Below are 112003 nucleotides of genomic sequence, written 5' to 3' on the forward strand. Positions count from 1 at the left end.
GGCCGCGCCGGAGGCGATACCCGCGTTGGCGAGCAGTATGTCGATCCGACCGAACTCGGCGATGGCTCGTTCGGCGAGCCCGCCCATCGCGGCGCGGCTACGCACATCGGCCTGCACCGCGACGCAACGCCGCCCGGTCTCCTCGACGAGCTTGACGGTCTGGGCGAGATCGTCTTCGGAACTCAGCGGGTACGGCACGCTGCCGATAGCTTCGCTGATGTCACACAGCACGATGTCGGCGCCTTCGGCCGCCAAAGTGATTGCATGCGAACGCCCTTGACCGCGAGCGCCGCCGGTGATCACCGCGACCCTGCCCTCCAACTGCCCCACGTACGTCCCCTTTCGACTGGTTAGCCCATGCTGTCACGATCCGTAGCACCCGTGCATTCGAAATAGGAGTTGCAACGGCCGCGCTCCACACCGCGAGGGTCAGCTCGCGGACCAGCCCGACCAGCGGGTGACGTCGACGGCTAGCACCGGACCGGGTGGCGGCTGGGTGCGGTATACGGGATAGCGTGCGGTCAGCAGGTCCAGGGCCTGCTGGGCTTCAGGGTCGTCGGGGATTCGCGCGGTGCCGTCGGCCCTGGCCCACCACAGGTGCGTCCAGTCGTCGCTGTAGCGGTCGGCGAGTACGGCTACGGCGGGGTTCGCGGCGATATTCGCCAAGCGGCGTAGGGCGGTTGTCGTCTTGGGCTTCGCGTCGACGGCGCTGTAGATGGTGTCGTCGAGGACCGCGAATACGATCGGCACGATGTGTGGACGCAGGTCTGTGGATACGGTGGCGAGTCGGGCTACCGGTTCTGCCATGAACCGTTCCCGCGCCACTTTCGCATTCAGTCGCACCGCACCTCCGCATTACGATCGGCAACGCCCCATTCTCACCTGGTCGGCGACTAGATGCGGACGAACAGCGGCCGCGCGGGGTCCACGGGTATCGGTATGGCAGGGCCGATTCCGAACAGGATGAAGACCGCGGGCTCCGGGCTGTCGTGCAAGGTGCCGTCGTAGTGTGGCGTACCCGCTGTGCGCGTGGCGAATTCACCCGGGTACATGGGCAGAGTGGTGGTCAGGTCGATGGTGGGGCCCGCGCCGACGGTCCAGACGCCCGAGAGCATGACCGCGTGGCGGTCGAAGGTGTAGGCGTGCGGTGCGCTCATCCAACCGGGGTGCCAGCGGGCATAGCTCGCGTAGAAGCCGGGAGCTCGATAGGAACCGAGCACGTCGGCGGTTTCGAAGCTCTGCGGTGGTGCGCCGGGAGCGGGCTGCCAGTTCAGGTCGGCCATGCCGTGAATGGTGGTGCCCGGACCCGGGGACCGGTCTTGGACGGTCGGGAATTCGACGGTCGACGGCTCGGCCGCGTTACCGTTCGATCCCTTCCAGACCACGGGGAGCATCAGCCCCAGTGCGGGCAGCGCCAGCGCGATTCTGCGGCGCATTTCGCGCGCCGTTTCGTCGTCGGCCTCGGCCGGGTATCGGTTGTCTTCCACGCGCATGACCTCCCGGACGCCATCGCAGCAGGGCAAACCGAATTCTTGATGCATCGTATGATGGTGTGCCGATCGTTTGCTGGATATCTGGCAAGATCAACTCGACCGCCCCGCTCATCGCATGGCCACGATCGGTCGGCACGCTGTCCGACCGTACGATGCGAACTGATCCCGTCATTCGAGTCACGAAGGGGGCGTCATCGATGCCGACCGACCAGCTCGTCCAGAAATTCCGGGCCGTCGATACGACGGCGATCTGTGATGCCGATAAGTCGATTCGGGTGCTGGACAGCGCGATTCGCCTGCGTTCGGCCGAGCCGCGGATTTTCGGGCCCGCCTTCACCGTGCGCTGTCGCGGTGACTTCCTCGCAGTGCTGCGCGCCGTCGAGACCGCCGCGCCCGGCGACGTCCTCGTTGTCGATGGCGGTGGTGCCGAAATCGCGCTCGCCGGAGAACTATTCGCGCGCGGCGCGCTGGTGCGCAATCTCGGCGGCATCATCGTCGACGGCGGGTATCGCGATATCGCCTATGTCCGAGGTTGTGCGCTGCCGGTGTACAGCCGCTTCGTCACGCCCATGGCAGGCACCACCGCACAGCTCGGTGAGCTGCAGATCCCGGTGACCTGTGGTGGCGTCGAGGTATACCCGGGTGACCTGATCCTCGCCGACGAGGAAGGCGTCATCGTCGTCGAACCCGACCGCATCGACTGGCTCCTCGATGCGGCGGCAGCGGTCAAAGACGCGGAGGCCGAACTGGTCGCGCTGCTCGATACCGGATCGACACTCAGCGATGGTCTCAACCTCACCGAGCACACCACAGCCCTGAATCGCGGCGAACCCTCGACATTGCGGTTTCTGTCCTGACCGCGAAACGCCTTGCACTCCAGGTAGGTTCAGTCTGGACCGCGGCGAGTCGACGGAACGTCCATAACTCCAGTCTACGGACGGTAAAGATATTCCCATGGTCAGCCATGTCCTCGCGATCGATCTCGGCAAGACCGGCTGTCGCGGTTCGCTGCGCGTCGGCGGACGTCAGCTGGGCTATGCGGAAGCGCCGGGTGCGCCGGGGCTGGCGCACCGTACGGGTGTCACTGCTGCGGAGCGCTCGATCCGCGCGGTGATCGATCAGATCGCCTCGCTACCAACAACGTTCACGCTCTCGGTGGGCGCGGCGGGTGCCGCATCGGCACCGGCCGCGGCCGCAGCATTCGCCCGAAGGCTGGCCGAGGTCCCCGGCGCGGCAGCGGTCGCCGTGACTTCCGACGCCGTCACCGCACACGCCGGGGCGCTGGGAGGATCGCCCGGAGTCGTGCTGGCAATCGGGACCGGAGCCGTCGCGACGGCCGTCGACGGGGCGGGCCGGTTCACCCGGGTCGACGGCTGGGGACCGCAACTCGGCGACGAGGGCAGTGGCGGCTGGATCGGCCTCGAAGGTCTGCGCGCCGCACTACGTGCCCATGACGGCCGCGGGCCACGCACCATCCTGACCGAGAGGGTCCGCGAACACTACGGCATCGAATTGGATGTATTGCCGAAATACCTTGGCGAACACGATAATCCGGCCCTTGTCGCCGCTGAATTCGCGCCCGTCGTTGCCGCTGCCGTCGACGATACCGCGGCCGCGATCATGGCGGCCGCCGCACGTGCACTCGCCCGCACGGTCCTCACTGCGATCGAACGATCCGGAATCCCCCCACTGGTCCCCTATGCGATCACCGGCGGCCTGGTCAAGCTCGGCGCACCGCTCCTGGACCCGCTCGACAACCAGATCGCGCACGCGATCGATCGCCGCGACTCGCTCGGTGACCCGATCGACGGCGCCGCGCTACTCGCTCTCGACCCGACCACCGCGCTCGAAGTGCTGGTCACTCGAATCTCTGACACTTATTGACAGGGACGTCGCGACATCTGACACTTAGTTGCATTCAGTCCATCGCGTCACCGGGGAGCTGCGTTGAACGCACTCGATCTCGCCGTCATCGTCGTCTATCTCGTCACCGTCGCGTGGATCGGGCTGCGGCTGTCCGGAAAACAGAAGTCCAGCAGCGACTATTTCGTCGGTGAGGGCCGAATGCCGTGGTGGACGGTGTGTTTCTCGGTGGTGGCCACCGAAACCAGTGTGCTCACCGTCATCTCGATTCCGGGCGGAGCGTACACCGATCAGGCCTTCGGAAATGTCGAACTGGCCATCGGGTACATCATCGGACGCACGGTCGTGGCGATCGTGCTGATCCCGCTCTACAAGCGCGGTGGGTTCGTCAGCGCATATCAGTATCTCGAGCTGCGCTTCGGTCGCTATCTGCAGGGCGTGGCCGCGGTGACCTTCGTGTTCACCCGGCTGCTCGCCGAGGGCGTGCGACTGTTCGCCTCCGCCATTCCGATCAAATTGCTGCTCAGCGAACTCGGACTCGACTTCGGCTACGACGCGATCATCGTGGCGCTGACGCTGCTCACCGTCGTGTACACGTACCTGGGTGGCATCAAGGCGGTGATCTGGACCGATGCACTACAGATGGGCCTCTACCTCACCGGCGCGCTCATCGCGATCTGCGTGCTCACCGGCCACGTCGGCGCGTCCGGCTGGTCGGATGCGTTGCATGCGGGCAAGTTCCGTGTCTTCGATACCGATTTCGGTCTCGCGCACATTCTCACCAGCACCTTCGCCCTCCCGACCGCGATAATCGGTGGCGCGATCTTCGCGATGGCCTCGCACGGCTCGGATCAGCTGATCGTGCAGCGCATTCTGGCGACGCGGTCGCTGCGCGACAGCCAGAAGGCGATGATCGGTTCGGGCATCTTCGTGGCCATCCAGTTCGCCGCATTCTCCCTGGTCGGCGTGCTGCTGTGGTCCTACAACGGCGGCAAGACGGCCAAGGAACTCGGATTGGCCAGCGCGGACAGCCTGTATCCCAACTTCATTCTGCACGGGTTGCCGGTGGTGGTCTCCGGACTGCTGGTCGCCGGAATCCTCGGCGCGGCAATGGGTTCACTGTCCTCGGCGTTGAATTCCATGGCCAATTCGACGGTCGCCGATATCATTCGCAGCTTCTCCCGGCGCACGCTCGCCGATCACACGCTGCTGCGCCTGGCGCGCGTGATGACACTGGTGTGGGCGGCGCTGATGGCGCTGTTCGCGATGGGTTTCAGCGCGACGACGGGCAATGTGTACCTGACGGCGCTAACCATCGCGGGGTACACCTACGGTGCGCTGCTCGGTGCGTTCCTGCTCGGGCGACTGGTCGCGCGTGCCAACCAGTTCGACGCGATCGTCGCCTTCATCGCCACGGTGATCGTGATGACGTTCGTGGTACGGGTGGTCAAGATCGATGTGACCGTTGCGGGGAAGGTGGTCGAAAAGGGTATCGCGGCACAGTGGTTGGTGCCGATCGGCGTGCTCGTTACCTTGATCGTCGGCGGAATCGCGAGCCTGTTCCATCCGGCGTCCGCACCGGATGAGCCGGAACCCGTTGCGGCGGTGGCATAGTGCGCGTCATCGGGTTGATGTCGGGGACCTCGCACGATGCTATCGATGCCGTCGGCGCCGATATCGAATTGCAGGACACGATGATTCAGGTGCATCTCGTCGGACAGCTCAGCCGACCGTATTCGGATGAACTGCGTTCGGAACTCATCGCCGCCTTGCCGCCCGGTGCCATAGATATGGCCACCGTGTGCCGTCTGGATACCACGATCGGCCAAGCCTTCGCTGCTGCGGCTGATGCGGCACAGCACGAGTTCTTCGGCGGCACAGCTGATCTCGTCGCCGCACATGGACAGACCGTCTACCACTGGGTGAGCGACGGCGCGGTGAAAGGCACGCTGCAGCTGGGGCAGCCTGCGTGGATCGCCGAGCGCACCGGGTTGCCGGTCGTCAGCGACTTTCGTTCGCGCGATATCGCCGCGGGCGGGCAGGGCGCACCGCTGGTGGGACTGTTCGACTTGTTGTGGCTGGCGGGGCGTCCCGAACGCGCGGCCGCGCTGAATATCGGCGGGATCGCGAATGTCACGGTCACCGGCGACAAGCCGGTCGCCTTCGACACCGGACCAGGCAACGCCCTCATCGATGCGGCTGTCGAACTGTGCACCGGCGGCGCCGAGCATTTCGACCGCGCCGGAGTACGGGCCGCCCGTGGCGAGATCGACACCGATCTGCTGGAAACCCTTCTCGCGGAACCCTATTACCGCGCACCGGGACCCAAGACCACCGGGAAGGAGCTGTTCAACCGCAGCTACTTGGCGCGCGTGTTGGACGGCCGTTCGGCCTCCTCCGACGATATTGTCGCCACTGTGACCGCGCTGACCGCCCGCACTATCGCCGATGCCCTCGCACCACTGCGCCCGACCGAGGTCATCGCGTCGGGCGGCGGGACACGCAATCCCACCCTGATGGCAATGCTCGGCGCACATCTCGGCACCACGAAGTTGCGCACGTCCGACGAACTCGGCCTACCGTCGGCGGCGAAGGAGCCAACCGCATTCGCGGTGCTCGGATTCCTCACCGCACACGGTCTGGCGGGTAGCCAACCCGCCTGTACCGGAGCGAGTCGCGCGGCGGTGCTCGGTTCGATCACCCCGGGTGCGGCCGGATTCGCGCTGCCCAGTGCGCTGACCGCCATACCCCGGCGACTCACGGTGGCGAGGTGAACCATGCCCGAGGCTGATGACGTACGCACTCGCCTGCTGGCGGCCCTGCCACGACTCACCCCGACCGCACTTCGTGTCGCGCAGGTGATCCGGCACAACCCGGCCGCCGCCGCACAGCTCACCGTGAGCCAACTCGCCGACCGGTCTGCGACCAGCACCTCCGCGATCGTCCGGCTGGCGAAAACCCTCGGCTACGAAGGCTATCCGCAGCTGCGACTCGCAATGGCCGCAGTCGGCGGAGAGGACGGCTCGCCCGTATTCGCCACCGATATCGACGCCGACGACGCGTTGTCGAAGGTGCTGCACAAACTCACCGCCTTCGAAACCGAGGGCATGATGGCGACCGCCGAACTCGCCGATCCGGCCACCATGGAGGCCGTCGTCGACGCACTGGTGGGCGCTCGACGGGTGCACCTGGTAGGTATCGGCGCGTCCGGACTCGTCGCGATGGATATGGCGCAGAAGCTGACTCGCATCGGAATGTGGTGCGGCGCATGCACATCCGAGGATGATGCACTGGTCCAGGCCAGCCTGCTCCAGGCCGGTGATGTAACCGTCGCGTTCTCGCATTCGGGCGAAACCGCCGCGATCGTCGAGGCCGTGCGCCGGGCCGCCGACGCGGGCGTGACCACGGTCGCCGTGACCGCGGGAGCACGATCCGGACTCGCGAATGCCGCCGCGCACACGGTGCTCGTGGCCGGACGCGAGGACGGATTCCGTTCCGCGGCCATGGCGAGTCGCATGAGTCAGCTCCTCATCGTCGACGCACTGTATGTCGGCGTCCTGCAACGCACGCCGTCGGCAGCCAGGGCGCTGCGGCGCACTTACGAGGCGGTAGCCGATCGTCGAACCAAGGAGGCCGAATGAATCACCCGGTGTCGCGGTGACCGAAATCGGTTCGCTGACCACCGAAGCGTCGAATCCACGCACCAGCGCGCTGGATTCGATGCCGATCGAGGAGTTGCTGCGCACCATGAACGCCGAGGATGTCGGTGTGGCCTCCGCTGTCGCGCAGGCGATTCCGGAGATCGCGCGGGCGGTCGAGCTGATCGTCGCGGCGCGGCGGCGCGGCGGTCGATTGATCTACGTCGGCGCGGGCACCAGCGGCCGCCTCGGGATGCTCGACGCGGTCGAATGCCCACCGACCTTCGGCACCGATCCCGGCGAGGTCCTCGGCATAATCGCGGGCGGACCGGATGCCTTCCTGCGAGCCGTCGAAGGTGCCGAGGACGATCCCGCGCTTGCCGTCGCCGACCTGTCCACCATCGCACTCACCGGCGACGATGTGGTCGTCGCACTGGCCGCCAGCGGCCGAACCCCCTACGCCGTCGGTGCGCTGCGGTATGGCCGCTCGGTCGGTGCCGCGACGGTCGCGATTTCGTGCAACCGCAATGCCGAAGCCAGCGCATACGCCGACGTCGGCATCGAAGTCGAAACGGGCCCTGAGGTTTTGACCGGCTCCACCCGGTTGAAGGCGGGCACAGCACAGAAAATGGTGTGCAATATGCTCTCCACCGCCGCCATGGTGCGGGCGGGAAAGGTCTACGGCAATCTGATGGTGGATGTGAAGCCCACCAATGCCAAACTCGTCGACCGCGCGCGCCGCATCGTCGCCGAGGCGACCGGAGTAGACCCCGCCACCGCCGCGGCACTACTGGGCGCAGCAGATGGTCACGTGAAAACCGCGATCGTCATGCGCTTGGCCGGAGTCGACGCGTCGGCGGCCCGCGCACTGCTCCACAACGCGGACGGACAGGTGCGCGACGCCGTGCGTCACTGATATTCCGTTCGCCGAATCCCCACGCGGCCAACCGCTACCCTGGCCCACAGTTCCGCGCCCCGGTGGAACGATGTGTCGGCAATTCGGAGGCGCCATGCTGTCCCTGGAGGAGATTTCCGACCGCCTGGAGATCGAGGACCTCATGGTCCGGTACTCACACGCGGTCGACACCCAACAGTGGGATCTGCTCGACGAGATTTTCACCGCGGATGCGCATATCGACTATTCGGCCATGGGCGGCGCGGTCGGTGATCTCGAATCCACCAAGAAGTTCCTCGCCACCGTGATGCCGAACTTCCTTGCGTTTCAACATCTGATCAGCAATTCGTCCATCACCGTCGACGGTGACAGCGCCACCGGGCGCACCATGTGTCACAACCCGATGCTGGTCTCGACCGGCGAAGGTCAGCAGAGTCTGATGCTGTGCGGGCTCTGGTATCTGGATACCTTCGCCCGCGTCGACGGCCGATGGCGGATCAAGCAGCGCGTCGAGGAGAAGAGCTTCATGTTCGTCGCGCCGGGCACTGCCTGAATACGAATCGAGGCTCCCGGATTCGGGAGCCTCGATCGGTCATTCGTGTTGGCATTTATCTCCGCACGAGCACCGGCCGCCATCCTGGCAACCGCACCGACAGTCCGGACCGCAAGCACAGGGAAGAACGCTGGGAACCATCGCAAACCTCTCCGAAGTAGGGATTGCCGCCTGAGTCATAGCCGGGAAGTATAACCAGGCGCTCAGCCGGTCTTGTGTGCCACGGAGAAGACCCGTCGGAACGGCAGCCAGGTGGTGCCGTCGAGCTGGCGCGGATAGGCCGCACGCAAGAGCGGCGCCAACTGTGCGGTGAACTCCTGCCAGGCGGTGTCGTCGAGTGCGTTGCGCACCGGACGCAGGGCGGTTCCGGTGACCCATTCGAGTACCGGATCCTCCCCCGACAGGCGTTGCAGGTAGGTCGTTTCCCATGCGTCGATAACCGCTCCCGGCCAGCGCTCGGCCAGCGAAGCGGTGAGATGTCCTGGGCCGCAGCCGAGATCGACGACGCGGCGCGGATCCTCGGCCCCGATACGACCGAGAAGTTCGAAGAATGGACGCGAGCGGTGGTCATCGAAGGCCAGATACTTCTTGGGATCCCACATCGGCAGCTCCAAGTCGATTCAACCAAACCGTACGTTCGTACTGTATTCCGCATCGGCTGGTCCGGCAAGAAGCAGCCGGAATTTCCGGCGCACTGTGTGGGTTGGTGCGGGAAACAACCGATGGGAGTGCAGTGAACGACTTCAATGCGCAGGTGATCAATGAGTTCCGCGCGAATGCGGGCAAGGTCGGCGGGATGTTCGACGGTGCGTCGATGGTGCTGATCACGACGACGGGCGCCAAATCCGGCCGCCAGGTCACCAGCCCGCTGGTTTACCTCCCGGACGGCGAGCGGATCGTGCTCATCGCCTCGAACGGCGGTGCTGATAAGCATCCAGCCTGGTACCACAACCTGCGCGCGAATCCGGAATTCACCGTGGAGCTCGGCACCGAGAGCTATCCGGCGAAGGCCGAAGAGGTGACCGGCGCCGAACGCGACCAACTGTATGCGCGGATGGTCGAGATCATGCCGGGATTCGGTGAGTACCAAGCGAAGACTTCCCGGGTGATTCCGGTTGTCGCGGTGTATCGCCAAGTGGCCTGACGATCAACGTGCCAGCCCGGTCCACGATGTCCGGGCTGGCATCAGCCGATCAGGATTTGTCGCCGAACCAGCGTCGCAGCGCTTCGGCAAGTCCATCGCGCTCGCCGGAATCCGCGGCCCAGGCCACGTAGCCGTCCGGTCGGATCAGCATCGCGGAAAGATCTCGTGGTGCAACGGGTTTCGCGGTCACCACGCGCACCCGATCCGACCACGGTGCGGCGATCGTCCTCAGCTCAGCGGAATCGGCCAGATCCAACAGGATTGCCCGACCATCGGTGAAGTGCGCACCGAGCCGACTGCCGTCGGACAGTTCGATATCCGGCGTGACCGCGCCGACCACGTCGTGGCCGCCGCCGAGGTCGTAGCGGTGCAGCACACCAGAGATCTTCTTGAAGATGGCGGTGCTGCCGTCGCGGGTAGCGAGCAGATCGGTCATCACCTCGCGTAATGCCTTGCTGCGCTGGTCAATTCTCATCAGCGCGACCTGCGCGCGGGTCCACTCCAACACCCATGCGCCGACCGGATGACGTTCGGCGGTGTAGGTTTCGAGGAGAGTTTCGCTCATGTCGCCGCGCACCACGGCCGCTAATTTCCAGCCGAGGTTGACCGCATCGCCGATGCCGAGATTGAGGCCCTGCCCGCCGAACGGCGAATGCACATGGGCGGCGTCGCCGGCCAACAGCACCCGACCCTTGCGATAGTCGGTGACCTGGCGGGTGTTGTCGGTGAACCGCGTTGCCGAATGAACCGCGCTGATCTCGACCGGCACACCGGACACCGCGCGCACGCTGGCCTGCAATTCGGCCGCGGTGACCGGCGTTGTCCGGTCGGCGGGCGGACCGTCGAGTTCCACGGTAATGATCCTGCCCGGTATCGGACCACTGGTGTAGATCCCGGTTTGGGTGGTGTTCCAGCCTGGACGCAAGCCCTCGGCGCCGGTCATTTCGACGACCGCTTGATGGCCGGTGATCTCCGGGTCCAGACCCGGGAAATCGAATCCGGCCAGCTTACGGACCGTGCTACGGCCACCGTCGCAGCCGACGAGCCAGTTCGCGCGGACGGTGCCGTCGGCGAGGCGGACAGTGACACCGGATCCGTCATCGTCGAATTCGGTCAACTCCACACCGCGCCGGATCTCGATCCCGAGTTCGTCGGCACGCCGAGCCAGGATCGCCTCGATGGCCTGCTGGGCCACCAGCACCGCCTCGGCACCCGGGCCGAGTTCGGCGAAAACCGGGTCTTCGAAATCGATTTCGTCCGCACGGAGCATGATGCCCGCGAAATGACCAGCGATCGGCAGACGCTGGTTCGCGGCATTCGGGAACATGCCCGCCGCGCGGATGCGCTGTACCGTCGCATTCTGCTGCTCGAGCAGGTCGGGCAGCATGCCGCGGCGGTAGAACGCCTGTGCGGTCGGCACATTGATCGCGCCGGCCTTGATGGTCATATCGGGTTCGGCCAGTCGCTCGACCACCAGCACCTCGGCACCGCCGAGGCGGAGTTCGCAGGCCAGCATCAGTCCGACGGGTCCGGCACCGGCGACCATCACATCGAATGTCTCGTTCATGAGCTCGACTCTGCCGATGTGTGGTTGCGGCGGGCTTGCGTCGCCTTGCACGCGCCTTGCGTCGCACCGGAACTCGTCGACCTCAGTCGAGCTGATCGATGGCTGCCACACCGATCGCGTGGTCGGTCTGCGACAACGCGGCGGCGGAGACGCCCGATGCGCCGATAACGGTAATCGCGTATCTGCGGCTATTCCGGAAGTTCTGCGAGGTGCTCGAAACTGTGGTCCGACGCCGGGTGCTGCGTAGAGAATCGAGTCGAGCGAAGGAGACTCATGGAACCGATTGTTTCTGTCACCGGCGGCAAGATTCGCGGCCGGACGACCGCTGGCGTCAGCGCATTTCTCGGAGTGCCGTATGCGGCGGCGCCCGTCGGGCCCGCGCGGTTCCGGCTGCCGACGCTTGTGCCGGACTGGCAGGGGGTTCGTGATGCGCTCACTCACGGCGCAACCTGTGTGCAGACCCACTATCCCCCGCCGATACACGCGCTGATCGGCAGTGACGGGATACCGGGCGACGAATATCTGAATGTCAATGTGTGGACACCGGATCCGGGCGGTTCCGGACTGCCGGTCATGGTGTGGATTCATGGCGGCGCATTCACCCGAGGGTCCAATGCGAGGGCGATCTACGACGGTGCGGCGTTCGCGCGCGACGGGGTCGTGCTGGTTTCGATCAATTACAGGCTCGGCATATCCGGCTTCGCGGCAGTGCCGGACGCACCGCTCAACCGGGGACTACACGATCAACTGTTCGCGCTGCAGTGGGTGCAGGAGAACATCGCGGCCTTCGGCGGGGATCCGAACCGGGTCACCATATTCGGTGAGTCGGCGGGCGGGATGAGTGTGGCGACGCTGATGGCCTCACCGCTGTCGCGCGGTTTGTTCCGGCAGGCGATCATGCAGAGCGGCAATGGATCCGCCGCGGTGGCCGTTGAGGATGCGCGCAAACTCGCCGGTGAATTGGCCACGAGCCTCGGAGTCAGCCCCACCGCGGCTGATTTCGGCGAGCTCGGTCCCGATGAGCTACGCGGGGCGCAAGACGCGCTCGCGCTCGCGCTGATGAGCGATCCGGATCCGGCGCGGTGGGGATCCTCCATCATCGGCAACGGGATGGGGATCATGGGTCTGCTTCCGGTGATCGATGGTGAGGTGATCGAAGGTCAGCCGGTCAAAGTTCTTGCCACACAACCTGATCGGGCGGTCCCGCTCATTGCCGGATGCACCGCCGAGGAGTTCCGGTTCTTCACGGTGCCGACCGGTATCGCCGCCGGAATCACCGCGGAGACACTGCCTTTCGTGCTCACCCGGTACGGACTCCATCCTGCGCTCGGGAATATCTACGGTGCCAATCGTCCGGGTGCCACGGCGGCGGATGTCTTCGCCGCCATCATTACCGATCGGGCCTTCCGCTCGGACACGCTGCGAATCGCGCAGTCGACCGCCGCCGCGGGTGCGCCGAGCTACGCCTATGAGTTCGCGTGGTCATCCGGCATCGAGGGGCTCGGGGCCTGTCATGTCCTGGAGGTGCCGTTCGTCTTCGACGCCCTCGCGGGCGCGCAGACCTTGACCGGCCCCAACCCGCCGCAACCGCTCGCCGATGAAATCCATTCGGCCTGGGTGGCTTTCGCCGAGTCGGGTGATCCGGGTTGGCCACGCTTCCAAGAGAATTCGCGTCTGGTCCAGATCTTCGACAGTCCGGACTCGAGTGTCGTGAGTGATCCCCGCGGGGACGAATTGGCGGCACTGCGGAAGTCCGTCGCTTAGCCGCTCGAGATCAGGTGGAACTGGCGGTGGGAGCTACTCGGGCGATGCCCCATGGCATCCACCTGATCTTGGTTACCTGCCGAGTTTGGTGGTAGCGGAGGCGCGTAGGGCGGCGCGGGCCGCGACTACGGCTGGGTGTCGGCCGGTGCCGCGCCGGTAGGCCAGGTGGGTTTTGCGTCGGGTGGACAGGGCTGTGAGCACCACGTTCGGGGGTGGGGTGAGTGCGCCGAGTTCGGGGACGAGGGCGACCCCCTGGCCGGCCGCGACCAGGGCCAGGACTGTACTGAAATCGTCCACGTGATGGCGAACCCGCGGGGTGAATCCGGCTGCCTGGCAGGCCCGGATCGTCATGGTGTGACAGAGCGTGCCGGGGGTGCCCGCGATCCAGGAGGCGTCGTGGTGGTCTTCCAGGGATGTAATGGTCGGGGTGGCCAGGTAGATGGTCTCCTCGAGGAGCGGCTCGGTGTCCAGGGCGGGATCGGGTTCGGCGGGCACGTAGTCGTATTCCTGGACCAGCGCGACGTCCAGCGCATCCGTGCGCAGTGCGTCCGGGACGGTGGCCGGATCCAGTTCTGTGACCAGCAATTCCAGTCGCGGATGGTCGCGGCTCAGTGCGACCAGGGCCGGGGAGAGGATCGTGGCGACTGCCGTAGGGAAAGCGCCGATGCGCAGCGTTCCCGTAAGTGCGGCGCGGGAGGCCGCGAGGTCGGCGGTGGCTTGTTCGAGTGCCGCCAGGATTGTCTCGGCGTGTTCGACCAGGGTGAGTGCGGCGGGTGTGAGAGTGACGCCTCGCCCGGTCCGTTCGAGTAGCGGTACGCCTGCTTCCCGCTCCAGTGCAGTCAACTGCTGAGAGACCGCCGACGGCGTATAGTTCATCGCCTCCGCGACCGCCGCGATCGTCCTGCGATGGGCCAATTCACGCAGCAGGCGCAGCCTTCGAACATCAAGCATCAGTTCAGCTTATGCTCGGCGGAAGAAAGATGAACTGGACCTGAAGTATTGCGGCGGGCCAGTCTTGAAACCATGACGCTCACCGGCCTATTCGTCCCTCTGATCACGCCGTTCGCCGCCAATGGCGATCTGGCCGCCGACGCACTGGCGGGCCTGGCCCACGAGGTACTCGACGACGGTGCAACCGGCATCGTCGCCCTCGGCACCACCGCCGAAACCGCCACCCTCACCCCGGAAGAGCGTCACCGCGTCCTCGATATCTGCGGCACTGTCTGCCGAGAACGCAACGCTCCGTTGATCGCCGGTGCGGGCACGAACTGCACCGCGGATTCGGCCGAAGCGCTCGCCGCCCTCGGGTCCGCCGTCACAGCCGCACTCACCGTTGTCCCCTACTACACCCGCCCCTCGGAAGCGGGCGTCATCGCCCACTTCCGTCACCTGGCGGCCTCCAGCCCGGTCCCCCTCATCGTCTACAACATCCCGCACCGCACCGGCCGTGCCCTCGGCCCCGACACCCTCCACGAACTCGCCCGCATCCCCAACATCATCGGCTTCAAACACGCCGTCGGCGGCATCGACGACACCACAACCACTTTCATGGCCGCCCTCCCACCCGACGTCACCGTCCTGGCCGGTGACGACCTGCACACCGCCGCACTACTGGCCCTCGGCGCCATCGGCGGCATCCTCGCCACCGCCCACCTGACCACCTCCGCCTTCGCCACCCTGATCCACCTCTGGCGCAACGGCCCCATCCAAGAAGCCCGCACCCTCACCCACCGACTCACCCCACTCTCCGCAGCTCTGTTCGCCGAACCCAACCCGGTAGTCATCAAATCCGTCCTCGCCGCCCAAGGCCGCATCCCCACCCCCACCGTCCGGCTCCCCCTCCTCCCCGCCACCTCCGAAACAACCACCGCAGCCCTCGAAGCCCTGCACCAACTTTCCGTAACTGTCCGTGCCTGACCGTCTAATCCCCAGCGCACCAATCGGATTCACGAACCCGCGACGACGGCCCGCTCAGCCGAGCTCCTCCGTTCGCTGACCGCGCGCAGGTGGGTGCGCCAGCGCTGTGGGAGGAACTGCTGCCGCGGTCGTTTCGATCTCGGCCGCGAGGCTGGCAGTATTGGTCGGCCTCGTGGTGTCGACATTGATAACTGGGGTCAGCTCCAACGGTCGACCATGCGCGGCCCAAGTGTCCCAATCGCGCACAGAGCGGAGCCCGTCGTTGTGCACCGCGGCCTGCGGTATCGCCGCGGCCATCGCCCAGACAGCCTCCATCGCGATCGCACCGAGCGAGGGCACGGCATCGGGCCGGGAAATACATTCCGCCAAGGCTTCTTTCACAGCGTCCTTGGAGAGCAGTTGCGCATCCAGTTCGCGGGCGAGCGGCGGCGCCAAAGTCGACTTACCCGAGCCGGGCAGCCCGTTGACCAGCACCAGGAGTTTGTCCTTCGCTCGTTGCGTCACCCGGACATTCTTACTGGCCTCATGGTTGATCCATCACCGGTTCAGACGGGATTTTGCGCCAGGTGGGGCGGTGGGCGTTGGTGATCCAGCGGAGGGTCCATTCGGCGGGGCCGTAGCGGAACCAGTGGAGCCAGAGTGCGCTCAGAGCTAGTTGGAGGGTGAAGACGAGCACGGCTGTGGACATCGTGGCGAGCGGGGAGAACGTGCCGGCGGCGGCCAGGCCTATGCCGGTGAAGATCAGTAGGCCGATTGCTGATTGGGCGAGGTAGTTGGTGAGGGCTATGCGGCCGGCGGGGGCCAGCGCCATGCGGATGAAGGAGGTGCGGGGGCTGTGCATTGCTCGGAGCAGAGTTGCGACATAGGCGGCGGTGAGGAATGGGGCGGTGGCGACGCTGATCGCTACCGTGAGGGTATGGCCGGTGCCGCCGCCGATGGTGAACAGGATGCTGCCTGCCAGGCCGATGGGGAAGCCGATGAGTTGGATTCGACGCAGGATGGGTTCGTCGCCGTGTACGTGGGCGAGCAGTTTGCGACGGCCCGCGACCAAGCCGAGTAGGAACATGGCCAGTGCGGTCGGTCCCTGCAGCGTAAGAGATTGCAGGACAAGGAGTCCGAGGCCGTCGAGGTGTTCGCCGATAATGTCGCCCCAGCCGCCGAGCATGGCCTGGGTTGCATGCTCGGCATTGGCTTGTGCCTCGGCGGTCGAGGGCAGCATTGCCGACAGATCCATGAATACAGTGCCGAGCAGCAGGCTCGCCACGACCAAGCCGTACAGAATCGCCGCGACGCGCAATGCGGTTCGGTCGCTGACCCGCCGCATCCAGAACAACACCAAGCACGCCACCGCATAGGTAGTGAGTACGTCGCCCGCGTACAGGAACACGATGTGCAGCACACCGAGGACGAACAGGCCTCCGATGCGACGCAGCATCCGCGGTTCGAAGGCGGCTCGCGCGGCAGCCGCCGATTCCATCTGCAGGGTGAAGCTGTAGCCGAACAGGAATGAGAACAGCAGATAGAACTTCATATCGACGAACACCTCGGACAGTCCGCGCACGGCATCGTCGAGGGTGGAGGTGTAGTCGGGGTCGATCACCAGATTGCCGGGATAACCCGAGGCCATGAAGGTGATATTGACGATGAAGATGCCCAACAAGGCGAAGCCGCGCAGGGCATCGACGTCGTGCACTCGGGATCTGGAGGCGACCAGTTGATCGGTCATTGTGTTCTCCGTAAATCGATAGTATCCGAGGGATACTATCCAACATATACTATCTCTCGGGCTAGTATCCGCCAAAAGCATCGGAGGAGGTAAGGCCATGGCCGACGAGGCGGTGCCCGCCGACCTGGGCAGGCTCTGGCGACTCCCGACACCCGCACGGCTGGGCCGACCGGCGGAACTGGACGTCGACCGGGTCGTGCGCGCCGCAGTGGATCTCGCCGATCGCTTCGGGCTGGGCGCGGTCACGCTGCTGAAGGTCGCGCAGACACTGGGTTTCACGAAAATGGCGCTGTACCGCCACGTCGGTTCCAAGGACGAACTCTTCGAGCTGATGGCTGATTCAGCCATCGGCCCGGCACCGGATCTCGGCACCGGGCCCCTCGAGTGGCGGGCCGGGCTGCGAGAGTGGGCACATGCGATGCGCGCGGTCTACGCCGAGCATCCGTGGCTGCCGCAAGTACCGATCTCCGGGCCGCCCCGTGGTCCGAACACGATCGGCTGGATGGATGCCGCGCTGCGCGCACTCGCCGACACCGGACTCACCTGGGCCACCAAGGCGGGCATCCTGATGCTGGTGAGCGGACATGTGCGGCAAGCGAGTCTGCTCACCCAGCAGCTCACCGAGGCACGGCGCGGCACGGGTCTCGACGAGGTGCAGGCCAATCGGAACTACCGCCGCACGCTGGCCGTCCTCGTCGATCCGGACCGCTTCCCCGCGGCGGCCGCACTGTTCGCCAGTCCGCTGTTCGAATCACCGCCGGACGGGGATACCGATTCCGACGACCAGGACTTCGTATTCGCGCTGGAATTGATCCTCAACGGCGTGGCCGCCGAGATCGATGGCGCATAGGACTCAGTCGAGCAAACGCCAGGCCCAAGTGGTGGACAGTTCCAACGGGTCACTCGCGGTGACCGGCCGCGGGTGGGTGTTGATGCCGTTGGGCGGACCGGATTGTGGCTCGACACAGGCGGCTTCGGGTTGTTGGTCGAAGACGACGACCCACTCGGCGGGACTGGTGATGGTCAGCTCCAGAGCATGGGGCCAGGTCAGGGTGACAGTCGTGCCATCGGGCATCGCAAAACAGTCGTCCCAGGGACCGGGCTGCGGGGCAATGCGGCGTCCGGTCGGCAGATAGTCGGGGCCGCGCTCCTCCTGCCAGGCTGGGGTGAAGTCGAGCTCGATGTCCTTGCCTGAGCCCAGATTTCGCAGGAACCACGGATGCCAACCGACCTGCGCCGGGAACGGCTCACCCGCTGTTTCGACCCGCATGGTCAGGGTGATCGAGTGCTCGGAGAGCTGGAACTCCTGGGTGACTCGCCCGCGATACGGCCACGGGTCCGTGAGCTCGCAGCTCAGCGCGGCGGTGGATTCGGTGGTGCTGAGGACGTGCCAGGCCCTATCGCGCGCGGTGCCGTGGATGGCGTGTGGATCGGCGTTGATCGGCATCTGGTGCAACGTGCCGCCATACCGGAACTGCCCCGATCCCATCCGCCCACACCAGGGCGCCATCGGAAACGCGCCGTACCGTGCGCCCTGCCGCAACAGTTCCACGTCACCGACCCGCAAACTGGTCAGCCGCCCGCCATTCTCCGGCGCGATGCTGACCTGTGCCTTCTCTGCGGTCAGCACAACACGGGAATTGCCTGCATCGGCCATGAGCGCTCCTCCTCCGGCTATGGGTCAGGTAAGACACAGTGCCATGAGCAGCCCGGTTACGCTGACCGACGCGGCGGGCGCGAAACACCGGAGGTGACTTACCTGGCGCGACGGGAGCGGGCATGCTTGGGTTAGGGCGGCATCGGCGGTCGGAAACGTGAGGTGACGGATTTGCTGGATATAGTGCGGGGCGTGTCCTTCGTCCAGCTTGCGCTCGACCGGATCCCGGAGCCGTACCGGTCGTATCTGATCCAGCGGCGTGAGCTGCTCAAGTTCGCCGTCGTGGGTGGGATCACCTGGTTCATCGACACCGGGATCGTCTATGCGCTGAAGTTGACGGTGCTCGGCGAGAAGCCGCTCACCGCGCGCGTGCTCGGTGTGTTGATCGCCACGATCGTGTCGTATGTGCTCAATCGGGAGTGGTCGTTCCGGACCAGGGGCGGTCGGGAGCGGCATCACGAGGCTGCGCTGTTCTTCGCGATCAGTGCGCTCGGGATCGGTGTCACGCTGTTGCCGCAGGCGGTCGCGCTGTATGTACTCGATATTCGGGTGCCGCACGTCAGCCCGGTCACCCAGGCCGTCTCGAACTTCATCACCGGCCAGATTCTGGGCGTGCTGCTCGCGATGGCGTTCCGCTACTGGGCGTTTCGGCGGTATGCCTTCCCCGACGATCTCGTCCAATCGGAGCTCGAACCGCGCTAGGTCGCTTACCTTCGAGGTAATTGCCCCGATTCGGCAACGGGGGCGAAGATCGCCGGTATGACACAGATCGGCTTGCTGCTACCCAGCCGCGAAACCTCGATGACCGGCGAACACGATGCCGCCGGATTGGTCCGGTTCGCGCGGGCCGCCGAGGAAGCCGGGTTCGATTCGGTGTGGATCGGCGATTCCCCGCTGGCACGAACCCGAGTCGATCCGCTGCCACTGCTCGCCGCCGTCGCCGCGACTACCGCGCGCGTCCAACTCGGCACCGCCGCACTCACCGCGACTTTGCGTCATCCACTGCTCGGCGCCCACACCGCCGCCACCGTCGACCAGCTCAGCAACGGCCGGTTGGTCCTCGGTCTCGGCGCCGGATTCCCGCTACCCGAGAGCCGGGACGAGTTCGCCGCTGTCGGTGTGCCTTTCGACCAACGCGTCGGCCGACTCGACGAAACGGTCGCCATCTGGCGCCGGAGTTGGTCCGGCGGAACCGAATTCGACGGCCGCTACTGGCAACTCGATGATCTGACCCGCACCCTCCCCGCCGCGAGCCCGGCCGGTCCCCCGCTGTGGCTGGCGGGCAGTGACACACCTCGAGTGCTCGAACGGGTGGCCCGGTATTACGACGGCTGGCTACCGTTTCTGCCGGACCCGGACGCCTACGCCCGCGCATGGCACACCCTGCGCGAAATGACCACCCGCAGCATCACCCCTGCCCTTTACGCCACCATCAATATCAACCCGGACTCCGCCGCCGCGCGCACTGAACTCGACGGCTACGTCCGCCGGTACTACCGCCGATCGCTGGACGAAATGTCCACGATTCAAGCCTATTTCGGCGGTTCCGCCGACGAATGCGTCCATTGGCTCGGACGGTACCTCGATGCGGGCGCGCAGCATCTGGTGCTGCGCATCGGCTCACTGCAGGCCCGCCGCCAGCTGGATCTCCTCGCCGACGCCCTGCTCCGAACGGCTTGAGCCTCAGCCCTTCATCTGTGCGATCTGAATCAGGTTGCCACAGGTGTCGTCGAGCACCGCGGTGACAACCGGTCCCTGATCGAGCGGCTCCTGAGTGAATCGCACGCCGAGCCCGCGCAACCGCTCGTACTCGGCGTACAGATCGTCCACCGCGAACGACGTGAACGGAATTCCGTCCTCGACCAGCGCCTCCTTGAACGGCCGGACCGCCGGATGCCCATCGGGCTCCAACAGCAGTTCGACGCCGTCCGGTTCCTGTTGTGACACGACCGTCAGCCAGCGCGCCTCGCCGAGTGGAACCTCGGTCTTCTTCACGAAGCCGAGCACCTCGGTGTAGAAGCGCAACGCTTTGTCCTGATCGTCGACCAGAACACTGGTGATATTGATGCGGATCATCGGTCCTCCTGGAGCCAGCGGTGGGTGAGCCGCCGCAGTGGTTCTCGATTCAGATGATGGAATTTGTACCGGCCGTCCCGGCGCGTGGTCACCAGACCGGCGGCCGCCAGCACGTCCAGATGCTGCGAAATCGCCTGCCTGCTCGATGTGAGCTGGTGGCCCATGGCGAGCCGTGCGCAGAGCTCGAACAAGGTCTGGCCGTCGCGATCGGCCAGTTCGTCGAGGATCGCCCGACGCGTGGGGTCGGCAAGCGCCTTGAAGACATCGCCGCTCACACCCTCACTATAGGCAAGTAACCACTTGCCTATCAAGTGGAGTTCAGATCGAAAACAGGGCGGGCGAATGTGTCGGGGGCCGAGTTAAATTGGGTTGATGAGCTATGAGTTCGTGGTGCTGCCCGCAGGTGCGGCGGCATCGCCGGGGGACGTACTTCAATATTTTCGATCCAGACGCGGGCAACCCGCCGATGACCACCTCTACCAGACCGTAATCGCCGGACTGCACAGCTGGAACAGCCGAATTCCGGCCGCCGCCCGGCACGCCAGGCTGCGGATCGAGGCGGCCGGAGACTCGGTGCGGGTAACCGCCGCCGACAGTGTGGATCGCCGCAGGACTCGCGGCTCCGCTATGGACTACGCCGCGCCGCGGGTACGCGAACTCATCGAAGCCCTCATCGCGGGTTTCGCATATGAAATCTACGATGCGCGGTCCAACACCTTGACCAGCCCCGAAATACGCCGCTACGCCTCGATCGATATCGGCGGTGAACGCAAATATTCCTCACTCACCCAGCGCGAGATCTTCGACTGGGTCCGCCAACTCCATCTGCTGGCCGCCACCCCATATCTGATCGCCGAAAAGCGAAACGACGCAAAGAGTTTCATCCGGGCCCACCACAACTCCCCCACCGACTACACCCTCGAAATCCACCATCCGATCCGCGACCAACGCCTGCGCGCCACAGTGACCGACGGCGCGACCGTTGCCCAACTCATCTGGGACTGGGCCTGCGACGAGTGGGGCCGACTGGACGGCATCGCCTGGGCGCCTTTGGAATGAAATAGTCAGCGCCACTGGGCAATTCGCGCACAGGCCGTTCGCCGATTGCGGTCTTCCTCGGTCACATCCTCGGCCATGCCACGAATTCGTTCCCGCACCATCGGCGTCCGATCGCTCGCGTGGATGACGCCGAGGGCGCGGGTTTCGGACTCGCAGTCGTCGAGGCATTCGATCGCGCGGTGCTCGGCGAAATTCGGGGACAAGCGAGCCGATGCGGCGGCACATCGGGTGCGCAGGTGCGAGTAGACGGTGGGACAAAGACATTCGCCTACGACGAATGCCCAGGCAATACACATACCGCGTCGAGCCCGAGCACGTGATTGAGCCGCCCGAAGGCCAGCCACGACCCGATGCTCATACTCAATTCGACGATTTCGGTCTGGCTGTACTGCGCGCGCATCCGATCCCAGAATTCGTCATCGAGATTGTGGTGATCGGTGGCGTAGCGTTCGGCGTATTCGGCGGCGAGCCGGGTGCGTTCGTCGAACAGCTCGGTGGTACGCCAGTTGGTCACCGCGTCCGCGAACTCCGGCTCCACCTTCTTACCGTCGCGCTCGGTGCGCCAATCCAGGCAGAAGATGCAGCCGTTGACCTGGGCGATCTTCAGCCGTGCCGCCTCGAATTCGCGCAGTCCGAGGGTCGAATGCGAATACACCGACAGCGAGAAGTTCGAGGCGGCCAGGCCGATGCCGGGCACCATCTCGCCCCACACGTAACCGATCGGGTCCTTGCCCTCGGGGATGTCGATGATCATGGATGCTTCCTTCCGAGCTTGCCGACTGCGGGACGCAGTGGGACATCGAGCGCGTCATAGAGTCCGGGGTCGGCGGCGACGAGCCAGTCGATGGCATTCACCAATCGGCCGACCGCGGTGGCATTGCCGCCCGCGGAACGGTTTCCGTCCTCGTCGGCGGCCTCGATGGTGATCTCGATACGCGGGTGGCCCTCGATGAGCACGCGGTGCGCACCCTCGCCGTCCGGCGGCGTCGGCCAGTCCGGCGCGCAGGTCGGGTGGATCCGGGTGACGTGCTCGATGACGATGCGCGGCTCACCCTCGACGATCCCCTGCACCTCGAATCGCAACGCGCCCTGCATACCCGACGCGAAATCACCCATGCGCTCGGTGGTCACGGTGGTGTCGAGCGCACGGCGGTCCAGGGTTTCGCGGATCTCCTCGAGTTCGACGCCCAGCGCCCGCGCCATCAACCGAATCTGTCCGCCCCACACCATGGTCGGTATGCCCGGCGCCACCATCGGTGGCAGATAGTCCATCGACTGGCCCATACCGACCAGATAGCGCACCGAATCGGGCTGGTCGTAGGTGGTGTAGTCGAAGATCTCCTGGCAGCGGATCACATCCACGGTGCTGCCGAGTCCGCTCATCAGCAGCGGCAGCACATCATTGCCCCAGCCGGGATCGACACCGGAGACGAACAGCGACCCGCCGCCCCGCGTGATCGCCGCCAGCACCGGATCGCGCATTTCGGGTGGGGCGCTGCGCGGATCGTAGAGCGCGTAGAGCGCCGGGGTGACGACGACCGCGCCGGACTCGATGGCCCGGACGATGTCGGCGAGCGCGTCGTCGGGGCGGATATCACCCGAGGCCGCGTACACCACAGCCCGAGGTCCGGCGGCCAGGGCCGCCTCGATATCGGCGGTCGCCGCAACGCCGAGGTCGTAGTCGAGCCCCGCGAGCCGACCCGCATCGCGGCCGACCTTATCCGGATTGTGGACGAGCACGCCCGTGAGTTCCAGCGCCGGGTGGGCGTCGACGGCGCGGATGGCCGCGCGGCCGACATTGCCGGTGCCCCAGACGATCGTGGGGATCATCGAGTCAGCGTAGCAAGCGCTTGGTTCGGTGGCCGGGATTATGGGGATTACACAGTGGGACTATGGAATTCGCGCGGCTATTTCGCGGTGTTATAGCGGATCAGATACTCGGCGAAACGCCGGATGTCGGCGTCATCCCATGCCGTCAAGCGCTCGGCGAACTCCCGGTGGCGCCGCCGCTCAGCCGCCCCCGCCACCCGCCGCCCCTCCGGCGTCGGCCGCAGGATGTGGTTGCGGCGGTTCTCCGGATCGACCTCCCGGGTCAGGTAGCCCAAGCGCTCCAGCGCGCCCACCTGCCGACTGACGGTGGATTTGTCGAGCACGAAGTGGTCCGCGAGATCGGTCGCCTGACAGCCGTCGCGCTCGATGACCAGATCCAGAATGCTCGACGCCACCAGCGACAACTCCGGATGCAGCTCCGAGGCGCGGCCGCGGGCGCGCCGAGCGAAGGCGGTCAGTTCGCGCTGGATGATGTGGATCGCCGCGGTGCGCGGTTCGGTGGCCATGGTTGCACTATACATCAGTTGTATGATACAACAATAACAGTTGTATTTACCAACTATTAGGAGTTGACCTTCATGCGTTCGCACCAGCTACGGCATGTCGCCGGACATCTGCTGACCCCACTGCTGATGTGTCTCGGCATGGCACTGGCCTATCTGGGTGCGTTCCATCAACCCGAGCCGAATCATCTGAAGGTGGCTGTGGTCGGCACATCCGCGCAGGACATGGTGCTGGCGCAGACCATGAAGGACAAGGCCGGTGACGCGCTCGAGGTCGTCACGCTGCCCGCCCGCGCCGACGCCACCGCTCAGCTGCGGGACCGCACGCTCTCCGGCGCGTACATTCCCGATGCGCAACATCCCGAACTGCTTGTGGCCAAGGCCAATTCGGACACCACGGCGATGGCGGTCGAGTTGGTGTTCCGGCAGGTAGCCGGGACGCAAGGGGTGCCGATGGCGGTCACCGATATCACCCAGACCGCCAGTGGTGACCCCACCGGACAGGGTCTGTTCTTCCTGCTCGTCGCCCTGAGCATCGGCTCCTACGGCAGCGTCGCCGCGATCGGTGCGGCGGGCGCCGGACTGTCCATGCGGGTGCGCGCGGTGATCGGCCTGGCGACCGCATTGGTGGTCAGCATCATCGGAATCGTGGTGGCCGCGCCGGTCTTCCATATCGTCGACCACGACTACGCGGCGATCTGGGCGATGGGCTGGCTGTACTCGGCGGGCATCATCACCGTCGGGCTCGGACTGCACACCTTCCTGAAGCGCTGGACCACGCTCGCGCTGATGGTGCTGTTCGTCATGCTCAACTTCACCACCTCCGGCGGCATCTACCGCCCCGAACTGCAGAACGGCTTCTTCGGTTCGCTGCACGCCTTCTGGAACGGTGCGGGTTTCGTGGAGGGGGCGCGCAGCCTGCTGTACTTCGACGGAGGTGCGGGTTTCGCCGACCGCATCGCGAGCCTGTTCGTGTGGCTGGCCGTCGGCGCCGCAATGCTGGTGGCGGCCGCGCGACACGAACGCCGTAACTCCTCCGCTCCTATCGCTCCGGTCCGTGCACAGCGACCCACCGAGGCCGAGGAGGAGATGGAAGAGGCAGTCGGCGTCTGACACCTCAACGTTCGATTCGACCCACGTTTCGTGGGTCGAATCCTTCGCGTCGCATCCCGGTCCGGGACCGGGTACGATGATCGCATCGCCGCTCTGGCATCCGAATTCCGCAGAACCCGATTTATATGTAACCGTAAGTTACGTATAAATGCGTGACCATGGCAGGATCGGACATACCGATGCTGATGAAGCTGTCCGGGCACACGTCGGCTCGCAGCCTCGCGGAGTACGTGAGGGTGTCCCGATGACGGCTTCCCGAACTTCCGGGCCCACACCGAACTCGCCGCGCGCCGCCATGGTCGGCGGTCGGGCAAATAGTCTGTGGCCGGGGCAGGAACATGATGAGTATTGAGACATCTATCCCGTTGCACGGCGCGGCGTTTCATGTCCTGCCCTCATGGAGTTGGCCCGCTGCCGACGCTGTGACCTGGGGTGGGCCGTCCTCGATGGCAGAACGAGCGTGTGACTTCACCGGTGCACGTGGTCCGTTCGACTTTCTGTTGTGCGAAGCGGCATTTTATGTCCTCTCCGGCAGGCCAATAGCGTCGGATTCATGGATTGGAATTTTCAGTCGGCGGAAGAACTCGCGGCCGCCTTGCATTCTGGTGAAGTGACATCGGTGGAACTGACCGATGAGGCGATCGCCCGTATCGAGCGCGACGACAAGGCGATCAACGCGATCTGTGTACCAGATTTCGACCGCGCGCGGGCCGCCGCACGCGATGCCGACCAAGCGCGCGCCCGCGGCGAGGATCGGCCGCTGCTCGGTATTCCGGTCACGGTCAAGGAGTCCTACGACATGGCCGGGCTGCCCACGACCTGGGGCATGCCGCAGCATGCGAACTACGTACCGGCCGAGGACGCGGTACAGGTGTCGCGGTTGAAGGCCGCCGGCGCGGTGCTGCTCGGTAAGACCAATGTGCCGATGACGTTGCGAGATATCCAGAGCTTCAACGAGATCTACGGCACCACCAACAATCCGTGGGATCACGGCCGCACCTCGGGTGGGTCCTCCGGCGGTTCGGCGGCGGCCCTGGCGGCCGGATTCGGTGCGCTGTCCATCGGCTCCGACCTCGCCGGTTCGCTGCGCACCCCCGCGCATTTCTGCGGCGTCTACGCACACAAGCCGACACTCGGGCTGGCGCCGACCCGCGGCATGGTCGCGCCGCCAGCGCCGGCCTTGCCGATCGACCTCGACCTCGCCGTCGTCGGCCCGATGGCGCGCACCGCCGGCGACCTCGCGCTGCTGCTGGATGTGATGGCCGGACCGGACCCGCTGACCCACGGCCTCGCCTACGACGTCGCACTGCCGCCCGCGCGCCACGAGCGGCTGGCCGACTTCCGTGTCCTGATCATCGAGGACCATCCGCTCATTGCGACCGGATCGGCGGTGCGGGCGGGGGTGAACCGGGTCGCCGACGCGCTCGTCGACGAGGGCGCCCGCGTCGAACGGCGCAGTCCGCTGCTGCCCGATCCGACCGAAGCGGCGACGCTCTACATGCTGCTGATGCTGTCGAACGCCGCCACAAGTCTTTCCGTCGACGTGTACGAACAGCTGCAGACCCACGCCGCCGCCCTGAGCGCGGAGGACCGGAGCCTCGATGCGGCGCGGCTGCGCGGCATGGTGCTCAGCCACCGCGACTGGGTCGAGGCGAACAACCGTCGCGAACTCCACCGCCACGGCTGGCGGCGGTTCTTCGGCGAGTTCGATGCCGTGGTGTGTCCGATCACGCCCACTCCCGCCTTCCCGCACGACCACAACGGAGGTCTGGAGAACCGGCACATCGACATCGACGGCATCGCGTACCCGTACTTCGACCAGCTCGTCTGGGCCGGTATGGCCACCATGCCCGGCCTGCCCGCCACCGCCATCCCCGCGGGCCGGTCACCCGAGGGCCTGCCGGTGGGAGTGCAGCTCATCGGTCCGATGTTCGAAGACCGCACCCCACTGCGGCTGGCCGAACTACTCGAGCAGAAGATCGGCGGCTTCCAGGCACCGAAATAGGGGCGTACTACCGGGTGTCCGTCGGGGAGCGAGGTGCCCGCCGAAATCGCAACCGACCACGACAACCCGAGAATCGTTGCAGAAGTCAACATCCGCCAATTGCCACGGGCGTTCGCGGCAACGCACGGTATCGCCGCTGAGTGCGCGACGCACATCGAACACCTGTTCGCCATAAACCGCGAAAAGTCGAGATGAACTGCAATTTCGCACGGCGCGCAACGTCTTCGAACACGCCGAGTTGATCGGCGGCCCCTGTCAGGTGCAAGATCGTGGATGTGTCGCGTGGCGGCGCCGGGTGGACGGCGATCGGCATGGAGGCACCGTGATCGAGGAGTCCGCCGTGCGTCCACATTCGCGCTCGCGCTGAGGTCGAGCGGGGCATCGAGGCCCCACCGCATTCCAGCACCCTTCGCGGAGCCGCACGGCCCGTGCGTCTTCCTCGAACGAGAGACGATCCATGGCATCAACCGACCTCGACGCAAACCGGGCGCGCGCCCTCGGACAGGAACTGGTGGCGATACACGACTGGCTGCGAACCGAACTCACGCGAATACGCGCGGATGTCACCGACTATGCGGCGGGTTCAGAGCTGCGGCCGACGCAACTTCGCGTGCACTGCACCGCATTCTGCGCCGCGCTGACCCGACACCACACCGGCGAGGACACCGCAGGGTTCCCGGCACTTGCCGACCAGTTCCCCGAACTGGCCCCGGTATTGGCCGAACTGCGCACCGATCACCGACTGGTCGCCGATTTCCTGCGCAGACTGACCGAACTGCTCGACTCGATCGGGCCGGACAATGCCGATACCGTACGGCGCGAACTCGATGGATTGGCTGCCATCCTGGAATCGCACTTCCACTGGGAGGAACGCAGGCTCGTGCAGGCTTTCGACGAACTCGAAATGGGTACCAGGACGGGCGAGGAACTTCTCGGCGTCACGGTCGCGGTGGATCGCATGCGGTCCGCTCGGGACTGAAGCAGCCACTACATCAGAGGCAGGTACGGTATTACCGGCCGGACCGCGTAGACAGGGGCGAGGAAGCATCGGTGAAAGGTCGGGGCGCGATATGAATCAACCGTATTCGCACTGGTATGCCCAGAATTCGCCGGAGAACCTACCGCTGGCCGCCCGCTACCAATCCGCCGACCCGATCACCTGGAACGGCAGCCTGATCTACCCGATGTACACCGAACAGGTCGGATCCGCGCCGATCCTGCTCACCATGAAGCTGCTGTCCGCGGCCCCGCCCGCGGGTCTGCGCGGACACGGAATCGGGCTGTCGGTGGTCGACGGGCACATCGGCATCGATGGCAGACGCCTGGCCGGGGTCGACGTATGGAGCGATGCCCTCGCCGCCGGCGTCACCTTCGAGGTAGTCCCGACCGATTCGGGCGCACTGTTCTCGCTGACCCCGGTCTGGGTCGACGGATTCGGCGCACAGAAATCCTGGTCGGGGAACTACGGCATCCTCATCGAACAACCACCGACCGGCCGAATCATCCTCTGGTGCAGCGTCGGCGAGGGCCCACCGAATTTCGCCAACTTGGTGGTCGAGGTGGAAACCGCGAGTCTGCCCGCCGGCTCCGTCCGGACGTCTGCCGCGCCACAAGCGCCACAACCCGCGGAACCGCGACCTGACACATCCGCGCAGCCGACGCCACCGACTCAGCCACACCGCGCCGTATCCGTTGCCCCCGAGCAGCCTCGACTCCCTGAGCCGCAGCCGACGCCCCGCGATCTCGAATTGGTGCGGTTCCCGGAACCGCCGCAAACGACATTCGCCCGCCCCGAACTCCCGGCGGCCGAGCAGACCACACCGTTGCAGCCCGCGCGCACCCGGTTGGCGGAACCGTCAGTAGCCGAGCAGGTTCCGGTGATGCAGGAACGGGCAGCGGATACCGACCACACCCCGCTCCCGGAACCACCGAAGCCTGGGCAATCCAAATCGCAGGGGCGCACCAAGGATGGCGACCGCGGCTATCGCGCCGCCCTCTACGATCTCGGCGTCGCCATGTTCGGCCGCGGCGAGGAAGAACAAGCCTGCGGTCTGTGGGCACAGGCCGCCGAGGCCGGGCACGCCGGCGCGGCCTATGACCTCGGCGTCGTTCTGTTCAATCGTGGTGAACTCGGCGATGCCGAGCGCTGGTGGCGCACCGCGGCCGACCGCCGCGAATCACGCGCCATGACCGGACTCGCCGAGCTCCTCGAACGTCAGGGCAATCACGCCGAAGCCGAGATCTGGCGCGCCTGTGTCGCTGAGGAGCAGACCGACGAACACGATCAATCGGTGAATTCTGGCTGAGTCGCAGCAGGATTCGCCGCCAGTTGGGCCCTGGCGGCCATCAGCGCGAAGCCGAGCAGGTTGAGTCCACGCCAGGCGGCGGGATTCTCGGCACGCGGATCGTCGGCGGCCAGTCCGATCCCCCATACCCGGTCGATCGGACTGGCCTCGACGAGCACTCGGCTTCCGGTGCCGAGTAGGTACTGCCTCAGCTCTTCGTGCTGACCGAATTTCGCCACATTTCCGGCCACCACGATGTCGAAACGACGTGCGTCCCAGATGATCTCGTTGAACCCGCGCACCCTGCGGCCGAGATCCTTCGCCTGCTTGGGATGCCCGGCTGCCAGAACCTGCTCGGCCACCTCGGTATCACCGAACGCCATCGCCTTGCCCCACATCATGTAGTGCTCGGCTGTGGCATAGGTCAGACCGCCGACAACGAACGACGCGGGCCACCATTGGCTCAGGCATCCAGGGCCGATACTGCCGTCGCGCTGCGGCTGATGTCCCCAGAATCGCAGATATTTCACCCGATCGCCGCTTTCGGCGAGGGCGATCAGATCGGGAACCGAGCGCACCAGCATGAGCAACAGTGTGCCGGATAGCACCGACATGTTCGCCTCGATTTCGGCGCACCCGCCCCTGGCGACGGGCGCAATAAAACAGTCGCGGACAACTCCTGCGTGCTCTAGGTTTGTCCGTATGGCAGGCAGTCCTGGCTTGAACGGAGCGTGCGTGGCCCCCGCGTACTACGTGCGGCCCCGCACGGCAGCCCGGCCTCTGCCCGCGCACTGCGCTGCTCCCGTTCCTCGATCGATCTGATCGATTCCTTCAGTTCTGACCGAACTGAGATGGGCTGCGCCCCATAGTGTTCCGGCACGGTCCGGGCGAATCACACATTCCTGATTCGACCACTCCGTTCGGAGGACACCCATGTCCCGCAATCGTTCGCTGCCGCATGCCCGGATCCGCTCCGGCAGTACCCGCAAGCAGCTGTCACAGAACTTCCTCACCGATGCCGGTGTCGCGGGGAGGCTGGTACGCGCCGCCGGTATCGGCGCCGATGACCTGGTCGTGGAGATCGGACCCGGCGACGGCATGCTCACCAGGCATCTCCTGAGCACCGCGGGCCACATCCTGGCCTACGAAAAGGACCGCCATTACGCCGAGAGACTGCGCGCACGCTATGCGAATAATCGTCGAATTCGCGTGCACCACGCGGATATTCGCGATATCACTCCACCCCGCGAACCATTCACGGTCGTCGCCAATATACCGTTCGCCGCGAGCACCGACATCGTCCGCTGGTGTCTTGGCGCACCGCGGCTCAGCTCGGCGACATTACTGGCCCAACGCGAGTTCGCCCGCAAATACGCCGGGGACTACGGCCGCTGGACCAAACTCACCATCACCCAATGGCCAACCGTGACAATGGAATTGGGCACCAGAGTCGAACGCCACCACTTCCGTCCGATACCACAGGTCGATGCCGCCGTCCTGCGGCTGCGCAGACGCGAACAACCACTGCTCGCACGAAAGGAACTCCGTGGCTACCACCAACTCGTGGAATTCGGCTTCTCCGGCCTAGGTGGTTCCCTCGCGGCCACACTGCGCCGGGTCCATCCGCCACACAAGGTCCGAGCGGCCTGCATTGTTGCCGGAATCGCCCTCGACGAACCCGTAGGCCTCGTCTCCCCGGACCGCTGGCTCACCCTCTACCAGGCATTGAGCTAGCAAATCAGTTGCCCAACTCGGCCGCCATCGGGGTATCGGCGGAGCTACGATGCGCAGATGGCGCACCCCGCTCCGCCGGTTCCGGGGGCGACGGTCGGTCCGGACCGCTCGCCGGGCGGTCCGCGCGGCACCGGGGTCGCCGAGGTCGTCGAGCGATTCGCGGAAGCCTGGCGGGCAGCCGATGCGCCCCCGGATCTGCCCGCCTACCTACCGGATTCCCCAGCCATCCGCCGGGTGTCGCTGATCGAGCTGATCAAGGTCGATCTGGCGAACCGGTGGATGCGTGGCACGGAGCCGAAGCGTCTCGCCGAATACGTCGAGGACCTGCCGGAATTGCGCACCTGGCCGCTGCCGCCCGATCTCATCTACGAAGAGTTCCACGTCCGCAGGCGCGCGGGCAGTTCGGTGAATGTCGAGGAATACACCGCGGCCTATCCCGAACAGGCCGAGCAACTCTCGGAGATGCTGGCCACCGACGATTACCGCAGCACTCTGCTGGCCGTCTATGCCGATCCGGTGAACCTCGACGAGATCGATGTCGGCCAGAAGATCGACGACTTCGACCTGATGACCGGGCTGGGTCGGGGCGCGTTCGCGCGAGTGTTCCTGGCCAGACAGCGCTCCATGCAGCGGCTCGTCGCGGTGAAGATCTCCCAGGACAAGACCGCCGAACCACAGACCCTGGCCCAGCTCGACCACGACTACATCGTGCGGGTCTTCGACCAACGGGTCCTGGAGAGTCGCCGCCTGCGCCTGCTGTACATGCAGTACGTGCCGGGCGGGACACTGTTCACTGTGCTCGAGCGGGTGCGCAACACACCGGCGGCCGAACGCTCGGGCGCACTGCTGGTCGATGTCATCGACTCGGTACTCGCCGACAAGGGCGAGATCCGGCCCAGCGAATCCCCCGTGCGCGCCGAACTGGCCGAACTGTCCTGGCCGGAGACCATCGCCTGGCTCGGGCGCAGACTGGCCCAGGCACTCGACTACGCCGGACGCTGCGGAGTGCTGCACCGCGATATCAAACCGGCCAATGTGCTGCTGACCGCCGAGGGCATACCGAAACTCGCCGATTTCAATATCAGCTTCAGCGGCAATGTCTCCGGTGACAGCCCGGTCGCCTACTTCGGCGGCTCGCTGGCCTATATGTCACCGGAGCAGCTGGCCGCCGTGCACCCGGACAAACCGACGACAGCCGCCGACCTCGATACCCGCAGCGACCTTTACGCGCTGGCCGTCATGCTCTGGGAATTGCTCACCGGCCGTAAGCCTTTCGATGACGATAAGGTGACCGGCGGCGATCGCACCGCACTCGATGGCATGTTGGATCGCCGCTCGCGCAGTCCGCAATCGCTGCCATATCAGGATCTTCCGGCCGATTGCCCAGTGGCGCTGCGTCGCGCACTGGTCCGCGCCCTCGACCCGGATCCGGATAAGCGGTGGGCGCGCGGCGCGGATATGGCCCAGCAATTCGATGTCTGCCTGGACGCGCGCGCCCGCGACCTGGTCGACCCGCCGCCGCACAGCTGGCGGTTGCGCGCACGGGTGCTCATGCACCCCATCATGGCGCTGGCCATCGGCGGTCCGAACGCGCTGGCAATCCTGTACAGCTACAACCACAATCGCACACTCATCATCGCCAAATTGGACGAGCAGGCGCAGCTCCGCTTCGACCAGATCGCCGTCGCCACCTACGGCATCTGCTTCCTGATCGGGATCATCGTCACCAATGTGCTGCTGGTCGATCTGTGGTCCATTTCGCGCGGGCTACGCAAGGGCAAGTCCTACGACGCGCCGACCCTGGCGCGCGCCCGCAGCGAGGCCCTGCAACTCGGTCGCCGAAATGTGTTGACCTGCTTCGCATTATGGGTATTGGCCGGAGTTGTCGTCCCGGTCTCGGTGCAGGTCTCGGGCAATCACCTCACCGCCGAGGCCTATGTGCACTTCTTCATCACCCAGATCGTTTGCGGCGCGATCGCCATGGCCTACCCGTATTTTCTGGTCAGTTTTTATGCGGTGCGCAGCATCTACCCGATGTTCCTGCCGCACGGCGGACTCGGCGCCGCCGACGGTGTCCAACTGCGCCGGCTCGACCGCAGCAGCACCTACTTCCTCGCCATCGCCGCCGCCGTACCGCTGCTCGGCGTCGCGGGCGCGACGTTCATTCCCGCCGAGGATATTCCGGCGGTCATCGTGCCGCTGCGTGTGCTGTGTGTGGGCAGCGCGCTGGCCTTCATTGCCATCTACTGGTTGTTCCGGATGCTCGAACAAGACCTCGCCGCTCTGGAACGCCTTGTCGCCCGGTGATCAGCCCGGCTGGATGGAGCATGCGCTAGAGGATCTCGCTGGTCGCATTGCGCGGTAGCGCGTCCAGGAAGGTGACATCACCCGGCACCGACACGCCGACCACCGCGACCTCGCTGACCTGCGGCAGATACGACAGCGCCTCCTCCACCGGCTGCGGGAGCACATTCTCGCCACTGAAGATCATCATCTCGTCATCGCGGCCCGCGACGAACAGCCGCCCCGCGACATCGAGATCGCCGAGATCGCCGGTAGCATGCCCGCCCAACGGCGCGTTACCAGCGAACCAGGCCTCGCAGGCCAGGTGGCACTGCACAATGTGATCTAGAGGTGCTTCGTGCACTGTCATTGCGCGAGGACTGGGGAACCGGGAGCGAATATGACCGCCAGAGCAGATCTCGAACAGGAACTGGGCGGCCCTGTAGCGGCCCTCGATCAACTCTCCGAGGCGGAATCCGCCGAATTGCTGACGCTGTTGCGCGACGCGCGCAGGGCCGAGACGGCCGGACTCACCGAGGCCGTCGACGGACTGGTCGGTGCACTGCCCTGGCCGCTGAGCACCGCGGCGAAGAAGGTCATGTTCGGGAATCGGCTCGGCTGATGACGGATTGGGTGACCAGGGCGCAGCTGGTTCTGCTGGCCCGCACACTGCATGTCCCCGCCGAACGCTTGGCTCACTTGGAGAAACTCGGCGCCGAGCAACTGCACGAACTGCAACAACGCATGGCGCGCGCCCTTTTCGACGACCACTCCGCGACCTTCGGACGGCTCAGCAAGCTGGTGCCGATAATTCCGCTGAGCATTTCGATACCGCTGGTGCAGCGAGTCGTGCCGCCGATGATGGGCGGACGCGCCGCGGGTGCGGTCGGCATCGAACATCCCAAGAAGGCCGCGGAAGCCCTCGGGATGCTGGATCCGAAATATGCCGCCGATTGCGCGCCGTATATCGACCCGCGTACCGTCGGCCGACTCGCTGCGGTCGCGCCGCCGGAACCGGTCGTGCGGGTGGCCAACGAGCTGATGCGCCGCAAGGACTATGTCACCGCCGGCCCGTTCCTAGGCTTCGCGACCACGCAACTAGTCCGTGCCATCGAGGCGGGCGTGTCTGACGACGAGGGCCTGATCCTCTCGGCCGCCTACGCCTACTCCGGCCCGAATATCAGCGCGATCGTGCGCCAACTGCTATCCGGGCCGCTGAATCGGATACCGCATATCCTCGACACCGTCCTCGCCGGTTCCACCGAGCTACGCCTGGCGGCGGTATCGGTCTTCGCCCGCTGCGACGAGGACGTGATCGAAGCGCTCGGCGACATCCTGCTCGATATAGGCCCGCCCGAAGCCATTACCGAACTCGCCGCCACCTTCATCGAACACGGCGCGATCAACGACATGCTCCGCTTCGCCGCATACCTGAGCCCATCGGCGCTGGACACCTTGGCGGCCAACCCGATCACCGCGGATCCAGCTGCGATGGCGGCGCTGGTCGCCGCGCTCGCGGGGCAGAGCGATCCGATACTGTGGCGCGGCCTGCTCGACCTGGTCGAGCGCACCGATGCAGAGATCCAACGCCGAATCGGTACCCAACTACTCGAATTGCCCGAAGCAACCGTGACCGCGATACCCGGCATCGCGACCAAGGGCCGGTTGTGGTCGACACTGCTGCGAGTCCTCGCCGTGGCCGATACCGACACCCAGGTCCGTCTCGGCGAGCTCTGGGCCAAGCTGCCCGCCGACGACCGCACGAACATCCAGGGGCGCGCCCGCGATCTCGGGCTCGCTACGCGCCTGGCGACACTCACCGTCACGCTGGACATCTACGGCTGACACCCGGTGCATATTCGCACCCTGTGCAACCGAATGTATACGCGCGCAGCTGGTCTCGGGTGAGGCGACCCGAGACCAGCTGCGTCGCAGGCGGATTACACCGGCGTGAAGTCCCGGCTCGCGATATACGTCGGTCGCGGGGCCGGGGCGGCGAACGGCTCCACCAGTGTGTTCTCCACGCTGTTGAACACCAGGAAGATGTTCGACCGCGGGAACGGCGTGATGTTGTTCGACGAACCGTGCATGATATTCGAATCGAACAGCAGGGCCGATCCGGCGCTTCCAGTGAACTGGGTGATGCCGTACTGGTTCGCCAGCGCATTGATATCCGCGTGCGTCGGTACGCCGATCTCCTGCTCCTGCAACGACTCCCGATAATGCTCGGCCGGAGTGCTGCCGGTGCACGGAACGAAGGTGCGGTGCGAGCCGGGCATCACCATCAGGCTGCCGTTGATCGGATAGTTGTTGGTCAATGCGATGGACAGGCTGACCGCACGCGGTGCGGGCATGCCGTCCTCGGCATGCCAGGTCTCGAAATCCGAATGCCAGTAGAAGCCGGTGCCGCGGAAGCCGGGCATGTAGTTCACTCGGCTCTGATGGATGTAGACGTCCGAGCCGAGCACCTGCCTGGCCAATCCGGCCACCCGGGATTCGCGCACCAGATCGGCGATCGCGCCGCTGAGCCGGTGCACCTCGAAGACCGAACGCACCCGGTTCGAGGACTTCTCCACGATCACCCGGTCGTCGCCCTGCAGCGCCGGATCACCGGCGAGACGGTCGATTTCGGCACTGAACTCCGTGACCTCGGCGGGTGTCAACAGCTCTTCGACGATCCCGAAACCATTGGCATCGAAGGAGGCCAGCTCCTCGGAATCGACCGCGCCCCACACCGTGGGATCGGTCCGGTCCCGGTGCTCGCCGACCGTGACGAGCCGAGTCGGGTAGCGATCGTCGGTCTGCACCAACGTCATTGCGCCTCCTATCCGCTTACCTGGGCCGCGACGAGCGGGTAGACGCCGTCGCTGTCGTGGACCTCCTGCCCGGTGACCGGCGGGTTGAACACGCACATCATCCGCATATCGGTACGTACCTCCAAGCGGTGGCGCTCGTGTCCGTCGAGCAGGTACATCGAGCCCGGCGCCAATTCGTAGCTGACGCCGTGGTCCAGATCCGTCAGCGTCCCCTCGCCTTCGATGAGCCACACCGCTTCCACGTGGTAGCGGTAGTGGAACTCGTGCACGGTCCCGGCTTCGATGCTGGTCTCGTGGAAGGAGAATCCGACGCCGTCGCCGCCGAGCACGATGCGCTTACTGCGCCAGCCCTGCCCCGCGACATCGCGATCGGTGCCGGTGATCCCCGCGGTGCTGCGCACGATCATCTCAACGCTCCTGTCCGCAAACGGTGCCGATCGCGCCGGTCAGCACTCGCAGACCATGCTCGACCTCCTCGTCGGTGGCCGTCAATGGCGGCAGCAACTTCACCACTTCGTCCAGCGAACCGGAGGTCTCCACCAGCAGCCCACGCTCGAAGGCGACCTGGCAGACCTTGCCGGCCTGGGAGGGATCGTCGAAGACCACACCGTGCACCAATCCGCGACCCCGCGTCGAAATGCCCGGGAAGTACTCGGCCGCCTGGGTCAGGGCCGCACCGATCCGCTGTCCCTTCGCCTCGGTCGAGGCCTGCAGGGTGCCGTCGGACCAGAAGTGCTCGAGCGCGGCCTGTGCGGTGATGAAGGCCGGGTTGTTACCGCGGAAGGTGCCGTTGTGCTCACCCGGCGCCCAGACGTCGAGTTCCGGTTTGAACAGCACCAGCGCCAGCGGCAAACCGTAGCCGCCGATGGACTTTGACAGCGTCACGATATCCGGGGTGATGCCGGCGATCTCGAAGGAGAAGAACGGTCCGGTCCGGCCGCAGCCCATCTGCACATCGTCGACGATGAGCAGGATGCCACGCGCGGTGCACAATTCGGACAGATGCCGCAGCCACTCCGGCCGGGCGATATTCACGCCCCCCTCACCCTGCACCGTCTCCACGATCACCGCCGCGGGGCGGTCGAAACCGGACGAGGTGTCGTCGAGCACCCGCTCCATCCACTGGAAGTCGGCAGTGGTGTTGTCGAAGTAGCCGTCATAGGGCATATGCGCGGCATGCACCAGCGGCACACCGGCGCCGGCCCGCTTGGCGGCATTGCCGGTCACCGACAGCGCACCCAGCGACATGCCGTGGAAGGCGTTGGTGAAGCTGATGATCGTCTCGCGTCCGGTGACCTTGCGAGCCAGCTTCAGCGCGGCTTCGACGGCATTCGCACCGGTCGGGCCGGGGAACTGGACCTTGTAATCCAGGCCGCGCGGCGTGAAGACGACGTCGCGCAAGGTTTCCAGCAGTCCGCGCTTGGCCACGGTCGACATGTCGAGGCCGTGGGTGATCCCGTCACCGGCGATGTAGTCCAGTAGCGGCTGCTTGAGCACCGGATTGTTGTGGCCGTAGTTCAACGCACCCGCTCCGGCGAAGAAGTCGAGGTACTCCTTCCCATCCTCGGCGCGCAACCAACTCCCGGACGCGGTGGTGAACACCGTCGGCCAGGCGCGGCAATAGCCACGGACATTGGATTCGAGTTCCTCGAAAATGGTCGTCTCGGCGGTAATCATCGTCGATCCTCCTGCTTTCGGGCGGTAGGGGCGATCAAATAGAGGTCTTCGGCAGCGTGGCTGTCCGGGAAGAGTTCGGAATCGAATAGGGGGTGCTTGGTCAGCTCGGCCGACCGGCGACGCGCCACCGAGGCGAACATCGCGATCGAGGCCGGATTGTCCGGTGCGATCGTGGTCTCCAATGCCGAAACACCGGCGCCGGCCACGGTGTCGAGCAGCGTGTCCAGCAGCGCCGCGCCGAGGCCGCGTCCCCGCTGTTCGTGCTCGACCGCGACCTGCCACACGAACACCGTCTCCGGCGCCTGCGGCCGCAGGTAGCCGATCACGAATCCGACGACCCGGCCACCGACTTCGGCAACCACCGAGGTGCTCGCGAAATCACGACACCACAGCAGGTAGGCGTAGCTGGAGTTGGTGTCGAGGACCTGCGAATCCTTGGCGATCCGCCAGATCTCGGCCGCGTCACCGACTCTCGGTGAGCGCAGCACCGGCTGCGTGTGCGGTCCGGAAATCGGTACGGCCGAAGGGTATTCGGTGACCGACGGTTCGATCGTCTTGGTGGACAGGGTGTGCAGTGACATACGTCTCCCTGGTCGGGTCTGCAGTACTTATCCAGGCTTACGAAGCAACTTTGAGGTGAACCTGTCGATCTCTTTGCGGTTGTATTACGAAAAGATCACAACCGCAGGCAGCGTCATACTTCGGTACCAATGCGGCGTCGGTCACAGGCTCAGCGCTGCAGATCGAGTCGGTAGCCGAGACCGCGCACGGTGACCACGATGCGCGGCTCGGAGGCGTCGAGCTCGATTTTGGTGCGCAGGCGGCGCATATGGACATCGACGATGCGCTCATCGCCGAAAAAGCCGTCGTCCCATACTCTTTCGAGCAGAACGGTGCGGCTGAGCACCCGTCCTGGCGATTCCGCGAGTTCGCAGAGCAATTTGAATTCGGTGATGGTGAGGCGGATTTCGTCTTCGCCGCGGCGTACCGCGCCACCGTCTCGATCCAGCACCAGCGATCCGCCGGGGTGCGCGTCGAGTACGGCCTCACGCGGCGCTTCGCGCTCCATCGTCAGGCGCGCGCGACGGCGCAGCGCCCGCATGCGCGCGGAGATCTCCTTGATCTCGAACGGCTTGGTGACATAGTCGTCGGCCCCCGCCTCCAGCGCGGCCACAACATCATGGGTGTCATCACGCGAGCTGACCACGATGATCGGCACGTCGTGCTCACGGCGGATCTCCCTGATGCAATCGAAGCCGTCCATATCGCCGAGCATCAGCTCGACGATCATCACATCGGGAGCGCCATTGCTGCGCAGATACGTCAGCGCGTCCTCGGCCTCATGTGCCTCGGCAACGTCGTAACCCTCGTCTTCCATGGCCGTGCGCAGTGCGCCACGTACCACTTCGTCGTCGTCAACGATCATCAGGTTTGCGGTCAAGCCCTCATCCCTTGCAGCCACGCGGACGCGACGCGACGCCGAGACTCGCGTACCCGGAACCGACGCGAAGTCCGCACTTCGAGCACCTTTGCCAACTGCTTGAATACCCGGACCGACCAATTGGTAAACGGCAGGTCACGGGCAGTCGGTTAGCGTCCGGCTACTCCACCCTGCGCATGAAGACCCGATTTGTGCAAATTGCACGTGATATACGACACATTTCGGCCAGTGTCACCATTCGTCCCGATGGGACTGTTCCAGCCGGTTGAAGTTGCTCGGCCCGCCGTCGGCCCGGCGCTCCTGATAGCGAAACATCAGTCGGCGCGCGTCGAAGGTGGCGAACCATTCGTCCCAGCCCACCGCGCGCAGCACCGCGCCGCCGTACCCGGGGAAATCGAAGCGCAGGACGCCGAGGCGACCGTCGTATTCACTGCCTGGCATGGTGGCCGGTCGCGCACCACGCTGCTCGGCCCACCGCCGGATCACTTCATGATTGCGGGTGACGAGGAAGCGGCCGGGCTGCTGTGGGCCCTCGCCGCGAACGACTGATTCCGGCGGTTTCTTCAGCGACCTCGAAGCCCCCGGTCCGCCGAACGGATCTCGGGTGGCCGGTCGTCGCTGATCGTTCATGACGACCTCCTTGCGCGTCGGCATCAATAGTCCGGTTCCTCTTCGCGTACCCGCGTGCAACGCCGGGCAAACAGTGGATCCGATCACTACGAAACACATTGCGCGACAATGCATTCCCCTCGTCGATCAGTCGCGCAGCGCGGCGTCGCGCAACTTGCCGAGCGTTCTGGACAGTATGCGGGAGACATGCATCTGCGAAACGCCGAGCTGTTCGGCTATCTGGGACTGGGTCATGGACTCGAAAAAGCGCATGACCAGCACCTCGCGTTCCCGGTCGGGCAGCTCCTCGATCAGCGGCCGGACCGCCAGGTAGTCCTCCACATACTGGTAGCTGGGCTCATCTTCACCGAGACTGTCCAGCAGCGGTTGCGGCGCGTTCTCGATGTCGTCGCCGGCCACCGCGTCGATCGAACTCGACTGATAGGCATTGCCCGCGATCAGCGCCTGGGTGACCTCGACCAGATCCACATCCAGCTCCGCGGCGATCTCGCGCGCCTTCGGCAACCGGCCCAGCCGCTGCGATAACGCCTCGATGGTCGGACCGATGCTGAGCTGGATCTCTTTGGTGCGCCGGGGCACCCGCACCGCCCAGGTGTTGTCCCGGAAATGCCTGCGCACTTCGCCCATGATCGTCGGCACCGCGAACGACAGGAACGAGGAACCACGCGACACATCGAAGCGGTCGACGGCCTGCACCAAACCCAACCGGGCCACCTGCAGCAGATCGTCGAAGTTCTCGCCGCGCCCGGAGAATTTGCGCGCGATGTGTTCGGCCAGCGGTAGGCACCGGCCGATCAGTTCCTCGCGCAATAGTTCTCGACGGTGATCGGCCGGGTCGATGGCGGCGATCTTTTCGAAGAGCGGCTCGATATTGTCGTAACTGTCGCGGTGCGCTCTCGAATCAGCCGCCATCACCACTCCGCGCCCAGCTGAAGTCGACGACAGTCGGATATCCGGAGATCACACTGTCGAACGGCTCCTGCGCCGCCGAGATCGACTGCGTCAGCGTGCGGACGATATGCCAGCCGAATCCGGCCTGACCGACCACCTTCTCCGACACCGCGACCGCGGACACGCGCACGAACATCTCGTGATCGTTGTAGGTGAAATCGCTGTCCAGGGTCGAGCCCGGAGTTGCCTCCAGGATCAACGACGTGGCCACCTCGTCCAGCGCGAGCCGGATATCGACCACTTCATCGATCGCGAAATCCGCGATAAGCGCGACTGTTTCGGCGAGCGCGCGCAGCATGGTCAGCTGCTCCAACTCGGCGGGGATGCGAACCCCGATCGTCGTCGTCTTCTCCGCCGCGGACTGGGAACTCCACTCCCCCATGCCCATCACCACCTCTTTTCCTCCGAGCCGACCGGAACTTGCCTTCGAGTCGGGGGCCATTCGCGACTTACCCGGCCGGTCACCATCGAAACATCGCAACCGGTGTGGATCCGACTCAGTCGGCCTCGATCCGTTCATGCGCAGTCAACAGCAGATGGTCGAAGCGCGTGCGCAGTTCGGCCATCGAATCGGTCAGCATCCCGAGATCGGCGATCAACTGGGCGGCCAGTGCACGCAGTTTGATGTTGGTCTCCTGGGAGCGCCAGCTCAGCACCCGGAACGCCTGTTCGCCGTTGATACCGTAGGCCAGCATCAACGCGCCCTTGGCCTGCTCGATCACGGCTCGCGACGCATACAGTTCGGGCAGCGCGTCGTCGAGAGTCTCCTGCTGCCGCTCCTCGAGTGCGTCGGTGACATCTATGTAGTACCCCGACGTCCCGATCACCGTTTCCGCCTCGTCGAGCATCTGATCGGCGACCACGATCACGTGGTGCACGCGACCGCTCGTATCGATGATCCGGTGCCGGCTGGAGAACGGCTGCGCGTTTTCGATGGAGTTGGCCAGGGTGTCAGCGACCTGTGCGCGATCCTCTGGATGTTTATGCGACAGCAGCAGTTCAGTGGTCGGTGTCACCGTCCCCGGCTCGTATCCATGCAATGCCGCCACCTCGTCGGACCATTCCCACCGCTCGTCGGCAAACCAGAAGTAGAAGGTGCCGACGCTCTGCGTCTTCCCCATGCCGATGACCCGGCCCAACGCCTTCGCCTGCTCGGGCGAAACCGATCCACTCTCCATCACAGCGCAAGTATGGAGTGTGATCATGCTCGGTGCCGGGATATCGACCCGACCAGGGACTTAAGGCCTCATTTAGGTGTCAAGCGCGGCCCGCATCGTCGGGAAATCACAGCACACGGCGCGTACTCCGGTAATGGCGAGCACCCGCTCGATCTCCCGGCGCCCCGCGACGATCCGCACAGCGGGACCGTCGTGCGCGGCCCGCTGGGTGATCGCTCCGATGGTGGCCGCGACCCGGATACTCAAGAATTTGGTGGCGCGCAGATCGAGGACAACCGCATGGCACCGGGTCGTGACGGCTTGTTCGAGCATGGCGCGGAACTCCGGGAGTGCGGCCGCATCGAGTTCCCCTTCGGCACGCACCACCACACAGTGTTTACGGCGATCGACGCGTTGCGACCAGAACCGGTTACGTGGTCGTTCACCGGCCGGGTGCTGACCATTCGATCGGTGCTGTAGAGCGGCAGACATGTCAAACCTCCCAATGGGAATCCCGGTCCTGCGCGGCAGGATCGGATCACGGGAGAGTGGCGATGGCGGCGGCCGGTACGACATACCGGTAGTCGCCACGATGCGGCAGGTGTCGCTACGCGCTCCCGCTGGCCGAGTCCCGCTTGGTGTCACCGCGTCGGACCCAGGGTCGGCTGTAGTCTCAACCGTTTCCCATTCTGGCACGCCGGTCCGATCCGTCTCAACCACCGGATTCATCGCGGCCATCGCGCCAGCGCAACGGTGCGATCACCCACGCCGCCGCGAAAAGCGCGGCGACCACCGCTCCCGACACCGCACCGGCGATCGTGCCTGCGACGGTGTCCATCACCAACATCGTCGCGCCGGTCAGCGCGAGTCCCAGCAGCGCGATTCCGGCCATCGCGCAGCGATGCGCCGCCGCCACGACATTGCCCAACCGATGTCGCCGGAACAGGATCCGGTGCCACGACACCGGCGCGACCAGGAACACCGTCGCACCCATCGCCGCGGAGACGGTACCCAGATACAGCAGGCGCATCAGCTGCGACAAGGTGGTGAATCCGGCCTGGAACGGGAGGATCAGCAGCGCGCTGATCAAGAACTGCACACCGGTCTGCACGACGCGCAGTTCCTGCACCAGATTGGACCAATTGCGGTCCAGTCGTTGCGTTTCGGTCTCATGTCTGGCGTTGCGATCCCATTCCTGATCATCGATGGTCACGGCTGGGTCATCGCCCTTCGATGTCGTCGCCATGGCTGCTCCTGGGTTCGCGCTCCGTATTGGCGGCGTACCCGCGCCGGGACGGCATACACCCCGCGATCGTTGCTCGGAGCGCCGCTGATTCGGTGTTCGACGGGCGGGTATGCGGATAATGACGCCGACGCGATCGGCGGCATCGTTTCGAGGAGGAGCGATCCATCATGAGAAACACCGGAACAGGCCGAGGTCGCATCGCCGCGGTGGTCGCTGCGGCCGCGCTGGCGGTCTTGGCCAGCGGCTGCGAGGAGGCCGAGAAGGCGGTGAACAAGGGCGGTGACACACCCTGTAGTGAATTCGTCGCGCAGGACAAAGATAAACAACGTGTCACGGTGACCAAATTCCTCGAGCAGGAACGTAACGGCAATGCTCCGGCGACCAATGACCAGACCGTCGACGCCTCGATCGCCGCCATCGAATTGATGTGCCGGGCACAGGCCAATCCGGACACACCTATCCGCAAAGCCGACTTGACCGGCATCCTGGTGCCGATGTAATCCCGGTACCGAAAGTAAAAAGTAATGGGTTGCCGGACTTATTGTCCGGCAACCCATTACATGTCATGTGCAGTGATTATCGATAATCACTGCCCCTGTTGGTAAGCGCGCTGGCGCTGTTCGTCGAGCTTGGCTTCGGCACGCTGCTTCTCGGCGGCCGCTTCCTTGGTGGCTGCTTCACGCTGTGATTCCGCCTTATCCTGCTGGGCTTTGCCTTCGCCCCGCAGGTCGTCGTTTCCGAAGACTGCGCCGGCGGCCTCCTTGATCTTGCCCTTGGCGTCTTCGACAACGCCTTCGACACCTTCGCGGGGACCACTCTTGTGCTCGGACACGATATCTACCTCCGAATTATCGGTTTTCAGGTGGACATTCGCCGCATACCCCGGATCTGCCCGTTGAATCCGAACTCCGCATTTTCCTCGTGGATTCCGCAAATTCTCGCCGCATATCGGGATGTTTCGGCGGTGCGGCAGCGGTTATCGCCGGAGCATGAGGTCCCTGTGGTTGAACGATGCCGAGGTGCCGGCGCGACTGCGGCTCACGCCGGGGCTGCGGTTCGACACCGTCGTGATCGGCGCCGGGCTCACCGGCCTGGTGACCGCTCTGCTGCTGGCCGAGAGCGGTGTCGACGTGGCGGTGCTGGAGAGTAAGCGAGTCGGGGCGGGTACCACCGGTGCCAGTACGGCGAAGGTCAGTCTGCTGCAGGGGATTCGAGCGCAGCGGATCCGCGGTCGCCACGGCGATCGGGCGGTGTCCGACTATGTCGAGGCCAATCGCGAGGGACAGCAGTGGCTGTTGCGCTACTGCGCGGAACATTCGGTGCCCGTCCAGCGCGTCCCGGCACTCACCTACGCTCAGTCCAAGGCCGAAATGTCCGCTGTACGAAGGGAATACGAGGCGACACGGGCCGCCGGGCTGGCCACGACGCTCGTCGAGGAGCTGGATATGCCGTTCCCGGCGCACGGTGCGGTCCGGCTCGATAACCAGGCTCAACTCGATCCGATGGCACTGCTGGCCAGTTTGGCCGCCGATATCGAATCGCGCGGCGCGCCGATCTTCGAATCCACCCGCGCCAAGGGCGTGCACAGCGGCGAGCACGACCAGTTGGTGATCGAAACCGAGCACGGCGATCTGGTCGCGCGCACGATCATTCTGGCCACCGGCACCCCGATACTCGACCGCGGCGGCTTCTTCGCCCGGCTCACCGCCGAACGCTCCTACCTCAGCGCCTTCCGGGTAGCCGAGCCGATCCCGCATGGAATGTTCATCAGCGCGGGCGAGCCCACTCGGTCGCTGCGGTATACGCCGGGACCCGATGGTGCGGAGCTGCTGCTGGTCGGCGGCAACGGCCACGTGGTCGGCCGCACGAATGCGGCCAGCCGCCGGGTCGATGAGTTGATCGCTTGGACACAGCGGTGTTTCCCCACCGCCGAACCGCTGCAGAGCTGGTCCGCGCAGGATTACCACCCCGTCGACGAACTGCCCTACGTCGGTCCGCTGCTGCCCGGGCAGAATCACATCCTGCTGGCCACCGGCTACGCCAAATGGGGCTTGACCAACGGCATTGCCGCGGCCTTGGCGCTCGTCGGCCGGGTCAATGGGAAACCACCGCAGTGGGCCGATACCTTCGCCAGCTGGCGGCCGAGCGAGCTGAAGTCGATACCCGCCGCCGTATTCGCCAATAGCTCTGTGGCCCAACAACTTTCCTTTGGCTGGCTGCGCCTGATCGGCACCGGCCTCGGTGCAGCGCCTGCCGAAGGCAGCGGCCGCGTCGAACGCCACGGGTTGCGACCGACCGCCGTATGCACCGTCGACGGCGCCACCACCGAGGTATCCGCGGTCTGCCCGCATCTGGGCGGCATCGTGCGCTGGAACGATGCCGAGCAATCGTGGGATTGCCCGCTGCACGGCTCCCGGTTCGCCGCCGACGGCACGCTGCTCGAGGGCCCGGCCACCGACTCGCTGACGCCGATCGCCGGCCCGTTCCCCGGACCCGAATCCCGTGAGTTGTGAGGTGGGCCTGGTTGTTCGGGCCGGCGCGACCCGCTACGCCTCGATTCCGGAGCATCCGGGCGTCGCGAATTTCGTCGGCGAGTTCTGACTGCCGTTGCTGCATCACGCGATGCGCTGCCGGTACCGGATAGCTCCTGTCGCGGGATACCCTGCACCGCAACGATTTCGATGTCGAATGGCAATCGATTGTCGGGTGCCTCGGTGTCATCCGAGGTGGCTCTGTCCGGCACCCTGTCCGCGTAGCCCGGACCGAAGCGCCTTGGATCACCATCCGGACAGGATCGGCGACTCCTGGCGGGTGGCCTGTACACAGATTTGGTGAATCTCGGCAAGTCATGAAGAGGTGCTCCGGGTTGCCCTATGATTGCTAATTGTTGTGATCCAGACGGCCGGATCTAGCCGGCGATGGTGAACGATCTCTGATCGACCTACGATTTCACATCGACCCGTGTTGCTTGCTGCCTGTTTGCCAATGCTCGGCCACAACTTCGGGAGGTTGTCATGCACGATGAGCGCGACCAGTTCGCTGATCTGTCCGAGGTCAGGATGTGCTTCCGCGACGAGGGTGATCCGTCGGGGGAACCGCTGCTGATGATCATGGGGCTCGGCTCCCAGCTGATCCACTGGCCCCAGGAAATCGTCGACCACCTCGGTGAGCGCGGCTACCGAGTGATCCGTCCCGACAACCGCGACAGCGGTCTGACCGAGTGGAAGACCACCCCGAGCCAGTACTACCTGCGGGCGGTCGCCCGAGACGCTGTCGAACTCCTCGATTATCTCGGCATCGAGCAGGCGCACGTCGTCGGCGCCTCGTTGGGCGGGATGGTCGCCCAGCTACTCGCGATCGAGCACACCCCGCGGGTGCTGTCGCTGTGCTCGATCATGAGCACGCCGCACTTTCTCATCGGCATGGCCGGTGGGGACGTGCTCGAGGAACTGATGAAACCGATGCCGCCGGATCGTGAGGCCGCGATCGAGCAGATCACCGACCTGTACACGCTGATCGGCTCGAAGACCTACGCCGACCGTGAGCGCCGTCGCGCGCTCGCGACCGAGGCCTACGACCGCGCACGGCACCCCGACGGCTCGGCACGCCAGGTGACCGCGGCCATGATCGCTCCCGACCGCAGGAGCCGCCTCCAGCAGCTGCAGTTGCCCGCGCTGGTCATTCACGGTGCCGAGGACACGCTCATCAAGATCGCCGGCGGCGAGGCCACCCACGCTGCGATCCCCAACTCGACCTACCTGCCGTTCGCCGCGATGGGCCACGACTTGCCCGAGCCGCTGTTCGAGCAGATCGTCGAGGCCATCGCCGAAAACGCGGCCCGGCGTCCCGCGGTCGTGTGACGTCATCGCTGCAGCCCCGGATTCCCTCGGGCTGACCGGCGCCGAACGCCACGCAATGCAATGCAGGAGAGCTCTCGATAGCTGAGACGCGATGGACGGCGGAAAGTGCCCGTGTTCGGGCCGGGGTCGTCGACCGGTCCGGCGGTCACGATCCGCCGTCCGTATCGCGGTGAGCTACCGGCGTGGTCGTGTAGCAGCATCCTGAGCGCCGGCTAGGAATTCGATCGACGGCGGAGCACAATATTTGCAGGGACGTTGCAGGTGACCTTTCGTGTTCGACAAATCACTTCGCCTACCGATTGAGGGGCGAAAACTGACGACATGCACCGAAACGGCGAGCGCCCGAAAGGGCTCAGTGTTTCCGCGCTGGCGGCGGTAGCGAACCCGTCGTACTCGCGAATCGACACATGGAATCTGCTCGACGACGCGTGCCGTCGGCTCGCCGATGTCAACCGTGCCGGGCTGGACACCACCCATGAAGCGGCCCGGGTGCGGCGCCTGCTCGATCGGCTCGGCGCCTACGAGCGGTACTGGCTGTACCCAGGCGCGTCGAGACTGGCGGCATTTCGCGGATATCTCGCCGATCTCGCAACGGTGCAGCTCGCCGAGGATGTGTCGCTGGCCGTGCGCCTGCTCTCCGACTACGGCGACGGTGCAGCTGTGTTCGACGCATCCGCGCCGCTGGCCGATCAGGAACTCGTGGCGCGGGCCAAACAGCAGCAGTTCTTCACCGTCCTACTCGGCGACGATTCTCCGCCCGAGGCTCCCGAGAGCCTCGCGGAGCACCTGCGCGCGCTTCGCGACCCGTCGGACAATCTGCAGTTCGAGCTGCTTGTCGTGTCGAGCATCGAGGATGCCATCACCGCCGTCGCGTTGAACGGCGAGATTCAGGCGGCGGTCATCCGGCATGACCTGCCGCTTCGTTCACACGACCGGGTGCCGTTGATGACCACATTGCTCGGCGTCAACGACGACGTGGTCGTGACCGACCGCACCCAGAACTGGGTCGAATGTGGCGAGTGGATCAGGCAGCTGCGGCCTCATATCGATCTGTACCTACTCACCGACGAATCGATCGCCGCGGAGACCGAAGACGAGCCGAACGTCTACGACCGCACGTTCTATCGGCTCAACGATGTCACCGATCTGTACAGCACGGTGCTCGCCGGCTTCCGGAGCCGGTTCGCCACACCGTTTTTCGACGCCCTGCGCGTCTATGCGGCCGCGCCGGTCGGCCAATTCCACGCCCTTCCCGTCGCGCGCGGCGCCAGCATCTTCAACTCCAAATCGCTGCACGACATGGGCGAATTCTATGGCCGCAACATTTTCATGGCCGAGACGTCGTCCACCTCCGGCGGACTGGACTCGCTGCTGGACCCACACGGCACGATCAGGGCGGCGATGGACAAAGCCGCGAAGACATGGTGTGCCGATCAGACGTACTTCGTCACCAACGGAACATCCACCGCGAACAAGATCGTTGTGCAGGCCCTGACCCGGCCGGGCGACATCGTTCTGATCGACCGCAATTGCCATAAATCGCACCACTACGGCCTGGTGCTCGCCGGGGCGTACCCGATGTACCTGGACGCCTACCCGCTCGAGCCGTTCGCGATCTATGGTGCCGTGTCCCTGCACACGATCAAGAAGGCCCTGCTGGACCTCGAGGCGGCCGGGCAACTGGACCGAGTGCGCATGCTGCTGCTCACCAACTGCACTTTCGATGGCATCGTCTACAACCCCCGGCGCGTAATGGAGGAGGTCCTGGCGATCAAGCCGGACATTTGCTTCCTGTGGGACGAGGCGTGGTACGCGTTCGCCACCGCGGTGCCGTGGGCCCGGCAGCGGACCGCGATGGTTGCCGCCGAACAACTCGAATCGATGTTGTCCGCGCCCGGGTACGCCGAGGAATATCGCGCGTGGCGTGCGTCGATGCAGGGAGTCCACCGCGCCGAGTGGACCAACCACCGGCTACTTCCCGACCCCGAACGCGCGCGGGTACGCGTGTATGCGACGCATTCCACTCACAAGTCGCTATCGGCGCTTCGGCAGGCGTCGATGATCCATGTCCACGACCAGGATTTCAAAGCTCTCACCCGTGAGGCGTTCGGTGAGGCGTTTTTGACCCACACCTCGACATCCCCGAACCAGCAACTCCTCGCATCCTTGGACTTGGCGCGTCGCCAGGTCGACATCGAAGGCTTCCAGCTGGTCCGGAACGTCTACGACATGGCGCTGGTCTTCCGGCACCGCGTCCGCAAAGACCGGCTGATCGGCAAGTGGTTCCGCATCCTCGATGAGGACGACCTGGTGCCCGATGAGTTCCGGCCCTCCGAAGTCAGCTCGTACCGACAGGTCAGGCAGGGTGGCTTGGCGGAGTGGAACGAGGCGTGGCGGTCCGATCAGTTCGTGCTCGACCCGACTCGGGTCACCCTGTTCATCGGCAAGACCGGCATGAACGGGTTCGAGTTCCGCGAGAAGGTCCTGATGGACCGGTTCGGTATCCAGATCAACAAGACCTCGATCAACAGTGTGTTGTTGATCTTCACGATCGGCGTCACCTGGTCGAGCGTGCACTACCTGCTCGACGTGCTGCGTCGAGTGGCTACCGATTTCGAGCGCAGCCGGCGCGCGGCCGGTAAGGCCGATCGCGCCCTGCAACAGCGCCGAATCGACGAGATGACGAAGGATCTGCCGGCGCTGCCCGACTTCAGTGAGTTCGACAGCGTGTTTCGTCCCGACGGTGCCCGCTCGTTCGGCGACATGCGATCGGCCTTCTACGCCGGGTATGAGGATTCCGACCGCGAACACATCCTGCTCGGCGACGCCGGGCGACGGATCGCCAAGGGGAAGACCCTGGTGTCCACCACCTTCGTCGTCCCCTACCCGCCCGGCTTCCCGGTGCTGGTACCGGGTCAGGTGGTCTCGACCGAGATCCTGTATTTCCTGGCCGAGCTCGACGTCAAGGAAATTCATGGATACAACCCCGACCTCGGGTTGTCGGTCTTCACCGAGGCCGCGCTCGCACGGCTGGCCGCGACTCGGCACGCAATTGCCACGGCGGCCGGCGATGCGCCGCAGGCAGCGACGGCGCTGGAGTCAGCTCACGCGGTGGATCGGATGCAGTCGCGATAGCGCGCACGGCATCGGCGCGCGAGCTGAGCTGGTCACCGTGGATAGCGAGAATCCGGCGACGATCGCATCACCAGTTGTCGGGGTCGCCGCCGCGGAGACGTTTCACGGCCAGGTCGATCCAGGTTTCGAAGTAATTGGTGAGATCGCCGGTGGTGGCGGGCCGGACGGTGATGTGTTCGCGGGTTTGCTGCTGAACGTAACGGCCATCGCCTTCGGTATCGAACCATCCGAGGGCGTACCAGGGTGCCGGGCGGCTGTGCAGGTATCCGGCGAGCAGGCCCGCGACGCCCGCGCCGGAGCGATGCTGAGTCAGACGATCGAAACGTTCCAGCGGACTATTGCGGCCATGGCCGTGGCCGTTGTTGCTGGAACGCAGGTCCTCGACATGGAAGGTTTCCGGTTTGGCGCTGCCCGGAGGAACCGAGGGCAGGATGGCGGCCAAGCGTGCCGCCAGTTGTTCGGTGCGAAACAGTCGACAGCGGATAGGGCTGTCGACACCGCCCGCGGCGGTCTGGGTCAGCATCACCGCGTGATATGGAGTCCGGGCACCGAGAACGCGGTATTCGCGGGGTTCGCCCTTGCCGAGAACCGTTGATTCACCGGCGATTTCGATGCGCAGCTCAGAGGTGGTGAGGGTGTGCAGGGCGAGGTTGATCTGCTCGGTTTCCTCGACACCGTAGCGGGCGCGCACGGCGGCCTGATGCGCGGCGACCTCGTCGTTGGTGGCCAAACGGCTGACATAGCGCAGCGGGTGCGGGAACCGGTCGTTCGCCTCGCTGTACCAGAGCGCCGCGAAATCGTCCGGTTCCCAACTCCATTCGGCCATCGTGGTCATCCAATCGACATCATGCGGCGGACTCGGCGCCGCCCGGGTTCGGCGTAAGTACCTCGGGACAGGCAGCGAGTCAACGAAATTCAGGTAAGAAATGCTTCGGACCAGCGGCCGGGGATCAGCTCGGCGTCGATCCGGGTTCGGCGTGGTCACCGCCGATCACGCCGCCGGGAACAGTTTTCGGGTCGGGCCCGAGCAGCTCTTCGGTGTTCTCCATGTTCCGAAGCCACTCGGGGAGCTGATGAGACTCGTCGTCGCCCTTGGATTGGCCACGGCCACCGCCCATTCCACCCATGCCCGACATGCCCGAGGTGCCGGTGCTGGTGGTCGCCGCACGTACCGCGTTGGCTGTCGTACCGGCGGCGGTCGGTGTACCGGGCACGCTGCTGCCGGGCTTGCCCGAGGTCGTGCCGGAGGTGCCACCCAGCCCGCTGCTCGTGCTGCCGGTGCCGCCCGGATAGCTGCTCGGCGTCGTCGAAGTGCTCGTCGTAGGGGCCACTGAACTCGGTTGGGTAGCCGAGGTGCTCGACGGGGTCTGCGACGAGGAATCGGTACTCGTGGGAGTGGTCGACGACGGATCCTGCGAATTGTTCGTCGGATCGGTGGTGGGCTGCGAACTTTCGTTCTGATCGCCTTTGCCCTGGTCGCCGGACCCGGACGTCGGGTTACCGCCACCGTTTCCACTTGTCCCGGGGGTGTAGCCGTCGTTCTTGGTTTCTGGTGGCTTGTACAACGGATCGGTTGGGCTGTTCGGCACCGGAAGCACCGGAATCTGCTTATCCGCCGAAACAAATGTATCGACGTAATGACTGCGCATGGCTTCCCGTGCGGAACTTTCGCAATCGTTGCGCACCGCAGCGGAATTGGGGCCGTGGTAGATACCCAGGTTCCAGCTCTTCGGGTTGTACCAGGATCCCCCGTCCGGCGGCTTATCGACGGCGTTCTGAGTATCGTTGACGCCCTTGGCCGCTGCCGACACCCGGTCGGCGAGATTCTGCAGCGGTGTTGTCAGGTCCAATGCGGCCTTGGCGTATTTGCTGATCGCGTCTCGCGAACTATTCGCGGCAGTACCGTCCCAGGCCGCCGAGCTCGAATGATTGATCCGGTTGGCGAAAAGTTCTGCAGCCGAAGCCCAGCGGGCGGCGATTTGGGCATACTCACCGGAGCCGTTGTGCGCCTCGGTCGTATTCAGCGGGGTGAACGCGTTGTAGATCTTCCAATGATTCCAGCTATCAACATGTTCACCGCCACTGGAAATCTTCGACGGCTCGTTCGAATCGCTCATTTCGACGCACCGACGGCCGGCGGCGTTGTCACGCCCAGTTGGGTCGGGGTGCCGATCTGGCTCGTTTCTACATTGGCCTTCAACTCGTTGTAGCGAGCGGCGAATTCTTGATCCTGCTCGACGTATTTCTGAGCGATTGCTCGGTGCAGGTTTTGGATGTCGTCGACGATCTGGTAGTGCTGCTGGAGGATGTCGAAGACGTTGTTGTCCGAGTCGGTGGCTGGATTGACGATCTTGGCCTTGCCGCGAAAGCGAGCCACCAGTGTGCTGGCCGAGGTCATGCCGTCCGTCGCCTCGCCGAGGCCCCAGTTCTTTCGGTCGGAGATCCTGTGTGCGATCGTCTGAAGAGCCTGTATCTCGTCCTTGAAAGCCTGGCAGTCGCGTTCGATATATACGAACTCGTCGGCGTTTACGCGCACTTCGTTGCTGAAACTGACGGTCAGCTTGCCGTCCTGAGCGTCCTTGATCGCGTTGGCCAGCGGCCCCGCAGATGACGGTGTCGTGGATTCGCCGCTCACGATTCGTGTTCCTCCCCAGGGGTTTCCGGCCGGGATAGACCGGAGGTCGTTCAAGTCTAGAGGGTGTCAGGTATCGCTGGAATGATCTGGGTTGCGAGGCGCTTGGCGATCTCGCAAGAGTGCTGATTCCCAGACTTTCGACGTGACCTAGGGTTATCGATACTGACCTCCAGGCTGCCGCCCCTCATCTCAACAATCAGGATGCAGTGCTCATGCTGGTCCGTCTGATCATCGCTTGGGCGATAGGTAAGCGCCGCCCGCCCACCGACGTTGAGATCCTCGGTGACAGTGAACTGGCTGTTTGCATGCACCATCGCCAGGGTGATGGTGGTGGTGTCGATAGTCCCTGAGTAGCCGTCGGACTGAACCCAGATGCAGCCGCGCCACTTGATTCCCCCGGGCCTATCTGTGTTGTCAGCCCCCTTGTTCTTCAGTTCCTCCGACTGGATGAGAGACTGCGGAAGATCCTTACACGCGTCAAACCCGGCTGGCACATCTGCGGCGATGGTCGGCGTCGCCGACGCGCTGTTTGTGTTGCTGCCCTTCGACTCCCCACCGGAGTTGCACGCAGAAACCAGGACGACCACCCCCGCACCGAGAACCACACCCCGGACCAAACCACTCCAGCTGGCCATCTCGTCCTCTCGCACCGGTGCCATCCCAGACCTGGGGCCGGACCGGCTTCCCCGCCCCCTGCAAGCTCGTCTAGACCGTACCGGCCAGGTCACCAGCTCGCAAAGCGTTCATCTCGCGGCTGCCATCCCGGACGAACACTGAATCCAAAGAACCCCAGATACCGAAAGTAGCTGGGGTTCCTATGAATTCACCTTCACACGCCGCTCAGGACAGCTCGAACTCGCCGCCCTGCACACCCGCAGTGAACGCATCCCACTCGGCGGGACTGAACACAAGAGCCGGGCCCGTGGGGTTCTTCGAGTCCCGTACCCCGACTGTGCCCCCGTCGAGGTGTGCAACCTCCACGCAGTCTTTCGTCGAGCTGCTGCGGCTGCTCTTGTACCACTTCGCCCCGGACAGATCGACACTCACGCTCTGTGCTCCTTCGCCACAGCCAGGATCTTTCGCCTGGACTTGCTCTCATCCAACGCTACACGTCCGATCTCGGCGAGCGCAGTCCGATAAGGTTCCACGTCCGCCTCACGTTCCAGGTACAGGTCACCCCTGTATTCCTCTACGTAGACGATCGGTGGTTCCGTGAGCTTGGACTGCGGCAAGGGCGGAAACTCCATGAGCGAGCACGATCCGACGAGCACACCGAGATGGTTGCGGGCGTTGAACGGGACAACTCGTATCGAAACGTTCGGCAGGGAACCAACTTCGGCCAGGTGCCGTAGCTGTTCACTCATCACCGCTGGACCGCCCATTTCCTCGCGCAGCACAGCTTCCGAGAGCAATATCCCGACAGCGAACCCTGGATCCTCCAAGCGTCTCTGCCTGCGTATTGCCCATTCAATTCGCTTCTCTATCAGCTCAGAAGGCAGGTCGGGAGACTCGATCCACGCAATCGCACGGCGATAGTCCGGGGTCTGGAGCAGACCTGGAAGTACGGCCAACTTCCACGCCGTCAGCCGACTGGCAGCCTCCTCCAAAGCCAGGTAATGGTCGAAGTCCCCGGTGATCTGATCGGCATACGAACGCCACCAGCCCCCACCGCGCTCCCGTGCGGCCCGCACCTCCTGCACCAGCCCCAACAAGATTCGTCGTTCGTCGTCGTTGGCCGCGTAGGCGTCGCAGAGGGCGTTGACCTGAAAGCTGGTGATCCGGGTCGATCGCCCTTCCTCGATGCGGCCGATCGACTGCGGGGAGGTTTCGGCCAGCCTGGCCGCCTCGGCTTGATACATGCCCTTGACCGTTCGCAATCGGCGCAGTTCACGGCCGAGGGCACGACGCGCGAGGGTACTGCCGGTAACGCTCATATCGTTAGCCTCACTATGTAGTGACCGGACTTTTGGAAGCCGTCAGCAGGTGGCGCTCACGTGGCGGTATCCGCGGAGAAAGTTTGGCGATAATACGATGGAAGCGGGCGATTGAGGATGCCGTTTCCCGAAAGTCGGGTGTGTACTTGCATCACCCCGGTAGCCGGGAAGTACCCACCGCCTAAGCGAATCGTTTTGTATCCCAGGCGGTTTCGGCCTCGGCTACCGGGCATTCCAGACACTCACACCCACGTTCGGAGTATCCGCATGCACGGCCTGCCGGTGACGAACCACAGCGAATTACCCGTGATGACAATCGAATACGCGCATCTAATCATGCAGAGCCACTTGGACTGCCAGGCGTCGATCTGCCCGGTCAAGGCGCAGGCGAAGAAGCGGCTCATCGAGGCCGGTCGGCTCGTCCCGGCCGATGTCCCGCACCTGGGGTTCTGATATGGCCACCGATCCCGTTCAGCACCAGTATCCGAACCATGCACTGTCACCGGTCCAGATGCATCGGGAGATCGCCCGCGACCTACACGCCGACTGCACGGTGCCGACGTGTGAGATGTTGCGCGGCTGTTGGACTCGCCTGATCGAGACAGGACATCCACACCCCACCGATTCGCCCGCCGACTGCCCCGCATGCGCCAGATCGTCTGCCTGACAACAGATCTCCAATACCGAACAACCAAGGGGTGCCCAATGCTCGCTCAGATCACCGCTCTGATCGTCCTGCTCACCACCCTCCCATACGGAATGTGGCTGGTCTGTAGCGTGGGGAAACTTCACGCCGATCTGGGCGCGGAGAACACCGGCCAGGCGGGTCGATGACCGCCAGAAGGCCGAACCGCCGTCAATCGCGGACCCCGGACCGCAATCCAGCACTGCCACAACGTGATCCGTTCGTCGGGCCTCCCGCTATCTACAGCGGTGCACCAGCCGATGTGGTCGAGCGGTTCGCGGACGCGGTCCGCGAATGGGCGAATCAGCCTGTGCCCGCGGTGTCGTCCCGGTGTCGGGCTGTCGAGTCCCCCGGCACCGGGCGTCCCAACAAGGAGGGGCGTGATGCGTCGAGATAGATTGCGGACCACCCGAACCCAGGACGGTCACAAGGTCGCCGTGTGGCAGCTGGCAGGGATCTCGGCCCGCATCTTACGTGCGCAATTCACTTCGGAATCCTTCACCGCGTACCGCCTGCCCTCGCGCACACCGCTTCCGGCAGCACAACCCGGAACGGTCACGTTCGACCCGTATCCCGATCTGGCGGCCGCCCGGGAGCTACTCCCCCAGCACGACGACCTGTGGGACGCGCTTCGAGATGACTACTGGGCCGCGCTGCGGAACAGCAAGCCGCTATGAGTGCCTACCAACGCCTGCACCTTCGTCCAGCGAGCTTGCTGCGCTACTCCCTCCGGCTGCTCGCCGAGCATAGTGGTACGGCGGCCGAATGCGATGTGGGCGACCACTATTCGACTGCGTTCGACGGACCCTCCGAACCAAGGCTCGATACAGTTCCTCTGCGCGGGCGCAGGTTTCGTACAGCATCCGCCACAGTGTCTTCTCCCGCAGGTGGATGTCGCGGCGGGAGATGAGTCGGTCGATCACGGTGCGGGAGCGAACTGGGGTGTCGGAGTCCGGTGGGGTGGACCAGCGCGCCGAGGTCGGGACAGCTGGTGCGTCCCCGCCTTGTTCGCGGCACCACCCCAGCCACTTGCCGACCGCGGCGCGACGCGCATTCCAGGTGTTCACCGCCGCCGAACCCCACAGGCACTCCAGCGCGGCGCCGATCTCGGCATCGGTCACCGCCGCCAGCGCCCGGTTGTCCGCACGTAGCTGGTGTGTCTGAGTTCACGTGGCTCGCGTCGTGTTCATGAGTAGCTTCTTGAGTATGGAGAATGAGGGACCCAGCCGGACAGCGCTCGTGACTGCTTACGCCCGTGCCTATCATCAAATTGTTGACCGGCCAAGGATTCTTACCGATCCACTGGCGGCACGTCTTCTGGGTGTCACTGTGGATGAGCTGACCGAATTGGGCCGGCCCGCAGAGGATCGTCCCGGTAGCGATGTGGGCTCGGGAATCCTGCGGCTGGGTGTCAGTGATCGGCCGCGCCGCCTGTTCTTTGCTGCTCGTGCCCGTTTCGCTGAGGATCGTGTGGCCGAAGCCGTCGCTGCCGGCGTGCGACAGGTCGTGATCCTCGGCGCGGGCCTGGATACCTTCGCCTACCGCAACCCTCATCCTGGCCTGCGTGTATTCGAGGTCGACCATCCCGCTACCCAAGCGTGGAAACACCAACGCCTCGCCGCATCCGGTATCGACCAGCCCGAGCGGTTGACTTTCGTGCCGGTCGACTTCGAAACCGACACACTGGCAACCCGATTGGAGGCCGCCGGATTCAGCCGTACCGATCCGGCCGTATTCGTGTGGCTCGGTGTCGTCTTCTATCTGACCCCGGACGCCGCCCGCACCACCCTCGAATACATTGCTCGTCAATCCGAGCCGGTCGAGGTGATCTTCGACTACCTGCAGTCGGCAGACACCGACGAGGATCGTGCGCAGATGCAGGCGCGCGCAAATCGAGCGGCAGCTGTCGGTGAACCCTGGTTCAGCTACTTCACTCCTGACGACATCGCCGCACAGTTGCGCGCGCTCGGCTTCACCGACGTCGAAGACCTCTCCGCTGCGGACCTCATCGCTGGGTACCTCGATGGATCCGCGGAATTCGAGGGCGAACCACCCCAGGCACTGCGCCCGGTCCGCATACTACGGGCGAGCCGCTGAGAATTCCCCGCAAGTTGACAGCAGGATCCAATCGATCGGGACGAAGCAATCGCGCTGCTCGGCTCGAGCGAGAGTCAACTGGTGGGCCGAAGCCATTCGGCGCTTGGCACTTCACGATCCGAAAACCGCTGGCCAAGCCGACGACGCTTTTGGCCGCCGTCGCAGTGTTCGCTCCTTCGGGTGACGCAGGCCCTGCTTAGTGGATCGAAGGCGAACTGCCGGGCAGTACAGCTAACTGCTCGGCCAGTTGCTCGGTGAATTCCGCCCAATCTGTCATATCAGGCCGAGCCGTTCGTATTCGATGGATCTATCGAGAGCGGCCAGCGAGGCGTTCGTTTGATACGTCAGCTGGACAGTATGTGCGAGACTCAGATTCTTCAGGCGCAGTGTTGTTTCCGGGAAAGCCCAACGGATTTCTGCGGCTTCCCCCGGCATGCGGGCGGTTGGCTCGCCGAGAGCGCCGGTAATGGCGTCGGACATCCTGACGAACGCGTCACGCACCATTGCTCGGCCGGTCGTGTCCTCGCTTGCCGAGTCTGTCACCATCAACTTGACGGACTCGGCTACGCCGTCGCGGCCTGTTACCGCACCGCTGCTCAGCCCGAAACCGCAGTCGAGCATGACCCAATCCGTTCGGGTCATCAATATCTCCCAGTCGAACCTTGCCGCTATCGCGGGCACCTCTTGCAGCCGCCACGACCAGTCCAACGACCGCAAGCCGGTAGCCAATTCGACTATCTTGTCATCGGTCAGCGCATGCCATCCCGTCATGGATTCACCCTATTCATCAGCTGACAGCACTGATGAATCATCCGCTGAGGTGATGTCGGGGCGTAGTCACTGAGAAGTGACTGCGCTGTCCAATGGCCGCGCCCGCTCGAGAATCTCGTCGACGGTCTGCTCCACGGTGAGATCGGAAGTGTCCAGCCACAATCCGATGCGCGGGGTCTGCGCTCGCAGCACCTCGTCGAGGCTGTCGACGGTGAACCCGTTGTAGGCGACCTTGTCTCGGCCCGCCTCGCGCGCGGCGACCGTGGCCGGTTTCGGCGCGAGTACCACCACATATCGCGGCCGGGTCCGGATGCGGTCGAGGGTGTAGGGCAGGAACTCCCCGAGCACGACATCCTGGATGATCGCGGTGAATCCGGCTGAGGCGTACGCATCGGCGGTGTGCGCGGCCAGCGCGTGCCGCAGCCGCAGTTGCTCCAGTGCGTCCGTCGACGGTTCCGGACTCATCTCCGCCCGGCCACCGATGATGAAGCGCCGGAACGCATCTCCGGGCACATGCGCCGAACGCGGCAACCGCTCCGCCAACGCCTGTGCGACCGTGGACTTCCCGGCGGCCTGGATACCGGTGATCAGATAGACGGCGGATTTCATATCCGCCATGATCGCAGCCGAGCGCCACTCATTTTCCGCCGCCGTTCCCCCGACTCAGCTCGTCCGGTGGGGCGGGTGCAGTCGCGACAACTTACCTGCCGCGACCCAGCGTCGGTAGATGCCGTCCACTGGCTAGTCCTGCGCTGGGCGAAGAATCGGGTTGATCTCGGCCAGCATGGCGATCAGCTGGCTTGCTCCATGACGTACCAGCTCATCAAGCGCCCCAGTCAATGTCTCGCACTCTCGCACAGCAGCATCCCGGTCACGGGAGAACACCCCTAACACGTCGAGCACCGCTGTTTGGATCCAGTCGCCTTGGTTCGGATCGGCCGCAGCGAGTCCTGAGGCGACGGCTGCGAAACCGACCACGTCCTGACGTCGGAGCAATGCCTCCGCCGTCGCGTAGGTAACGAATGTGTCGCCAGCATCAAGCATGAGGCCCAACAACGGCCCCCTGGCCTCGGGTATTTCGGCGAAGTTGGCCAGGCAGCGGCCTGCGTCCGCCCTGTCTCTGCAGTCGGCGCTTTCCGCAAGCCTGATCAGCCTGGCTACGACTGCACCTCTCACCTCGTTGCTCATGGGTGCACGTTCCTGCGACCACGACGGAAGGTCCATCAACTTCCCGCCGATGACCGAGATGCTCGCAAGGCGCGCACCAACTCAGCTCGCGCGGTGGATGGGATGCAGGCGCGATAGTGCACGCACCGCGTCGGCGCGCGAGATTAGCTGGTCGCCATCGAGTTCGGCGATGGCTGCCTCCATCCATTCTCGGATCAGTGTCGACAGGCCTATGCCGCGGCTGTCGGCGAGTTGCTTGACCCGGGTGTGCAGGTCCAGCGGCATGCGAATGGAGCTGGTCACCATGATGTCGTCACCGGGGGCGAGTGGCGGCGGCGCCTTTTCCGGCGGGACCGGTTCGTCGCTGAAGGTCAGCCGATCCATGAACGCCGCCACTTCGTCCGGGGTGGACGGGAAATCCTTGTCACGCATCACCGGTTCTCCTGTTCCCACTCCTCGAACATTTTCAGTTCGTCGGCGCGCATTTCCCGGGCGCCGATGATCAGCCAGGTCCACTGGTCCTGTTGGCGCGTCGCCACGATCAGCGGCCGCCCGGTACCCGTGCGACCCCAGACCGACAACACCGTCACGTGCCCGTCATCGGCGATCCGCGGCCAGCGCCGTGCGCCTTCCAGGATTTGGCGTACCTCCCGGGGTCCGATGCCGATCAGATGCGCGAACGCCCAGTCCGGCCACTCGAACCCCATGACCACATACTACGCGCATAGTAACCGACCGATCGGTCCCAGTTGCATGCTTGACGCGTAGGATTTTTCCTACCTATAGTCGAGATCATGAACATCACCGAAGGGCGGGTCTTCGCGGCACTGGCCAGCCCGGTTCGGCGCGAGGTATTGCGACTGCTGCGCGATGGCGGACCACAGCCGGTGACCGATCTGGCCGCACATTTCGAGATGGCGCGGCCGAGCTTCTCCGAACATCTGCGGGTGTTGCGGGAGGCCGAGTTGGTCAGTGAGAACAAGGTGGGGCGCCAACGGCTGTACCGGCTCGAGGCGGCCCCGCTGTACGAGATCCAGGAATGGTTGCACCCGTTCGAGCGGTTCTGGCGCGAGAAGTTGGCCGGGCTGCGTGAACTGCTGGACACCATGGAAGAGGAGTAACGATGACCGATGATCCGACCACCATTCACGTGGACGAATTCCTGGCGCACCCACCGGCGAAGGTGTGGCGTGCGCTGACCGAGCCCGAGTTGCTCGCGCGGTGGTTCATGCCGTCCAACTCCCGACTCGAGGTCGGGCATCGCTACACCATCGATGCGAAAGCCGTTCCGGCGACGGGCTTTTCCGGTGCGATCGCGGCCGAGGTGCTGGCCTTCGAATCGGAGCGGATGCTGCGCGTCGGCTGGCGCGATGCCGACCCGGATGCCGAGCACGGCGCCGACTGGACGATCACCTGGACGCTGGAGCCCGAGGGGAAGGGCACCCGATTGTTCTTGGCACACGCTGGATTCGACCCGGACCACCCGCTCCAGCAGAAGGCCCGCACGATCATGGACGCCGGTTGGCGCTCCCATGTCATGCGGCGCATCGACGAGGTGTTGCGCGAGTTGGAGTCGTCGCCGAACCTCGGGCGCTGAGTCGCGCCGCGTTTGCCTGCTGGTGCACCCATTTGTCGCAGCTACCGGGTGTGAGCTGGCGATGAGGGATGTGCGGTACTCGCTCAGGGGTTTTCGGCGGTCACGATGATTGTGGTCCAGCCGCCCAGGTGGAGGCGGTCACCGCTTTGGAGTTGGACCGGTGCCTCGGCGGGGATCAGGTCTTCGCTGCCGTTGAGGCTTGTTCCGTTGGTGGAGCCGAGATCGGTGATGGTTATGCCGGTTTCGGTGAGGCGGAGGATCGCGTGGGCGCGGGAGACGCCTGCGTCGGCGGGTGCGATGCCCAGATCGATCTCGGGTTGCAGGCCTTGGGAGACGCTGTGTTTGCCGATCAGGATGTCGGTTCCGCGCAACATGATTCGGCGCTCGGGATAGAACGCCGGGAACTCGACCTGATCGGCGTCGGGCCCCTTGCGGGCCTGCACGCGGTCGTAGAACTCGCGATCGGCGGTGATCGTGGCGACCCATGTCATCGCACCCGCCACGCTCGCGACCTCGGCAGCGGAAACCGCGGTGGCGGTGATGATTTCGGTCGGCAGGACGGCACGCGGCACCGGCGTCGGCAGCGCCGAATCGGCGCCGCAGACTTCACAGAAGCGACCGGCGCTCGGCGACCCACATGACGGGCACAGCGCGGCCGTGATCGTCGGCGCGGGCGCACCGATCGGTGAACCGCAGACATCGCAGTAATCCGTCGCGACGGACTGATGCCCGTCCGGACAGGTGGCAATCGCCATCACCCCTCCTTGCGTACCCGCGCTGTCTTGGTAGAACGTGCGTCCAAGGCCATTTCGTCCGCGGCCTCGACTCTGGCGCGCAACCGCACCGTGCCATTGCGCTCGTCCACTTCGACCACACCGCGCAACAGCTTCGCGGTGCCCTCGTTCCCGGATTCGGCGGCGAGCTCGACCGCGCGCCGCAGCTTCGCCGTCGCGGTCTCCACATCACCGTTTTTACGCGCGCTCAACCCCTCCTGCACGACCTGGGCGAGTTCGGCCTGTCCGGTGTAATGCGCGACGCGCCTGCTGATCCGGGCCGAGAGCTCGGTCTCGGTGGTCCATACCGCGCGCACCAATCCCTGGCCGACCACCTCGTCGCCGGCGACCACACTGATCCGGGCCGCGAGTTTCTCCCGTCCCGGCGCGGCGGGCTCGACCCGCACCTGCACGTGATAGTCGCGGTCCTCGGCCCCCCACGCCCCGAGCGGGTACTCCCCCAGTTGCGGTCCGGCATCGGTGCGTCGCGCGGTCAGATCCTCGATGGTCGGCGCGACCTGCTTGACGAACTGGACGGTGGCCCCTGCCGGTGTCCACACCCGCAGGGTGAGTTCCGGAATCGCCTTGGCCATCGACGTCTGCGTCATGGCGGCGAAGTCCGCGGCCAGATTCGCCGGATCCGCGACGATATCGACCGTGCCGTGCAGCGCCGAGGCGATGGCACGCAATTCGTCCACCTGCCAGTCGGTTCCGACGCCGCGGCAGTCGCAGGTGAAGATCCCGTCGGACTGTTTGATCTCGGCGGCCAGCGCCGCGGGTTCCTCATGTTCGTTCTTACCGTCGGTGAGCAGAATGGCGTGCACCATGGCATCCGGATGTTTCTTGGCCAGCTGCCGGGTCAGCCCGAGCCAGGTGCCCATGGCGGTGCCGCCGTTTGGGCGCAACTTGTCCAGTGCGCGGCGGGCCGCTGCCCTGGTATCGCGATTGACGGGCACCGATGGTTTGTCGCTCGGATAGGTCAGCCGCGCCATCGATGTGCCCTCGATGATCGCGAACCGGGTGCCATCCTTCAATACATCGAGTGCGGCCAGCGTGGCTCGGCGCGCACCCTCGAACTTCTTGCCGGTGGCCATCGATCCGGAGCAGTCGATGATCAGCACCTCCAGTCGGTCCGGCTCCGGTCCGGCCGCCACGAAATCCGCTCCGGTCTCCACGGTCACCACCGCGTCGACCGTGTCCGCGCCCTCGGCCAGATATTCGTTCTGGTCTATCGCTACCGAAATACCGTTATTCGCAATGGAACTCACTGTGCTACTCCCGCATCGACCGATGGCCCGATCGGCACCAGCGCGACGGTGATGTTGTCGCTCCCCCCGGACCGTAGTGCAAATTCGACCAGCGTCCGCGCCGCCTCCTCGCGCGGTAACCCGCTGACCATCCGTGCCAGCGCCGCCGGATCGGATATGTAGTTCCAGAGTCCGTCACTGCACAGCAACAGCACCCCGGGACCCGTGGTGTGAAAGGTCTTCACACAGCGGTCCGACCACGCTTTGTCCTCGCTGTCGGCACCGAGCCAGCGCAGCAAGGTATGCGCCCGCGGATCCCGCATCGCGGACTGCTCGTCCATGGCACCGGCATCGACGAGCGCCTGCGCCCACGAGTCGTCGACGGTCAGCCGCGTCGACGGCAGATTCCCGCCCACGATCGGCTCGATGCCGGTGCCCTGCAACCAATATGCCCGGCTGTCACCGACATTCGCGACGGTGATCTCCACGCCGTCACCGCCGTATCCGCGCACGATGGCCGAAACGTAGGTGCACGACGGAGCGTGGCCTTCGTGTGTCGCGATATCGCGGACGGCCTGCGACGCGGCTGTGAGCCCGGCCATGACCACCGCCGTGCCGGAGCGTGCCTCGGCCAATGCGGTGAGGCAGGCATCGACGCCCGCACGCGCCGCCGCGCCCGAGGCCGCCTGCGGATCGTCAGAGGTGGAGACGCCGTCACTGACCGTGATCACCGTGACGATCGGGCGCTTGGTCCCGTCTTCCAGTACCGCGGCGGCGACCGCATCCTCGTTGCGCGCGTGCGCGATACCGCGATCGGTCATGACATAGACCGCGCCGAGATCGGCCTCGAATCGATCCGGCTGCGGCCGCAATTGACCGCAGCCGCCACAGTAACCGTCGGCGTCGTATCGGGTGCCCCCACAACCCTCACACGTCGGTGCCGCGTCCGGATCCGACCGCGGCAGCGCGATTCGCCGCGCGCCGAGTTCACGACCGCAGGCCTCACAGAACCGGTAGGCGACCCCGACCCGCGCCGCGCATTCCGGGCACCGCGGCTCTACCGCGATATCGGACTCGGTCATAGGTTCGTCCTCGGCCGGATCGCATTGGCACGATCCACCAGCTCGAATCGGGCCCACATATCTTCGGTTTCGCGGGCGAGGTCGCGATAGCAGCGCTCCAAACCGGTTCGTACTCCGTCCTGATCGAGGTTGACGCCGAGCAGCGCCCCATGTGTTATCGGTGCTTTACCCGCGCGCAGCCAGTTCAATGCGGCGTCCAGCACGCGCATCCGCACCTGTGCGCCACGGCTTTTCGATTCGATCCGCAATGCTTCGACCCGACCGCCCGCATCACGCAGCAGCGGTTCCGACAGTTCATCGGGTGCGCGCCCGGCCAGCATGGTCTCCACGGCCGTGAGCCGCGCCTCGGTGTAGAGCGCCGAGGCCGAATCCACCTGATCGAGTACGGCGACCGCACCGTCCCGATCGCCGTCCGCGTTGCGCAGCCGGGCCAGTCCGAAGGCGGCGCTGACGAAGCCGTGGTCGGTGCGCCAGACCGTGTCGTAGTAGCGCGCGGCCTGTTGCCGATCCGACTGCGCACCCGCGAGTTCGGCCACGGCCGCTTGTGCGACCTTCGGTGCGGCCTCACCGGGCAATGCGGCGTACACGGCATCGAATTCGGCATATGCCGCATCCGTATTGCCCGCGAGCAGCTCGGCTTGGCCGCGATACCAGGCCAATCGCCAGTCACCGGGGAGGGTATCGGCGAGCTCCTCGAGTCGGCGCAGTGCATCGATCGGGTCCCCGATCTCCAAGGCAGCGCGCACCAGCCGCAGCGGAATCTCCACGGACGCACCGCGGGTCGTGAGCACCGAGCGCATTCCCGCCTCGAAGGCCGGTTCCAGTTCGGCCGGTGCAGTTCCGCCGGTGGTGGCCAGAAGCGCCGCACCGCTGTCGTTCGGATCGACCAGCGGAACCGGCAGTGCCGCAACGATACTCGTCGGCGTCGGAGCTTCCTGAATGCCGAATACGCCACGCGGCGGCCCGAAGTAGGCCGACATTCCGGGACGCGGCACACCGTCATCGATGCTCAGCACCTCGCGCAGCACGCCGGTCAGCTGATCGGCCATCTCCTCCATCGAGGAGAAGCGCGCCTCCGGATCGGCGTCGGTGGCACGCAGGATGAACCGGTGCAGCGAATCGTATTTCGCCAGTAGTGGTTCGGCCTCAGGGCCGGGCAGTGCGCCGAAATGTCCGCCCTGCTGCGGCACATTCATCAGCAATACCGCGAGAGTGCGCCCGACTGTGTAGACCTCGGTGGCTACGGTCGGCCCGCTTCGGGAAATTTCGGGGTCCTGATAGCCGATGGTGCCGTAAATAGGGCTGTCCTGATCGTCCATGGCGATCACCGCGCCCATATCGATGAGCTTGAGCTGCTCATCGGTCTGCATCACATTGTCCGGCTTGAAATCGCAGTAGGCCAGGCCGAGCGAATGCAGATAGCCGAGCGCGGGCAGCATCTCCAGAATGTAGGCGATGGCCTGCGGCGGCGGCAGGTAGCTGCCCCCGGCATCGCGGCGGGCGCGCAGGATCTGTTTGAGCGACGTCCCGCCGACGTACTCCATGACGATGTAGCCGACCGCGACACCGTCGGCGCCGCGGTGCTCGACGAAGTTGTAGATCTTGACGATGCTGGGATGTTCGACCTCGGCGAGGAATCGCTTTTCGGCGACGGCCGCCGCCATCGCGTCCAGATCACCGGAATTGAGCAGACCTTTCAGCACCACCCAGCGGTTGGCGACATTGCGGTCGGTGGCCAGATAGATCCAGCCGAGTCCGCCGTGCGCCAAACAGCCGACCACGTCGTACTGTCCGCCGACCAGATCGCCCTTGCCCAGCTTCGGCGTGAACGAGAACCGGGTGCCGCAGTTGGGACAGAAGCCCTCTGTGCGGCCGGGCGTACCGTCATGGCCGCGGCCGACCGGCCGTTCACATTTGCCGCAGAACCGCTTTCCCTCGGCGACCTGTGGATCGGCCAGGACCGCGGTGGCCGGGTCGATGCGCGGCATCCGCGGCACTTCCACCATGCCCGCGCCGAGGCGGCCGCGAGCGCTGGATTTCGACGAGGACCGGCCGGTGCGCACCGAACGTCCGGAGGCGCGGGTGCTTCCCGAGCGGGCCGACAGTGCGGAAGTTCCGGAATTTCCGGCCGGAGCTGTGCCGCAAGCATTGCAGTAGCCGTCGACGATGGTTCCGCCGCAGCCCGGCTCGGCACAGATAGCCTGCCGCGATTCAGTCGGCGCCGTAGCGCAGGCGTCGCAATACCCACCGACAATAGTTCCGGTGCAGCCGGGTTCGGCGCAGCTCCGACCCTCGCTCGAAACCCCATGCGGGATGGGTATTTCCGCCGATACCGTGGTCGCCTCGGCGGGCGCGGTGCCGCACACCACGCAGTATCCGTCTTCGATCGTGCCGCCGCATCCCGGCTCATTACAGGTCATCTGCCCCGCCCCGATTTCTCCCCGATGATCTGCTGGAAGTCGGCGACCGCCCGGGTGACGGCCGCCAGATCGCACGGTCGCCGCGCGAGCAGACCCGCCGCGATCTGATTGGAGGCCAGGACATCTCGGTCCTCGCTGACGCCGAGACGAGCCGCCTTCGCCTGATAGGCGGCCAGTCGGCCGCGCAATTCGCTACGCCGATCGAGCAGGCCCTGAGCCAACTCCTGCACGGTGGCCGCTCCCGCGGTCGCGTCCGCGATCCGCGTGCGCAACCGGACCAACTCCGCTGCCGTACCCGATTTCGCGGATAACGTATCGAGTTCCGCTTCGAGCGCGGCGGTGTTGTCCTCGTACACCGGCAGCGGGCCCGCCAGAATCTTCGCCTCGACTCGCGCCCTCGCCTCCGCCGCGCGGGCTCGGGTGGCCCGCAGCACCGCCAAGCGCCTGCGGGTTTCGGCGACCGCCTCGGCCCAATCCGCAGCGACCGCATCGAGTTCGGCGATGATGGTGGCCACCTGCCGCAACTCTCCCGACAACTCCGCGATGCGCGCATCGATCTCCGGCACCGTCAGCGCGAGCGGATCGGTCGCCGAACGGCTCAGCAATTCGGCGATACCGTCGCCGATCGCGCGCAGTTGCGTGATCTCTCCCCCGGCCGCGCCCACCTTGTCCAGGGTGTCCTGCAGTGGCGCGAGGCCCGACATCACCCGGGTGTTCACCGCATCGATCGCGTCGAAGAATTCGGCGATTTCCGGGAAGGTGGCCCGCATGCGATCAACGGTATCGGCGAGTCCGACGAACAGAACCTCTTCGGCGGGTCCGGTGAGCGAACGTTGCGCCATCGGTATCGGCGTGCGCGCGGCCTCGTAGGGACGCCCGCGCAGCAGCCGGGTGAGTTCGGCGCGCTCACCGTCGTCGAGGCGAGCCCGAGTGCCGCGCACCTTGCGCGCCGAATCCAGGATGATCTGCAGACGGCTGTAGTCCTCCCACATCAGCGCGAGCGCGCCCCGGACCGGCAGCCAGCGCTGTTCGGTCACCCCGGTCGACGGAAAGCGCTGCAGCAGTGTATGGCCCGGATGTTTGTCCAGTTCCAGCAGGGTGGCGGTGATGGCATCGAATTCGATTGTGCGGGTGGCCAATTCAGCGTCGATTTCGGCAAGAGTGAGTAGCTGCATGGTCTCACTCTTTGTAGCGCAGGTCCGGTGGACCGGGCGACGGGCCGAGGGCGCTGAGTCGGGCGTTGTAGAGCTGCTGCCAGGTGCCGTCGCTGCGGATGCGTTCCAGCACGCCGTTGACGAAGCGGACCAGATCCGGATGCCCCTGCGCGATGCCGACAGCGTACGCGCCGGTGCCGATCACCTCGCCGACGATCTCCAGATTCCGGTCCTGGGCCACCAGGCCGACCAGGATCGGATCGTCGCCGCTGATCGCGTCCACGTGGCCCTGTTGCAGCGCGGCCAGACAGTCGGTCCAGTTCGACGCGCCCAGGATGATGGGCCGCTTGGGCAGACTGAACAGCGGTCCGGGCGAGGTGGTGCCCCGGGTGACACACACCCGCTTACCACCCAGGTCCGCGCCCGTCCGGATGCCGGAGTTGCGGGTGGCCAGAAGGCGTTGGGTCGCACGGTAATACACACCCGAGAAGTCGACATCGCGGCGCCGCTCACAGGTCGCCGAGAAGGTGCGCACGATCAGGTCGACCTGTTTGTTCTGCAGGGCCGGTATCCGCTCGGCCGCGGTGACCGAACGCAATTCGATCCGGTCCGGATCACCGAAGAGGGATCGGGCGATCTCGCGCGCAATATCGATATCGAAGCCCTCGAGCTGTCCGGTGCCGGGATTGCGGAAGCCGAACAGGTAGGTGTTCTGATCCACCCCGACCCGCAGTTTGCCGTTGGCGACGATGGCCGCCATGGCCGAACCCGACGGCATCGCACCGGGACTCGGCAACTGCCCGGGACGCAGGGTGGCTTCCGGATCGCAGTTCCCGCCGGATTCGGACTGCGGTGGCGTAGTGATTTCGACGAGATCGGGTTTGGGGTTGACCGCGGCCACATTCGTGGACGCCGGGGCCTGGATGCCGGAACCGCATGCGGTCACCAGCGCGCTCATGGCGACCAACGCCATCCATCCGAAGCCGGACCGCCGCAGAGGGTTTCGCCGTCTCACAGGAACTCCTTCACCCGTGGCCACAGGCCGGTGACGGTCGAGGCCGCAGCGCCGAACAGCAGCACCAGTGTCCCCGCGGGGCTGAGCGTGAACGTCGCACCCGCCGAGTCGACCCCGTCGCGCAACTCACCGCGTTCCTGGATGAGGTTGTCGCGCAACAGCTGATCGAGATGGGCGAACAACGTCGCCGAGGTGTCCGGACCGGTGCCGATGGCCTGCGCCACGGCCGCGGGATAGTTCGCCGCCTCGTAGGCCTCACGCTGCTTGGCATGTCCGGCGGTCCAGCCGAGCACGCTCCGCGCGGCCGCGGAATCGGGTCCGGCTGCCGTCGCCAACCGATCCGCCAGTTCGGTGGTGTGCTTGCGGTAATCGGTTTCGCTCGTGGTGATATCGCCGCGGGTGATCAACTCCAGGGTTTCGTCGGTGCGCGCTTGCTGGGCCAGGATCCTGGCCTGGGTCAGGGTTTCGAAGCGACTGGTCGCCCCGGATTTGCCGGTATCGAGTGCGGCCGCGGCGATGATCGTCGCGGCGACGACCCAGAACAGCGCGAGGGCGGTCGCGCCCGCGGCGACCGCGAGACCGAGGTTCATCCGGCGATTTGTGCGGCGCAGCAGGACGAAAGTGCCGCCGCCACAACCGATGAGCACCAGCATCAGCAGCACGATGGTCGCCCACGGCAGCGCGCCGATATCGTGCTGATCCTGGCGCAACGCCGCCATGCGGTCCTTGCTGAGCGTTTCGGCGTTGGGCAGCAAGGAATTCTGCATCAACAGTGAGGCCTCGCGCAGATAGGACGAACCAACCGGGAAGCCCTGCCGGTTGTTTGCCCGTGCCGTTTCGACCAGGCCGGTGTAGGCGGGCAAGTCGGCGGCGATCTTGGCGACGATATTCCTGGTCTGCTGATCGGCTGCCCCGGCGGTCGCCTCCGCGAGTGCGGACGCCGCTTCGGCGAGTGCCTGCTGATACTGCCCGCGCACCTCTGGTGATTCGATGCCGCCGGACAGGAAGGCCGTCGCCGCGGACGCGTCTGCGGCCGACAGCGCGACGTACAGGGTCTGTGCGGCGTAGGCCAGCGGTTCGGTGTGTACCAGCACGGTATCGCGCCGAGCGATCTTGCCGCTCAGTTGATCGGCCGAGGTCAACCCGGCGAGCACACACAACACCACGGTTACGACGGCGACCGCGCCGATGGCACCCGGAGTCGTCCCGGCGAAGCGCCGTAACCACGCACCCCCGTTGCGCATGGCCGCCGGTAGGCGAATCTCCAACACCGTCCCCCTTCGATCTACCCGGCCGGTGTTCCCGATCGCGATAGTACGGGAGGGAATTCGGGTTTGCTGCCCATCGCGCCGGGGGTATCGAAATCCGAGGTCAATCCGAGGTCACATCGAGCAGCGGTGCGAGGCTGGGAGTCCAGCGCGGGTACTGGGTGAAGATATCGCCGAAAGACCTCGACGGCTTGCCCAGCGGTAGGCCCGCCGACTTGTCTTCGCGCAGCTCGTGCTGCAGCGATTCCACCGAGCGCACCAATCCGGTATGCAGACTGCGCTGTTCGAGAACGGCGCTGCGGCCGGTGATCCCGATCGCGCCGATCAACGCACCCGAGCTGTCGCGTACCGCCGATGCCACACAACTCCAACCGACCGCCGTTTGCTCACGTTCGTGCGCGAATCCGGTGTCGCGGGCCTCGTCGAGCAGTGCCCGCAGTTTGCGCGGATCGGTCACCGAATACTGGGTCAGCGGTGGCCAGCGCATGGCGAGGATCTGTTCGGCCTGTTCTTCGTGCGCGGCGATCTGCAGCCGCCCCGCGGCGGTGAGGACCATACTCGGCCCGAAGGAGGCCATGCTCGGCCAGTTCTGCCGCTTCATCACCTCGGCGTAGTTGCGGCCGAACGCCGAACCGTTGAGGGTCAGCTCACCACCGTACAGGCTTGCGCACCAGACGATTTCGCCGCGAGTGCGCATATACAGGTCCTGGATGTAGGGCTGCGCGGTGAGGACGAAACCGTGCTGCTGGGCCGCGCGCAAACCGTGGTAGATCAGCAGCGTGCCCGCGCGATAGCCATCCCGGGTCAGTTCGAGCATGCCGCGTCGGGCCAGATCGTTGGCAATGCGGCGGACGGTGGGTTTCGGAATGCCGGTGTGCTTGGTCAAGGTGGCCAGCGACACCGGATCCCGGGAATCGGCGACCGCCTCGATAATCGCGACGGCGCGCCCCACCACGGTTTTGTCATCGGGCATATCGCACCGCCGAGGCGACCGGAGCACAGCGGCGACACATCATGTCGACCTTCTCGGGAATTGGGAACCGGCCGCGCGAGAAATGCGCGGTTGCGATGAGTGTGCGACCGCATCGCCACGGGTGTCAAACCGATACCACATTGGACGGCCGTTGGTTATTCGTTGGTCGGTGCCGCAAATCTCAGGGGGCACGAAACGTACCGACCCGTGTTCGGTACCGACCCCTAACGCACCCCTATCCAACCCTCCAGCGTCGCACCCCGAGGCGACCGTAATCAATGCACGCACAGCCAATTTCGATGAACGTGTCACTCAGTGATACGGCGGGGATGTTTCCGCACCGGATTTGCCGGACGCTGATTCCAGGTCCCGTCCACCGGGCTCGGCGCGCAGGAAAGTGAACCCAGTGAAGTACCTACTCACCGCCGTTCTCGCGGTGGTTGCGGCGGCCGCGGTATTCCTTGCCGTCGGCGGATCGAATCTCGATATCCATCTGCCGCATGGGGATCAGGCCTCGGATCAGGATCAACCCACCGGCAAGAGCACCGGACCGTCTGGTGGAAAGGGCAATTCGAACGCGAACAACAATTCCCGTGTAATCGACCCCACCGGCCCGACCGGGCCCACGGGGACACCGGCGAAGACCACAAAGCACACCGTTGTTTTCGATGTGACCGGCAGCGGCAAGGTCCGCGACCTCAGCTGGAGCGACGGCGCCAACAGCTACCTCGCTGCGGGCGCCACGACACTGCCGTACTCGCGCACCCTGGTCAGCAACCGGACCAGCGGTTTCGTCGTCTTCATCGAGGGCACGCCCGATCCCGTCGGCGCGGCCCACTGCAAGATCACCGTCGACGGCAAGGTCGTCGCCGATCAACAGTCCACCGCCCGCGGAATGTTGTGCCGCGCAGAAATTTCCAACTAATCGGAGCCAGGTATGCGTGAGGATACTCGTTTCAAACTCACCCAGGCCGGAGTGAGCGCCAGCCGGGTGTTCCCGTTCTATGTCGTCTGCGACGTCTCCCGTTCGATGTGGGATCCCGGGTGGACCAACCAGAAGATCACGCCGCTGGAGACGGTGGAGCAGGCGCTGCCGGATATGCTCAATGTGCTGGAGGAGGATCCGACCACCTATGACACCGCACATCTTTCGGTAGTCGCCTTCGGTGATTCCGCCGTCGCGGTGCTGCCGCTGACCCCGCTGCGGGTCGACCCGTCCATTCCGGCGCTGCCACGCCAGGGCGCAACCGACTACGCGGACGTATTCCGCTATCTGGACCGGCAATTGCGCGGCGACCACAAGCGTTTCGCCAGCGCCCGACTGGACACCTACACGCCGGTGATCTTCTTCCTCACGGACGGAAATCCGCAGGTGCGCGGCAAATTCCAGCCCGACGAGGTCTGGGTGCCGGTACGTGCCGGACTGGAGGCGCCCGGCCACCCGTTCCGCCCGGTGGTGGTGGCCCTCGGCATCGGTGATGTGCGCGAGGACACGGTGCGGCAGTTGCGCTCACGCAATCCGGTCGGCGTCGCCTGTGTCGCCGAGGGCAGTGTGGCGCCAGGCGATCTGTTGCGCGCCATCATCAACAGCATCAAGTTCTCGATCAGCAGCAGTGTCGGGCAGGGCAGGTTCCTGTTCCGTACGCCCCTCGGTATGCGGGAACTGGACTGAATAGTCATGACGCTGGACACGTTTCGCCGCCGACCCATTCTGCTGGTGGCCGGGATCGCACTGCTGGGTGCAGTGCTGTCGATCATCGTGCAGTTCCTGGGCGACAACGATGCCGACGAGTGGACGACGACGGACGCGGTCGCCAAGGTGGTCGATGCCGGGGTCTCCGGCTGCCCAGCGACGGCCGCGAAGCCGGAAACCGCTGTCGCCATATCGAATTCGCCGGTGCGGGCGCAACTGGTCAACAAGGCGGGCGATACCTGTGTATTGATCTCGGGGGCCCCCATCAAGCTCCCGCATGGGTTCACACCGCCGTCGGGGCAGCAGATGGTGCGCGATGTCGACGGTAACGAAGTGAACGTCCGCCCTTCCGGTACCGCGGGTGATCTGCTCATGGTCTCGATCCTCGCACCCGCACACAAGGACTCCGGATCGTGGCTGCCAGCAGCTCTCATCTGTTTCCTGGCCGCGACGGCGACCGGAGCCGCGGTCCTGCTGGTGCGACCTGGAGCTGATGTCCGGGCACCCGAACACCAGGAGACCGCGCGTCGAGATGACCCCGAGCACACCGAGTCCGCCCGTCCGGTGGAACTGCCCGCCCTGACCACCTCGGGCGTGAGCGGACTCACGGTCGACCGTGGCCGCAGCGGCCGCTACGACGTGTATGCCGCGACGCAGGTGGGACTTTCGCACGCGAAGGACGGCAACACCCGCGAGGACGCCTACGCCATCGGCGGTGATCCGGATCGCGGCTGGGTCTACCTCGCGGTCGCCGACGGGCTCGGTTCGGCCGCCAATTCCCATGCCGCCGCCCAGCGCGCGACCCGCGCCTGCCTGACGCTGCTGCACCGGTACGCGAGTTCGCTCGATCGCATCGGCTATCCGTCCACCTGGGAGCCGCTCGCCGCGGAGATCACCGCGAAGGTCGCCGCCCAACTCGACGCCGGGTCGGTCGACGAACTGGCCGCCGAGCTCGATTACCGCAGCCCGCACGGCGCGGGCGATAACAAGCGCACCTCGATCCCGGCCTGCACATTGGCCTTCGCCGCGCTCGGTCCGGTATCGGCGGACGGCTATCCGCTGGCCTGGGCGACCGTCGGCGATTGCGATCTGCTGCTGGTGGATCTCAATTCCGGTGCCACCAAATGGCTTACCCAGCACGCGACCAAGCGCGGAATGATCAGCAATGTCACGCCGTCACTGCCACGCGATGCTGATCGGGTGATCGCCGGACTCACGTTCGTGCCGTCGAATCTGATGGTGGTGCTGGCCAGTGACGGGATGGCGGATGCGATCCGGCTGGTGCCCGAACAATTCGCCACGCTGCTGCCGCAGATCGCCGGGCCGCGGCCCGCCGAGCATGTTTTCGGTCAGCTCGTCGGCTTCGACCTGCCCGGCCTGCACGATGACCGCACCATCGTTGCGGCCTGGCCGACACGCGGGCGCGGGCCCGCCCTGGAAAGACGGTAGGTGGGGGCAATGACAATGCCGGGGTGGTCGGCAGCCGGTCGTACCGAGTACCGCGTGGACGAACTGCGCATCGTGGGCGACTTCCCGTTGGGTGAGGGCGGTTCCGCGCAGGTGTGGCGGTGTACGACACCGGATGAGGTGTCGGTCGCCTTCAAGCGCTATGACCGGGATACGGTGCGCCAATTGCAGCCGGAGGTGCTGCGCGAGTTGATCGGCCGGCCGCACCGGCTGGATCAGGACGACCGGAAGCGGCTGCTGGAGCTGTGTGCGTGGCCGCATGCCGTGGTCGTCGAAAACCAAACGGTGGTAGGCACTCTCATGCCGCTCGCCCCGCGCGAATTCTTCTTCGAATCGCACACCGGGCCGCAGCCGCGCGCCTTCACCCGGGTCGCGGTGCGGGTGTCGGATGCGCAGAAGCGCCGGCACACTTATTTCGACTTCCCGCACAAGATCGCGCGGCTCGGGCAGTTGCTGGTGGATCTGCAGTTCCTGCACGACAACGACATCGTGGTCGGGGATCTGCAGCCGAACAATATTCTGACCACCGACGCGCGCCCGGTCGACGGTATCGTCTCGGCGCACAATTACTTCCTGGACTGCGATTCCTTCCTTATCGGCGGCCGCGGGGCGACCCCGCGATTGGATCCGCTGCCGTGGCGGCCCCCGTATCCGGTGCAGCAGTTCACCGCGACCACCGATCTGTTCAAATTCGCACTGCTGATGATTCGTTGCCTCGCCGAGGATCTGGCCGCGAATCAGCTCGACTATCGGCAGTACGCCCAGTTGCTGCCCAGCGGGGATTTCCAGAAGGTCGACCGGCTGCTGACCACCCCGCACCCGGATCTGACCTCGGCGGATCTGCGGGCGCTCGCGCTGGCCTGGCAGTCGGTGGTGCGCCCGGACGGTCGGGTGTATCGGCGGACCGACTTCGCGCTGCGCGAACCCTGGAACGAGCACACTCGCGCTGCACACTTCGCCGGGTTCAGCGTGCCCACACCGACGAGTAGTGCACCATCCCAGGGCATTTCACCCATGGTGGTCCTCGCGTGGGTCGCGCTGTTCCTCGTGCTGCTCACCATCGTTATCGCGCTCGCCTGATCGGAAACGAACCGATGTCCGAACCTGCACTCCTGCTCACCACCGGTGCGATCCGCCACCGGATCTCCGGGCGTACCCATTCCCTCGGCTCCGGATCCGGCGCCGACATTTCGGTCAGCGACGACGGACCGGCAGGCCAGTGGCTTCGGTTCCGACATGTCAACGGATGGGCCATCCGCGCCGTGGATCCGACGATCGAGGCGACCCTCGATGATGTGCCGATCGGCCCACGGAACTGGACGGCGATCGAGGGTGTGGGAGTGCACGAACTGCGGATCGTGGTGCGCGGTCGGATATTTCGCCTCGTAGTAGCGAATGCGGATGGTAGTGGGAATGTCACGCCGCGGCCATCGGCCCCGGCGGACCCACCACAACCGAAACGCAGCCCACCGCAGACGCCTCCTCGGCGAGCGCGCGTCGTCAATGCCGCGGACCGGACGATCATCGATGCGCCGCCGCAATCACCGCCGGTTGTCGATCGGACTCCCCCGCGACAATCCGTCCCGCCAGCCCCCGGACGCCCGGGATCCTGGTCGGTGCCGAGTGATCGGGTCCTCGCCATCGGCCGCGAGGGCGGTGACGCGGAAATCGCCCTGCCTGGACTGGATCTGGCACATCGACATGCGACAGTGCGCTGGACCGGGCGCGCTGTGGAGTTGCGTGGACTCGCCACCAACGCACGTCCGTTCGTCGACGGCAAGCCCGTACTGCACGCCCGGCTGCGGGTGGGCGAGCAATTCATGTTGGCACACCACATCTTCGAAGTATCGGGCCCGGCGCAGCTGACACTGGTGCCTGCCGCCGTGATCGCGCGGGAGCCGCTGCTGCGCTTCGACGGGGTGAGCCTGCGATATCGGGGTCGCACCGAACCCACGTTGCGCGATCTGACCTTCGAACTCGGGCGCGGCGAGGTCCTCGCCGTCATCGGACCGTCCGGGGCCGGGAAGTCCACCATGTGCGCCGGGCTGCTCGGCGAGGTCGCGCTGGCGGCCGGCTCGTTGCGGCTCGGGCAAGTCGACCTGGTCGCCTCCCGCATGCAGGCCAGTCATCTGGTTTCCTTTGTGCCGCAACAGCCCGCCATGTTCGGCGACCTCGCGGTGCGCGACGCACTGCTGTGGGTTGCGGGCCTGCGCACGGCCAGCGATACCACCCGAACCGAACGGGCGGCCCGGGTCGACACCGTGATCGCCGAGATGGAGCTTGCGGGTGAGGTCGGCAAGCGGATCGACACGCTGTCGGGCGGTCAGCGCAAGCGCGTCTCGACGGCCATGGAATTGCTCAGCGATCCGCAGTTGCTGGTACTGGACGAGCCGACCTCCGGCTTGGACGAGGGCTTGGACCGCGCCATGATGCAGCGGTTGCGGGTGGTCGCCGAAACCGGTTGCGCGGTCATTGTCGTCACCCATTCGATGGTCAATGTCGACTGCGCCGACAAGGTGCTCGCGGTGACCGGGCGCGGGCGACTCGGCTTCTTCGGGCCACCCCGTGACCTGTTGGGCGCCTTCGGCGTCGACAGCTACGCGGAGGTGATGGACCGGTTGCGCACCGATCGGCAGGCCGGGCAGCCCGCCGCACCCTCGATCCCGCAACCGGCCGAGCATGCGGTCCCCGCGCCGATGCGTGGTTCCCTGCACCGGCATCTGCCGCGCCTGATCGGCCGGGAATGGGCCCGCCAGCGCAATGGAATCCGCACGCTCGCACTGGGTTCGGCCGCGGGCATCGGATTGACCACCATGCTCGGTGCGGCCGCTTCCGACAAAGGGCTCGGTGGTGATCCGCGTGCGGTCAGTTCGGTCATGATCGCTTTGATCGTCTGTCTCACCTTCTTCTCGATGGCGCAATCCTTCGCAGCCATCGTCGATGATCGCGTGGTCATCGAACGCGAAGCGCGCTGGGGCATTTCGGCGGCGTCGGTGGTGTTGGCGCGTGCGATCACCTGTACACCGCTCGCGGTGCTGCTGGGTGTGGCATCGACCATCGGATACCTCGGTATCAAGTCCGGCCCCGCGAAACCGGTGCTGCCGCAGCCCTACGGTCTGCTGCTGTTCGCGATTACGCTGCCGCTGGCCGCGATGGCACTCGGACTGCTGGTGTCGGCATGTTCGAAATCATTGCGCCAGGCGGTTTTCGTGCTGATGGGCGTGCTGGCGCTGCAGGTGGTGATGACCGGGCTCGCACCGCCGTTCGAAGGCACGCCCGGTGCGGTACTGCGGACGTTCGCCTATGCCGCGCCGTCGCGGTGGGCGGCGGCCGGGCTCGGTGCCGATATCGGACTCACCGATGGGGCGGATCCGCCACCGGGGCAGCAGAAGCCGTTCGCCGATTTGATCTGGACCCACGATCTGCATCACGTCGAGACGGCCGCGGCGGTTCTTGTCGTGATCGCGATCGTCGCCACCGCATTGACCATTCGGGTGCTGCGGCGACAGCTGATGGCCCTGAAATAGAGCTCGTCCGCCGCACCCCGTCAGGTCCAGCAGTCGCCGGAGCCAGACGGAACGCGTCCGACGACGGTGCGTACCGGACGGATTCCGGGCGGAACCATTACATTGCGGACAAACCAACAGTTCACCTTCCAGCCGAATTCGCTGTGGTACTGCACGATCGATGGTGCCGGATTCAAGTTGCGCACCGGAGAAACCGTATGGCTGAGCGGAATCGATTCCCTGGGATTCGGTGCGGCGGACGGTGCGGAGTTACCGGTGACCTACCGGCCTTTGCCCGCGAAAGGCGGTGGCACCCAGATCTTTCCTGGTGCCGCGAATGTGCAATCCGGCTCCGGTCGCATGTCTGCGGTCTGTGAATTCTTCGTGGTGAATCGGCGCGAGCGATATATGGCCGGCGAGCTGATCGGTATCACCTTCGATTCGGAGACTGAATCGCAGAACTGATCCGCGTGCGGCGAATCATCAATGTAGTGCGATGAGCCGGAATGTGATCACGAGCGCCACAACTGATATCACGATCGAAATCCAGCCGAGCCGGATCCAGTGTGCGGCCGATGCGGGTGGTGCGACGAATGCGCGTCGGGCATGAATTCGTTCTCTGAGTCCGCGCATGATCGCGACCGGCCCCAATACGAGGCCGAATCCTGAGAGCGACAAAAGAGTTATGAGCACGACCATCGGTGTTCGGGCATCTGGATCGCGTTTGGGGGCCGGCGGACCTGGCGGCACCTGGTTGATGACAGGCCGATCGGCTGGGGTAACCACAATGTTGCGTGGCGACGTGGAGCGTCTACGTTGCGGCTCGGTGGACCGCACCAGCCTTTCTTCGGCCGCTACGAGTTCGGTGACCTCATTCGATGCGGGCACGCTGTCGGGCCGGCGCGAGGTGACTTCGTCGGCCGCGGTGACCTCGTCCGCCTCCTCGTTCGGTGCGATGACCTCATCGGCCGGTTCCGCAACCGTTTGCCTGCGCCGCCCGCTCCGCTCGTCCCTGGCTTGTGCCGCAAGGAAATCCATCAATTCACGGGCCGTCGGCCGGGCATCGGGATCCTTGGTCATCGCCGCGAGGACCATGCGCCGGTATCGGCCGGGCACCTCGGTGAGATCTGGATCGTCGCGAATGATCCGCGCTATTACCGCCGCCTGGGTATCGGCGTGGAACGGTGGCCGGCCGGTGGCCGCGAAGGCGACCAGCGCGCCCCAGGCGAAGATATCCGCGGGCGGTCCCACCTGCTGGTTGCCGAGCATTTCCGGCGGCATCCACGCCAGTGTCCCGATGATGCGTCCCGGTTCGGTGAGGCGGGTGGCATCGATAACTCGGGCGATACCGAAATCGATGACCTGCGGGCCGTCCCACGTCAGAATGATGTTGTCCGGCTTCAAATCCCGATGAATCACATCCGCGCCGTGTATACATTCGAGTGCTTCGGCGAGCCCGCTCGCGAAATCGTAGAGCTGTGCCGACGACATCGCGCCACGTTCTCGAATGGCCTCTGCCATCGATTCCCCGGATACGAAGGAATTCGCCAGCCACGGCCGCTCGGCGTCGATATCGGCGTCCACCACCTCCGCGATGCGCCGTCCGTGCACCCGCTGGGCCGCGGTGACCTCCTGCCGAAATCTGGCCCGGAACTCGGGATCCCGCGCCAATTGGGTATGCGGCATTTTTATCGCGACCACAGTGCCATCCCGGCCGAATCCCTGGAATACGACACCCATTCCACCCTCGCCCAGGCGGCCGTGTAACACGAACGTACCGATAGCCGTTGGATCATCCGGCAACAATGGTCTCAGCATTCTCCCTCGCCGATTACGCTGAGCTGTCGTAGTTTTCGGAGTTTAGCACTGTCCGAGGGCATTGTCCGACCACATTTGGTTCCCCGTTGGTGTATGCAACTCGTCGACTCGGCGGAGAAGTACGGCACCGAGGCGGACCGCCTCAACTGGTGGGTCGGCGGCACCAAGCAGGAAACGGGGTTCCGGTAGTCATCGCGCGGAAAACAACGACAATGGCTCGACCAGCAGCGATGTCGGGTTGCTGGTTCCGAATTGATGGGTGCTACGCGCGCGGCGTGGAGCCGCTGATGATGCGGTGGATGGTGGAGCGGCCGACGCTGTATTCCTGGGCGAGGTCGGCCAGACTCGCGTCGTCGTGGGGGTCGTGGTAGCGGCGGTGGATCGTTTTCCGTGCTGTGAGAGGTAGTTTCGGCTGTTTGCCCTTGAGGCGGCCCTTCGCGCGGGCCTTGGCCATGCCCTCGCGGGTGCGCAGGTGGTTGAGGTTGGCCTCGAACTCGGCGACCATGGCGAGGGTTTGCAGGAACAGCTTGCCGAACGGGTCGGCCCAGTCGTAGACCTGGCTGCCGAGCCCGAACAGCACGTCGCGCTGGCGCAGGCTGGTGAGGATCTCGCCGGCCTCGGCCATGTTCCGTGCGAACCGGTCGAACTTCGTGGTGGTCAGCACGACTTGTCGTCCGGTGGTCCGGTGGCCGCGGCGGAGGCGACCGCGGTGAGCGCGTTGTCCAGGCCGGTCCGGTTCTTCCTGGTGGTGCCGGAGAACCCCTTGTCGATGAAGATCCGCTCGCGCGGTACTACGAGGGCGAGCAGCTGTTCGGTTTGGATCTCGACGTCTTGTTCGTCGGTGGAACAACGCACTATCCGACGCGGAAGGGCTCGATCACGTCGGAAATCGTTCCACAGGAGGGGGGTTCACCGGAACGGTTCGCGGAACAGCTCTACAGAACAGTGTGACCAGGGCCGGAATCCTGCGGCGGTGCTGTTCCGTAGGCCGATCGGCTAACGGAACAGCACAGATCGGGTTACCGGGCGGGTCTAGCGGGACTTGGCGGCCGGCTCGCAACGGTCGTGGTTGCTGAGTCCCGCGAGGACTATCCGCAGGTTGCGACTCCATTGACCGCTGTCGGCCTGAAGGCCAATGGTATGCGAGTCGGTCGAGACCCCGGCCAGCAGGAACGCCACGTCCTGCCAGGCGATGTCCCGCCGCATCCGCCCGGCGGACTGCGCGGCTTCGACCAGACGCCTGATCCTCGTGCGTATTTCGGCAAGCAGTCGATCCAGGCCCGGGATACCGGCACCGCCCAACGCTTCATTGACGCCACAGCTTTCCGCGCGCAGTCGCACGTACACGGAGGCGAAGTCGGTGAACCCGCGCCAGGGATCGGTGTCAGCAAGCGCGCTATCGGCGGTGGAGATCATCTCGCTCAGCACTTCCTCCAACACCACCTGCAGCAGCGTCTCTCGCGAGGGGATTCGCCGATAGAAGGTGCCTTTGCCGACTCCGGCGCGCTGGGCGATTTCTTGCGCGGTGACTTCGACTCCGACCTCGGCCAATGCCGACCGTGCCGCGGTGACCAGGCGCTCGACGTTGCGGCGGGCATCAGCGCGGGGGATCTGACCGCCCTCGCCGGAGAGTAGTCGGTCTACGGCACTGGTCACATCCGCCAGCTTAGCAACTGGACTCACCGGGTCCGCTTGGGTATAAACGGACTTTATAGGTCCGTTTATGTGAGGAGTGACCATTGGATCCCATTCGAGTAGGCATTGTGGGCGCGAGTCCCGACCGGGGCTGGGCTGTGCGTGCACATGTTCCCGCGTTGCAGGCGCTCGAGGACTTCCGGATCACCGCAGTCGGCACCAGCAGGGCCGACAGTGCACAGCGTGCGCGGCAGCTGTTCGGCGCGGCACATGCCTTCACCGATCCTCGTGAACTGGCCGAGCATCCCGAGGTCGATCTGGTGGCGATCACGGTGAAGGTGCCCGCGCACGCGGAGCTGATCCGTGCTGCGGTGGCGGCAGGTAAACACGTCTATTGCGAGTGGCCGCTTGCACTGAACGCCGCCGAGGCCGAATCGCTGACCAGGCTCGCCGAGGACGCGGGGGTGCGCCATGTGGTCGGCCTGCAGACCCGATATGCGCCGGCGGTCGCGCGAGCCCGCCAACTGCTCGCGGAAGGGTTTGTAGGGAGCCCTGTTTCGGTGACCGTGTACTGCGCACGTCAGATGGGTGCGGGCACGCACGTGCCGGGTTGGGCTGCCTACACCCTCGACCGGAGCACAGGCGCGGGCGTCGTCGAGGTCGTCGGCGGGCACACGCTCGATGCGGTCGAATACCTGATCGGCGATTTCACCGATCTGTCGGCCCGGCTCGCCGTTCGCCATCCGCATGCGGTCATCGAGGACACCGGTGAGGCAATCGAGGTCACCAGCCCGAATCATCTGCTGCTCGACGCCGTCACGGCGCAGGGAGTCGTGATCTCGGCCCACATCCACGACTCCAAGGTCACCAACGGCCGCACCAGGATCGAGATCTCGGGCACCGCAGGAGATCTCGCGATCGTCTCCGGCGCCAACGGCCCGGGCGGTATCTCGCTGAGCGAACTGCGCCTGTTGGGTTCTCGCGGCGAAGGTGAATGGCAGCCGCTGCAAGGTGACGATCCGCTGGCGGACAAACCGTTCGGCACCGAAGTCGGCAACGTCGCAAGACTGTATGCGGCTGTGGCTCACGATGTTCGGACCGACACCACGACGGTCCCAACCTTCCAGGATGGGGTCCGCATGCACCGCCTGCTCGACACCATCCGCAGCTCGGCAGACACCGCGACACGGTTGTCGATCTCTTGAGCGAGGACCTGTGCCTTCATCGCAACCATGGCACATCCACCCCGAGACCGCACGCACCACCGCCGACGACAACCAGGAGGCCACGGTGCAGATCGGCAAGCGCGTCGCCGCCGCGAGTTCCGAGTGCTCGGTTACACCTCGGTCGGCGCGGGCACCTTGTCGATATAGCGGCTCATCGCCCAGTTCAGCCCGCGCATCGCGAGGTTGTAGGACGGCGGGAAGTAGCGCTGCGCGAGATAGCCGACCCGGATATCCGGGGAGGTGAAGACCATGTACTTATTGCGCTCGACCCCGCGCACGATCGATCGGGCCGCCTGTTCCGGCGTGACCGCATGCCGCATGAACAGCGAAACCGCCTGCTGCACCGCCGCGCCCTGCCGATCGACGCCCGCGATATCCACGCTGTCCACCATCGGCGTCGCCATCGCGCCGGGGCAGACCAGGCTGACACCGATCCGGTGCTGTCGCAGATCGAAGCGCAGCACCTCCGAAACGCCACGCAAGCCGAACTTGCCCGCACTGTAGGGCGCATGCCAGGGGAGCCCGAACAGACCTGCGGCCGAGGCCACATTGACCAGATGTCCACCTCGCCCCGCCTCGATCATGCGCGGCACGAACTCCTCGATCACATGGATCGGGCCCATCAGATCGATATCGATGGTGCGCCGCCACTGCGTGTGCGTGAGCCGATCGACGGTCCCCCAGGTGGCAATGCCTGCCACATTCATCACGATATCGACGCTGTCCACCTCGGCGTGCGCCTTCGCGGCCAGCGCCACCACGGCGTCGTAATCGCTGACATCGGCGGGCGCGGCCAAGTGCACAACGCCACCTCGCGCGCGCACTTCATCGGCGGTGTTCTGCAGTCCAGCGTCATCGATATCGGTCAGGATGACCGATGCGCCCTTGGCGACAACCGCCAGCGCCGTACTGCGCCCCAATCCACTCGCCGCTCCGGTGATCAGGCAGCTCGTGCCGTGGAACTTCGTCATGAACCAAACGATAGACAATTACGAACACTGTTGTCTATAGATGCGATATCCATCTCGGACGCAACATTTGGCCACCGGTCGACAGATGCCGAGATGCGATTGATACACGGCTCGCTGAGCGATAGCTATCGACCATGAATCGCGCTCATGTCGACCCGGCTGAGCATCGCTGCCGTTCACAAAGACCGGCACCGGGGCGATATACAAGCGATGATGCCGATTAGATACCAGGGCCGATGGTCGGGAATATGGCCACGAAAAGCCCCTTGTCCGTGTTCACTGCGGTGGCATACTCGATTGCAGCGGCCAACGGCGCGCTCGCCCCGGTCCGATCGAGGCCTACGCACCAGCTTCAGCATGGCGCGGTTGCCGGGCGAACACTGGCGGACTCCAATGATCTTGGTGCGCCAGGAATGTTCGAGCACTCATCCCATGTTCCCAATATTGTTGCGTGTACAGGATCATCGGGAGGACCACATGGGGAACCTGTTCGGACCCGCCGGCCTAATGGGGGGCAGACGTGGCTGAGGGACGCGAAACGACGGCACGGAATTCCACGCTCGCCGGGTATCGCGATGCCTCGATCACCACCACACCGGCCATCCGCCCGCTGATCTCCATCGCCCTGTTGTTGATGAGTGTTGCGCTGGTCTACGAGGCCGGTCGCGCCGCACCCGGGGAGGACCACGGCTGGTTCATCGCCGTTTCGATCGCCGGACTGTTCGTGGTGCGCGGACTGCATCTGCGTCGGCCGATCACGTTGCCGCATTTCACCATCGCGGTCTTTGTGCTGGCGGCCGCCAACGCCGCCTATCGCGCCTCGCATCCGGGCTTCGGGTTCGTCTTCCTGGCCGCGACCGGATTTATCCTGATGCTGCCGCAGTCGAGTCGGCCCCAGCCCGAGCAGTTGTATAGGGTCGCCGAACTCGTCGGCCGAACCCGCCGCGATCCACTCGCCGCCTTCGCGCTGCATTCGTCGAAGTCCTATTACTTCAACGTGAATTCGAGTGCGGCGATCGGCTATCGGGCCCGCTTCGGGGTCGCGGTGGTCGCCGGTGATCCGATCGGCGATCGCGCCGACTTCCCGGCACTGCTCGCGGACTTCTCCGAATTCGCGGCGAATCACGGCTGGCGGATCGCGGTGCTCGGTGCCAGCCCGGATCTGGCCGAGATGTGGCAGCATCGGGCGATCGAACATCGGGGGTTGCGCGCGATTCCGGTCGGCCGCGATGTGGTCATCGATGTCGGGACATTCGCCATGGTCGGGCGTTCCTTCCGCAATCTGCGCCAAGGCGTGAGCCGCACCCAGAATTTCGGAGTGACCACCGAGGTCGTCAATGAGACCGACCTGACCGAACCGCTGCGGGCCGAACTGCTGGATATCGTCGACGAGTGGCGTACCGGCCGGCAGAATCGTGGCTTCTCGATGATCCTCGACCACCTGTTGGACGGGCGGAATCCCGGCATGCTGCTGGTGCTGGCCAGGGATGCGGACGGGCGCGTGGCGGGCTTCCAGCGCTACTGCGTCTCCGGCCGGGGCCGCGAGCTGAGCTTGGATGTGCCGTGGCGGCGCAAGGATGCACCGAACGGACTGGACGAGCGGATGATCATCGATCTCGTCGATCATGCCCGCGCGCAGGGCATCGAACGGATCTCACTGGCATTCGCCCCCTTCCCGGAGCTGTTCGCCGAGAAGGAGCGTTCGCGGACCGGGAAGCTGATCTATGTCCTCGTGCACCTGAGTGATCCACTGATCCGGCTGGAATCCCTGTACCGATTCCTGCGCAAGTTTCAAGCGATGTCGGACCAGCGGTTCGTGCTGATCCGGTGGCGCGAGGTGCTACTGGCTGCCGCGGCTCTGCTCACATTGGAATTCGTGCCGCACCGCAAACAGCATTAGTCGCGGACGGTAAGACCGATCGCCTTGGCGAATTCGGGTGCCAGATCGAGCAGTTGGAGCGGGGTGATGGTTGCCCCGCGCAAGGCATCGAGGCCCTCGGCGACACTGAGGTGCGCCGCACCGCGCAGGTCGACCTGTTGCAGTCGGGCACGGTTGATCAGCAGGCCTTCCACAGTGGTGCCGGGGAAGGTGACCTTGGTCAGCTCGGCATCACCGAAGTCGGTGTGGCGCAGCACGCAATCGACGAATTGCACCTCACGCAGTTTGGCCTTGCGGAAGTTCACGGAGTCGAATTTGCAGCCCTCGAAGCGCACTCGACGCAAGTTGGCACCGCCCGCATCGACGCCCGACAGCGCACCGGCGATCAATTCGACGTCCTGCCAGGAGGTATCGGACAGGTCGGTGCCGACCCAGCGCACATTGCGCTGCCAGACATCGGTGAAGCGGGAGAACCGGAGGCTGCCGCGGTTGATCGCGAACGAGGTGAAGACGGTTTCGGAGAACCTGGAATTGCCTGCCTCGATGTCATCGATGTCGTCGCCGGTGATGTGCACACAGTCGTAGTCGCCCTCGGGTTCGAGATCGCTCTCCAGCGGCGTGAGATAGCGCGCGTAGGGCAGATCCTCGAGTTCGTTGGGCACGGTTGACCTCCGGGTTCGGCGACGGTTCTCCTTGTCTACCAGTCGGATCCGACAGGTCACGGGTCGATGCGGTCCAGCAGCCAGCGTGGGCCCACCGATTCGGCGCCGAGGGCTTCGATTCGCTCGCGGAGTCCACGATCGGCCGTTACGACGGTGATCCTGTCCTTCTCGGTGGCGGCGGCCACGACGTCGACGATCGCGTCGTCTCCCGAACCGTCCGCCAGCACCACGCGCACGCCTTCGAATTCTTCGGATCCCGCGGCCTTCGCCGCCCCCTCCAGCACGACGACCACTTCGGCCGGTTGTGTGAGGTCCAGCGTGCTCAACCGCATGAGCAGCCGCCGAGCCGCCCCCGCACGATCGCGCCACCAGCCATCGGGACGCGAGCCCACGACATTCGCGGCATCGACGACGATCAGCATCGCTTCCTTTCTACTCATCGGTGCTGAGGCGGGTGGCGCGGGTGTGCAGGTAGCGCTGTTGCGGGAGGCTCATCGCCTGTTGTGCGGCAAGCAGATATGCCTCGCGGGCACCGGCCCGGTCTCCCATCGATTCCAACAGATGGGCACGGACCGCTGCCAGCCGGTGATCCCCCGCCAGCTTGCCGCTGTCGGCCAGATCGTCGACGAGCTTCAAACCGGCCAGCGGTCCGTGAGCCATGGCGACAGCCACGGCGTGGTTGAGGGCGATGATCGGATTGTCGACGAGAGCCAGCAGCCGTTCATAGAGCAGCATGATCTGCGGCCAATCGGTGGCCTCGTAGGTCCGCGCCTCATCGTGCAGCGCCGCGATGGCCGCTTGCAGCTGATACGGACCGGGGATGCCGTGCGGCAACGCCTCGGTGATCAGCGCGATACCTTCGGTGATGGCTTCGGTGTGCCAGAGTGCGCGGTTCTGATCTTCCATCGGAACGAGTTCGCCGGTGGGTCCGGTGCGGGCGGGTCGGCGGGCATCGGTGAGCAGCATCAGCGCGAGCAGGCCGGTGACTTCGGCATCATCGGGCAGCAGGCGGTGCACCAGACGGGTCAGGCGGATGGCCTCGGCGGAGAGTTCGACGCGGTGCAGGCTCGGTCCCGAGGTGCTGGCATAGCCCTCGGTGAAGATTAGATATAGCACGTGCAGCACGGCGGCCAGGCGCGCGTCGCGGTGGGCGCCGGCGGGTGGGGCGAAGCCGATACCGCTGTCCTTGATCATCTTCTTGGCGCGGCCGATGCGTTTGGTCATGGTCGCCTCGGACACCAGGAAGGCGCGGGCTATTTCGGTGGTGGTCAAGCCGCCGACCGCGCGTAACGTCAGTGCCACCTGCGCGGTCGGCGCGAGCGACGGGTGGCAGCACAGGAACAGCAGGACGAGGGTGTCGTCGGAGTCGGTGGGTTCGCGGTCGGCGGGCGGGGTGAGCCAGTCCTCGGGCAGTGCCCAGCGGGCCACGGTGTCCTCGCGCCTGCGGCGGGCCTGTTCATTGCGAAGCAGGTCGGTCAGGCGGCGTGCGGCGACGGTGATCAGCCAGGCGCGCGGGTTGTCCGGAATGCCGGCTTCGGGCCACTGGGTCGCAGCGGCGATCAGCGCCTCCTGGACCGCGTCCTCCGCGGTGTCGAAATGACCGTAGCGCCGAACCAGCGCGGCGAGGACCTGCGGTGCGCAGGTGCGCAGCAGGTCCTCGACCTCGGTATTCGACATCGGAAGGGGCTCAGCCGAATTCGGGGGCGGACTCCGCGATGGGCCGGACGTCGGCGTAGGCCGTATCGGCGATATGCGGCGGGGCCGGGCATTTGCTGAGTTCGGCCGCGATTTCGGTGGCGCGGTCGAAGCTCTCGCATTCGACGATCCAGTATCCGGCGAGCACCTCCTGCGTTTCTGCGTAGGGACCGTCGGTCACGAACGGTGCACCATTCTTGGTGGTGATGCGGCGGGTGTGCACCGGTTCGACCAGACCGCGCGTCTCGACCAACTCCCCGGATTCCGCCAACTTCTTGTTGAGGTTTCCCATGAACTCGGCCATGGCCGCGAAATCCTCGGCACTCCATGCGGGTTTTCCGGTGTCCTTGCCGACCATGCCGTCGTAGTCCTGCTGCGAGCCGTAGCTCAGGATCATGTATTTCACGACAACTCCTCCGCTCCGGCGGCGTCCGGGTGGCGCCGCTCGTCAGATACGTCGCAGCCGCTGACTATTCTCGGACATGTCCGCCGAAAAAACTTCCGACCGCAGCAGTTGGGTGTGCGCGCCGATCGCGCGAACCTGGTGAGAGCCCGCTGCGGTGGAGGCTGACATCGCGCAGCCGATCTGGCGACATCGCCCGGCAACAGCGGTCGACGTCTGGACGCCATGCATCGATGGCCGCCCGTGGCGTTCGAGGTCTCCGCTGCGCGCCGTAAGAGTCGACGATCATCCATCGTGGCCGCGGCATCCGAGCTGCCAGGTACGTCTACGGCCGCCGTAGGCAGCGCGACGCGTGACATGCTGGGGGACATGGTGATCGATGGATTTGTCGCGTCCGGGTTCGAGGCCGTGCGAGAGGTATTCGCGGCGAATTTCGCCGCGCAGGGAGATGTCGGAGCGGCGGTCGCGGTGTATCGGGATGGCCGACCGGTAGTGGATTTGTGGGGTGGGCTCGCCGATCCGGAGGGCGAACGGCCGTGGGAGCGCGACACGCTGCAACTGGTCTACTCGGCGACCAAGGGCGTCACCGCGACCGTCGCGCATCTGCTCGCCCAGCGTGGCGAGCTCGACCTGGACGCGCCGGTCGCGCAGTACTGGCCGGAATTCGCGGCGGCCGGTAAGAGCGATATCCCGGTGCGATGGTTGCTGACCCATCAGGCGGGGCTGGCTGCGTTGGATAAGCCGGTACCCCTGGCGGATGCGCTGGCCTGGGGACCTATGGTGGAGGCGCTCGCCGCGCAGACCCCGAACTGGCCGCCCGGCACCGCGCACGGATACCACGGGCGGACGTTCGCCTGGCTCGTCGGTGAGGTGATCCGGCGGGCGACGGGGCGCACCGTCGGGCGGATTCTGGCCGAGGATATCGCCGGACCGTTCGATGTCGACTTCTTCATCGGTTTGCCCGCGTCCGAACGGCATCGCGTCAGCCGACTTGTATTCGCGCCCAAGGTCGATCTGGCTACGGTCCCGGACGAGTTCATCCCGGAGGAATTCCGGCCGATGGTCGCCGCGATGCGTGATCCGGAGGCGCTGGTCAACCGCGCCTTCGAGGTCACCGATCCGGCCGATATCGATTTCAACGATCCCGCGGTACACGCCGCCGAGATCCCGTCCAGCAATGGCATCGGCACCGCGCGCGGCCTCGCCCGGCTCTATGCGGCGACCATCGGCGAGGTCGACGGCGCCTGCCTGCTGACCCCCGAAACCCGCGTCGCTGCAACACGCGAACAGGTCGCGGGCATCGACCGCGTCCTCATGCTGCCCGACCGCTACGCCACCGGGTACATGCTTCCCACCGAAGGTTTCCCACTCGGCGGCCCCAACGCCTTCGGCCATGCGGGCCGCGGTGGCTCCCTCGCCTTCGCCGATCCGGACACCGGCATCGCCTTCGCCTACGTCACCAACTACATCATCGAAGGCGCTCCGGACCTGCGTGCCCGCAATCTCGTCGACACGGTAACCAACGCCATCGCCTAGGCGGCGCACCGGTCTCGCGGTTCAGCGCAGGGTACGGATCCAACGCCGGGTGTCGGCCGGGTCGATGACGTCGTCGAGTTCCAGGACGGTGGCGGCGGTCAGGGCCTTGCCGTTGGCGTAGGCGAGCTGGACGAGGTTGTCGAAGGCCTCCTGGCGCTTATCGGGGTCTTCGATGGCCGCGAGTTCCTTGGCGAAGCCGAGCCGGACCGCACCCTCCAGGCCCATACCGCCGATTTCGCCGGTGGGCCAGGCGATTACGAAGCGCGGGGCGCGGAAGGAGCCCGCGGCCATGGCCTGTGCGCCGAGGCCGTAGCCCTTGCGGATGATGACGGTGCCCAGAGGGACGGTCAGCGCGGCGGAGTCGATGAACAGCTTGCTGAACTTGGTGACGGTCGCTTCCTTCTCCGCCTCGGGACCGACCATGAAACCCGGTGTGTCGCAGAGGGATACGAGCGGCAGGCCATGGGAATCGCAGAGTTGCAGGAATGCGCTGAGCTTCTCGGCGGCCGGGGCATCGATCGCGCCGCCGAGGTGGTGGCAGTCGTTGGCGATGAGGCCGAAGGGGCGGCCTTCGACGCGAACGAGTGCCGTGACCACGCCGACGCCCCAGTCCCGGCGCAGCTCCAGGACCGAGTCGACGTCGGCCACCGCGGCGATGACTTCGCGGATATCGAAGGCGCGCAGTCGATTCTCGGGCACCACGTGGCGGGCGATGCGCGGATCCGGTGCCGTCCAATCCTGCAGCGGCCCTTGGAAATACGAGAGATAACGACGGGCCGCGTCGACCGCGTCGACCTCATCGGCGGCGACGATGTGCACGACACCATTGCGGCGTTGGATGTCGATGGGGCCGATGTCTTCGGGTGCGTAGACGCCGAGTCCGCCGCCCTCGATCATTGCCGGACCGCCCATGCCGATATTCGCATCCGGGGTCGCGATGACCACATCACACATACCGAGCAGCGCCGCATTGCCCGCGAAGCAGCGTCCGGAGACGACACCTACCAGCGGAACTCGACCCGACAGTGCGCCCATCGCGCGGAAGGTGGTCACGTCGAGGCCCGAGATGCCCGAATAGTCGGTATCCCCCGGTCGCCCGCCGCCGCCCTCGGTGAAGAACACCACGGGCAGGCGCTGTTCGTGTGCGATTTCCAGCATGCGATCTGTTTTGGCGTGATTGCGCATGCCCTGGGTGCCGGCCAGCACGGTGTAGTCGTAGGACATGACCAGTGCGCGCGCGGCTTCCGCGCCGAATCGGTCGGCGTTGATGGTGGCAATGCCGCCGATCAGCCCGTCCGCGGGTGTGTTGGCGATCAGATCCTCGGGGCTGCGGCGTAGTCGCTGTGCGGCGACGGCGAGGGCGCCGTATTCGAGAAAGCTGTCGTCGTCGACGAGGTCGGCGATGTTCTCCCGGGCGGTACGGCGGCCCAGCTTATGCCTTTTCGCGACGGCGGCCGGGCGGCCCGCATCGAGTCCGATTCGATGCCGTTCGCGCACTTCAGCCAGATCCGCACGCACGGCATCCAGGTCGATCGCATCGATATCGGCGGCCGGTCCATCATGATCGGTCGCGACCCAAGTCAATAGCAATGCATGCGGATCGACCGTCGCACCCGGTGTCACCAGATGGCGCGATACCCGCAGCGGCTGCTCGGCCCGCAGCACGTGCTGCATTTTCATTGCCTCGAGCACAACGACTTCCGCACCGGCCGGAACAATGCGGCCCGGCTCCGCCAAGCTCACGACGGTACCGCCCATCGGCGAGCGCATACCCTGCTCATCATCTTCGAGCGCAACCTGGATATCGGCCGCCGGATCTGCTGCCGCCCGGTTTCGATGCTCGGCGAGCGCATGCGCCGGATTCGAGTCGACCGCGCGCCGGGCCGCAATAGGCGCGTAATCACCTGCCCGACCGACAAGTTCGCCGATAACCTCCTCGAACCACGAAGTGGAAACACCGGCACCATCGGCAAGCTGATCCAACACCGCACGCAGCAGACTCGTGTTGGTATCGACACCGGCAACCACGGTTTCCGCCAACGCATCCGAACACCGCCGCACCGCAGCCGAATACGTCGGCCCCTGCGCAATAACCTTCGCCAGCAACGAATCGAACTGTGCCCCCTGCCGCATGCCCGTGAACGCCGCGGTATCCACCCGAACGCCCACCCCGGTCGGCGCGGCGAATTCCGTCAGCACACCGGAACTCGGCAGAACCTCCCCGTCCGCCGTGACCATCTCGGCATTGACGCGCGCCTGCACCGCGAACCCCCGCACAAAGCCATTCGCTCGAACATCACGACCCGTCGTGTCCGGCGCGAGGTCGCCGAGAGCGAGGTCGTGCAGGGCAGTGCCCCGGGCGAGATCGAGTTGGACTGCTACCAGGTCTACGCCGGTTACCGCCTCGGTGACGGTGTGTTCGACCTGGAGGCGCGGGTTGACCTCGAGGAACCAGGCATCGGTGGCGGTGACCAGGAATTCGACGGTGATCACGCCGCGGCAGGAGACCGATTCGGCTATGCGGATGGCGTCGCGGTGGAGTCGTTCCCGAAGGGCAGCAGGCAGATTCGGTGCCGGGGCGATTTCGATGAGTTTCTGATGGCGGCGTTGGATGCTGCAGTCACGGTCGCCGAGGGTGACGGCTCGGTGTCCATCCGCGATGACCTGGACCTCGATATGGCGCGCTTGGGCGGCCAGCGCTTCGGCGTATACGGTGTCATCGCCGAAACCGGCGCGAGCTTCGGCTCGGCAGCGGTCGAGTGATTCGGCGAGAGTGTCCGCAGTGCGGACCGCACGCATGCCACGTCCGCCGCCACCGGCTGCGGCCTTCAGCATCACACCGCTCGGGTGGTCGGCGAAGAACGCGGAAATTTCAGCCAGGTCCGCGCCGACGGACGTTGCGGGCAGGACCGCGACTCCGACCTGTCGTGCGGCGTCGCGTGCCGACAGCTTATTGCCGAAGATGCGCAGCACCTCGGGCGAGGGCCCGACGAATACCAGACCGGCGGCGGCGCATGCTGCCGCGAAATCGGCACTCTCACTGAGGAATCCGTAGCCGGGATGCACCAGTGCATCGGCACCGGCCCCCTTGGCCGCGGCGACCGCAGCGGCGATGTCGAGATATGCGGCGGCACCCATGCCCGGCAGTTGGACCGCGTCATCAGCCAGGCGCACCGGCAGGGCCGTCGCCTCTTCGCCGGTATAGAGCGCGAGGGTGGTGTAATTCCGCTCGCGTGCCGTCCGGATCACCCGGACCGCCACCTCACCCCTGTTCGCCACCACCACATGCATGCCGACAGTCTGCTTTGACATTGACGTCAATGTCAACGACGATGATTCCATGACACAGGCAGGCTGGTCGGTGCGTGCGGCGCGGGAACGATCCAATACCGATCGCCATCGCGCGCTGCTCGATGCCGCCGCCCGCGTCTTCGCCGAACGCGGCTACGAGAAGACCACCGTCGCCGATATCACCTCCGCCGCAGGCGTTTCCCGCGCGACGATGTATGTCTACTTCGCCTCCAAGGACGAAATCTTCCTCGCCCTCGCCGCCCGGGTCCGCGACGATTTCCTCGCCGCCCAGGAACCCGATATCGATACCGACGATCCCCGAGTAATGCTGGCCGCCACCATCGATGCCTTCGCCGCCGCGGTCGGCAATGCCGGACCCATGCTGCGCCTCATCGATGAACGAGGTGCCGTCGACGACCGAGTCGCCGTACTCGCCCAGGAAATCGCCGAACGGCCCATCCGCCGCTTCACCCGCTACCTCGAACGCCTCCACACCGCAGGCCACATCTCTCCCACCGTCCCGCCACGAATCATCGCCGAAACCATCGGCTACGCCCTGACCCGCGGCACCCTCACCCGCGCAGACGCCACCCCACGCGCCCGCGCCACCTACCTCGCCCACATGCAGACGGTTGCCGAAACCCTGTTGTCCCCAACCTGATTCACCCGGATCCCGGATGTACCCCCTGTCGCCACCAGCCGAATTTGCCGCATCGAAGTGACCTCAGGCCCGCGCCACCCGCCTGGCTCGCATGTGCACGCTGACTGCCATTCGGGCTGTCGTCAACGACTGTGTCACCAGGTACACGAACGCTCCCGAAATCCGGTCGCGGGAGGTTGGCGCGGTGTAGCTGCCCTACGGCGAGGTCAAGCTCAACATGACCAGCCGGCTCACCCTCGGCGGACGTTCGGGAGCGGTCGATTCCTTTCTGCGGCGGCCGGGGTCTACATGGTGGAGGCGTAGCCCGCGCGACAGGCCGGTCTCGATCATGTACGCCGAGAAAGAAAGGCTGATCGCCGATGAGCATTCCCGCGACCATGCGCGCGCTGCAGCAGACCTCCCTCAATGGCCCGCAGGACATGCGTCTGATCACCGACGCGTCGGTGCCGAGCCCCGGTCCGGGCGAGGTTCTGATCCGCGTCACCGCAGCCGGTGTCAATTTCGCCGACATCTCGAAGTCCCACGGCACGTTCGGGGACGGTCCGCGGCCACCGTACCTGGCGGGTTTCGAGGCCGCCGGTGAGGTTGTCGCGGTGGGCGAGGCGGTGACCAGCCCGCAGCCGGGGACTCGCGTCGTCGGCGTCGGAGACGGCGCTTTCGCCGAGTACATGGTGCTGCCCGCGGCCGCGGCGGTGCCGGTACCACCCAGCTGGACGGAGCAGCAGGCGCTGGGGCTGATGGTCAACTGGCCCACCGCGCTGGCCGCCCTGAAGCTTCTGGGCGGCATCACGGCCGGGCAGACCGTGCTGATCCACGCCGCGGCGGGCGCGACCGGTCAGGCCGCGGTCGCCATCGCCAAGCACTATAGCGCGACAGTCGTCGCCACCGCCTCGCCGGCCAAGCACGAGACAGTGCTGGCTCTGGGCGCCAACCACGTTCTGGACTCCCTCCGCGGCGATCTCGCCGCCGAGGTGTTGAGGCTGACCGGCGGAGCCGGCGTCGATGTGGTGCTGGAATCGGCAGGCGGTGCCACCTTCGAGGCCAGTCTGGCCGCCGCCAAGCGGGTCACCGGTCGGGTCGTCGTCTACGGCTTGGCGGGCGGTGAAGCCGCGATCACCAACTGGGATCTGGTGTACAAGCATCAGGTCCACCTCGTCGGTCTCAACATCGGCGTGCTGATCCAGGCCGCACCGCAGATCTTCGGCGAGGTCATGGGTGAGATGTCCGCGCTGATAGCCGCTGGTGTGCTTGCCCCCGTCCAGCCCACCGCCTATGACTTGGCCGACGGCCCGAAAGCGTTGGCCGAACTGGAGACCAGGGCCACCATCGGCAAGCTGGCCCTGCTGCCTTGAAAGCCCGAATCGCGTGCGGTCCTGGTCGGTTCCTACCGAAACCTCCGCTGCCCGGCGCGGCCGGCGAAGCAGGAAAGGAAATAGGACGATGCGCAATCCGTATTCGATGCCGGTCCGCGCCAACGTTCGGCCCGTCATAAACGCGCAGCGATCGACCGCGCTGCCACGATCCAGCCCATCCTCCAGTACCGAGCCGGGTGACCCCGCACACCGGAAATGCCCATGACAGGAGTTGAAAACCGATGACCGCAACCAGTGGACCGGCCAGCAAGCAGAAGGCGCGAATCGTCGTGATGTATGACACTCCCTCCGATATCGACGCGTTCGAACGTCACTACACCGATGTCCACATCCCGTTGGCGAAACAGTATCCAGGCCTGCGTCGTTACACGCGCAGTCACGAGCCGGCAGCCGTGATCGGCGAGCCGTGCTACATGATCGTGATGCTGGACTGGGACGATCTGACTGCCTTGGAAGCCGCGCTCGGATCCGACATCGGCCGGCGCACCGCCGAGGACGCCGCAGCGAACCTGGCTCGCTACGCGACCTTCCGCGGCATGATTCTGCAGCTCAACGAAGTCTGATCGCTAGGCTGGCGGCGTGACATCGCATCTGCGGGCGGCACCGGATCGAGACCAGTTCACCGTCGAGACCGAACGGTTCCGCCGGGAGCTGTTGGCGCACTGCTACCGCATGGTCGGCTCGGCGCACGACGCCGAGGACTTGGTGCAGGAGACCTATCTGCGGGCGTGGCGGTCCTACTCCGGATTCGAGGGCCGGGCGTCGATTCGTTCCTGGCTCTACAAGATCGCCACGAACGTCTGTCTGAAGGCGTTGGAGCGGCGTCGGATTCGGGTATTGCCGTCAGGTCTGGCCGGCCCGTACGACGGACCTGATCGTGCGCCGAGTCCCGTTGCGCCGGGGGAGGTCTCGTGGCTGGAGCCGCTTCCTGACGCACGGATCGCCCCACTCGATGGCGATCCGGCCGCGGTGGTGGTCCAACGCGAATCGCTGCGGCTGGCGCTCATCGCCAGCCTGCAGCATCTGCCTGCCCGCCAGCGAGCGATCCTCATCCTGCGCGAGGTGCTGGCGTTCTCTGCGGCCGAGACCGCGGAGATCCTCGGCACCACCACTGCGGCGGTCAAGAGCGGCCTGCAGCGGGCCCGCGCCCGGCTGGACGAGTTGGAGCCCGAGCCGGAGAAACTGCTCGAGCCGACCGACCAGCGGGCGCGGGCGCTGCTCGACGGCTATATCGCGGCGTTCGAGCGCTCCGACGCGGGCCTGCTCGAACAGGTGCTGCGCATCGACGCCACGCTGGAGGCGACGCCGTTCGGCGACTGGCAGTCGGGCCGGGCGACATGTATCCACATACTCGATGCGTACGTGCTGGGCACGCCCGGCGATTGGCGGATGATCGCGACCACCGCCAACGGACAGCCGGCCGCCGTCGTGTACCACCGGGACGCGGACGGCACGCTGCGAGGCGACGGAGTTGTGGTGCTGGCACCCACCGCCACCGGCGTCTCCCACGTGATCAAGTTCCACGATCCGGCGCTGGTCACAACGTTCGGCTTCCCGGACGCGCTCGCGCACTGACCCGCCGCGGTCGTTCCACTTCCAAGGAAGTGGAACAACACCGCGGCGAAATCACGAATAAGACCGGCATCGACCCACGCCACGTGGTTCAACGGCAATGGCGCAACTCAGCTGTGCGCCTAGGCGATCCGCTTGCGCGCCTGGCCTCTCGGTTTGCGGTCGGGCCGGGCGGCACTTGCTGCGCCGTCGAAGGTGAGTACCCCGTCCTCCAGTTGCCCTTTGCGTAGTAGCGCGCGGTCGCGGAAGTAGTTGTTGATGACCTGCCAGGGGCCGCGGGCGCCCTGGCGGGGCATGACGCCGTCGCCGCGTTGGATGTAGCCGGAGGTCAGGGCGCCGCCCATCAGTGACCGATCGGAGCGGTCGGCGTCTTCGGCGATCGCGACGACCTTGGTGTAGCCGTGGGCCTTCATGTGGTTGAGGAGGCGGCAGAAGTATTCGGCGGCCAGATCTGCCTTCAGCGTCCACGATGCGTTCGTGTAGCCGAGGACCAGCATCGCGTTGGGAATGCCGTCGAGCAGGGTGCCTTTATAGACCACATGCTCGCGGGTCGACACCGGCTCGCCGTCCACATCCAGCGCCGCGCCGCCGAGGATCTGCACGGTGAGACCGGTCGCGCTGATGACGATATCGGCGGGCAGTTCCTCCCCGGATGCGAGCCGAATGCCGGTTTCGGTGAAGCGGTCGATGTGATCGGTGACGATCGATGCCTTACCGCTGCGCAGCACCTTGAACAGGTCGCCGTTCGGGACGACGCACAGCCGCTGGTCCCACGGGTTGTACGACGGCGTGAAATGCCGCATATCGATCTGCTTGCCGAGTTGCATCCGCACCGCGGCGAGCAGCAGCTTCTTCGACAACTCGGGATTGGTGCGCGAGAGCTGGAAGCTGGCCCGCTGCAACGCGATATTGCGCGCACGTCCGGTCCGATAGGCGATCTTCTCCGGCACCCGCGCGTACTTCATGCCGACCGCGACCGGGTCATCGGCGGGCAGCGCGGTGATGTAGGTGGGCGAGCGCTGCAGCATGGTGATGTGCGCGGTGTCGTCGGCCATCGCAGGAACCAGCGTGATCGCGGTCGCGCCGCTACCGATCACCACGACGCGCTTTCCGCGGTAGTCGAGTCCCTCCGGCCAGTGCTGTGGGTGCACGATCTGCCCGCGGAAGTCCGCCTCGCCCGGGAACTGCGGGCGGTATCCGTTGTCGTAGTCGTAGTAGCCGGTGCAGCCGACGAGGAAGTTGCTGGTGTAGATCTCGGTCTCGCCGGTCTGCTCGTCGAGCGCCTCGACGGTCCACAGCTCGGCCTCGCTCGACCAGCTGGCCTTGGTCATCTTGCGCCCGAACCGTATGTGCTCGGTGACGCCGTATTCCGCGGCGGTGTCCTCGATGTACTGGCGGATGTGCGGCCCGTCGGCGAGCACCTTGGTGCCGATCCACGGACGGAAGCCGAAGCCGAAGGTCAACATGTCGGAGTCGGAGCGGATGCCCGGGTACCGGAACAGATCCCAGGTCCCGCCGATGGCGGTACGGCGTTCCAGGATCGTATAGCTGCGTCCGGTCTGCTCGCGGGTGAGATGGCACGCCATCCCGATGCCGGACAGGCCCGCGCCGATGATCAGTACGTCGACATGCCGCGTCATTGAGGTAATCCGTTTCGTCTGCTCTCACCCGGGCACCCTTGCCCGACCGTCTCCCAAGGTTACCTGTTATTCACAGTAACGTCTAGATGCTCTCCTTCGAGAATGCGCCCGGCGGCGGACCTCTCTCGCCAGCGGCATGGTGATCAATCGTCCAAGTGTCGCTTGCCCGACAATTGCGGCGAGATGCGGATGGCGTGCGTTGCAGCAGTGCACACGGTGCGCAACTGCGCACCACGCATTCGCGGCCATGGATTGCTTGCTGATCGCCCCGGCGTCAACCCCGCCAACTCCGCCGACCACAATGGATAGCCGACTCCGCCGGTCGGCCGGAGCCAGAGCACGCAGTAAGGAAGTTCATGACAAGCCCAACCCGATGGCGCCGCCGCCTGCCCGACGCCGCGACGAGCCCTGCGGCCGGGTCGCCGACCCTGAAGCGCAGTCTGGGGCGGATCGACCTCACGGCCATGGGTGTGGGCACGATCGTCGGGGCGGGCATCTTCGTCATCACCGGTGTCGCCGCCGCCGAGAAGGCCGGGCCGTCGATTGTGCTGTCGTTCCTGCTGGCCGGAACCGTCTGCGCGCTGGTCGCGCTCTGCTACAGCGAACTCGCGGCAATGACGCCGGTCTCCGGCAGTGCCTACACCTACACCTATGCCACCCTCGGCGAAGGTCCGGCGTTCCTGGTCGGCTGGAATCTGCTGCTCGAATTCGTCATCGCGGGCGCGGCCGTGGCGATCGGCTGGTCCGGCAGCGTCGTCTCGGCGCTGGACACCATGTTCGGACTCACGCTGCCCGCCGCGATCACGGCGGGCCCGTCCGAGGGCGGCATCGTCAACCTGCCCGCCGTGCTCATCATCGGTGTCATCGTCGCGGTCCTCGTCGGCGAGGTCACACTGACGGCCCGGATCACCAAGGCGCTGGTTGCCGTGACTATCGGCGTGCTGGTCCTGGTCGTCGCGATCGGTGCACCGCATATCGACATCGGCAACTGGACCCCGTTCGCGCCATTCGGATTCGGCGGCATCATCGGCGGCGCCGCCATCGCGTTCTTCGCCTTCCTCGGATTCGACGTGGTCGCCGCATCCGCCGAGGAGGCGCGCAACCCCCGCCGCGATATCCCGTTCGCGATCATCGGCACGGTCCTCATCGCCACCCTGCTCTACGCACTGGTCAGCGCTGTACTCACCGGCATCGCACCGTTCGCCACCCTGAACAACGCCTCGCCGATCGCGACCGCCTTCGGAAATCTGCGCATCGGCTGGATCGGCAATGTCATCGTTATCGCCTCGATCATCGCGCTCACGAAGGGCCTGTTGCTGATCGTCTACGCGCAGGTCCGGCTGATGTTCGCGATGTGCCGCGATCGCCTGCTGCCACGCGGACTGGCCGAAACCGGTAAGCGCGCCACCCCGGTCCGGCTGACCCTGCTGCTCGGCGTCGTCTGCGCGACCATTGCCGGTCTGCTGCCGATCGATATCGTCGTGGAATTGGTGAATATCGGCGCGCTGTCGGCATTCGCCGTCGTTTGTGTCGGTGTGCTGGTGCTGCGAAAGCTGGAACCGAATCGGGAGCGGCCGTTCCGCACCCCATTGGTGCCGCTGGTGCCGATTCTCGCGCTGATCGGCTGCGTACTGCTGGCAACCACCTTGGACGGGCTGACCTGGGTGCGCTTCGCGGTCTGGGTGCTCGTCGGCATTGCGGTCTACCTGGGCTACGGCCGTAAACGCTCCACCCTCGCCGCCCCGACCATAACTGACTCAACGGTTTCTGCCGATCGGTAACCGGCGCGAAATTCGCCATTGGGATCTTGCACGAATGCATTCCGAAATATTGCGTCCTCGTGGCGGATTCGGCACGCTCTCTGGGTAAGAGCCACGGCGCACACCCTCGCGGCCGGGCCGGAGAGGACGACGACCCGATATGTCCGATGACGAGAAGCAGATCCGGATCCTGATCGAGCGGTGGGCGGCGGCGGTGCATACCGGCGATCTGGCCGGCGTACTCGCCGATCACGCCGACGATATCGTGATGTTCGATGTCCCCCCGCCGAATGAAGGTGTGCGCGGCATCGACGCCTACCGGGATATCTGGCCCGGCTTCTTCGAATGGCAGGCATCGGGTGCGACATTCGACATCGTTTCGCTGGAGGTAGAAGCGGGTGCAGACGTGGCATTCGCGCATGCGCTGCTGCTGTGCGGCACCGCGGAGGATTTCGCCCGCGATCCGGCCAAGCGCCTGCGGATCACCTTCGGCCTGCGCAAACAGTACGGACGCTGGGTCGTGGTGCACGAGCACCACTCCTTCCCCGACGACACTGCGGAACCCGAGGCCTGAGCTCGAGCCGGTTCGCTACGGTGGCATCGAGCGCAACGATGCAGCGACCGCCGGTGGCGTGGTGCACCGTTGCCGCGAATACGGCATCGAGTGCACCGGGAGTTCCACGTGAATCAGCCTGATAGCGAAGCCTTTTCGAACCATGCGGGCGCCCGCCCCGCGGCCTGGTACGAGAACTGGACAGAGGTACCCGATTCGCCGTGGCGGGATCGCCCCGAGCCCGCCGGCGAACGCGAGTACCGCACACTCACCTATGAGCGCGACGGGCGCATCGCACGCATTACCTTCAACCGCCCGGAGAAGGGCAATACGATCACCCCGGATACCCCGGTCGAACTCGCGCATGCGGTCGAGCGGGCCGATCTGGATCCGCGGGTGCACGTCATCCTGATATCCGGGCGCGGCAAGGGTTTCTGCGGCGGCTATGACCTGGATATGTTCGCCGAACAGGGCAGCCACGGTGTCGACGGCACGATCGACACCACCGGTACCGTGGCCGATCCGGTGGTACAGGCGGTCAATCACAATCCCTGGGGCACTTGGGATCCGATGATCGACTACGCCATGATGAGCCGGTTCAACCGCGGTTTCGCCAGCCTCATGAACGCGAACAAGCCGACCGTCGCGAAATTGCACGGCTTCGCGATCGCGGGCGGCACCGATATCGCGCTCTACTCCGACCAGATCATCTGCGCCGACGACACCAAAATCGGCTATCCGCCTACCCGGGTGTGGGGTATTCCGGCGGCGGGCATGTGGGCGCATCGCCTCGGCGATCAGCGCGCCAAGCGGCTGCTGTTCACCGGTGACTGCATCAGCGGAAAGCAGGCCGAGGAATGGGGCCTCGCGGTCGAATCATGTCCGGCCGATGAACTCGACGAGCGCGCCGAGGCATTGGTGGCACGCATCGCACGCATGCCGATCAACCAGTTGATGATGGCCAAACTGGCGCTCAATTCCGCGCTGCATTCGCAGGGCGTGACGAATTCCGCAATGGTCAGCACGGTATTCGACGGGATCTCGCGGCACACGCGCGAGGGTTACGCCTTCCAACTGCGTTCGGCCACCGTGGGTTTCCGCGAGGCCGTGCGCGAACGCGACGAACCATATGGCGACTACAAGCGCGCCCAGTTCCGCGCCGAGGAATAACGCGCTCAGCGCGTATAGCGGTGCTTCACCCCGATCGGGAAGTAGTCCGGATCGCCGGTGGGGCGTAGCTCGACATGCGGCAGGTGACGTTCGGGCGGAACGTAATGCGCGTATTCGCTATTGCGGCGCAGCAATTCGTCGCGAACCGATTCGGCGACACGTCGAGTGCGTTCGGGGGTATTCGACTCGTCGGGGACCAGTTCCACAGTGACGCGCAACGTCCGATCGTGATCGGCGTTCTCCCACACCTCCAGCACGAACTTCCCGGTCACCCATTCGCTGATGCCCGGCTGTTCCAGCCCGATCGTCACCGTCTCCGGAAAGACGTTCGCCCCGAATATCGATACCGCGTGCAGCGACCGCCCGAAGACATAGACGAACGGCAGCTCGGGTCCGGTTTCGGCACCGAGGTCGAGGCCGTGGGCGGCACAGAACGCGAGCATATCCGCATGCGAGACCACGCCACCGTCGTCGGCGATGTGATAGCGGATCAGCGGCACCACCTGATCGACGTGCGAACCCAACTCCGGGATCACCCGCAGGATCTCCGCTTTGTTATTGCCCGGCGCGACGATCGTCAACGGCAGCTCCACCGCCAATGCCCGCAGGCAGGAGAGCGTATACAGCCCGCCGACCCAGGTTCCCAGCGGGAAGCACACCACCGCAAGGGTGCGCGTCGTCGCGGCGCCGAAACCGTGGACGAGCACCTGCGCGAACCGGCGCGTCGAGGCCGCCTCGTCCGCCGCGGTGCGCGGCCAGAAGGTCGGCGTACCAGTCGATCCCGATGACACCGCGATCAGATCGCAGTTGGTGAGATCGCCACCGCGGCAGCGGTCCGGTAGCGGATAGCGATGGTGGTAATTGGCCTTGGTCGTCAACGGCAACTGCTGGAAGGCCGCGGCGTCGGTGATCTTCTCCGGATCGATGCCGTGCGCGTCCAGAAATGCCCGATACGCGGGCACGGTGGCCACCGTCCGCGCTACCGAGTCGAGTATGTGTCGATTCGGATCGACTGGCATCTGGCGCCCCTCTCTCCCCGTTCGCCGCTTCAACGCTACTGGTGTCGGATGCACGACAGGCGCGATCGTCCGATACTTCTTCCACGGCGTGGTCCCCGAACGCGGCACTCCGCTGCCACGATTGATACCGGAAACGGCGGGGTCGTGGCGCTCGATAGTTATTTCGAGAACGGGAGGACTGGGGGATGTCGGATATGCGCGCGGAATTCGGGGTGCTCGGACCGGTGCAGTTGACGATCGATGAGGTCGCGCAACCGCTCGGTGGTGTCAAACAGCGTGCGGTCTTGGCGTATCTGGTGGTCAATGCGAACCGGCCGGTGTCGACGGAGGCGCTGGCACAGGCGGTATGGGAGGAGAATCCGCCGCCGGATATCCGGATCAGCCTGCACACCATCGTGTCGAATCTGCGAAAGCCGTTGCGGGATGCCGGGCTCGACGCGCGCACGATCCTGTCGCGCGCCGGCACGGGCTACCGGATCACAGTGCCCGCGGACAGCTGCGATGTCCAGCGGTTCCGTAGGCGCAAGGAATCCGGATTGCGGGCCATGGCCGCGGGCCGGTTCTCGGTGGCCAGCGAGGTGCTCTCCAGCGCGCTCGGACAGTGGCGCGGCACCGCACTGGCGGACCTGCAGGGCCTCGGCTTCGCCGATGCCTTCGCCACCGCCCTGGACGACGAACGGATCGGCGTCATCGAAGCCCGCGCCCAGGCCGAGATCGCGCAGGGCCGGGCCGATGGCGTCATCACCGAGCTGGCCGAACTGGCCGATAGATATCCGCTGCGCGAACCGCTGTGGGAGCAGCTGATCACCGCGCTGTACGTGAGCGGTCGACAGAGCGACGCACTCGAGGCGCTGCGCCGATTGCGGGTGACGCTCGTCGATGAACTCGGCATCGATCCGGTGGCCTCGATTCGCGAACTCGAAGGCAAGATGCTGCGCCAGGAACCGCTCACCCCGCCCGCCGATGCCGTCGCATCCGCACTGCGCGTCACCACCGTCGTCGACCTGATAGCGCCCGGATCCCAAGCGTACCTGCGGGATTCGACCGGGCAGACGTTCCCGATCACCGGCCCGTTCACCCGCATCGGCCGACTGCCCGATAACGACATCGTGCTCGACGACGGCAAGGTCAGCCGTCATCACGCGGTGATCGTCAGCAATGGGGTGACGTGCGTGCTGAAGGATCTGTTGTCCTCGAACGGTGTGTTCGTCGGCGGGGTTCGGGTCATCGACGGCGCCGCGCTCACCGATGGTGTGACGATCCGTATCGGCGATACCGAATTCACCTTCGGCGTCATGCCGCACAACTAGTTGACGTGCGTATCGAACCAGTCCCGCAGTTGGGCTTCGGTTTTCGGTCCGGGGAGCGGGTTTTCCGGTACCAGCGTGCAGAACTGAGCGATCAGGTGGGCATCGGAGTACACGGCGATGAGGCAGGTCCGGGTGCCGAGATCCGGATCGTTGTCCAGGAAGCAGAAGAATCGGCCGATGTCCTTGCCCCCGCTGCGCCACACCTCGTCGGCGCCGCCGCCACCGCAGCTGTGTCCGCCGAGCACCCCGAGGTCGGCCCGGTACAGGGTGTCGGCCGACTGGCTGTCCGGGAATCCGTAGAACAGTGCGGCGGGATAGTCGGGCGGGGTACTGCACGCGATGGCGGCGATCACCGTGCCGCCGGGCGGCGGCACGTGCCGACAGTTCCCCGGACCGTAGGCATTGCCGAGATGCCCGAGGACAACGCGGTCCTCGGGGGTGAAAAAGTCCGGGTCACGCGCGGCTTCGGCGGTCAGGAACTGGGAGGCGGCGGACTTGGACACGTAGTCGCGCAGCGGCTGGTCGCTCGGCGACGGCCAGATGAAGAAAGCCAGTGCCAGCTGGGGCTCATCGGTCAGCAGCAGGGATGGTTTCGGCACGTCGGGTGCATCGGCGCGGTTGGCGATGCACGCCTTGCGACCGATCTCCTTGCCCTCGTACATCACCGGGCCGTCCGGCCCGGCGGGGTCGCCCGGGCAGTTCGTGCCCTGGAAGGTGCGGATCAGGAGGTTGTAGTAGTCGCGCAGTGCGTCGAGATTGCGGAAACGCATGTATCTGACCGCCGACTCACTGGCCGCGGGGTGGTCCGGGCAGAAGATGACCGCGACGGTGGTGGAGGTATCGGGCTGCTCATGCTGGCAGGTGGATCGTTTGCGGCCGGTCTGGGCGACGACCTTCAGCAGATCGATATCCGCGTCGCGCAGTGCGGTGGCGTCGGCGACCGCGGTGCCCTTACGATCGCCGAGCAAGGTCCAGGCTCCGAATCCTGCCCCCGCGGCGATCACGGCGGCGAGTGCCAGGACGAGCGCGGTCAGCATGCGGCGTCGGCGGCGCGGTTCGGCCACCGTGACACCCTGTGTATCGCGTGTCTCGGCTTCGGGCTGCGCGACATCGGATGGCTCCGTATCCGGTTTCCGAGCAACGGATAACAGGTCGTCACGAGTCGCGGTATCGGGTGAACTGACTTGTCCTGTTTCACTATTCGAGGTTCGTTCGTCGGTCGCGGATACCGCCGTATGTCCTTCGGTAACCGCGCCCGCACTCGTCAGCGCCGCCTCCGCCGCATGTGCGAGGTCCCCTGCGGCCCGGTAACGTTCGCGCACGTTCTTTGCCATGCCGCTCTCGATGACGGCATCGAGCGCGGGCGTCACATTCGGCCGGATCGTGCTCGGTCGCGGCACCGGCTCGAACAGATGTGCGCTGATTATCTCGGCATCGGTGGTGCCCCGATACGGCCGTGCGCCGGTGAGGCATTCATAGAGCACGCACGCCAGTGAGTAGACGTCGACCGCGGGCGTGGTGTGCTCGGCCCGGAACCGTTCCGGCGCCATATAGCTGAACGAACCGATCACCGCACCGTGGGTGGTCAGCCGATGATCGGCATCCGAATGCGCGATACCGAAGTCGACCAGATAGGCGAAACCATCCGGCGTGAGCAGAATATTGTCCGGTTTGACGTCACGGTGGACCAGTCCTTCGGCATGTGCGGCATCCAATGCCGAGGCGATCTGCCGGATCACCGCCACCGCCTGCGGCGCCGGCATCGGCCCGTTGCTCTGCAGTACCGACGGCAGGCTGGCACCGTCCACCAGGCGCATATCGATGTAGAGGCGGCCGTCGATCTCGCCGTAATCGTGAATCGGGATGACATGCGGTTCGCGCAGTCGCGCGGCGGCGTCGGCCTCGCGCTGGAACCGCTCGCGGTACCCCTCGTCCTGCGCTAGCCGTTCGAGGAGCACCTTGATCGCCACACTGCGGCGCTTGCGCATGTCGTAGGCCTCGTAGACCTCGCCCATGCCTCCGCGCCCGAGCAGCCGATCCAGCCGGTAGTGCCCGAATATCGAGCCCACGGTCAGTGGCTGACGCTGGCTCGTCATCTCGTCCTCCGCGATGCAGACCGGAGCCCTTCGCTGTCGGTCAACTGTAAGGTCGGCGACCTGCTTTTCGCGCCGCCTGCGGAAATGTTCCCCCTGATTGATCTTCGCCGTGCCCTCTTTGGTTAACCGCCGGTGCTGTCGCGCGGCGAATCGGGTGCCGACGATAGAGTCATGGGATGACCTGGACCGTTGGTTTCGACCTCGATATGACGCTGATCGATTCCCGGCCGGGTGTGTGCAAGGCGATCGAGCAGTTGGCCACGGAGTTCGGCCTGTCGTTGCGTGGTGCCGAACTGGCCGACCGGCTCGGCCCGCCGCTGGCGATGCTGCTGGCAGACGCCGGTGCGCCCGAGGAGCTCGTTCCGGCACTCGTGACCCGCTACCGCGAGATCTATCCGTCGATCGTGCCCTACATTCCGGCCATGCCCGGTGCCGATGCCGCATTGGATGCCGTCCGCGCGCGTGGCGGGCGGGTGCTCATCGTGACCGGTAAACACGAACCGCTGGCCCGGCTGCACGTCGCCGAACTCGGGTGGCGGATCGATGAGGTGGTCGGTGATCTGTGGTCGGACGGTAAGGCGGCGGCACTGCGCGAGCATGGCGCGGATCTGTTCGTCGGCGATCACGAGGGCGATATGCGCGGTGCGCGGGCGGCAGACGTCTTTGCGCTCGGGGTCACGACCGGCCCCTGTGAAGCCGACGAATTGCGCACGGCAGGAGCGGATTTCGTCCTGGGTGAGCTGACCGAATTCCCGGACTGGCTGGCCGCGCGCTAGCGCCCGCCCGCCGCACCCTCCAGCGCCTCGAACCGCAACGACAACCCGTCCAGCAACGCGTGCAACCCGGTCTCGAAGGCGGCGTCATCGATATCGCGCTGCCGTCCCGACAGCAGATGCGCCTCGTCCAGATGCGGATAATTTCCGCGATAGACCGCCGCGTCCTCCGGGAACCCGCCCGCGAACGACCCCAGCGTCGACCCGGTGACGAAGAATCGCATGAGCGCACCCACCTGGGTGGCCTCGCGGCGCGGCCAGCCCGCCGCCACCAGACCACCGAAGACCGCATCCGCCTGCCGCAACGCATTCGGCCGTCGACCCATGCCCTGATTCAAGGCGGGCACCACCTTCGGATGCGCCGCCAGGGCCGACCGATACGACCTGGCCCAATCGCGCAGTGCCACGCGCCAATCCGAAATATCGGTGAACATGGACAGATCGATCTTGCCGAGTACGGCATCGACCATCGCGTCCAGCAGATCGTCCTTGGTGGCCACATGGTTGTAGAGCGATGGGCCCTGCACCCCGAGTTCGGTGGCGAGTCGGCGCATCGAAACCGCCTCCAGTCCTTCGGCATCCACCAGATCCAGCGCGGCCGACACAATGCGATCGCGGCTTAGCAAGGGGCGGCGGGGTCTTCCCACGAAAACCTCCTGGTCGATCAATCCAGTGTCACACGGTGGATACCCACAACATCAAACTTGCATCGCTAGTTTATCGATGGTTAGCATACGAGAAACTTCCGCTGTTAGTTTTCTTGCCCCGGAGTCGTGATGAACCTGGAACTCTCCGACGAACAGGCCGCCGCCAAGCGCCTCGCCGCCGAATTCGTCGACCGCGAGATCACGCCGCATGCGACGGCGTGGGACCGGACCGAATCCGTCGATACCGCGATCGTGTCCAAACTGGGCGAAGTCGGCTTCCTCGGCCTGACCATTCCCGAGGAGTACGGCGGCAGCGGCGGCGACCATCTCACCTACTGTCTGGTGCTCGAGGAACTCGGCCGCGGCGACTCCGCGGTGCGCGGAATCGTCTCGGTCTCTTTGGGTTTGGTCACCAAGTCGATCAACCACTACGGCTCCGAGGAGCAGAAGCGCACCTGGCTGCCGCGCCTGACCTCGGGCGCCGCACTCGGCTGCTTCGGCCTCACCGAACCCGGAACCGGTTCCGATGCGGCGCAATTGCGCACCCGCGCGGTCCGTGACGGTGACGACTGGGTGTTGTCCGGGACCAAGATGTTCATCACCAACGGCACCTGGGCGGACGTAGCCCTGGTCTTCGCACGCACCGGCGGCGAAGGACATCGCGGCATCACCGCATTCCTGGTGCCGACCGACTCCCCCGGCTTCACCGCCCGCACCATCCACGGCAAACTGGGACTGCGCGGTCAGGCCACCGCCGAACTCGTATTCGACGGCGTCCGAGTCCCCGACAGCGCCCGATTGCACGATGAGGGTAAGGGTTTCACTGTCGCTATGGCGGCGCTGGCCAAGGGGCGGATGTCGGTGGCCGCCGGTTGTGTCGGTATCGCGCAGGCCTGCCTGGACGCCGCCGTCGGATATGCCACCGAGCGCGAACAATTCGGCAAGCCGATCGCCGGGCATCAGCTGGTGCAGGAGCTGCTCGCCGATATCGCTCTCGATGTGGATGCGGCCCGGCTGCTGGTGTGGCGGGTAGCCGATCTGATCGACCGCGGCGCCGAATTCGCCGTCGAGTCGTCGAAGGCCAAATTGTTCGCGAGCGAGGCCGCGGTGCGCGCCGCCGATCGGGCGCTGCAGGTCTTCGGCGGTTATGGCTATATCGACGAATTCCCGGTCGGCAAATATCTGCGCGACGCCAAGGTGATGACCCTGTACGAGGGCACGAGCCAGATCCAGAAGCTGCTGATCGGTCGTGCGCTGACCGGAGTCAGCGCATTCTGATGACCGCCGTATCAAACTCCCGAGGAGGAGGTTCGATGACCAGATTCACCGACCGGGTCGCCGTTGTCACCGGCGCGGCACAGGGTATCGGCGCAGCCACCGCGCAGCTGCTCGCCGCCCAGGGCGCACAGGTCGCCGTACTCGACCGCAATGCACCCGCGGACACCGCCGAACAGATCGTCGCGGCGGGCGGCGCGGCCCACAGTTATGTCTGCGATGTCACCGACCGTGCCTCGGTGGAATCCGTATTCGCCGATATCGCAACGGATCTCGGCGGTCCGCATATTCTGGTCAACAATGCGGGCATCACCCGCGACGATCTGTTCTTCCGGCTCTCCGAGGACGACTGGAATGCGGTGCTCGCGGTCAATCTGACCGGCGTTTTCCACTGCACCCAGGCGGCCCAGGAGTACATGGTCGCCCAGCGCTACGGCAAGATCGTCTCGCTGTCCAGCCGCTCGGCGCTCGGCAACCGCGGTCAGGCGAATTATGCCGCCGCGAAGGCCGGCATCCAGGGCCTGACCGCGACGCTGGCCATCGAGCTCGGGCCGTACAACATCACTGTCAATGCCGTCGCGCCCGGCTACATCGCCACCGCGATGACGGCCGCGACCGCGAACCGGGTCGGGCTCACGGCCGAGGACCACCAGAAGGCTGTGGCCGAGCGGACTCCCCTAGGCCGCGTTGGACAGCCCGAGGAGGTAGCCGCAGTGATCGCGTTTCTGGCCAGTGATGAGGCGTCCTATGTCAGCGGCCAGACGTTGTACGTCAACGGCGGAGCACGCTGAATGCACTGGTAGCGACCGGTTGGTATGCGAAAAATTCGGTTTTTACCAGGGCACCCGGCCGACCCGGTTGAAGAAGCCGCCGGTGGGGCCGTCGGCACCGATGGTCGCGAGATGCACGATGGCGTCGGTGCCCTCGGTGACCGTTTGATGCCCTGAGTTCCCGTTCAAATCCGTTGCGGTGTAACCGGGATCGGCGGCATTGACCCGCATCTGCGGCAGTTCGCGGGAGTACTGCGTGGTGATCATGTTCAGCGCGGTCTTCGAGGAGGGGTAGACCAGCCCGAGGATCTGCGATTCGATCCGGCTCGGATCGGAGGTGATGGCAATCGAACCGATGCCGCTGGACACCATCACGATGCGCGGGTTGGTGGCCGCGCGCAGTAGCGGGAGAAGGGCGTGGGTCACCTGGACGGGCCCGAAAACGTTGGTCTCGAAGACATTTCGGAAATCGGCGGCCACAGTATCGGCGGGAGTGGCGCGCGTACCGCCGATACCCGCATTGTTGATCAGAACATCCAGGTGGGGCGTCCGGCCCGCGATGGTCTGGGCGGCGGCCGCGATCGATTCGACGGATGTCACATCCAACTGGACGAACTCGACCTGCAAACCCTGTTCCGCGAGTTCGAATGCGGCTGCCTTACCTCGCTCCGTGTCGCGGGCACCGAGGAATACCTGCCAGCCGAGTTCGGCCAGCCGGCGGACCGTTTCGCGGCCGATTCCCTTGTTCGCCCCGGTCACCAGGGCTGTTGTCGTGTTGCTCACGACTCGACCTTGGCCCGCCACCCGAACTCGCTCCAGGGCCGATAACTCCTGGGACCGGCAGTACCACCCCGGCAACCACGCGCTACGGCATCATCGAGGCATGGATCGCGCCGAACTCGCCACGCTGCTGCGGCAGGCCCGTGCCCGGGTGCGGCCGCGCGATGTCGGGCTGCCAAGCGGTTCGCGGCGCCAGGTGCCGGGGCTGCGGCGCGAGGAGGTCGCGCAACTGGCCGGTGTCAGTGTCGACTATGTGGTCCGGCTCGAACAGGGGCGCGGACCGCGACCGTCGGTGGCGGTGCTCGGCGCGCTCGCCCGCGCCCTACGGCTCACGGATCCCGAACGCGATCTGCTGTTCCGGCTTGCCGGTTCCGCGCCACCGCAGGAAGGTCGCATCAACATGGTGGTGCGACCGAGCGTGCTGCGACTGCTGGACCGGATGGCAGATCTGCCCGCACTGGTTATCTCCGCGAAAGCCGATGTGCTGGCCTGGAATTCGATGGCAGCGGCATTGCTCGGGGACTTCTCCGCGTGGTCGCCCGCCCGGCGCAACATCATCTGGCAGTCCTTCCTCGGGACCGAACCCTCCCGCGTGGTCTTCACCCCCACCGAGGCCGAGGCGGCCGCCGAATCCTGGGTCAGCTCGCTGCGCAGCGCGAAGGCGGCCTATCCCGACGATCCGGACCTGGCTCGTCTCATCGCCGAACTACGTTCGCGCAGTCCGCGATTCGACCGACTGTGGCGCGAAGGGAGCACCGGCAACTGGCGCAGCGCCACCAAGACCATCGATCATCCCGAGGTCGGGCGGTTGGTCCTGGATTGCGATGCGTTGTTCGTCCCCGACAGCGACCAGGCCGTGGTCGTGTACTCCGCGGCACCCGATACCCCCGCCGCATCGGCACTCGAACTGCTCCGGATCACCGGAACCCAGCAGCTGAGCGAACAGCGTTAGCACCGGACATTCGATCGCGCAGTCTCGGGCTGCGAGATCGAGACGCCTTAGTTCGCACAGCTTTTGAGCACTTCGCACAAGGCGTGTACGTTCTGCGAAGTAGCCATTGGGTATGCGACAAACCCGAAGCTCGGAGTCCGACGCCGCCGGCACGCGGGTGGTGCTATCCGGCGAACTCGTCGGCAAGGGTGTTCCAGAACATGAGTTCGTAGTTCTGGAAGAGTCTGGCGTACAAGTGCGCGTCGTTCGGATTCAATCGTCCGCTGTCGATTCCGGCCTGGATTGCGGCGAGGGCCCGCTGTTCGACTTCGGGTGCGTCGGCGGCGAAGAGGTCGAAGAATGCGCAGGCCGGGGCGTCGAACTCGTAGTGCGCGCGCATGCCTTCGGCGACGGCCCGGCAGTAGCGGCCGAATGCGGCGACATTCGCGTAGATACCCGCCGCGGCGGCGGAAGGCTCGGCGTTCAGCGCCAACCAGGCGACATAGGCCGGGTAGGCCTGGCAACCCGCTCTGGGTAGCTCCATGCCCTGGTCGGGTCCGGCCGCCGCCACCAGCGCGTCCAACAGCGCGAGTGCCTGCCGCTCGCCCGGTGGGAGGCCGTCGAGGAAGGCTCTGACGTGCGGTTCGTCCGTCCGCGCCGCCAAGGCGTGGAAGCTGCGCCAGTCGCTGCTGGTGATGCGCTGTTCCTCGGCGGCGATCGCCGCGAAGACCGCGCGTGGCGCTTTGCCCACCGAGATGAGCGGAACCATGCGGTTGTCGTCGTCGTGCGGGGCCAGCTCGGCTTGGATCCCGTCGAGCAGGTCATGAGCGGTAAGGGTCATCGGAACCTCCCTGTGGGGATGCTTCCATTCAAGCGCGGTTCGCCCGCGCGCGACAGGTGTTCAGTTACCGTGCTCGGCGTCCCAGCGTCGGCGGGCGTCGGCGACGCGGTCCTTGTGATCGCGTGACCAGTCGGCGAGTGCGCCGATGGCCCCGGCCAGGCTCTGGCCGGTCTCGGTGAGCCGGTATTCGACCTGCGGTGGAATCGTCGGATAC

General features: G+C 65.6%; 118 protein-coding genes and 1 pseudogene (2 of these 119 running past the window's edge). 54 read left to right on the top strand and 65 right to left on the bottom strand.

The features are described from left to right. The 3 genes from OIE68_RS10490 to OIE68_RS10500 all read right to left on the bottom strand — a co-directional run. On the bottom strand, nt 1–330 hold the beginning of the coding sequence (locus tag OIE68_RS10490) for a mycofactocin-coupled SDR family oxidoreductase (protein ID WP_327099184.1). Its footprint begins 501 nt before the window's first position; only the first 330 of its 831 coding nucleotides appear in the window; the start codon lies at nt 328–330; the stop codon falls past the left edge of the window. Nucleotides 331–429: 99 nt separating this feature from the next. Beyond that, entirely contained in the window at nt 430–837 is a 408-nt protein-coding gene (locus OIE68_RS10495) for a TIGR03668 family PPOX class F420-dependent oxidoreductase (protein WP_327101631.1), read from the bottom strand. A 56-nt stretch (nt 838–893) separates the two neighbouring features. Then, nucleotides 894–1541, bottom strand: coding sequence for a hypothetical protein (locus OIE68_RS10500; protein ID WP_327099185.1), 648 nt, complete (start codon nt 1539–1541; stop codon nt 894–896). A gap of 149 nt (nt 1542–1690) precedes the next feature. Between OIE68_RS10500 and OIE68_RS10505 the strand changes: the two genes are divergently transcribed. From OIE68_RS10505 to OIE68_RS10535, 7 genes are all read left to right on the top strand, one after another. Further along, entirely contained in the window at nt 1691–2350 is a 660-nt protein-coding gene (locus tag OIE68_RS10505; protein WP_327099186.1) for an RraA family protein, read from the top strand. A 97-nt stretch (nt 2351–2447) separates the two neighbouring features. Then, entirely contained in the window at nt 2448–3377 is a 930-nt protein-coding gene (locus OIE68_RS10510; protein ID WP_327099187.1) for an N-acetylglucosamine kinase, read from the top strand. A gap of 63 nt (nt 3378–3440) precedes the next feature. After that, complete coding sequence (locus OIE68_RS10515; protein WP_327099188.1) at nt 3441–4970, top strand: sodium:solute symporter; 1530 nt, start codon at nt 3441–3443, stop codon at nt 4968–4970. Next, a complete protein-coding gene (locus OIE68_RS10520) occupies nt 4970–6130 on the top strand; it encodes an anhydro-N-acetylmuramic acid kinase (protein ID WP_327099189.1) in 1161 nt (386 codons plus the stop codon). The genes OIE68_RS10515 and OIE68_RS10520 overlap by 1 nt, the downstream gene beginning before the upstream one ends. Nucleotides 6131–6133: 3 nt before the next feature. Continuing rightward, entirely contained in the window at nt 6134–6997 is an 864-nt protein-coding gene (locus OIE68_RS10525) for a MurR/RpiR family transcriptional regulator (protein WP_327099190.1), read from the top strand. Between the two features lie 16 nt (nt 6998–7013). Further along, nucleotides 7014–7910: an N-acetylmuramic acid 6-phosphate etherase gene (gene murQ, locus OIE68_RS10530; RefSeq protein ID WP_327099191.1), complete on the top strand. Its 897-nt coding sequence runs from the start codon at nt 7014–7016 to the stop codon at nt 7908–7910. 94 nt (nt 7911–8004) lie between these two features. Continuing rightward, nucleotides 8005–8442 (top strand): nuclear transport factor 2 family protein, encoded by a 438-nt coding sequence (locus OIE68_RS10535; protein ID WP_327099192.1) that lies wholly within the window; start codon nt 8005–8007, stop codon nt 8440–8442. 203 nt (nt 8443–8645) lie between these two features. On the opposite strand, the gene OIE68_RS10540 is transcribed toward OIE68_RS10535, so the two are convergent. Then, entirely contained in the window at nt 8646–9044 is a 399-nt protein-coding gene (locus tag OIE68_RS10540; RefSeq protein WP_327099193.1) for a hypothetical protein, read from the bottom strand. Between the two features lie 131 nt (nt 9045–9175). On the opposite strand from OIE68_RS10540, the gene OIE68_RS10545 reads away from it, so the two are divergent. Further along, complete coding sequence (locus OIE68_RS10545) at nt 9176–9586, top strand: nitroreductase family deazaflavin-dependent oxidoreductase (protein WP_327099194.1); 411 nt, start codon at nt 9176–9178, stop codon at nt 9584–9586. Nucleotides 9587–9635: 49 nt separating this feature from the next. Here OIE68_RS10545 and OIE68_RS10550 read toward each other — a convergent pair whose 3' ends face one another. Then, a complete protein-coding gene (locus OIE68_RS10550) occupies nt 9636–11153 on the bottom strand; it encodes an FAD-dependent monooxygenase (RefSeq protein ID WP_327099195.1) in 1518 nt (505 codons plus the stop codon). Between the two features lie 273 nt (nt 11154–11426). On the opposite strand from OIE68_RS10550, the gene OIE68_RS10555 reads away from it, so the two are divergent. After that, nucleotides 11427–12917 carry a carboxylesterase/lipase family protein gene (locus tag OIE68_RS10555; RefSeq protein ID WP_327099196.1) on the top strand — a complete coding sequence of 497 codons (1491 nt, stop codon included), beginning with the start codon at nt 11427–11429 and terminating at the stop codon, nt 12915–12917. A 72-nt stretch (nt 12918–12989) separates the two neighbouring features. Here the strand turns inward: OIE68_RS10555 and OIE68_RS10560 are convergent, their stop codons facing one another. Next, a complete protein-coding gene (locus OIE68_RS10560; RefSeq protein ID WP_327099197.1) occupies nt 12990–13868 on the bottom strand; it encodes a LysR substrate-binding domain-containing protein in 879 nt (292 codons plus the stop codon). Nucleotides 13869–13940: 72 nt separating this feature from the next. Between OIE68_RS10560 and dapA the strand changes: the two genes are divergently transcribed. Next, the gene (gene dapA / locus OIE68_RS10565; protein ID WP_327099198.1) at nt 13941–14834 is read left to right on the top strand and encodes a 4-hydroxy-tetrahydrodipicolinate synthase; all 894 of its coding nucleotides are present in this window, start codon (nt 13941–13943) and stop codon (nt 14832–14834) included. Between the two features lie 54 nt (nt 14835–14888). On the opposite strand, the gene OIE68_RS10570 is transcribed toward dapA, so the two are convergent. Continuing rightward, the gene (locus OIE68_RS10570) at nt 14889–15338 is read right to left on the bottom strand and encodes an AAA family ATPase (protein WP_327099199.1); all 450 of its coding nucleotides are present in this window, start codon (nt 15336–15338) and stop codon (nt 14889–14891) included. A 19-nt stretch (nt 15339–15357) separates the two neighbouring features. Continuing rightward, complete coding sequence (locus OIE68_RS10575) at nt 15358–16560, bottom strand: DUF418 domain-containing protein (protein WP_327099200.1); 1203 nt, start codon at nt 16558–16560, stop codon at nt 15358–15360. A 97-nt stretch (nt 16561–16657) separates the two neighbouring features. On the opposite strand from OIE68_RS10575, the gene OIE68_RS10580 reads away from it, so the two are divergent. Next, nucleotides 16658–17410 carry a TetR/AcrR family transcriptional regulator gene (locus OIE68_RS10580; RefSeq protein WP_327099201.1) on the top strand — a complete coding sequence of 251 codons (753 nt, stop codon included), beginning with the start codon at nt 16658–16660 and terminating at the stop codon, nt 17408–17410. A gap of 3 nt (nt 17411–17413) precedes the next feature. Here the strand turns inward: OIE68_RS10580 and OIE68_RS10585 are convergent, their stop codons facing one another. After that, nucleotides 17414–18217, bottom strand: coding sequence for an aldose 1-epimerase (locus tag OIE68_RS10585; protein WP_327099202.1), 804 nt, complete (start codon nt 18215–18217; stop codon nt 17414–17416). Between the two features lie 192 nt (nt 18218–18409). On the opposite strand from OIE68_RS10585, the gene OIE68_RS10590 reads away from it, so the two are divergent. Next, the gene (locus OIE68_RS10590; protein WP_040690789.1) at nt 18410–18919 is read left to right on the top strand and encodes a GtrA family protein; all 510 of its coding nucleotides are present in this window, start codon (nt 18410–18412) and stop codon (nt 18917–18919) included. A gap of 57 nt (nt 18920–18976) precedes the next feature. Then, nucleotides 18977–19897 carry an LLM class flavin-dependent oxidoreductase gene (locus OIE68_RS10595; RefSeq protein ID WP_327099203.1) on the top strand — a complete coding sequence of 307 codons (921 nt, stop codon included), beginning with the start codon at nt 18977–18979 and terminating at the stop codon, nt 19895–19897. A gap of 3 nt (nt 19898–19900) precedes the next feature. On the opposite strand, the gene OIE68_RS10600 is transcribed toward OIE68_RS10595, so the two are convergent. Both OIE68_RS10600 and OIE68_RS10605 read right to left on the bottom strand, forming a co-directional pair. Beyond that, nucleotides 19901–20293 (bottom strand): VOC family protein, encoded by a 393-nt coding sequence (locus OIE68_RS10600; RefSeq protein ID WP_040690671.1) that lies wholly within the window; start codon nt 20291–20293, stop codon nt 19901–19903. Next, nucleotides 20290–20568: a metalloregulator ArsR/SmtB family transcription factor gene (locus tag OIE68_RS10605; protein WP_327099204.1), complete on the bottom strand. Its 279-nt coding sequence runs from the start codon at nt 20566–20568 to the stop codon at nt 20290–20292. Before OIE68_RS10605 ends, OIE68_RS10600 begins: the two co-directional genes overlap by 4 nt. Nucleotides 20569–20665: 97 nt before the next feature. Here OIE68_RS10605 and OIE68_RS10610 point away from each other — a divergent pair, with 97 nt between their 5' ends. Then, complete coding sequence (locus OIE68_RS10610) at nt 20666–21352, top strand: hypothetical protein (protein WP_327099205.1); 687 nt, start codon at nt 20666–20668, stop codon at nt 21350–21352. Nucleotides 21353–21357: 5 nt separating this feature from the next. Here OIE68_RS10610 and OIE68_RS10615 read toward each other — a convergent pair whose 3' ends face one another. The 4 genes from OIE68_RS10615 to OIE68_RS10630 form a co-directional block, all read right to left on the bottom strand. Continuing rightward, the gene (locus tag OIE68_RS10615; protein ID WP_327099206.1) at nt 21358–21555 is read right to left on the bottom strand and encodes a hypothetical protein; all 198 of its coding nucleotides are present in this window, start codon (nt 21553–21555) and stop codon (nt 21358–21360) included. 65 nt (nt 21556–21620) lie between these two features. Next, entirely contained in the window at nt 21621–22106 is a 486-nt protein-coding gene (locus tag OIE68_RS10620) for a carboxymuconolactone decarboxylase family protein (RefSeq protein WP_327099207.1), read from the bottom strand. Beyond that, nucleotides 22103–23182 carry a dihydrodipicolinate reductase gene (locus OIE68_RS10625; RefSeq protein ID WP_327099208.1) on the bottom strand — a complete coding sequence of 360 codons (1080 nt, stop codon included), beginning with the start codon at nt 23180–23182 and terminating at the stop codon, nt 22103–22105. The genes OIE68_RS10620 and OIE68_RS10625 overlap by 4 nt, the downstream gene beginning before the upstream one ends. 77 nt (nt 23183–23259) lie before the next feature. Then, complete coding sequence (locus OIE68_RS10630) at nt 23260–23703, bottom strand: MarR family winged helix-turn-helix transcriptional regulator (RefSeq protein ID WP_327099209.1); 444 nt, start codon at nt 23701–23703, stop codon at nt 23260–23262. 57 nt (nt 23704–23760) lie between these two features. On the opposite strand from OIE68_RS10630, the gene OIE68_RS10635 reads away from it, so the two are divergent. From OIE68_RS10635 to OIE68_RS10655, 5 genes are all read left to right on the top strand, one after another. After that, nucleotides 23761–24798 (top strand): hypothetical protein, encoded by a 1038-nt coding sequence (locus tag OIE68_RS10635; protein WP_327099210.1) that lies wholly within the window; start codon nt 23761–23763, stop codon nt 24796–24798. A 553-nt stretch (nt 24799–25351) separates the two neighbouring features. Beyond that, nucleotides 25352–26803, top strand: a complete 1452-nt coding sequence (locus OIE68_RS10640) for an amidase (RefSeq protein WP_327099211.1) — start codon at nt 25352–25354, stop codon at nt 26801–26803. A 33-nt stretch (nt 26804–26836) separates the two neighbouring features. Beyond that, nucleotides 26837–26998: a hypothetical protein gene (locus OIE68_RS10645; RefSeq protein WP_327099212.1), complete on the top strand. Its 162-nt coding sequence runs from the start codon at nt 26837–26839 to the stop codon at nt 26996–26998. Between the two features lie 262 nt (nt 26999–27260). Further along, entirely contained in the window at nt 27261–27782 is a 522-nt protein-coding gene (locus tag OIE68_RS10650; protein WP_327099214.1) for a hemerythrin domain-containing protein, read from the top strand. Nucleotides 27783–27873: 91 nt separating this feature from the next. After that, nucleotides 27874–29109, top strand: a complete 1236-nt coding sequence (locus OIE68_RS10655) for a hypothetical protein (RefSeq protein WP_327099215.1) — start codon at nt 27874–27876, stop codon at nt 29107–29109. On the opposite strand, the gene OIE68_RS10660 is transcribed toward OIE68_RS10655, so the two are convergent. Then, complete coding sequence (locus tag OIE68_RS10660; RefSeq protein ID WP_327099216.1) at nt 29088–29702, bottom strand: NADAR family protein; 615 nt, start codon at nt 29700–29702, stop codon at nt 29088–29090. The two genes, OIE68_RS10655 and OIE68_RS10660, sit on opposite strands and share 22 nt — an antisense overlap. Nucleotides 29703–30021: 319 nt before the next feature. Here OIE68_RS10660 and erm point away from each other — a divergent pair, with 319 nt between their 5' ends. Beyond that, entirely contained in the window at nt 30022–30822 is an 801-nt protein-coding gene (erm, locus tag OIE68_RS10665; protein ID WP_327099217.1) for a 23S ribosomal RNA methyltransferase Erm, read from the top strand. Nucleotides 30823–30879: 57 nt separating this feature from the next. Next, the gene (locus OIE68_RS10670) at nt 30880–33129 is read left to right on the top strand and encodes a serine/threonine-protein kinase (RefSeq protein ID WP_327099218.1); all 2250 of its coding nucleotides are present in this window, start codon (nt 30880–30882) and stop codon (nt 33127–33129) included. A 25-nt stretch (nt 33130–33154) separates the two neighbouring features. Here OIE68_RS10670 and OIE68_RS10675 read toward each other — a convergent pair. Continuing rightward, a pseudogene (locus OIE68_RS10675) lies at nt 33155–33379 on the bottom strand (acyl-CoA synthetase); the annotation flags it as partial. A gap of 126 nt (nt 33380–33505) precedes the next feature. On the opposite strand from OIE68_RS10675, the gene OIE68_RS10680 reads away from it, so the two are divergent. Both OIE68_RS10680 and OIE68_RS10685 read left to right on the top strand, forming a co-directional pair. After that, on the top strand, nt 33506–33727 hold the full coding sequence (locus OIE68_RS10680) for a hypothetical protein (RefSeq protein ID WP_327099219.1): 222 nt from the start codon (nt 33506–33508) through the stop codon (nt 33725–33727). Beyond that, a complete protein-coding gene (locus OIE68_RS10685; RefSeq protein ID WP_327099220.1) occupies nt 33727–34950 on the top strand; it encodes a hypothetical protein in 1224 nt (407 codons plus the stop codon). Before OIE68_RS10680 ends, OIE68_RS10685 begins: the two co-directional genes overlap by 1 nt. A 95-nt stretch (nt 34951–35045) precedes the next feature. Here the strand turns inward: OIE68_RS10685 and thpD are convergent, their stop codons facing one another. The 11 genes from thpD to OIE68_RS10740 form a co-directional block, all read right to left on the bottom strand. Further along, nucleotides 35046–35921 carry an ectoine hydroxylase gene (gene thpD / locus OIE68_RS10690; RefSeq protein WP_327099221.1) on the bottom strand — a complete coding sequence of 292 codons (876 nt, stop codon included), beginning with the start codon at nt 35919–35921 and terminating at the stop codon, nt 35046–35048. A gap of 8 nt (nt 35922–35929) precedes the next feature. Next, nucleotides 35930–36328 (bottom strand): ectoine synthase, encoded by a 399-nt coding sequence (locus OIE68_RS10695; protein ID WP_327099222.1) that lies wholly within the window; start codon nt 36326–36328, stop codon nt 35930–35932. A 1-nt stretch (nt 36329) separates the two neighbouring features. Continuing rightward, nucleotides 36330–37598 carry a diaminobutyrate--2-oxoglutarate transaminase gene (ectB, locus tag OIE68_RS10700; RefSeq protein WP_327099223.1) on the bottom strand — a complete coding sequence of 423 codons (1269 nt, stop codon included), beginning with the start codon at nt 37596–37598 and terminating at the stop codon, nt 36330–36332. After that, nucleotides 37595–38179 carry a diaminobutyrate acetyltransferase gene (gene ectA / locus OIE68_RS10705; protein ID WP_327099224.1) on the bottom strand — a complete coding sequence of 195 codons (585 nt, stop codon included), beginning with the start codon at nt 38177–38179 and terminating at the stop codon, nt 37595–37597. The genes ectB and ectA overlap by 4 nt, the downstream gene beginning before the upstream one ends. 149 nt (nt 38180–38328) lie before the next feature. Then, nucleotides 38329–39039, bottom strand: a complete 711-nt coding sequence (locus OIE68_RS10710; RefSeq protein ID WP_327099225.1) for a response regulator transcription factor — start codon at nt 39037–39039, stop codon at nt 38329–38331. Nucleotides 39040–39270: 231 nt separating this feature from the next. Continuing rightward, entirely contained in the window at nt 39271–39669 is a 399-nt protein-coding gene (locus tag OIE68_RS10715) for a hypothetical protein (RefSeq protein WP_327099226.1), read from the bottom strand. 126 nt (nt 39670–39795) lie between these two features. Then, entirely contained in the window at nt 39796–40581 is a 786-nt protein-coding gene (locus tag OIE68_RS10720) for an RNA polymerase sigma factor SigF (RefSeq protein ID WP_327099227.1), read from the bottom strand. Continuing rightward, a complete protein-coding gene (locus OIE68_RS10725) occupies nt 40571–41002 on the bottom strand; it encodes an anti-sigma factor (RefSeq protein ID WP_327099228.1) in 432 nt (143 codons plus the stop codon). The genes OIE68_RS10720 and OIE68_RS10725 overlap by 11 nt, the downstream gene beginning before the upstream one ends. Before the next feature lie 115 nt (nt 41003–41117). Further along, nucleotides 41118–41798 (bottom strand): PAS and ANTAR domain-containing protein, encoded by a 681-nt coding sequence (locus tag OIE68_RS10730; RefSeq protein ID WP_419150762.1) that lies wholly within the window; start codon nt 41796–41798, stop codon nt 41118–41120. Nucleotides 41799–41870: 72 nt separating this feature from the next. Next, a complete protein-coding gene (locus OIE68_RS10735) occupies nt 41871–42269 on the bottom strand; it encodes an STAS domain-containing protein (protein WP_327099229.1) in 399 nt (132 codons plus the stop codon). Nucleotides 42270–42489: 220 nt separating this feature from the next. Continuing rightward, nucleotides 42490–43023: a DUF6328 family protein gene (locus OIE68_RS10740; protein ID WP_327099230.1), complete on the bottom strand. Its 534-nt coding sequence runs from the start codon at nt 43021–43023 to the stop codon at nt 42490–42492. Between the two features lie 167 nt (nt 43024–43190). On the opposite strand from OIE68_RS10740, the gene OIE68_RS10745 reads away from it, so the two are divergent. Continuing rightward, the gene (locus OIE68_RS10745) at nt 43191–43523 is read left to right on the top strand and encodes a hypothetical protein (protein WP_327099231.1); all 333 of its coding nucleotides are present in this window, start codon (nt 43191–43193) and stop codon (nt 43521–43523) included. An 86-nt stretch (nt 43524–43609) separates the two neighbouring features. Here OIE68_RS10745 and OIE68_RS10750 read toward each other — a convergent pair whose 3' ends face one another. Beyond that, nucleotides 43610–43855: a CsbD family protein gene (locus OIE68_RS10750; RefSeq protein WP_327099232.1), complete on the bottom strand. Its 246-nt coding sequence runs from the start codon at nt 43853–43855 to the stop codon at nt 43610–43612. A gap of 157 nt (nt 43856–44012) precedes the next feature. Between OIE68_RS10750 and OIE68_RS10755 the strand changes: the two genes are divergently transcribed. The 3 genes from OIE68_RS10755 (at nt 44013) to OIE68_RS10765 (ending at nt 50018) form a co-directional block, all read left to right on the top strand. Beyond that, nucleotides 44013–45536, top strand: coding sequence for an FAD-dependent oxidoreductase (locus OIE68_RS10755; protein ID WP_327099233.1), 1524 nt, complete (start codon nt 44013–44015; stop codon nt 45534–45536). Between the two features lie 501 nt (nt 45537–46037). After that, on the top strand, nt 46038–46883 hold the full coding sequence (locus OIE68_RS10760; RefSeq protein ID WP_327099234.1) for an alpha/beta hydrolase: 846 nt from the start codon (nt 46038–46040) through the stop codon (nt 46881–46883). 321 nt (nt 46884–47204) lie between these two features. After that, nucleotides 47205–50018, top strand: coding sequence for an aminotransferase class I/II-fold pyridoxal phosphate-dependent enzyme (locus tag OIE68_RS10765; protein WP_327099235.1), 2814 nt, complete (start codon nt 47205–47207; stop codon nt 50016–50018). Nucleotides 50019–50085: 67 nt separating this feature from the next. Here the strand turns inward: OIE68_RS10765 and OIE68_RS10770 are convergent, their stop codons facing one another. The 6 genes from OIE68_RS10770 to OIE68_RS10795 form a co-directional block, all read right to left on the bottom strand. Next, entirely contained in the window at nt 50086–50853 is a 768-nt protein-coding gene (locus OIE68_RS10770) for an ESX secretion-associated protein EspG (protein WP_327099236.1), read from the bottom strand. Nucleotides 50854–50968: 115 nt separating this feature from the next. After that, nucleotides 50969–52135, bottom strand: a complete 1167-nt coding sequence (locus tag OIE68_RS10775; RefSeq protein WP_327099237.1) for a hypothetical protein — start codon at nt 52133–52135, stop codon at nt 50969–50971. Next, nucleotides 52132–52653: a hypothetical protein gene (locus tag OIE68_RS10780; RefSeq protein WP_327099238.1), complete on the bottom strand. Its 522-nt coding sequence runs from the start codon at nt 52651–52653 to the stop codon at nt 52132–52134. Before OIE68_RS10780 ends, OIE68_RS10775 begins: the two co-directional genes overlap by 4 nt. Before the next feature lie 56 nt (nt 52654–52709). Continuing rightward, nucleotides 52710–53303, bottom strand: coding sequence for a DUF3558 domain-containing protein (locus tag OIE68_RS10785; protein WP_327099239.1), 594 nt, complete (start codon nt 53301–53303; stop codon nt 52710–52712). A gap of 190 nt (nt 53304–53493) precedes the next feature. Next, on the bottom strand, nt 53494–53700 hold the full coding sequence (locus tag OIE68_RS10790; protein WP_327099240.1) for a DUF397 domain-containing protein: 207 nt from the start codon (nt 53698–53700) through the stop codon (nt 53494–53496). Next, nucleotides 53697–54587 carry a helix-turn-helix transcriptional regulator gene (locus OIE68_RS10795; protein WP_327099241.1) on the bottom strand — a complete coding sequence of 297 codons (891 nt, stop codon included), beginning with the start codon at nt 54585–54587 and terminating at the stop codon, nt 53697–53699. Before OIE68_RS10795 ends, OIE68_RS10790 begins: the two co-directional genes overlap by 4 nt. A 267-nt stretch (nt 54588–54854) precedes the next feature. On the opposite strand from OIE68_RS10795, the gene OIE68_RS10800 reads away from it, so the two are divergent. The 4 genes from OIE68_RS10800 (at nt 54855) to OIE68_RS10815 (ending at nt 57369) form a co-directional block, all read left to right on the top strand. Next, a complete protein-coding gene (locus OIE68_RS10800; protein WP_327099242.1) occupies nt 54855–55040 on the top strand; it encodes a hypothetical protein in 186 nt (61 codons plus the stop codon). 252 nt (nt 55041–55292) lie between these two features. Continuing rightward, the gene (locus OIE68_RS10805; protein WP_327099243.1) at nt 55293–55421 is read left to right on the top strand and encodes a hypothetical protein; all 129 of its coding nucleotides are present in this window, start codon (nt 55293–55295) and stop codon (nt 55419–55421) included. 234 nt (nt 55422–55655) lie between these two features. Then, on the top strand, nt 55656–55949 hold the full coding sequence (locus OIE68_RS10810; RefSeq protein ID WP_327099244.1) for a hypothetical protein: 294 nt from the start codon (nt 55656–55658) through the stop codon (nt 55947–55949). A gap of 529 nt (nt 55950–56478) precedes the next feature. Continuing rightward, nucleotides 56479–57369: a class I SAM-dependent methyltransferase gene (locus tag OIE68_RS10815; protein WP_327099245.1), complete on the top strand. Its 891-nt coding sequence runs from the start codon at nt 56479–56481 to the stop codon at nt 57367–57369. A gap of 273 nt (nt 57370–57642) precedes the next feature. On the opposite strand, the gene OIE68_RS10820 is transcribed toward OIE68_RS10815, so the two are convergent. The 5 genes from OIE68_RS10820 to OIE68_RS10840 form a co-directional block, all read right to left on the bottom strand. Then, nucleotides 57643–58140, bottom strand: coding sequence for a DUF6301 family protein (locus tag OIE68_RS10820; protein WP_327099246.1), 498 nt, complete (start codon nt 58138–58140; stop codon nt 57643–57645). 66 nt (nt 58141–58206) lie between these two features. Beyond that, nucleotides 58207–58749, bottom strand: coding sequence for an AAA family ATPase (locus OIE68_RS10825; RefSeq protein WP_327099247.1), 543 nt, complete (start codon nt 58747–58749; stop codon nt 58207–58209). 132 nt (nt 58750–58881) lie between these two features. Then, on the bottom strand, nt 58882–59328 hold the full coding sequence (locus OIE68_RS10830; RefSeq protein WP_327099248.1) for a hypothetical protein: 447 nt from the start codon (nt 59326–59328) through the stop codon (nt 58882–58884). Nucleotides 59329–59409: 81 nt separating this feature from the next. After that, a complete protein-coding gene (locus OIE68_RS10835) occupies nt 59410–59739 on the bottom strand; it encodes a hypothetical protein (RefSeq protein WP_327099249.1) in 330 nt (109 codons plus the stop codon). Then, complete coding sequence (locus tag OIE68_RS10840; protein WP_327099250.1) at nt 59739–60014, bottom strand: hypothetical protein; 276 nt, start codon at nt 60012–60014, stop codon at nt 59739–59741. The genes OIE68_RS10835 and OIE68_RS10840 overlap by 1 nt, the downstream gene beginning before the upstream one ends. A gap of 87 nt (nt 60015–60101) precedes the next feature. Here OIE68_RS10840 and OIE68_RS10845 point away from each other — a divergent pair, with 87 nt between their 5' ends. Together OIE68_RS10845 and OIE68_RS10850 are read left to right on the top strand one after the other, a co-directional pair. Then, nucleotides 60102–60428, top strand: coding sequence for a metalloregulator ArsR/SmtB family transcription factor (locus tag OIE68_RS10845; protein WP_327099251.1), 327 nt, complete (start codon nt 60102–60104; stop codon nt 60426–60428). A 2-nt stretch (nt 60429–60430) separates the two neighbouring features. Beyond that, nucleotides 60431–60904 (top strand): SRPBCC domain-containing protein, encoded by a 474-nt coding sequence (locus OIE68_RS10850; protein ID WP_327099252.1) that lies wholly within the window; start codon nt 60431–60433, stop codon nt 60902–60904. An 83-nt stretch (nt 60905–60987) separates the two neighbouring features. On the opposite strand, the gene OIE68_RS10855 is transcribed toward OIE68_RS10850, so the two are convergent. The 8 genes from OIE68_RS10855 to OIE68_RS10890 all read right to left on the bottom strand — a co-directional run bounded on the left by OIE68_RS10855 (nt 60988) and on the right by OIE68_RS10890 (nt 70836). After that, a complete protein-coding gene (locus OIE68_RS10855) occupies nt 60988–61659 on the bottom strand; it encodes an FHA domain-containing protein (RefSeq protein WP_327099253.1) in 672 nt (223 codons plus the stop codon). Then, nucleotides 61659–62945 carry a VWA domain-containing protein gene (locus tag OIE68_RS10860; RefSeq protein ID WP_327099254.1) on the bottom strand — a complete coding sequence of 429 codons (1287 nt, stop codon included), beginning with the start codon at nt 62943–62945 and terminating at the stop codon, nt 61659–61661. Before OIE68_RS10860 ends, OIE68_RS10855 begins: the two co-directional genes overlap by 1 nt. Beyond that, nucleotides 62942–64006: a phosphatase gene (locus tag OIE68_RS10865; RefSeq protein WP_327099255.1), complete on the bottom strand. Its 1065-nt coding sequence runs from the start codon at nt 64004–64006 to the stop codon at nt 62942–62944. The genes OIE68_RS10860 and OIE68_RS10865 overlap by 4 nt, the downstream gene beginning before the upstream one ends. Continuing rightward, the gene (locus OIE68_RS10870) at nt 64003–66426 is read right to left on the bottom strand and encodes a tetratricopeptide repeat protein (protein ID WP_327099256.1); all 2424 of its coding nucleotides are present in this window, start codon (nt 66424–66426) and stop codon (nt 64003–64005) included. The genes OIE68_RS10865 and OIE68_RS10870 overlap by 4 nt, the downstream gene beginning before the upstream one ends. Then, nucleotides 66423–67601 (bottom strand): hypothetical protein, encoded by a 1179-nt coding sequence (locus tag OIE68_RS10875; protein WP_327099257.1) that lies wholly within the window; start codon nt 67599–67601, stop codon nt 66423–66425. The genes OIE68_RS10870 and OIE68_RS10875 overlap by 4 nt, the downstream gene beginning before the upstream one ends. Nucleotides 67602–67605: 4 nt before the next feature. Further along, nucleotides 67606–68595 (bottom strand): glutamate ABC transporter substrate-binding protein, encoded by a 990-nt coding sequence (locus tag OIE68_RS10880; protein WP_327099258.1) that lies wholly within the window; start codon nt 68593–68595, stop codon nt 67606–67608. Beyond that, a complete protein-coding gene (locus OIE68_RS10885) occupies nt 68592–69866 on the bottom strand; it encodes a hypothetical protein (protein ID WP_327099259.1) in 1275 nt (424 codons plus the stop codon). The genes OIE68_RS10880 and OIE68_RS10885 overlap by 4 nt, the downstream gene beginning before the upstream one ends. A 100-nt stretch (nt 69867–69966) precedes the next feature. Beyond that, nucleotides 69967–70836, bottom strand: a complete 870-nt coding sequence (locus OIE68_RS10890; protein WP_327099260.1) for an IclR family transcriptional regulator — start codon at nt 70834–70836, stop codon at nt 69967–69969. Nucleotides 70837–71242: 406 nt separating this feature from the next. Here OIE68_RS10890 and OIE68_RS10895 point away from each other — a divergent pair, with 406 nt between their 5' ends. The 6 genes from OIE68_RS10895 to OIE68_RS10920 all read left to right on the top strand — a co-directional run bounded on the left by OIE68_RS10895 (nt 71243) and on the right by OIE68_RS10920 (nt 77967). Further along, entirely contained in the window at nt 71243–71761 is a 519-nt protein-coding gene (locus OIE68_RS10895) for a hypothetical protein (RefSeq protein ID WP_327099261.1), read from the top strand. A 12-nt stretch (nt 71762–71773) separates the two neighbouring features. Further along, on the top strand, nt 71774–72508 hold the full coding sequence (locus tag OIE68_RS10900; protein WP_327099262.1) for a vWA domain-containing protein: 735 nt from the start codon (nt 71774–71776) through the stop codon (nt 72506–72508). Between the two features lie 6 nt (nt 72509–72514). Next, a complete protein-coding gene (locus OIE68_RS10905; protein ID WP_327099263.1) occupies nt 72515–73978 on the top strand; it encodes a protein phosphatase 2C domain-containing protein in 1464 nt (487 codons plus the stop codon). Between the two features lie 9 nt (nt 73979–73987). Further along, nucleotides 73988–75076: a hypothetical protein gene (locus OIE68_RS10910; protein WP_327099264.1), complete on the top strand. Its 1089-nt coding sequence runs from the start codon at nt 73988–73990 to the stop codon at nt 75074–75076. Nucleotides 75077–75090: 14 nt separating this feature from the next. After that, nucleotides 75091–77523 carry an ATP-binding cassette domain-containing protein gene (locus OIE68_RS10915; RefSeq protein WP_327099265.1) on the top strand — a complete coding sequence of 811 codons (2433 nt, stop codon included), beginning with the start codon at nt 75091–75093 and terminating at the stop codon, nt 77521–77523. A 102-nt stretch (nt 77524–77625) separates the two neighbouring features. Continuing rightward, nucleotides 77626–77967, top strand: a complete 342-nt coding sequence (locus tag OIE68_RS10920) for a hypothetical protein (RefSeq protein WP_327099266.1) — start codon at nt 77626–77628, stop codon at nt 77965–77967. 18 nt (nt 77968–77985) lie between these two features. On the opposite strand, the gene OIE68_RS10925 is transcribed toward OIE68_RS10920, so the two are convergent. The 4 genes from OIE68_RS10925 to OIE68_RS10940 all read right to left on the bottom strand — a co-directional run bounded on the left by OIE68_RS10925 (nt 77986) and on the right by OIE68_RS10940 (nt 80976). Continuing rightward, nucleotides 77986–79320: a serine/threonine-protein kinase gene (locus OIE68_RS10925; protein ID WP_327099267.1), complete on the bottom strand. Its 1335-nt coding sequence runs from the start codon at nt 79318–79320 to the stop codon at nt 77986–77988. A gap of 262 nt (nt 79321–79582) precedes the next feature. Next, nucleotides 79583–79984: a recombinase family protein gene (locus tag OIE68_RS10930; protein WP_327099268.1), complete on the bottom strand. Its 402-nt coding sequence runs from the start codon at nt 79982–79984 to the stop codon at nt 79583–79585. Next, nucleotides 79978–80175: a recombinase family protein gene (locus OIE68_RS10935; protein ID WP_327099269.1), complete on the bottom strand. Its 198-nt coding sequence runs from the start codon at nt 80173–80175 to the stop codon at nt 79978–79980. The genes OIE68_RS10930 and OIE68_RS10935 overlap by 7 nt, the downstream gene beginning before the upstream one ends. Before the next feature lie 177 nt (nt 80176–80352). Continuing rightward, nucleotides 80353–80976: a TetR/AcrR family transcriptional regulator gene (locus OIE68_RS10940; RefSeq protein ID WP_327099270.1), complete on the bottom strand. Its 624-nt coding sequence runs from the start codon at nt 80974–80976 to the stop codon at nt 80353–80355. Between the two features lie 83 nt (nt 80977–81059). Here OIE68_RS10940 and OIE68_RS10945 point away from each other — a divergent pair, with 83 nt between their 5' ends. Further along, nucleotides 81060–82160 carry a Gfo/Idh/MocA family oxidoreductase gene (locus tag OIE68_RS10945; RefSeq protein WP_327099271.1) on the top strand — a complete coding sequence of 367 codons (1101 nt, stop codon included), beginning with the start codon at nt 81060–81062 and terminating at the stop codon, nt 82158–82160. 131 nt (nt 82161–82291) lie between these two features. Here OIE68_RS10945 and OIE68_RS10950 read toward each other — a convergent pair whose 3' ends face one another. Continuing rightward, complete coding sequence (locus OIE68_RS10950; RefSeq protein ID WP_327099272.1) at nt 82292–83152, bottom strand: SDR family oxidoreductase; 861 nt, start codon at nt 83150–83152, stop codon at nt 82292–82294. A 520-nt stretch (nt 83153–83672) separates the two neighbouring features. Between OIE68_RS10950 and OIE68_RS10955 the strand changes: the two genes are divergently transcribed. After that, nucleotides 83673–85052, top strand: coding sequence for a bifunctional lysylphosphatidylglycerol flippase/synthetase MprF (locus tag OIE68_RS10955; RefSeq protein WP_327099273.1), 1380 nt, complete (start codon nt 83673–83675; stop codon nt 85050–85052). Here the strand turns inward: OIE68_RS10955 and OIE68_RS10960 are convergent. Genes OIE68_RS10960 through OIE68_RS10975 form a run of 4 tightly spaced genes read right to left on the bottom strand, consistent with a single transcriptional unit; the run spans nt 85049 to nt 87785 of the window. Beyond that, nucleotides 85049–85693, bottom strand: coding sequence for a pentapeptide repeat-containing protein (locus tag OIE68_RS10960; protein WP_327099274.1), 645 nt, complete (start codon nt 85691–85693; stop codon nt 85049–85051). The genes OIE68_RS10955 and OIE68_RS10960 overlap by 4 nt on opposite strands. 56 nt (nt 85694–85749) lie before the next feature. Next, entirely contained in the window at nt 85750–86133 is a 384-nt protein-coding gene (locus OIE68_RS10965; protein ID WP_327099275.1) for an NYN domain-containing protein, read from the bottom strand. Continuing rightward, entirely contained in the window at nt 86126–87370 is a 1245-nt protein-coding gene (locus tag OIE68_RS10970; protein ID WP_327099276.1) for an RNA polymerase sigma factor, read from the bottom strand. The genes OIE68_RS10965 and OIE68_RS10970 overlap by 8 nt, the downstream gene beginning before the upstream one ends. A gap of 10 nt (nt 87371–87380) precedes the next feature. Further along, nucleotides 87381–87785, bottom strand: a complete 405-nt coding sequence (locus OIE68_RS10975) for a YciI family protein (protein ID WP_245721211.1) — start codon at nt 87783–87785, stop codon at nt 87381–87383. 375 nt (nt 87786–88160) lie between these two features. Here OIE68_RS10975 and OIE68_RS10980 point away from each other — a divergent pair, with 375 nt between their 5' ends. After that, the gene (locus OIE68_RS10980; protein ID WP_327099277.1) at nt 88161–89327 is read left to right on the top strand and encodes a serine hydrolase domain-containing protein; all 1167 of its coding nucleotides are present in this window, start codon (nt 88161–88163) and stop codon (nt 89325–89327) included. Between the two features lie 21 nt (nt 89328–89348). Here the strand turns inward: OIE68_RS10980 and OIE68_RS10985 are convergent, their stop codons facing one another. Further along, entirely contained in the window at nt 89349–92618 is a 3270-nt protein-coding gene (locus tag OIE68_RS10985; protein WP_327101633.1) for an acetyl-CoA carboxylase family protein, read from the bottom strand. A gap of 49 nt (nt 92619–92667) precedes the next feature. Between OIE68_RS10985 and OIE68_RS10990 the strand changes: the two genes are divergently transcribed. The 4 genes from OIE68_RS10990 to OIE68_RS11005 all read left to right on the top strand — a co-directional run bounded on the left by OIE68_RS10990 (nt 92668) and on the right by OIE68_RS11005 (nt 96227). Next, nucleotides 92668–93279: a helix-turn-helix domain-containing protein gene (locus tag OIE68_RS10990; protein ID WP_327099278.1), complete on the top strand. Its 612-nt coding sequence runs from the start codon at nt 92668–92670 to the stop codon at nt 93277–93279. A 359-nt stretch (nt 93280–93638) separates the two neighbouring features. Further along, a complete protein-coding gene (locus tag OIE68_RS10995; protein ID WP_327099279.1) occupies nt 93639–94631 on the top strand; it encodes a zinc-binding dehydrogenase in 993 nt (330 codons plus the stop codon). Between the two features lie 242 nt (nt 94632–94873). After that, nucleotides 94874–95215, top strand: a complete 342-nt coding sequence (locus tag OIE68_RS11000; protein WP_327099280.1) for an EthD family reductase — start codon at nt 94874–94876, stop codon at nt 95213–95215. A gap of 28 nt (nt 95216–95243) precedes the next feature. Next, entirely contained in the window at nt 95244–96227 is a 984-nt protein-coding gene (locus tag OIE68_RS11005) for a sigma-70 family RNA polymerase sigma factor (RefSeq protein ID WP_419150763.1), read from the top strand. 119 nt (nt 96228–96346) lie between these two features. Here the strand turns inward: OIE68_RS11005 and OIE68_RS11010 are convergent, their stop codons facing one another. Continuing rightward, nucleotides 96347–97864, bottom strand: coding sequence for an NAD(P)/FAD-dependent oxidoreductase (locus OIE68_RS11010; RefSeq protein ID WP_327099282.1), 1518 nt, complete (start codon nt 97862–97864; stop codon nt 96347–96349). Between the two features lie 356 nt (nt 97865–98220). On the opposite strand from OIE68_RS11010, the gene OIE68_RS11015 reads away from it, so the two are divergent. The 3 genes from OIE68_RS11015 to OIE68_RS11025 all read left to right on the top strand — a co-directional run bounded on the left by OIE68_RS11015 (nt 98221) and on the right by OIE68_RS11025 (nt 101347). Further along, entirely contained in the window at nt 98221–99645 is a 1425-nt protein-coding gene (locus tag OIE68_RS11015; RefSeq protein ID WP_327099283.1) for an APC family permease, read from the top strand. Between the two features lie 139 nt (nt 99646–99784). Further along, entirely contained in the window at nt 99785–100198 is a 414-nt protein-coding gene (locus OIE68_RS11020; RefSeq protein WP_327099284.1) for a YybH family protein, read from the top strand. A 108-nt stretch (nt 100199–100306) separates the two neighbouring features. Next, nucleotides 100307–101347, top strand: a complete 1041-nt coding sequence (locus OIE68_RS11025) for a crotonase/enoyl-CoA hydratase family protein (RefSeq protein ID WP_327099285.1) — start codon at nt 100307–100309, stop codon at nt 101345–101347. A gap of 5 nt (nt 101348–101352) precedes the next feature. On the opposite strand, the gene OIE68_RS11030 is transcribed toward OIE68_RS11025, so the two are convergent. Next, nucleotides 101353–102366, bottom strand: coding sequence for a hypothetical protein (locus tag OIE68_RS11030; protein ID WP_327099286.1), 1014 nt, complete (start codon nt 102364–102366; stop codon nt 101353–101355). A 185-nt stretch (nt 102367–102551) separates the two neighbouring features. On the opposite strand from OIE68_RS11030, the gene OIE68_RS11035 reads away from it, so the two are divergent. Further along, nucleotides 102552–103676, top strand: coding sequence for a BTAD domain-containing putative transcriptional regulator (locus OIE68_RS11035; protein WP_327099287.1), 1125 nt, complete (start codon nt 102552–102554; stop codon nt 103674–103676). Here OIE68_RS11035 and OIE68_RS11040 read toward each other — a convergent pair. After that, nucleotides 103673–105772: a serine/threonine-protein kinase gene (locus OIE68_RS11040; protein WP_327099288.1), complete on the bottom strand. Its 2100-nt coding sequence runs from the start codon at nt 105770–105772 to the stop codon at nt 103673–103675. The genes OIE68_RS11035 and OIE68_RS11040 overlap by 4 nt on opposite strands. Nucleotides 105773–105948: 176 nt before the next feature. On the opposite strand from OIE68_RS11040, the gene OIE68_RS11045 reads away from it, so the two are divergent. Next, on the top strand, nt 105949–106548 hold the full coding sequence (locus OIE68_RS11045; protein WP_327099289.1) for an HAD family hydrolase: 600 nt from the start codon (nt 105949–105951) through the stop codon (nt 106546–106548). Here OIE68_RS11045 and OIE68_RS11050 read toward each other — a convergent pair. Beyond that, nucleotides 106545–107192 carry a TetR/AcrR family transcriptional regulator gene (locus OIE68_RS11050; RefSeq protein WP_327099290.1) on the bottom strand — a complete coding sequence of 216 codons (648 nt, stop codon included), beginning with the start codon at nt 107190–107192 and terminating at the stop codon, nt 106545–106547. The genes OIE68_RS11045 and OIE68_RS11050 overlap by 4 nt on opposite strands. 129 nt (nt 107193–107321) lie before the next feature. Here OIE68_RS11050 and OIE68_RS11055 point away from each other — a divergent pair, with 129 nt between their 5' ends. Further along, entirely contained in the window at nt 107322–108470 is a 1149-nt protein-coding gene (locus OIE68_RS11055) for an acyl-CoA dehydrogenase family protein (protein WP_327099291.1), read from the top strand. A 35-nt stretch (nt 108471–108505) separates the two neighbouring features. Next, nucleotides 108506–109258: a 3-oxoacyl-ACP reductase FabG gene (gene fabG / locus OIE68_RS11060; RefSeq protein WP_327099292.1), complete on the top strand. Its 753-nt coding sequence runs from the start codon at nt 108506–108508 to the stop codon at nt 109256–109258. Nucleotides 109259–109300: 42 nt separating this feature from the next. Here fabG and OIE68_RS11065 read toward each other — a convergent pair whose 3' ends face one another. Next, nucleotides 109301–110020, bottom strand: coding sequence for an SDR family oxidoreductase (locus OIE68_RS11065; protein ID WP_327099293.1), 720 nt, complete (start codon nt 110018–110020; stop codon nt 109301–109303). 100 nt (nt 110021–110120) lie between these two features. Between OIE68_RS11065 and OIE68_RS11070 the strand changes: the two genes are divergently transcribed. Then, nucleotides 110121–110969, top strand: coding sequence for a helix-turn-helix transcriptional regulator (locus tag OIE68_RS11070; RefSeq protein WP_327099294.1), 849 nt, complete (start codon nt 110121–110123; stop codon nt 110967–110969). 163 nt (nt 110970–111132) lie between these two features. Here OIE68_RS11070 and OIE68_RS11075 read toward each other — a convergent pair whose 3' ends face one another. Beyond that, nucleotides 111133–111789 carry a hypothetical protein gene (locus tag OIE68_RS11075; protein ID WP_327099295.1) on the bottom strand — a complete coding sequence of 219 codons (657 nt, stop codon included), beginning with the start codon at nt 111787–111789 and terminating at the stop codon, nt 111133–111135. 60 nt (nt 111790–111849) lie between these two features. After that, a protein-coding gene (locus OIE68_RS11080) for a helix-turn-helix domain-containing protein (RefSeq protein ID WP_327099296.1) crosses the window boundary here: on the bottom strand, nt 111850–112003 show its final stretch. It continues 257 nt past the right edge of the window; only the last 154 of its 411 coding nucleotides appear in the window; the start codon falls outside the window, past its right edge — the gene reads right to left on this strand; the stop codon is at nt 111850–111852.

Origin of the sequence: Nocardia vinacea, assembly GCF_035920345.1 — a bacterium.
GTDB lineage: Bacteria > Actinomycetota > Actinomycetes > Mycobacteriales > Mycobacteriaceae > Nocardia > Nocardia vinacea_A.

Bases quoted from the DNA above. Each gene is read 5' to 3' on its own strand.
- OIE68_RS11030 (WP_327099286.1), bottom strand. From the start codon at position 102,366: ATGCCAGTCGATCCGAATCGACACATACTCGACTCGGTAGCGCGGACG.
- OIE68_RS10795 (WP_327099241.1), bottom strand. From the start codon at position 54,587: ATGAGCGTTACCGGCAGTACCCTCGCGCGTCGTGCCCTCGGCCGTGAA.
- OIE68_RS10900 (WP_327099262.1), top strand. From the start codon at position 71,774: ATGCGTGAGGATACTCGTTTCAAACTCACCCAGGCCGGAGTGAGCGCC.
- OIE68_RS11070 (WP_327099294.1), top strand. From the start codon at position 110,121: ATGGATCGCGCCGAACTCGCCACGCTGCTGCGGCAGGCCCGTGCCCGG.
- OIE68_RS10540 (WP_327099193.1), bottom strand. From the start codon at position 9,044: ATGTGGGATCCCAAGAAGTATCTGGCCTTCGATGACCACCGCTCGCGT.
- OIE68_RS10815 (WP_327099245.1), top strand. From the start codon at position 56,479: ATGGAGAATGAGGGACCCAGCCGGACAGCGCTCGTGACTGCTTACGCC.
- OIE68_RS10910 (WP_327099264.1), top strand. From the start codon at position 73,988: ATGACAATGCCGGGGTGGTCGGCAGCCGGTCGTACCGAGTACCGCGTG.
- OIE68_RS10950 (WP_327099272.1), bottom strand. From the start codon at position 83,152: ATGACGAAGTTCCACGGCACGAGCTGCCTGATCACCGGAGCGGCGAGT.
- OIE68_RS10875 (WP_327099257.1), bottom strand. From the start codon at position 67,601: ATGCAGCTACTCACTCTTGCCGAAATCGACGCTGAATTGGCCACCCGC.
- OIE68_RS10995 (WP_327099279.1), top strand. From the start codon at position 93,639: ATGAGCATTCCCGCGACCATGCGCGCGCTGCAGCAGACCTCCCTCAAT.
- OIE68_RS10755 (WP_327099233.1), top strand. From the start codon at position 44,013: ATGAGGTCCCTGTGGTTGAACGATGCCGAGGTGCCGGCGCGACTGCGG.
- OIE68_RS10805 (WP_327099243.1), top strand. From the start codon at position 55,293: ATGCTCGCTCAGATCACCGCTCTGATCGTCCTGCTCACCACCCTCCCA.
- OIE68_RS10720 (WP_327099227.1), bottom strand. From the start codon at position 40,581: ATGGCGGCTGATTCGAGAGCGCACCGCGACAGTTACGACAATATCGAG.
- OIE68_RS11055 (WP_327099291.1), top strand. From the start codon at position 107,322: ATGAACCTGGAACTCTCCGACGAACAGGCCGCCGCCAAGCGCCTCGCC.
- OIE68_RS10535 (WP_327099192.1), top strand. From the start codon at position 8,005: ATGCTGTCCCTGGAGGAGATTTCCGACCGCCTGGAGATCGAGGACCTC.
- OIE68_RS10970 (WP_327099276.1), bottom strand. From the start codon at position 87,370: ATGTCGAATACCGAGGTCGAGGACCTGCTGCGCACCTGCGCACCGCAG.
- OIE68_RS10980 (WP_327099277.1), top strand. From the start codon at position 88,161: ATGGTGATCGATGGATTTGTCGCGTCCGGGTTCGAGGCCGTGCGAGAG.
- OIE68_RS10990 (WP_327099278.1), top strand. From the start codon at position 92,668: ATGACACAGGCAGGCTGGTCGGTGCGTGCGGCGCGGGAACGATCCAAT.
- OIE68_RS10835 (WP_327099249.1), bottom strand. From the start codon at position 59,739: ATGCGTGACAAGGATTTCCCGTCCACCCCGGACGAAGTGGCGGCGTTC.
- OIE68_RS10595 (WP_327099203.1), top strand. From the start codon at position 18,977: ATGACACAGATCGGCTTGCTGCTACCCAGCCGCGAAACCTCGATGACC.
- dapA (WP_327099198.1), top strand. From the start codon at position 13,941: ATGACGCTCACCGGCCTATTCGTCCCTCTGATCACGCCGTTCGCCGCC.
- OIE68_RS10800 (WP_327099242.1), top strand. From the start codon at position 54,855: ATGCACGGCCTGCCGGTGACGAACCACAGCGAATTACCCGTGATGACA.
- OIE68_RS10905 (WP_327099263.1), top strand. From the start codon at position 72,515: ATGACGCTGGACACGTTTCGCCGCCGACCCATTCTGCTGGTGGCCGGG.
- OIE68_RS10625 (WP_327099208.1), bottom strand. From the start codon at position 23,182: ATGATCCCCACGATCGTCTGGGGCACCGGCAATGTCGGCCGCGCGGCC.
- OIE68_RS10760 (WP_327099234.1), top strand. From the start codon at position 46,038: ATGCACGATGAGCGCGACCAGTTCGCTGATCTGTCCGAGGTCAGGATG.
- OIE68_RS10685 (WP_327099220.1), top strand. From the start codon at position 33,727: ATGACGGATTGGGTGACCAGGGCGCAGCTGGTTCTGCTGGCCCGCACA.
- OIE68_RS10525 (WP_327099190.1), top strand. From the start codon at position 6,134: ATGCCCGAGGCTGATGACGTACGCACTCGCCTGCTGGCGGCCCTGCCA.
- OIE68_RS10560 (WP_327099197.1), bottom strand. From the start codon at position 13,868: ATGCTTGATGTTCGAAGGCTGCGCCTGCTGCGTGAATTGGCCCATCGC.
- OIE68_RS10655 (WP_327099215.1), top strand. From the start codon at position 27,874: ATGAATCAACCGTATTCGCACTGGTATGCCCAGAATTCGCCGGAGAAC.
- OIE68_RS11010 (WP_327099282.1), bottom strand. From the start codon at position 97,864: ATGACGCGGCATGTCGACGTACTGATCATCGGCGCGGGCCTGTCCGGC.
- OIE68_RS10730 (WP_419150762.1), bottom strand. From the start codon at position 41,798: ATGGAGAGTGGATCGGTTTCGCCCGAGCAGGCGAAGGCGTTGGGCCGG.
- fabG (WP_327099292.1), top strand. From the start codon at position 108,506: ATGACCAGATTCACCGACCGGGTCGCCGTTGTCACCGGCGCGGCACAG.
- OIE68_RS10650 (WP_327099214.1), top strand. From the start codon at position 27,261: ATGGCATCAACCGACCTCGACGCAAACCGGGCGCGCGCCCTCGGACAG.
- OIE68_RS10745 (WP_327099231.1), top strand. From the start codon at position 43,191: ATGAGAAACACCGGAACAGGCCGAGGTCGCATCGCCGCGGTGGTCGCT.
- OIE68_RS10695 (WP_327099222.1), bottom strand. From the start codon at position 36,328: ATGATCGTGCGCAGCACCGCGGGGATCACCGGCACCGATCGCGATGTC.
- OIE68_RS10830 (WP_327099248.1), bottom strand. From the start codon at position 59,328: ATGAGCAACGAGGTGAGAGGTGCAGTCGTAGCCAGGCTGATCAGGCTT.
- OIE68_RS11035 (WP_327099287.1), top strand. From the start codon at position 102,552: ATGTCGGATATGCGCGCGGAATTCGGGGTGCTCGGACCGGTGCAGTTG.
- OIE68_RS10850 (WP_327099252.1), top strand. From the start codon at position 60,431: ATGACCGATGATCCGACCACCATTCACGTGGACGAATTCCTGGCGCAC.
- OIE68_RS10925 (WP_327099267.1), bottom strand. From the start codon at position 79,320: ATGCTGAGACCATTGTTGCCGGATGATCCAACGGCTATCGGTACGTTC.
- OIE68_RS11045 (WP_327099289.1), top strand. From the start codon at position 105,949: ATGACCTGGACCGTTGGTTTCGACCTCGATATGACGCTGATCGATTCC.
- OIE68_RS10640 (WP_327099211.1), top strand. From the start codon at position 25,352: ATGGATTGGAATTTTCAGTCGGCGGAAGAACTCGCGGCCGCCTTGCAT.
- OIE68_RS11015 (WP_327099283.1), top strand. From the start codon at position 98,221: ATGACAAGCCCAACCCGATGGCGCCGCCGCCTGCCCGACGCCGCGACG.
- OIE68_RS10630 (WP_327099209.1), bottom strand. From the start codon at position 23,703: ATGTATAGTGCAACCATGGCCACCGAACCGCGCACCGCGGCGATCCAC.
- OIE68_RS11040 (WP_327099288.1), bottom strand. From the start codon at position 105,772: ATGACGAGCCAGCGTCAGCCACTGACCGTGGGCTCGATATTCGGGCAC.
- OIE68_RS10740 (WP_327099230.1), bottom strand. From the start codon at position 43,023: ATGGCGACGACATCGAAGGGCGATGACCCAGCCGTGACCATCGATGAT.
- OIE68_RS10985 (WP_327101633.1), bottom strand. From the start codon at position 92,618: ATGCATGTGGTGGTGGCGAACAGGGGTGAGGTGGCGGTCCGGGTGATC.
- erm (WP_327099217.1), top strand. From the start codon at position 30,022: ATGTCCCGCAATCGTTCGCTGCCGCATGCCCGGATCCGCTCCGGCAGT.
- OIE68_RS10915 (WP_327099265.1), top strand. From the start codon at position 75,091: ATGTCCGAACCTGCACTCCTGCTCACCACCGGTGCGATCCGCCACCGG.
- OIE68_RS10770 (WP_327099236.1), bottom strand. From the start codon at position 50,853: ATGACCACGATGGCCGAATGGAGTTGGGAACCGGACGATTTCGCGGCG.
- OIE68_RS10635 (WP_327099210.1), top strand. From the start codon at position 23,761: ATGCGTTCGCACCAGCTACGGCATGTCGCCGGACATCTGCTGACCCCA.
- OIE68_RS10680 (WP_327099219.1), top strand. From the start codon at position 33,506: ATGACCGCCAGAGCAGATCTCGAACAGGAACTGGGCGGCCCTGTAGCG.
- ectA (WP_327099224.1), bottom strand. From the start codon at position 38,179: ATGTCACTGCACACCCTGTCCACCAAGACGATCGAACCGTCGGTCACC.
- OIE68_RS10660 (WP_327099216.1), bottom strand. From the start codon at position 29,702: ATGTCGGTGCTATCCGGCACACTGTTGCTCATGCTGGTGCGCTCGGTT.
- OIE68_RS10825 (WP_327099247.1), bottom strand. From the start codon at position 58,749: ATGAAATCCGCCGTCTATCTGATCACCGGTATCCAGGCCGCCGGGAAG.
- OIE68_RS10775 (WP_327099237.1), bottom strand. From the start codon at position 52,135: ATGAGCGATTCGAACGAGCCGTCGAAGATTTCCAGTGGCGGTGAACAT.
- OIE68_RS11000 (WP_327099280.1), top strand. From the start codon at position 94,874: ATGACCGCAACCAGTGGACCGGCCAGCAAGCAGAAGGCGCGAATCGTC.
- OIE68_RS10890 (WP_327099260.1), bottom strand. From the start codon at position 70,836: ATGCCCGATGACAAAACCGTGGTGGGGCGCGCCGTCGCGATTATCGAG.
- thpD (WP_327099221.1), bottom strand. From the start codon at position 35,921: ATGACGTTGGTGCAGACCGACGATCGCTACCCGACTCGGCTCGTCACG.
- OIE68_RS10500 (WP_327099185.1), bottom strand. From the start codon at position 1,541: ATGCATCAAGAATTCGGTTTGCCCTGCTGCGATGGCGTCCGGGAGGTC.
- OIE68_RS10820 (WP_327099246.1), bottom strand. From the start codon at position 58,140: ATGACGGGATGGCATGCGCTGACCGATGACAAGATAGTCGAATTGGCT.
- OIE68_RS10575 (WP_327099200.1), bottom strand. From the start codon at position 16,560: ATGACCGATCAACTGGTCGCCTCCAGATCCCGAGTGCACGACGTCGAT.
- ectB (WP_327099223.1), bottom strand. From the start codon at position 37,598: ATGATTACCGCCGAGACGACCATTTTCGAGGAACTCGAATCCAATGTC.
- OIE68_RS10975 (WP_245721211.1), bottom strand. From the start codon at position 87,785: ATGATCCTGAGCTACGGCTCGCAGCAGGACTACGACGGCATGGTCGGC.
- OIE68_RS10670 (WP_327099218.1), top strand. From the start codon at position 30,880: ATGGCGCACCCCGCTCCGCCGGTTCCGGGGGCGACGGTCGGTCCGGAC.
- OIE68_RS10870 (WP_327099256.1), bottom strand. From the start codon at position 66,426: ATGACCTGTAATGAGCCGGGATGCGGCGGCACGATCGAAGACGGATAC.
- OIE68_RS10855 (WP_327099253.1), bottom strand. From the start codon at position 61,659: ATGGCGATTGCCACCTGTCCGGACGGGCATCAGTCCGTCGCGACGGAT.
- OIE68_RS10555 (WP_327099196.1), top strand. From the start codon at position 11,427: ATGGAACCGATTGTTTCTGTCACCGGCGGCAAGATTCGCGGCCGGACG.
- OIE68_RS11075 (WP_327099295.1), bottom strand. From the start codon at position 111,789: ATGACCCTTACCGCTCATGACCTGCTCGACGGGATCCAAGCCGAGCTG.
- OIE68_RS10725 (WP_327099228.1), bottom strand. From the start codon at position 41,002: ATGGGGGAGTGGAGTTCCCAGTCCGCGGCGGAGAAGACGACGACGATC.
- OIE68_RS10840 (WP_327099250.1), bottom strand. From the start codon at position 60,014: ATGGGGTTCGAGTGGCCGGACTGGGCGTTCGCGCATCTGATCGGCATC.
- OIE68_RS10600 (WP_040690671.1), bottom strand. From the start codon at position 20,293: ATGATCCGCATCAATATCACCAGTGTTCTGGTCGACGATCAGGACAAA.
- OIE68_RS10505 (WP_327099186.1), top strand. From the start codon at position 1,691: ATGCCGACCGACCAGCTCGTCCAGAAATTCCGGGCCGTCGATACGACG.
- OIE68_RS10580 (WP_327099201.1), top strand. From the start codon at position 16,658: ATGGCCGACGAGGCGGTGCCCGCCGACCTGGGCAGGCTCTGGCGACTC.
- OIE68_RS10845 (WP_327099251.1), top strand. From the start codon at position 60,102: ATGAACATCACCGAAGGGCGGGTCTTCGCGGCACTGGCCAGCCCGGTT.
- OIE68_RS10965 (WP_327099275.1), bottom strand. From the start codon at position 86,133: ATGAGTAGAAAGGAAGCGATGCTGATCGTCGTCGATGCCGCGAATGTC.
- OIE68_RS10810 (WP_327099244.1), top strand. From the start codon at position 55,656: ATGCGTCGAGATAGATTGCGGACCACCCGAACCCAGGACGGTCACAAG.
- OIE68_RS10510 (WP_327099187.1), top strand. From the start codon at position 2,448: ATGGTCAGCCATGTCCTCGCGATCGATCTCGGCAAGACCGGCTGTCGC.
- OIE68_RS10610 (WP_327099205.1), top strand. From the start codon at position 20,666: ATGAGCTATGAGTTCGTGGTGCTGCCCGCAGGTGCGGCGGCATCGCCG.
- OIE68_RS10715 (WP_327099226.1), bottom strand. From the start codon at position 39,669: ATGAACGATCAGCGACGACCGGCCACCCGAGATCCGTTCGGCGGACCG.
- OIE68_RS11020 (WP_327099284.1), top strand. From the start codon at position 99,785: ATGTCCGATGACGAGAAGCAGATCCGGATCCTGATCGAGCGGTGGGCG.
- OIE68_RS10585 (WP_327099202.1), bottom strand. From the start codon at position 18,217: ATGGCCGATGCAGGCAATTCCCGTGTTGTGCTGACCGCAGAGAAGGCA.
- OIE68_RS10865 (WP_327099255.1), bottom strand. From the start codon at position 64,006: ATGACCGAGTCCGATATCGCGGTAGAGCCGCGGTGCCCGGAATGCGCG.
- OIE68_RS10735 (WP_327099229.1), bottom strand. From the start codon at position 42,269: ATGTCTGCCGCTCTACAGCACCGATCGAATGGTCAGCACCCGGCCGGT.
- OIE68_RS10550 (WP_327099195.1), bottom strand. From the start codon at position 11,153: ATGAACGAGACATTCGATGTGATGGTCGCCGGTGCCGGACCCGTCGGA.
- OIE68_RS10620 (WP_327099207.1), bottom strand. From the start codon at position 22,106: ATGATCATCGACATCCCCGAGGGCAAGGACCCGATCGGTTACGTGTGG.
- OIE68_RS10765 (WP_327099235.1), top strand. From the start codon at position 47,205: ATGCACCGAAACGGCGAGCGCCCGAAAGGGCTCAGTGTTTCCGCGCTG.